Below are 115,343 nucleotides of genomic sequence, written 5' to 3' on the forward strand. Positions count from 1 at the left end.
CAGCTGGGCATATATCAACTTTTAGAGCCGCAAGAGCTATATCGTATGTGTCACATGCAGAACACATTGCAAATAAAAATCCTCCGCTGTTTACATACTCTCTAATTTTAAGAGCTACAGCAAGTTTGAGCTGTGAAACTTTCTTAAATCCCAATTTATGAGCCATATTTTCGAATTCAATTTGTTGATTTATATACCATTCTTGGTTTCTATAATTTGCCCAAAATTTCCCATATTGACCGGTAAAATCCTCATGATGAAGGTGCAACCAGTCATAATCTGATAGCTTACCCTTTAATACCTCTTCATCCCACAGAACATCATAATCAATTTCAGCATAAGTTAATGCCAGCGTGACTGCATCATCCCAGGGCTGAGCATTCGGTGGAGAATACACAGCAATCTTTGCAGCCTTCTCAAGAAGCACAACATCCATATTATTCTCTTCTATTGTGCCATAAATTGACATAATTTGATTTATAGATGGCAATTCGTAATATACTCCCCTTACTTTCATCTCCCTTTCTGCTTCTGGGAAATATCTGAACATAAATGATCCACCGCGATAATTAAGAAGCCATTCAACGTTGACTCCTTTCTTTAAAACCCAATACGCTATACCATAGGCTTTCAAATGATTTGTTTGAGAGAAGTCCATTGGAATTAAAATCTTCTGCTCCTGGGCATGAATTTCCATAGCTATAATTATAACAAAAGCCAGTATAAATACAATTTTATATATTCCACGCATAATCCAACCTAGGATACTTTTTGTATACTCCTGTATCTATCCCTCACCTTTCCAATAAAAACAGACTCAGGATAGTTGTTTATAAAAAATAGATACCACTTTTTAGAATTCTCATAATCTTTATGAAAATAAAAATAATCTCCTATCATAAGAACTGATAGCTGTGGTAATAAACCTGCACTTGTTATAATTTCAGAAATATTATCAATAGCTTTTCCCTCATCTCCAAAGATCAAATAAATTTGAGCAAGTCTAAATCTTGAAACTATTGTGATTTTTTCATCAGGGAAATCTGAAACTATTAGCTCGAATACTGCCAAAGCCTCGCTCAATCTATCCATCCTCATCAATCTCTCAGCCTCGATGAATTTGGTGAGCGCAGTATTTCCCTTTTTATTCCAATTATTAAAATACCTGTCAAAAAACTGATAAAATTCAACTATATCATTCAAATTTTCATCATCACCGCTGGCAAGAGCAAGAAGCTCTGATTTATATTTGTAGCATGAATCTATCTTTCCAGCGAGAAACCATACCTGCACAAGTTTCATCTTCATCAGCAGTTCAATATCTGTTCCTTCAAATAATTTACACCATTTATAACACTCCCTCTCAGCAATATCTATATTACCTTTTGATACATTCACATCAATTATATCATCCAGTACCTGAGCCTTTTTTTCCAAGCCTACATAATAATCAAAAGCCTGCTTAAAAAACCGTAGGGCACTATCAAAATCTTTTCTTATTCCATATTCCATACACCCTATCCTATAAATAGCTTCAGCTCTTTCTTCGCCTATTTTAACTTTGTCAATTATGGAGCTATACAAGGAACGAGCAATATGCATACCCTCCACGTCAACAGTATCATAATAAACAAAGTCAATAGCAAAAAATCTGTTCCCATTATAAAAATAATCTAGAATACTGAAATTATCCGCACTGACTAAGGATTGATAGTAGCTATTTGCAAGTCCAATAAGCGCAGATATGTTTAACGAACTGTATTGTTCGTCATTGAGCAAAAATTTATAAATTCTTTTGCTCCAATTATAATGCTCATTTTTGTATAATTTTTCAGCCAATTCCAGAAGTTTCTGCCCTTTTGTCCCCATATTCCTATCCAATTCCTTTACTATTGAAAAACAGCTATCATAAATTCCAGCATTGAAATAAAGCTGTGAGCGAATACCATCAATTATATTCTCACTGATCGATTGCTTGTAGTCAATTAGTATTTTATCAAATGATTGAACGCTACCCCTATCTACTGGAAATGTAGATATATATCTTTCCACAACATTCTTACTTTCTGGATTTCTTTTCAATAGCTCAAGGTATTCAGTCAAAGCCCTTTTATAAAATTTTCTCATTTTAAAATAGTTACCCAGTTCAATTGCGAAATATACAGGGTTGCCTAATCGTTCCCTTGCTTTGAAAACAACTTCTTCAGCTAAATCAAACATACCAATAGAGATAAGTAAATTAAAAACTCTCGAGACAGAATACTTAGAATATCTCTGGGATTCAATAAAATCATTAAATATCTCAATAGCTTTGAGAGTGTCTCCTTTCAGTGCATACAATTTCCCGAGTTCAATTTGTAAGTTTCTATTTTCAGGATAACGATTTATTTGCTTCAATATGACATTTTGTGCTTCATCATATGCTTTACTCTGAATTAATAGATCAATATACTTTTTAAAGAAAGCAAAATTCCCTGGGGCTTGATTATATAAATATCTATAAATCTCAATTGCTCTATCAATCTGTCCCATCTGCTCAAAATAAAGGGCGGTTCTATACCTGCGCATTAAATCCACCCGCCTATTATCCGGAGGTGATTGAGCTATTGCACATATGCAACAAATAAATATTATGAAAGATAGAAGTGTACTACTTTTTCCCATTTGATCCTTCTTCTCGTAATAGAAAATCAAAATATCGCTGTACAATTTTCTCATACTCAATATTATAACCCCTGGATAACGCCTCCTCAAGATTCCTTTTGAGAAAGTTATCCCTTTCACCGAGATTTTGTGGTAATTCCGAGGGTGATTCCCTGACTATATCTCTCCCGGTTCGTGATTTTCTCTCCTTTTTATACCCCTGTGTCCTCAGGGATTTTTGTGCATCAAGCATCCTTGTGAGAATTTTCTGTTGCCTCTGTATTATTTTCTTCAACCTCTCATCCTGCTCTAACTCCTTTATCACCTCTTCCATATCCTTTGCAATTCCTGATAGATCACCCACCTGATTTGGATTCCCTCTCATTTGCTGCTGTAGTTTTTCTAAGGATTTCTTTATCTGAGCCTGCCTAGCTGCAATCTGCCGCAAAGTTAATTGATTACCCTGTGGATCAAGACCCAGATTCATTGTCTGTTGGTTTAGAGTCTGCTGCTGCTGTGCAAGTTCCTTAAGCCGTCTTAGGTATTCTTCAAAGCCCGATGCCTGACCACTTCTTGAAAGATATTCCATAGAGGAAAATAATTCCAGTATTAGATTATTCAAACTTCTAAAAACCTCCTTAGCATCACGCTCGGCAAACCTGGTATTTCTCTCTTCAAGGTTTTGTAAAACATCGTTCATTTTATTGTATGACATACCCAGGTATCTCCCGATTTTAGGGCTAACTGCAAATGTTTTATTGGAAAGTTTTACTAATTCGGATGCCGTTCGCGAGAGACTCTCAAGATTCCAGTTTTGTTCAATCATTAGTCTATTCAAAGTTTCATTACTATTTAACGAACCGTTAATTTCTCGATTTATACTCTCCTGGAATTTAGATATCTGCAAAACATTAGCTAATATTTTCTGGAAATCTGACATGACTTCTTCAAGATTCCTCTTTTTAAATAGTTCATTGAAACCGCTCAGCATCTCTGAAAGCCGCTTCATTTTTTCCTGAGCAGCCTGAGTATTACCCATTGCCGAGTCGGGTTTGAGTAACTTTAATTTATCAATAGCTGACTTCAAATCACTACTTATATCCATCTTCTCAAATTCATCTAAAATATTGCTTAGTTCTTTAGAAGGCATCATAGGAAAGTTTGACATATCCTCAATCGTCTCTCTCATCAGGTCGTGTAAATTCTCCATATCATAGTTTATCTTCTCTTCTTCATTGAATAACCTTTTAATATCCGATAAGTCTAAGGAATCTACATTTTTTAGCTCCTCATTTACCTTTGATTGCCTTTCAATTAGCTCATTTATTCGCTTTACCATTTCATCTACTGCCTGCTCTATCTTTACCCGCTTCATTATATTCAACATTCTATCGAGTTCTCTCTCAAACTGTTCTTGATTTATTTTGAAATTATCCAGCGCTTTCATTATTTCATCTTTGTTAAGATTTTCTATTGATTTCTGGAGTTTTTCAATCGCTTCTCTCAACTCTGGCGTCATAATCTCTGAAAAGGTTCTCTGAAGCTCTACTAATTTTGAAATTACCTCTTCACTGAATAATAAATTATCCTCGCCCTTTTTTATTATCTCATCAATTTTTTCTGAGACTTTTTTTACCTTCTCAGCAAGTTCTTTCGTACGTTCTATTTCTCTTTCTATCTGCGATTTTCTCTCCCATTTGACCTCGTCCTCTTTAATTAGCTTTAGTGAAATTTCATCAAGGACCTTTTTCGATTCCCTTAACTGTCTAAGGACCTCATCTGTCTGACTTATAATCTCATCCTCGGTTTCACTAACCTGTGAGAATAATTCAACAATAGTAGGATATCTGATCTTTATCTTTCCGGATACAGATTTTTTAGGGCCAGAAATAATATCATTATCAAAAACTTCTGCCCACAGCTCTAATTCCTGACCGGGTACAATATTCAATTCCGAAACATCCCATCTGTATGTAATCTGTTGAAGAGTAAGATTTTTGTCAGCAATGGGATATTCAACCCTGAAAGTGTCGAACTGCTCAAGCTTATTCAAAAAATGATAAACCAGATTTAACTTTGAAAAACCAAAATCATCACTTATTCTCATTATTATAGGGACTATAAGATTTTCACCCAGTTCAAATTCTTCAGTTGGTGAAACAATACTAACCATAGGATACTCATCGTTTAATACAACCAGTCTATACTTAATAGGAGAAATATTCGGATTACCCTGGTTATCAAAAACTCTAACGATAAAGTTATCCGGTTTGTATACATGAAATGTTCCATTCCCTTCTCTACCATTAACATTCAATTTCCTATTTATTCCCGATTCGAAAATGATAAAGCCATTTGAAATATCCTTATTTGTAACAATATGCAATCTAATCCTTGAACCAGGATAGGCTTTTATTTCAGGGATACTTGGTTCAACCGTCAAATCACCCAATCTGGTATAGTCAGGTGGTTCAATCGTGAAAGCATATTTTAGTACCTCAGGTCTTGTTATAACGTTTATTGTATCTAGGCCAGAAGTTATCATATCCCAACTTTTGAAAATATTAGTATTCTTTGCAAATGCTTCATACAAAAATGACTTTCTCAGGTTTCTCAATTCATAGGATATTACTGAGTCTCCAACTTTAATGTTTTCAACAGATTCCCCGTCCCGATTCTTTAATTTAAGCCATATTCTGTCTGGTAAAATTCCTCTAATTTTAAACCTGAGCCGAATTGTATCTCCGGTCAATACTGTTATACTTCCCGTCTCAGAGCAAATTTGAAATGGCAGTGTTGGTTCGAACTCTCTATTAATAGAGAGAAGTCTGTATCCAGCGTTTATATAGAAATGAGTATTTATCATAAAAATTAAACTTATAATTATAATAGAGATTGATCCGAAAACGATAGCCCTTGTTAAAAATTTTCTTGAAACGAAATCGTTTATATTAACCTGTTTAATGAGCTCAGCTGCATTCTTAATATAAAGATTTATCAAGGCTAAAGAAAAACTGCTTTTTTTCTCTTCATTACCGGATCTCAGCTGTATCGCATTTATCAATCTTTGACCTATCTTTTTGTTTCTCAGATTAATTAGCTCTGCGATAGCTAAATCAGAATATCCCATCCACCTGCCACTTATTGAAAATAAATAAACAATAACACAATACAGGAGAGCAGCCGAAAACAAAATAACTAAAGATAATATTAGAATTGTCTTAACCTTAGGAGAAAAATATAATACTCCTTCCAGACTAAGTAGTAGGAAAAATGCTATTATAGATGATATAAGTAGTATAACTATTGAATAAGCCAATCTATTCAATGCAAGTTTTTTTCTATATGTATCCAAAAATGATGATATGATATTAAAACGATCCATGTTTTTCAATACAATAAAGAATAAAGTAAAATATTTGCACCCATTTTTAATGCCTGTAAACGCTTCTCTTCTGGATCATTATGTACCTCAGGGTCTTCCCATCCGTCTCCAAGATCAGTTTCATAGGAATAAAAAACTACAAGCCTTCCCTTATAGAAAATACCGAATCCTTGTGGAGGTTTACCATCATGTTCATGAATCTTTGGCAGTCCATGAGGGAAATTATAGAATACATGATAAATTGGATGAGTGAAAGGAAGCTCTACAAGTTTATTTTCAGGAAAAATCCTTTTTATCTCCCTTCTAAAATATTTATCCATTCCGTAATCATCATCGGCATGTAGAAAACCACCTGAGGTAAGATATTTACGTAGTCTTAAAACTTCTTCATCTGTAAAACGAACATTTCCATGTCCTGCCATAAAAATATATGGATAAGAAAAAAGCTCTTCATCCATTGGCGATACTATTTTTATTTCGGGATTAACCTTTATAGGCAAATTCTCATTTACAAATTTTGCAAGATTAGGCAGAGCATTTCTATCTCCATACCAGTCCCCACCTCCACCATATTTTAGAAGGGCAAGAGTCACTTTTACATATTCTACTCCATTCTGCGTGTATACAGCTGGTATAGTAAGAAGCAAAATTATAATAAGAATTAAACTTTTTCTCATATTTTACAAAAGTCCTCAATCTTTCAAACAAAATTTAAAATAATCAATCTGAATAAACTAACAGTGATTTAAACAAATTCATCAACTTGTGGTTTCACAAAGGTAGTATCTATTATTATATTATCTATCTAAAGGATGTCTTTTAATGAATCCTTAAATAAAAAACTATCCCTTATATCTTAAATATTCTACCTCTCTTCTTCCCTTTTCTTCATTAACAAAGAATAAAAGTATACCACCAACTATAAAAAGAATCAAAATTGAACCAATACCAGCTCTGGGGCTTTTTGAAATTAATCCTGTCACACCAATTAAAACCGGCCCAAGAATTACGGCAAATTTTCCCAATAAATTATAAAAGCCATAAAACTCCGCCAGCTGGTCATGGGGTATAATTCTCGAATAGTAAGAACGGCTCAATGCCTGGATACCACCCTGGAATAGCCCTACAAGAATAGCCAGCACATAGAACTCGTATTTCTTTGTCATCATTATACCCCATACAGTAATAAAAATATAGCCTGCAATACAAATAAGAATTGTTTTTTTACTGCCTATTCTTTGACCAATCTTTCCCATTATTATAGCTGACGGAAATCCTATGAATTGCGTTATCAACAGTGCAAGAATTAAGTCCTTAGACTCAAATCCAATTGAAAGACCATAATCAATCGCCATCCTTATTATTGTATCAACTCCATCTATATATAGCCAGTATGCTACAAGGAAAAGAAAAACAACTTTAAGATGTCTTATCTTTTTAAAAGTGGTAGTCAGCTGTTTAAACCCTCCAACAATGTATTTCTCTTCCTTTTTTTCAGCCCTGTCAGGAACCCATAATATTAAAGGTATGGAAAAAACTAACCACCATATAGCAACTGTTAAAAACGAAAACTTAACAGCAGCCGCAGCCGAAGGCAATCCGAATATATCAGGTTTTTGAACCATTATAACATTTATGGCGAAAAGTAATCCACCTCCAAGATACCCAAAAGCAAAACCCAATGATGATACATAGTCAATCTTTTTCTCATCTGCTACTGAGGGTAATAAAGCATCATAAAAGGTATTCGCACCTGAAAAACCCACTACTCCAAGTACATATATCAAACTTGCAAAAACCCATTCCCCTTCACCAACAAAAAATAGCGCTGTACACATTAAAATTCCAAGATAAGCAAAAAACAACAAAAACTTCTTTCTCATGGTTCCACGGTCAGCTATTGCCCCGAGGATAGGTGAGAGTAGGGCAACAGTAAGCCCGGCTATGCTATTTGCAAAACCAAGTTTGGCTGTCGATACGGTAACATCAACACCCCTACTCCAGTACTCTTTGAAAAATACGGGAAAGAATCCTGCCATTACGGTCGTAACGTAAGCCGAGTTTGCCCAATCATAAAACACCCATCCAAATATTTTTTTATCCCTAAGCAACGACATAGCCCCTCTCCCAGATATTAAAATAAATATCCAAGATCAAGATAGAGTTGTCCACCTGCTTCCTTAGAAAATCCCATCTCTGCATAAACAATAAAATTCTCATTTAGCCCTATTCTAAGTCCTGCTCCATAACCAGAATGTAAATTACTGAAATCAAATTCAAACTCTTCTGCCCAAACTTTCCCGATATCATAGAAAACATTTAACGCAGTATATACATCTTGCCCGAAAATTTGCTTCTCCCAGAATCTATACCTTACCTCAAAATTCCCTATAAATTTCTTTTTACCCACATATCTATTTTTATAAACACCCCTTATTGTGCGATATCCACCAAGTCCCTCATCACTTCTGAATGAGCCTCCCAATGGATACATCATGTAAAATGGAACATCACCGGATAATGATTCAAAAAGTATCCTTTGAGCATATACAAGTTTCTTGAATACAAGGATATATCTTCTATCTGTAAAGGTTAGTCTATTAAAATTTCTGTAACTTCCCAGACTTTTTGAATACACCTCAACCAGTGCTTCGGTCCATACTCCTCCAAAGGGAGATGGTTCATTATCCCTTGAATCCCAGACAATACCCAGTTTCAAGAAACTGTTAAATCCCCCCTCAATATCGTATAATTTAATAATTCCACTTTCTACATCTCCCTGAAGCTTAGTTCTGATACCATCATTCTTACAATAATTATTTCTAACATTAAAAAAACCATAACCAAGCAGTAAAAAGATCTTCCTGTCCATCTTTTGGTAAACTAATTTTTGCAAATTCGTAATACTCCTTACCTGCTCCGTCCGAAATCTATAATAATGCTTCCCATGAAGTGTATCGAGCGGATTCCCATCATCATCCGTCCTTATAAACTCTTTATTATATTCAGTATCATTTCCAATTCCGTAATAGGGATAATAGTTTTCCTTTAAATATTTCACCAAAAAATTTATTCGGAAACCTTTTCCGAGTATAAATGGGCTATCAAAAAATATTGAGTGATCCTGTTTCCCACCAGTTGTGAAAAATATAATTGGCTTAATTTGATAGTAATAAGGCTTATAACCACCTTCTTTGTAATTGAAAAAATTCATTACCACTCCATAGCCAAATCCATCATCAGCATTATAATTTATTGCAGGTACTCCACCAAATCCCCAGCCAGTTTTGACTTTTCCTGCATTACAAATGTTAATAATAAATAATACCACAATAAAATATCTTACTAATTTCACCATCCTCTCTCCAGCGATTAACTTAGAACTTTAGAGTAAACATAAAGCTCACAGTGAATACATGCCTTTACAATTTTTTAAAAAAATGCCATTAAAATGAAAAACCGAGACCAACTGCAAATACAGAAGCAGTTTTATCATATTTTTCAACAACAGGGATACTTTGTGTGTCAAGAAGATGTGTAAAATTCTTTTCTGATTGACTATAAAACGTTGTAGAAAATCCAGCAGAAAGGAAAACGCCTTGCGCCAGTATAAACTTCCCACCAACCCCAATTGTTTGTGAATCAAGTCCATAGGTCATATCGCTCTGGTAATTTTCCATCGCCCCTGTTCTTGATAACAGATATCCAGCACTTATAGATAATTTGTCAAGAAAATCATATTCAGCACCCACTCCAACTTCATATTCATTATTTACATATTCCTCTTTTCCATCCCAATCAATATCACTATTAATGAAATAATTTATATCACTCATTACTTTTAACTTTGGTGAAAACTTTGCAAATGCACCAAAAGCAACCATTGATGGAATATCTGAACCAATTTCGGCACCATCAGGGAACTTAGTAATGGGATCTCCGTCTTGAGTATATCCCACCAATACATCCTTTTTTGTTTCGTTCTTTACTTTCATCGATCCTTTCATCTCATATCTGAAGCTAACCATTAGATTATCATTTAATTTAACATTTAAACCAATAACAGGTATAACACTTGATCCTTTCTGCGTTACATCAGCTTCCTGATCAGCCATAAGAATTGCTTTTGCCGCCATCTGAGCTGCTACCGTTGCAAAATAAGCAGCACTATCTAGCATTCCTATATTACTATAATACTGGGCTGCCTGGGCAGCACTTCCACTTAAATTATTGAAAAAATCCTGAGCTGGTGCTGGATTAACATTTTCACCCTGAGTCACTGTGACATTCTTCAAATACCCCTCATATTTATTAACAGCACTTACATATCTACCACCGATACTTATAGCCAGCATATCATTGATCTTATATGCTATATTTGAAGTAATCCCATAATATACAGAGGAACCTTTAAAATATAAGTCTATACCGTAATCTGTCACACCATACTGTCCTAACCCAGGTTTCAAATCTGAGTATGGTAATTCAAAAGACGGTAAACCTTTTTCAAACTCTGCACTCCCACCACCTCCTATAGGTCCAAATCCAAGTGAAAAAGCTAATTTCCCTCTATTTATAACAGAATAAATGTTTGGGAATACCAATGCTTTAACCTGCCCCTCGTATTTACCATTATGCAGATAAGGATAATTGTTATTAATTATTTTAGTTTGAAGAATCGATTGATTACTTACATATAAGTGCATTCCCTCCTCCATAAATGCTGTCCCCGCAGGATTGAAATAAACAGCATCAGCATCGATGGATGCATTCCTGTTCATCATACGAATAAATTCCGCACTCTGATTGGTATTTGTTACAAGTCCACCACCAAAAAGATATGATACAGTACAAAATAATAATAAAAATGGCTTTACTTTCATTCCGATCCCCTTTCTAATTTTATTTTTAATCTATTATCTATCCCCTCTTTTCACGTAAAAATATAATTACACAAACCTTTAATAACAATATCTTAATATATAGTGAATTTATTCTTCATTGACAGAAACCTATTAAGCTCATTTTCTTTGTGTTTAAGATAAATATCGATATCAATACCCGTTTCGATAGCTACCCTTAACTCATTATCAAAAGGGATATTTAAATCTTTCCAATCATAAAAAATTACATGATGAGGATATAAATTCCCAATAAGAGATAAAATAGTAGCATAGATCTTCACTGGATTAAACCGCCTTCTATCTTTAATCCTCAAACTCAAGCCCACACCTTCGATATCATTTTCAAACATAATACAACCATTCTGTCCGAGTCTATCAAACCTCTGTATCAACTCAGCTCTATTAATCCAAGGTGCACCGAATAGATTGAAATGGTAAATTCCCAAAGTATCGGTCTCAACATTTGATGACCTTAATATTTTGCTACCAATATAAAACATGCAAACCTCTATCGATGGTAAACCCATATAATCCAGATACCATCTCAATCCGGTATGATCATACCACATTTCTCTCTCGTAGTTATTCATCTTCACCACTGTTAAATCAACAGGCGACTTTAGATACTCTTCATTAATCATTATAGCCAGTTCACCTGTTGTCATTCCATATATATAAGGTATCGTAAGGTCAAGAGAGCTAAATTTTATAAAAGGCATATCAACTTTACTGCAGGAAAAAATGTTAGGAAAATCAACTATATATACCTTTTTCTTCAATACGGAAGAGAAATTCAAAATCTTTGAAAGCAATTGTACATCCTCTGAGTATGCAACATCTACAGTCGGTAAAAACAAAAAAACCTTCTGATCATTTATTATAATCCTTGAAAAAACACTATCATAAAAAACATAATCAAGTTTATCTATCACAGTTTTCAACACCTTAAAAAACTTTATACCGTCATGCCGATACTTTCTCCCGCTGATAATAATAACTTTTCCATTCACTTTATTTAATATAGAGGCAATATTTATTATTTTATCAAAATTATAATAGAGGGCTTTCAAATTTGTTATAAAACAAATACCTTTTTCACTTAGCAAAGAATCCTTCATTTCAATAACAATATCCAAACCAGTTTGAAGAGTTGATAAATCTTCGTTCTGACTTTCAACTATTTTTGTATATTTTAAATCCGCCGCAAGAATTATTCGACACGATAGTACAACGATCAAGAAAACTTCATACAGTGTCTTAACTTTCATTTCCTGCACACTCACTAAAAGCAATCTTCTGGTAATATAGATTAAATTTTCAGAATTTACACCTTCCTTTTACCAAAATCTGCAGGTATTTTAATAAGTCCGACTGTTACAAAGCTTACAATAGTGCTTATTGATATATAAATAAAAAAGTCCCGTTAGCCCAATAATTCCTGAATCCTACCACTTACCATACTCGGTATCATCATTCCGAGTGCCATAAAGCCTGTAGCTATTGCATAATGGGCGGTTTTATACTCACCATCTGACAAATAAATCATGCAAAGCAGATATCCAGTAAAACCAAAACCATAACCCAATTGCTTAATAATAATGCAAATACCAATTGCCTCAAGGTTTTCCGGTTGAAAATATGACAGATAGATATAAACAAAATCAGGGAGGTTGATCGCTATAGCCATCCCCCAGATAAGTTTCTTTAAACCATAGATAGAAGATAATATACCACCAATAATACCTCCTAACATTAAAGCAATAACACCAACCGTTCCATAAATAAACCCAACCTCGGATACGGTCAAACCCAATCTGCCCAACATAATTGAATCAATAAGAAATGGTGGAACAATCTTCACCAGTTGTGATTCAGCAAACCTATAAAGTAGCAAAAAAAGTATGCCAGCAGCTATACCCTTTTTCTTGAAGAAGGATAGGAAAACATCTATATATAATTTGAAAGCTTCATTTGCTTTTACATTTCTTTTATCATAGGGTTTGGGCAACATAACCCAGTGATAAAATGCAAACAGAATAAATAGCAATCCTAAAACAACAAAAGAAACCGACCAGCTATACGGTACATTCACAGCAATTGCCCTGAAAGTAGCAATAGCGGGATCTTTTAAATTGGGAGCAGTGGTAATCCTTACAACCTGTGCTTCGTTCCAGTTTGTTGAATCAAAAGTGAGAAACCCTTCCGTAACAAGATGGATATCCTTTTCACCCACTTCTAAACCAAAATTTATTACCTTTTTATCGCTGGGTTTTTCTGATAGCAGAATCTCAATATCAAGTGTATCTCTTTTATTCAATGAATCGGATATTACAATAAAACCCCGATCAGCCTCTATTATAACAGATGGTATTCCTTTTCTTCTACGGTTACCTACTACCACTACTTCCTTTAAATTTTTATAAGATGCTTCATTTATAGCCTTAATATCTATAGATACAGGCTCCAATCCAGTTCGGCCTTGAATAAAACCTGTCAGCATTACGACAAGTCCCTGACCTGCAATTATAGCTATTCTGTAAATGTACTTCTAATACCAACAAAAAACGCCTGATCACGGTTATCAAGTCCAAGCATATAAAAACCATCACTTGCAATATCATTTGTAGCTGAAGAAAAAGCAAGAATCCACATGGAGAAAATTGTTAAGGGAAACCAGTATGGAAGATGTAAAAATATAGCAATAAAAAAGGCAAACCCAATAGCAATTTGCATCAAAATTACCCAGCTCCGCTTTGTAAGAAATATATCAATAAAAGGGCTCCAAAATGGCTTAACTACCCATGGTAAATATAATGCACTTGTCCAGAAAGCTATCAGTGTATTTGATATACCCAAGTTTTTAAACATTATTACACTTACCACCATTGCTATAACATACAGTAAACCCTCTGCAAAATACAGGCTGGGGACCCACATCCAGCCTGATAATTCCGCTTTTCTAATTATTTTATCCAAATATAGATCTCGCCTTTAGTAAACCTTTACTATTTCTGTATTAGTGTAATAATGATATAATATATCCTCAACAGTAAAGCCTTTCAAAGACATCCCAAGGGCTCCGATCTGGCACATGCCAACCCCGTGCCCCCATCCTGCTCCTTTAATTGTAAATTCACGTGGAATATCTGAACCATTCGGCTTTTTCTCAACATAAAAGGCTGAACTATATAGAAATTTTTTACTTAAACTATTTCTTATTTTTGATTCTCCATCTAATACTACAGAATCTTTCTCACCCTTAAAATTCATATAATCTATCTGCAATTTAGTAATTCTACCCGATGCTCCTCTATTCAAAGCAATCATATCAAGTATAAACTTACTATTGATTCCGAGCTTGGATTTAACCACCTCGTTCAACTGCTGTTGAGAATAATTTACTAACCAGCGAAAATATCTACTCTCTACATCTACACCACCAAGATATTTCGCCAATTCTTTCTCAGGTATATAATACGAGCTACAATAGGTCTGCGGTTTATCATTCAACCATAACAAAAATTTATCTTCACTATCTATGGGATATCCTGGATGAGAATAACCTGGAGGCCCATCTATTTTAGATTTCGAATACGGAATTGGATCTCCATCCCATATATTATGGTACGTCTCGATGATACCACCACAACTCTTAGAATATCTCGCATCTACAATTTTATCGTCATAAAATAATATTTTTCCATATGTACATGAAGCAGAATCAATCGATTCTTTTGTTAAAAATGTTGTGCCCTGATACCTCTGACAGCAGTCATCATTACATACGTCAACTCCGAGTTCTTTATGTTTCACTCCAGTATTTGCCAGAAACCATGATCGTGCAGCGATCGTAAGTGCCTCAAGAAACGACTTTGGGCATTTTGCTCCCATCTCAGAAGTTGCCACACACATTATATATTTTTCCAGACTAAGTTCATTTATAACAAGCAGGTGTCCGTTATGTACACAAAATGCAACATCACCAGGTACATACATGTCCATTAACTTCCGCCAATGGAATCTCCTCCCTATTATCACATTTTTCACTTTTATCCCATAACGGGGACCAAAAAGAGCTGGATTATTATCATCTTTTATTACCCATTTTGAAGATCTCAGTGTTTCTTTATTAGGTAAAACGACCACAATTTCATTATCATCAAGGTGAAATTCATACCTTTCATTTAATAACAGATCTACTGAAACACCGCAACCATCAACCAATACATATCTACCGTTCTCGGGAGTATTGATAACTATTTTTTTAAAATTATCATCTGGTAAAACAATAGCTACTTTTATGATTGGTTCCTTTTGAGGAATAGTCCCTGGTTCCATCATTCCTTCCCCCCTCTATAACTAAAATAAGCATAAACACCCGCACCAATTGAAGGCGCTTCTATGAGTCTAGAAAAAACAAAAAACTCATCTCTGTCAATCTTCGTAAAATAATAATCTTTAGTATCATTCTCTATAAATAAACTCTTACTTATAAAATTTTTCAAATTACTTATAAAATTAGCCCAGATAAGCTCATCATCATAAGACTCTTTCAAAAATTCACCAATTTGCTGACCAAAAATAACAGAACCCAGTTTTGTACCGATGAACTTATGCTCTTTTATAGGCCATTTTCTATAAATATTTCGGATCTTGAATATTCCCTTGTATCCGACATCCAGAGTTACTATTATTTCATATACCAGCTTTGCCAGGTAATAACAAAAGCCATCAATAACCTCCTGCGTAGATATATTTCCTCCTATTGCTATATCTCTTATTTTTTGAACATATATATCCTCTTTTTCAACGTCTTTTATACTTTCCCCTACTTTTTCTAAGAATCGTTTCATCACCCCTTTTGCTGATATATAATCTTCTATCGCTACGTTATCCTCTGATGCAAGCTCCCATGTCTTAACAAACCAATCACTCACTTCATCTATTTCAATAATCCGTCCATTTATTTTTAGCAAATCGGCAATACCTGTACTTACACCACAGTAGTAAACATTCTGAAACTTTCTGAAGCTGCCACCTTTCCCGTACTGCTCACCCAACCCACAGAAATAGGCATCATTACCAATTTTCATCGGCTTCCAGATTAGATTTATTCCTTCCTTTTCAATCATTCCCTTGAATATATCACAAAAGGAAGATATCCTCGGTCCATTTGCCATTACAGCTATACCTCTATCATCAGCAGTTTTAATTCCAGGCATGCAGAAACCAATCAAGATATCTCTTTTCTTCAAACAATCCACTAATGATAATACTGCCTTTACACATGCAGAAATGTATACTCTACTTTGCATTTCTTCACTTTCACTAATTGAGTAGTTAGAATTTATAAACTGCCCCATCTGGGTATTTATATCAACTGGTTTAAAATTTTCATTATATCCACCAATTTCTTTATACCGATATTTAACATTATACTCACCAGTATTAAAAAGACCATCTTCAAGAATTGTAATATTCCATGCGCTTACTTTACTGGCTCCTCCATCTATCCCGATCAACACAGGGTCCAAACTCATTTTTTTGTAATCACAGAAAATATGACACTATTATAAGAGTATGATTTCTTAATATTTATAAATTCTTGCCACCCTCTTCGAAACAGAACAAGTAAGTTCATAGGGTACCATTCCTATCAGTTCAGCAAGATTTGTCACATTAATCTCTCTAAAGCTATCATTCCCCCACAAGACTGCTTTATCTCCAGGTTGAATATTGTCATTGCCAATATCAACCATCAATTGATCCATCGTTACAGCACCAACAACTGGATACAACTTCCCTTTTATAAGCACTCTACCCTTATTTGTAAAAGCTCTGCTGTATCCATCGGCATATCCAACAGGTAAAACTGCAATATTTGTATCCTTATTGGCCTTATATTTTCTACCATAACTTATATAAGAGCCTTTTGATACAAACCTCACAATACTTACATGGGTGATAAATTTCATAACAGGTTTCAACTTTATTGATTCTGTAGTCTCAAGACTCGGGTAATTGCCATATAATGTAATACCTGGCCGCACCATATTAAAATACGAACTCGGCAGATCCAGTATAGCACCACTATTCGCCATGTGTATATATTTAAAATTGTATCCTTTTGCTATCAATCTACTTAATACTTCTTTAAATCTTTTTAACTGAAGATTTGCAAAAGTTTTATCCTTTTCATCGGAAGTAGAGAAATGAGAATAAATGCCCTCGAGTATCAGATTATCTATCGTTTTCAACTTTTCTACCACTTCATCAATACATTCAGGCTTGATACCAACTCTGTTCATTCCAGTATCAACTTTTACATGGGCAACACATTTAGTTTTTTCCCTTTCAACAGCCTTTGCTACCTTATCTACATCACTATGATCTACAATGCTTATCCGTATTCCTTTATTTATCGCATATTCCATCTCATCATACTGTAAAGCTCCAAAAAGTATAATATTTGCTTTTATTCCAGCTTTTACAAGTTCTTCGACCTCAGTAATTCTTGCAACCGCTAAAAATTTCACACCATTTTCAGTAAGTGTCCTCGAAACCTCTATCAATCCATGCCCGTATGCATCAGCTTTTACAATAGCCATTATTTCTGCAGGGTAAACCTTTTCTCTCACCTTTTCCAAGTTATAAACCAGGTTACGGAGATTTATTTCTACATAAGTATAAGGCTTAATCATTATATTTTTTAAATGAGTAATTAAAAAAATTTTCTAAAGAGAGATGCACTTCTGTAATACATCCCAAAATCCAACTATTGATACTGTCCAAATCCAAATTCGTAACCATATAAAACGGTTCACCATAGTAATACGCCATTGTTAGCCCACCATAAGTTCCAACACCCATCTTTATATGATCATCCTACAGACAGATAATATAATCCACATCCTTGATATTAACATATATATCATGATTAATAATCTTTCCAATAAAAAATTAAATTTTTCTGGATCATCTTTTTTAAACGACAAAAACTAGTATAAATTTCCTCCTGAAGGAATTTGTTTTCTTCATTCATAGGATTACAGACAAAGTGTCCAAATCTATTTAAAATAAAAGATTCAAAAATGTTAGGCCATTCCTTTCCTACTATATATAGCATATTCAATTACTTCTATTAATTCCTTTTTCATCTTAACAATTTCTTTTTGAACCAAAAATATCCAATAAATATCAGTATTATATCAATCGCGACTGTATACCACAAAAGACAAAAATTGATCTCATTAAACAAAAATAAAGACCTGAATAGATTATGTAAATTTAAAAAGGGTATGTATAAAACTGGACATACACCTAAAAACCCCATTCCACCTCTTATTTCTGCGTCAGTACCCAACAAACCAGGTAAAACAAAAATAACCAGATATGCTATAATAACCGGGATCAAACTTCCTGCTCTTTTCTGAAAAATAAGAGAGAAAAATAATCCAACAATATACTGTGTAGTACAAATTAGAAAAATAAGTAAGGCAATTAGAACAAAGTCGTTAAAGGTTAGATATATTTTAAATAATATAAGCAACAAGAAGGAAAAAATTGCAACATTGACAAAGCTATGGGTAATATGAACAAAGCACTTTATAAGATACAGTTCAAATAATCTATACTCATTTGTTAGTTCAGAAAAAATTATCCCGTATTTATTTAAATATCTCATCCAGTAGTATATACCAATTAACATCGGGAATAAGACAACGGTGGTAGAAACAACTACAAAAATAGTATTTATTTGGGAATACCCTGTTCTTAGACCTGAGTACTTCATAATATTACTATATAGAAAGTATATCAATACGGGACCCACAATTGAGAAAAATAAAGACATGATAGCCTGCCGTTTTAATTCCCTTAACTCAACAACAAGCAAACGCCTTAAATTGCCCAATGAATCCCTCCACATGTTAGATAATATCATCCTTCCCGATATTTCTCAAAAGTATTTCGAAATCAATTATATCCGAATCGAGGAGTACCATGTTTTCAATTCCAACCCTTTCAACAAATTTCTTAAAAAATGCTGGTGATTGAAATTTTACAATCCAGTAACCATTTCTCTCTTCCTTTTCCATTATACCTGATTCAACCTCATCAAAGGAAAGACTTTCGTCAGCTACCTTCTTTAATCTAAACTCACATCGATAAGGCAACTCATCTATAGACTCAAACTTTTCCCAATTCCCATCAAAGACAACCCTACCATTACTCAATATAATCCATCTATCAAAAATAGATAAAAAATCAGAAAGGTTATTAGTAGATATAACAATCGTTGCACCCTTATTCTTTAATCTAACAAATTCTCTCAAAACGCTATTCAAAGACACAATATCAAGGTTATTTGTTGGCTCATCGAGAAGAAGAATTTCAGGGTCTCCTAACAAGACCTGGATAAGATCAATTTTCCTCCTGATCCCAACCGAACAGTTCATAATACACTCATTAAGATAATCGCCAATCTCCAATTCATTAATAAAGTATATTATTCTTTCCTCTGATTCATCTTTATTAATTCCCAGTAAAGAAGCTCTCTTAAAAAGTACTTCCCTTACCATCATCCATGGATCATGCATGTCATACTGAGGTAAATATCCAATTCTGACTTTCTGTTTTTTATTACTTATCTCTTTACCAAATATAAATATTTTACCGTTATCAATCACATTCATCCCCGACATCAATCTTAAAAGTGTTGATTTACCAGAACCATTTCGTCCCAGTATTCCAAAAATTGATCCCTTCTCAACTCCAAAGCTCACATTGCTGATTATGTATCTTTTTTTCAGCTTTTTACTAACATTTTTTAAAGTGATAGATGCTTCCATTAGTGTGCCTCATACCATGAATTTCCAACACCTATATCAACCTTTATTGGTACTTTTAGTTCAATAGCGTTTTCCATCTCAAATTTAACAATTTCTTTTACTTTTTCTAATTCATTATCGGGGACCTCAAAAAGTAATTCATCGTGAATCTGTAATATCATTTTTGCCCTTAGCCCTTCTTTCTTAAATCTATTGGAAATATTTATCATCGCTATTTTAATAATATCAGCAGCGGTGCCCTGGATCGGAGTATTGATGGCAACTCTTTTCGCAGCTTCTCTTATATGATAATTATCGCTTTTAATATCATGTACATATCTTATTCTTCCTGATAAAGTTTTTACATACAGATTTTTTTCAGCCTCTTCTAAAGTTTTAACAATGTACTTATTAATTCCAGGATAGGTTTTAAAATACTGATCTATAAGCTTCTTTGCCTCGTCCTGTGGTATATTTAATTCCTCGGACATACGAAATGGCCCAGCACCATACATTATCCCGAAATTGACAATCTTTGCTACCCTCCTCATTTCAGGCAATACATTCTTTTCACCAATACCAAAAACAAGAGCTGCAGTTCTGGTATGAATATCCACTCCTTTTTCAAAAGAACTCATCAACTCTTTATCTTCCGAGAGATGTGCCATTATTCTCAATTCAATTTGAGAATAATCGGCTGATAACATCTTCCAACCATCATATTGAGGTCTAAAGGCTTTCCTAATCTCTTTGCCTAAATCTGTTTTGATAGGTATGTTCTGGAAATTGGGATCACTACTGGACAATCTTCCAGTAGATGTCCCTGTTTGATTAAATGAAGAATGTATTCTTCCTGTCTCGTTATTAACATACTGTTTCAAAGCATCAAGATAGGTGGTTTTCAGCTTCACAAGCCCTCTATAATCGAGAATCAATTCCGGCAAAGGATGCTGTGATTTTAACTTCTCTAGTACCTTTACATCAGTAGAGTTCCCTCTTACCTTTGGTAGCCCAAGCCTATTAAATAAAATCTCCGATAGCTGCTTCGGGGAATTTATGTTGAATTCAATTCCTGCAATATCATATATCCGAAAAGCGAGGGAATCGATTTTCTTTGATATTTCATTTGACATTTCATTCAGAAAATCAATATCAACATACACACCATTTTTTTCCATTTCCACAAGCACATAAATCATCGGCAACTCTATTCTTTCATATACATCCCATGTGTTATTTTCTTTCATTTGCTTTTTAAAAATTGGGGCAAGCTGTAATGAGATATCGGCATCTTCAACAGAATAGAAAACCAACTTGTCAAGCTCAACTTTATCCATTGTAATCTGATTCTTCTTACCTCTACCAATCAACTCCTCAATAGGTTGCATTGTATAATGAAGATACTGTTGACTTAAATTATCAATTTTATAACTGTGTGCATCAGGCTGTAAAATCCAGGCAGCAATCATAGTATCTATATCTATTCTCTTGAGTTCAATACCGGCTCTTTTCAATACTAACATGTCGTATTTGAGATTGTGACCACATTTTTTTATTCTTTCATCTTCTAAAACTGACTTCAATTCTTTGATTACAACTAAAAGATCGTTGCCATTAAATAGGTTTTCTTTCTTACCTTTATATCTAATCGGTATATAATAACCCTTATTTGGTTCAATAGATATTGCAATCCCGACTATTTCTGCTTCTAGTGGTTTTAATGAAGTAGTCTCCAAATCAACTGAAATCAGCTCAGCAGTTTTCATTCTCTCTGTAAGCTCTTTTAAATCTTCCAAATTCATAACAGCTTTATAGTCTTTTTTCTCACGAATTTCCTCGCTTGGCTTTTTAAAACTCTTCAGGATAGAATAAAACTCCAGTTCCTCAAGTAACTTTATAAATTTTCCCTCATTTATCTGCTTATGCTTCAGATCCTTCACGTCTATTTCCAGAGGGATATCGATTTTTATTTTTGTCAACTGTTTGGATTTAAATGCATCATCCCTACCTGAGATTAATAAATTTTTTAGTTTTTCATTATCAATTTTTTCAATATTTTTATAAAGTTCTTCAATATTCCCAAACTCATTTATTAATGAAGATGCCTTGACAGGTCCAATTCCCTTTACCCCTGGTATATTATCAATTGTATCTCCTGCCAGAGCAAGCAGATCAGGGATTTTCTCCGGAAGTACATTCCATTTCTTTTTAACACCTTCAACATCTATTATTTCTGTCTCCTTTTGACCAACTCCAGGTTTATACATCAATATATTTTCATCAATAAACTGCATCAGATCTTTGTCACCTGTAACCATATATACGGTAATCCCCTGGGATGCTGCTTTTTTTGCAATTGTACCGATGACATCATCTGCTTCATACCCCGGCTTTATTATTACGGGAATCTCAAGTGCTTCTACAAGTTCAAACATTTTTGGTAGTTGGGCTACCAATTCATCCGGCATAGCCTCTCTTGTAGCTTTATATTCTTCAAAAAGCTCGTGCCTGAATGTTTTCTCTGGAGCATCAAACACAATCCCTATATAATCGGGCTTTTCTTCATAAATAATTTTCAATAGGGAATTCAAAAATGCATATGTAGCCCCAGTTGGCATTCCTTTAGATGTAGTCAATCTATTCTTCATCATCGCAAAATGACATCTATAAGCGAGTGCCGAACCGTCTACAATAAATAATCTCTCTTTATTCACACCTCAACCCACATACTATATTCTACTACCAATTGCAGAAGAGCCTGGGAGTTGAACCCAACTTCCCATTATATATCTGGTGATATCGGTATTGAAAATAATGATAACCATCGGGGATACATTCATTCCAGTCAATAGTCAACAATAATGTAATCAACGCCTGTAGCCCTCTTTAATTGCCTTCCAAATTCCTTAGCCTCTCCCTTCGTATTAAAACTCCCAAATTTCACCACGTAATATCTTCTCCCTTTTACTTCCTTCTTCTGAATTAAGGGATGATAACCTTTCGCAGCCAATCTATCTCTCAGCGAAAAGGCATTATTAATGTTCGCAAAAGCACCAACCTGGATATAATAAAAACCCTTTCCTGTATCATTCTCCAGCTTTACATTGTTATTTGTGGTTTCACTTTCATTCACAGCCCTCCATTCCTCCAGGCTATAGATTGAAACGATTTTATAATCATCAAATCCAATGTCAAATTCAGGATATTTTCTGGAAAAATAGACAAGATAATAATCCACGGAATCCTTTAAATCCAGAGAGTTATAACATCCAAGCAAAAAAAATATACATATTTCCAGAAGCGGTGAGTTAGGACATTCATTAACCATTTGCCATGTATAATTAAGGGCTTTTTTATAAATACCCTTTGAGTAGTAATATTCGATAATCTTCATAAGAGCTTCATCATAATACTCGGTATCTTTACATCCTTGGAGAATTTCTTTATAAATTTCAATAGCCCTATCACCATCGATCTCATTCTTGGCTATAATGTATTTCTTTCTGCATTCAAGTCGATTATATTCCTGAGGCAGGATATTTGCCGTAGAAATAAAAATTGTAAATGCAAACAGAAATACAACTTTATGCATTAATGTATGTATCTATTTGGTTACATACAGGACAAATCCAATAAACATCTTCGGACTCATTACCACATTTAGAACATCTTAATCTAAAAACTTTGCTTAGTTTTTCAATTATAATATCCAGAGCCTTTTGTGCATTTCTTACATCATTCTTAGCAAGTAACAGCTTCGCTTTCATCAGATCTACCAAAATATTATTTACCTCGGATTTATTTAGATTATCTATAATATCAATAGCTTCATCCAGTTTACCTTTCTTCTCATAAAAGAGAGCCAAGTTAGTCACAATTCTTATATCGTTCGGTAATTTATCATGCAATTTCTCATATAAATCACCAACCCTATCAAAATTACCTAACTCAAATAGCAATTTTTCCAGTTTATTAAAAACCACAAACGATTTTTCGGGCGCTATATCGAAATACTTTTCCCACCAGATAATAGCATCCTGAACTCTTCCCTCATTATAATAGGATTCTGCTATGTAATAATAAGGAGCCTCGCACCTTTCGTCATATTTTATAGCTTTTTTGAAAACCAAACGTGCTTCATGGTATTCTTTTTTATTAAAATGTTCGATCCCTTCAGCAGTTTTATAAATCGATGCACGCCTTTTTATTTTCTCCCTGTCTTTCCCCGGAAACATTTTCAATAGTTCGATCGCTTTGTTCCATGCCCCAGAAGCGGGATATAGATTCCATAGCTTATCAATTGCCCACTTATTCTTATTGTCTATTTCTAAAATCTTCTCACACCATTCAATCGCTTTTGCATTATTACCCAGTGAGACAAAATCCTCAACGAGATTTCTTATTATTTCAATTTTCTGTTCTTTACTCATTTCTTCTCTATAAAGAAGATTCATATGTACCTTTACAGCACCTTTTGGATCACCTGTAACCCTGTAAGCCAACCCCAACTTTATATATGCATCAATATTATCAGTATCTCTTTCCACCACAAAACGAAGTTTCTTAATCGCTTCCTTATAATTCTCATTTATGATATCATTGAGTCCCTCAGCATAATATTTATCAACCTTATTAACCTTTACCTTCCTTCTTCTACTAACTAACATAGACAACATAAGAGCTAATATAGCTATTAATATTATTAAAACTATTTCAAGAAAGGACATGACCAACCATTTTATTCTTCATTGATACCATCAGTTTCTACAACCTGATTAATTTCCTTATTCCGATATCTATCCAGTTCAACCTTTAATTTTTTATTTTCGGCTGTTAAAGTTTTAATTCGTGCTTTTAAAGCAATAATACTCAAAGTAGAAAAGGCTAATCCAAGCATTATTCCAATTATAAAAGTAATTAAAAGCACTATAATCATTTCGCTTTTTAAAGGATGGGACTTACTAAAAAACACAATGCTAATAGGTTGACCCAGATTCTGAATCACGAAAATCAATATTAAAAAAATAACTATGATATAAATAATTAATTTTAAAATTTTCATATTTATCCCTTTATTAAAGTGCACTCCCAAATAATGATACACCAGCTGTATCGAATATTTTAACTTTTATAAAGTCACCTATTTTACAATCATAAGCGTCTTTAATAACAACGATTTTATTCGAATCTGTTCTGCCCCTTAACTCTCCCTTCCCCTTTTTACCTGTACTCTCAATTAAAACAGTTTCTATTTTACCTATATATTCCTTATTCCTTAATAGAGTATGTTCCTTCTGTAACTCTATAATCTCATTTAATCTTCTCGATTTTATACTGTCAGGTACATCATCCGCCATTTTTGATGCCTTTGTCCCAGGTCTTGGAGAATACTTAAACATAAAGGCGCTATCAAACCTTACTCTTTCCATTACATCAATTGTGTCGAGAAAATCTTCTTCGGTTTCTGTTGGAAAACCTACAATAATATCCGTTGTAATCGCTATCTCGGGAATATAAGATTTTACTTTATCTACCAAATCAAGAAACTCTTCCTTTGAATAATCTCTATTCATTAACTTCAATATTCTTGTCGAACCTGACTGGATCGGCAAATGTATATGTTTACAGATATTCTTTTTAATTCTCATCACTTCTAAAAGTTCATCATCAACATCCCGGGGATGTGGAGAGGTAAATCTGATTCTTTCAACCCCCGCAATATCTGAAATCATATCCAGCAATTCGGGAAATCTTATTCTATCATAACTATAAGAGTTGACATTTTGCCCAAGTAAAATTACCTCTCTATAACCTGACTCAACAGATTTTTTAATCTCATTAATTATATTTTCAGGATTCCTGCTTCTTTCTCTTCCTCTTACAAAAGGAACAATACAGAAGGAGCAAAATTTATCACAGCCCCGCATTATTGAAACATAAGCACTTACTGCAGTCTGTCTGAAAGGAAGGATATCATCATATGTTTCTTCTTTACTTAACGATGTTTTGATTACAGGCTCACCATTTATATTTTTTAATAATTTCCCCAGATTCCTATAAGAATCAGGACCTACAATTATATCAATACCTTTATATTTATTGAGTAAATTTCCTTTATCCCTCTGTGCCACACAGCCAACAATTCCAATTCTCAATCCTTTTCTTCTGTTTTTCAAGTAAATGAGCTGACTAGCCCTTGAAATAGCTCTATTATCAGCACCTTCCCTAACAGAACATGAATTTATAAGAATGACATCAGCATTCTCAGGTGAATCAGTTTTATCAAAACCATCCTTATGTAGAATACTATAAAGCAATTCCGTATCATATTCATTCATCTGACAACCATATGTTTCAATATAAACTTTTCTCTTATCCATAATCACCAAAATCTACTTTAAATTATATGGATAATCAAGAAGATAAAAATTGTATTAATATATAGCTGCAAAAAAGTAATTTAATGGATCTTTAGCAACCCCAAATTGTCTTATCTCATAATGCAGGTGTGGAGCTGTACTTCTCCCAGTACAGCCAACTTCTCCTATGATCTGCCCTCTTTTTATCACATCTCCCTCTTTCACCAGAATTTTTGAAAGATGAGCATAAATTGTGGAATAACCAAAACCGTGATCTATTTTTATAACTTTCCCATAGGTTCTGCTGTATCTAGTAACTGTTACAACGCCATCAGCGGTTGCATGTACTTTCGTACCTGTAGGCGCGGATATATCAACACCATAATGGAATTCTCTCTTTCCAGTAAATGGATCTTTCCTGTATCCAAATCCGTCACTTATATATCCCTTTCTCAAAGGTCTAAGAGTAGGCGTAGAACGAATCTGAATTGATCTCATCTGGATTGCTTTATAGATCTCTTCATAGCTTGCCTTTTCCAGATTCAAAAGCCTACCTATTCTATCAATATCATGGACTATTCCTGATATCCTTAAAGTATCAGGGAATAAAATATCTAGCTCTTTTATTTTATAATGTCTTCTACCACCAATACCCAGTTTTCGAATATCTATATCCACCTGTGGTATATCTGCATAGGTTCTTAGAGCTCTATCTTTCTCAATCAAATCTTGAAGGCCTGCTTCAATCGAATCTATCTTACCCTTTAAAGTATAAAAGGTTTCTAAGAACTTTTGATTGTTCTTTTTTATATTTTCAATACGGGAGTAATAAACAAATTCAGATAAAAAGTAAACACCCATTACAAATAAAGATATTAATACAAAGATGATAATAGTAAAAATCAAATATAATTTTTTCGAAGATAGAGTGAAAGACTTTACACCACTTGATCTATTCCAAACCAGTACTAGCCTATAATTTTTATCCAAATCTACCTCTTATTCCTACCCCCATTTTCATACATTTATAATTAAAAATAAATAATATAATTGTCAATATTTTTCTCTTAACCAAGATAGCCCTTTAATATTAAAGCTCTTGATGAATGTCTCAGTTTTCTGATTGCCCTCTCCTTTATCTGCCTTACTCTTTCTCTTGTAAGATTCAATCTTTCACCAATTTCTTCTAACGTCAAGGGTGTTTCCCGATCAATTCCAAAATATAGCTTTATAATTGCTGCCTCCCTTGGTTCAAGTGATTCCAAAGCCTTCTTTACCTCCTGTTTGAACGAAATCTCCATCAATGAGTGATCTGGTTCTACCCCATCCTGGGAAGGGATAAAATCTCCAATAGTAGTTTCTTTATTAGGGCCAACCGGTGTTTCCATGCTTACTGTACCTTCACTAAATTGTCTAGCAGCATCTATATCAATATTCTCTTCTTTCACTATATTCTCAATCTCCTCATGAGTGGGTTCTCTTTCAAACTCCTGCTCAAACTCCGATGTAATCTGGGAAACTCTATTGATGTTACCTATAACATTTAGGGGTAATCTAACAGTTCTTGATTGTTCTGATATAGCCTGAAGTATGGTTTGCCTGATCCACCATACTGCATAAGATATAAATTTAAACCCACGCGTCTCATCAAATTTCCTTGCCGCTTTTATTAAACCTATATTACCCTCATTGATCAAATCCTCTAAAGTTAGTCCTTGATTCTGATATTTCTTAGCAACAGTTACCACAAACCTCAAATTAGCCTTTAAAAGCCTGTTTAATGCATCATTATCCCCTTCTTTGACTCGTCTTGCAAGTTCTATTTCCTCCTCAGGAGATAGGAGCTCTTCTTTACCTATTTCATCAAAATAGCGCTTTAATACTTGACTTTTTATCTCTTTTGACTTTTTTAGTCTTGCATCACTTACAAACATATATAATCTCTACTTACCCCTTATTCAACAGGCTTATCTATGTCTTTAGTATTATCGTCTTCAATCTTTATTTTATTATATTCTACTTCCTTTTCCTCAAGTTTTCTACGAAGCTCATCGATTTCTTTCACTATTTTTTCAGTATTTTTATCAACCTTAATCGACTTTTTATTTTCACTTCCCTTTATACTATCATATACTATATGTCCAAGCTCTGCCTCTTTTCTCTCAATATCTTTCTTAATTTGAAAAATTTCGAGCTTAACTTTTCCAAGCTTTGTCACCTCTTCAGCTTTATCGGCTGCTTCCTTCGTAATTTCGCCAGCTTTTTTTAGAACTTTATCCATTGTGCTTTTTAAACTTTTCCACATACTAGACATAGCTTTCCTCCTTATTTCCCACCGCAAATTATTTCATTAATAATTGATAAGCAAGTAATATTAAAATAAAAAACCCCCCTTGATAGGGGGGCTTGATTTTAAGTAGTTTTAATACATATCGCCCATACCACCACCAGGAGGCATATGTGATCCTTGTTTTTCCTCTTCTTGCTTTTCGTAAACCACACATTCAGTTGTAAGAAGTAATCCAGCGATGGAAGCGGCATTTTCAATAGCTGTTCTTGTAACCTTAGTTGGATCAATTATACCAGCTTTATACATATTTGTGAATTCTTCTTTATAAGCATCAAATCCGAAATCATCATTTCCTTCTTTTACCTTTTGCACGACTATTGAGGGCTCATGTCCTGCATTTGCTGCAATCTGTCTTAATGGTTCCTCTAGAGCTTTTCTAACGATACTTACTCCAATGGCTTTATCACCATCTATCTTAAGATCATCCAATTTTTTCTGCGCTCTAATTAACGCTACTCCACCACCAGGAACTATACCTTCCTCAACAGCTGCTTTTGTAGCATGTAGTGCGTCCTCCACACGCGCCTTCTTCTCCTTCATTTCAACTTCAGTAGCAGCACCTACCTTAATAACGGCAACACCACCTGACAGCTTGGCAAGCCTTTCCTGTAGTTTCTCTCTATCATAATCAGAAGTTGTGGTTTCAATTTGAGCTTTAATCTGTTTAATCCTAGCTTTTATATCCTCAGTTTTACCACCACCTTCCACGATAGTTGTATTATCTTTATCTATCGTTATTTTCTTAGCAGTACCAAGCATATTAATAGTTGCATTCTCAAGTTTGAAACCAGCTTCTTCTGAGATTACCCTACCACCTGTCAATATTGCTATATCTTCAAGCATTGCTTTCCTTCTATCTCCAAATCCTGGTGCCTTTACAGCAGCAACCTTTAATGTACCACGTAGTTTATTAACTATCAATGTAGCAAGAGCTTCACCTTCCACGTCTTCAGCAATAATCAGTAGGCTTTTACCTGATTGGGCAACTTTTTCAAGAATCGGAAGTAGATCTTTCATGGTACTGATCTTCTTGTCATGTATTAATATGTATGGATCTTCAAGAACGGCTTCCATAGTATCAGCATTTGTCACAAAATAAGGGGAAATATATCCACGATCAAACTGCATTCCCTCTACGACTTCAAGAGTAGTCTCTATAGATTTACCTTCCTCAACTGTTATCACACCATCTTTTCCAACCTTTTCCATAGCGTCAGCAATAATATTACCAATAAACTGATCATTGTTAGCTGAAATAGCACCTACCTGTGCAATCTGCTCCCTATTAGTAACCTCCTTACTGATCTCCTTCAGACCTTCTACAACCTTCTCAACAGCGGCATCAATACCCCTTTTAATGTCCATTGGATCAGCACCAGCTGTGACATTTTTAATACCTTCAGATATTATAGCCTGTGCAAGAACGGTAGCTGTAGTTGTTCCGTCACCTGCTACATCAGAAGTCTTAGAGGCTACCTCTTTTACCATCTGAGTACCAATATTTTGACCCTTTTCTTCAAGTTCAATTTCCTTTGCAACAGTAACACCATCTTTTGTGATAGTTGGTGAACCAAACTTTTTCTCAATTACTACATTACGTCCTCTCGGACCCAAGGTAACCTTTACAGCATCGGCTAATTTATCAACACCAGCCTTTAAAGCTGATCTTGCTTCTGCATCATATATTAATAATTTCCCTGCCATGGTTTCCTCCCTTTTCTTTTTAAGATATTATTGCCAGAATATCAGTTTCTCTCATTATAAGATGTTCTTCACCATCGATTAAAATTTCCGTACCAGAATATTTACCATATAATACAGTATCACCAACCTTAATTTCCATCGGTATTTTAGTTCCGTTTTCTGTTATCTTACCAGGTCCTACTGCAATAACTTTCCCCTCCTGGGGTCTTTCTTTTGCGGTGTCTGGTAGAATAATTCCACCCGAAGTCTTTTCCTCGGGCTCCGATGGTTTTATTACTACCCTGTCTGATAACGGTTTGATTTTCATATCTTACCTCCTCCTCTTTTATCAAATTTAGCACTCCCACTGTCTAAGTGCTAAATTTATACTAAAGAGATATCTTTGTCAAGTTTTTTATCAGAGTGATAATTAAATATTGTATAACGATTGCCAATTGATTATAGATTTGACATAATTCTCCTTTATATAATGAGTATAGCGATTATTAAAAAGTTACAAATGTAAAACGATAAATAAAATATTAGAAAATTTTGGGAAAATCCAATTAGCTATAATAAAAAATGACTATGCGCATTATAACCTAAAATATTAAACCTACGATTTCCAATTTTAATAGCAGACTAACATCAAAACTTATATTCATCCCAAGCTTTTATAAGTAAATTATCATCTCTCTTCCTACTAATTGATTCTATAAATCTTGTAGCTATTTGCCTATTCGTTATTAACATAACATTATAATCTACAGCAGATCTTCTAATCAAGTAATCGTTGGTAAGCTCTTCCTTCTGATAATTCTTCGGTATATTTATTACAAGGTCTATTTTCCCATTTACTATATATTCTATTGCATTAGGTGACCTTTTCTCAAGTGGCCAAAACAGGACTTCAACAGGTATTCCATTCTGTTTCAAAAATCTAGCAGTCCCTTTCGTAGCATAAATCTTAACTCCCATATCAAGCAGCTTCCTTATAACCTCCAGCATTTCAACTTTTGACTCTATAGGACCTGTTGATAGCAGCACACTCTTGATAGAATTTTTATACCCTACGGAATACATCGATTTCAATAACGCCTCTTCGAAATCCTCCCCGAGACATCCCACCTCTCCCGTTGATGACATTTCAACCCCCAATACAGGATCGGCACCGGTTAGCCTATTAAATGAAAACTGAGGAGCTTTTACACCAACATAGTTTATTTCTAATGGAGATTTATGGTAGCCCTCTACAGGCACATGCATTATCACCTTCGTTGCAACTTCAGCAAAATTTTTCTTGGTCACTTTTGATACAAAGGGAAAACTTCTCGATGCCCTTAGATTACATTCTATCACCTTTACTTCATTGTTCTTGGCAATAAACTGTATGTTAAAAGGTCCATTTATATTCAATGCTTCGGCAATCTTCTTAGAAATTAGCCTGACTCTTTTTATCGTCTCTAAATATATTCTTTGCGGAGGAAATACAAGGGTGGCATCCCCTGAATGAACTCCTGCATTCTCTACGTGCTCGGATATCGCATAAATTACAATCCTTCCATGTTGAGCAACGCCATCTATCTCAATCTCCTTTGCATTCTCGTAAAACTTACTTATTACAGTTGGATACTCGGGTGAGATTTTAACAGCCCTTGATAGGTAATGAACCATTTCATCATCATTAGAAGCAACCGCCATAGCTGAACCACTTAATACATATGAAGGTCTTATCAGTACAGGATACCCATACTCGTGTGCGAACTTTTTAGCTTCATCAATAGAGGTTAATTCCTTCCATATCGGTTGATCAACTCCAAGACTATCAAGAAGATCAGAAAATTTCTTCCTATTCTCAGCCTTATCAATATTTTCAGGAGCAGTCCCAAATACTCTAACTCCCATCTTATGTATTTTCATTGCAATATTGTTTGGTACCTGTCCACCAAATGATATAATTACACCCAGAGGATTCATTTTCTTGTAAACATCATACACGACTTCATGGTTTATCTCGTCAAAAATCAGAAAATCAGACTCGTCATAATCGGTACTTACTGTCTCTGGATTATAGTTAAGCATAATTGTTCGATAACCAAGATTTCTTAATGTTCTCACTGCACTTACACAGCACCAATCAAATTCCACTGAACTCCCAATATGGTATGCTCCGGAACCTAGCACTATAACTGCATTATTAACGTGGCTCGAAATGTCATCACATATTGAATTATATGTTAGATATAAATAATTGGTTTTCGCAGGGAATTCACCAGCTAATGTATCAATTTGTCTTATTAACGGGACTATCCCTGATTTATATCTTTTTTCCCTAATCTCTTCCTCAGATAGCCCGGTACAGTATGATATTTGCTTATCGGAAAATCCATGTTTCTTTGCCACTTTTATCTGCTGGTCAGTAACATTACTCCCCGCTTTTTTTAGATCCTGTTCAATATTCACAATATTTTTTATTTTTTCTATAAACCATTTATCAATCTTCGTGAGTCTGCTTATTTTTTCTGTTGAAAATCCTCTCTTTATCGCTTCTGCAACCGCAAAAATACGCTCTTCAGTTGGCTCAGCTAAAACTTTCTCAATATTATCAAATTCCATGTTATCGTTGCATACCAAACCGTTAGCACCTGTCTGCAACATCCTTAAGCCCTTTTGAATAGCCTCCTCAAATTTTCTCCCAATTGCCATTACCTCACCGACAGACTTCATCTGGCTACCTATTTTCCTGGACACCATTCTGAATTTTTTCAAATCCCATCTTGGAATCTTGACCACTATATAATCCAGCGATGGTTCAAAAAAGGCAGAAGTTACCTTTGTTATGTTGTTTGGAAGCTCTCTGAGCCTATATCCCAGCGCCAGCTTTGCGGCTATGAATGCGATTGGATACCCAGTGGCTTTTGATGCGAGTGCCGAGCTTCTGGAAAGCCTTGCATTAACCTCTATTACCCTGTAATCCTCAGAATCAGGACTGTAGGCAAACTGAATGTTACATTCACCAATAATACCAAGATGTCTGATGACCTTTATACTTATTTCCCGCAATAGATGATAATCTCTATTAGTCAATGTCTGACTTGGAGCTACAACTATACTCTCCCCTGTATGTATCCCCATTGGATCTACATTTTCCATATTACATATCGTGATACAATCTCCAGCATAATCACACATTACTTCATATTCGACTTCTTTCCATCCTTCCAAATATTCCTCAATCAAAACCTGTGTGGTGTATTTTAGAGCTTTGGTTACCTGTTCTTGCAACTCCTCTACGCTTCTACAAATACCTGACCCCAGTCCACCGAGAGCATACGCCACTCTCATCATAACGGGAAAACCAATATCCTTTGCAACTCTGATTGAATCTTCAACAGTTTCAACAGCCACACTCTTTGGAAATTTTACACCTATCTCTGAAAGTTTTCTTTTAAATCTATCTCTATCCTCCGTATCAATAATAGTCTCGATTGGAGACCCCAACACTTTTACATTATATTTTTCAAGGACACCACGTTTATAAAGTTCAACCCCTGTATTTAAAGCGGTCTGCCCTCCAAATGAAAGCAAAATTCCATCAGGTCTTGTCTCTTCAATAACTTTTTCAACAAAATCAGCATTAACAGGAAGAAAATAAATCTTATCCGCCAGTCCTTCTGATGTTTGAATAGTAGCTATATTAGGATTTATTAGAATTGTGAAAATCCTCTCTTCTTTGAGTGCTTTAATCGCTTGACTACCACTGTAATCAAATTCTCCTGCTTCACCTATTTTTAATGCTGAGCTTCCTAAAACAATTACTCTTTTAATTTTTTCTTTCATTGCAATACCGCTAAAAATTTATCAAACAAATATGATGTATCGATAGGTCCGGGAGAAGCTTCCGGGTGAAACTGCACACTAAAAAATTTACCTGACTCATGCATCATCCCCTCACTGGTCTTATCGTTTAAGTTACTGAACCATGGTATCCAATCGGAGGGTAATGTAGAATCCTTAACTGCAAAACCATGGTTTTGAGACGTTATATAGCATTTGTCCTCTTTTAAGTCTACAACTGGTTGGTTCTGTCCTCTATGACCATATTTCATTTTGTATGTATCTGCACCTACTGATAAAGCAAGTATCTGATGCCCTAAACAAATACCCATTATAGGTCTACTATCATTCAAAATTCCTTTGACATTTTCTATCACATCCCCACACATTTTCGGGTCTCCCGGTCCATTAGAAATAACTATACCGTCAAAATCGAAATTTTTAATATCCGCATTCCAGGGTAACCTTAAAACCTCAACCCCTCTTTTCAACAATTCCCTCAATATCCCATTCTTACATCCAAGGTCTAGTACAGCTATTCGTTTTTTACCCTTTCCCATTATCTTAACTTCATTGCAGCTAACTTCTTTTACAAGATTGTATTTGTTGGGGTCAAAAAATTCCACATCCTCATCAATCAATAATCTACCAAGCATTGTGCCTCGTTCTCTCAAAATAGTAGTAAGGATTCTCGTATCTACATTGCATATTCCAGGTATTTTATGACTCTTTAACCAGTTACCAAGACTTTCTTTTGCAGTATAATGGGAATAATAATCCGAATAGTCATCAATCACAAGCGCTCTTACCTGAATATTTGAGGATTCAAAATATTTAAATTGAATATCCTGGTCAACAAAATCCGGTACTCCATAATTTCCGATTATTGGATTGGTCAAGACCAGTATCTGTCCATAATAAGATGGATCAGTCAAAGATTCTGGATAACCAACCATACCGGTACAAAAAACTACCTCTCCAGAAGTGGATTTTTCATAACCGAAGCTATTTCCCTCAAATACAGAACCGTCCTCTAAAACCAATTTTGCTTTTAGCCTATACTTATCCTCTCTATTTTTTTTGTGCTTATAGACCATCATTAACCTTCTTTAAAGTCGATATAATTTATTCTTTTAATCGCCCCAATCCAAACTCAAGGCAGGCAACTTAAATAAATTTAAATTAATTGGTCAATAACTTTCGAAATTTCAGATTTCGGTTGAAGACCAATCAATTGATTGGCTGGTTTACCATCTTTAAAAATTATTAAAGTGGGAATACTTCTTATTCCAAATTGCTGAGCTAACTCCGACTCCTCTTCCACATTTACTTTACCCACCTTGATCTTCCCTGCATATTCATTCGCAAGCTCCTCAATTATAGGTGCTAATCTTCGACATGGTGCACACCATTCAGCCCAAAAATCAACAAGAACGGGAACTGCAGAATTCTCAACCTCAGTTTTAAAATTATCCTTGTTAATAACCAACACATCACCAGCCATTTTATACTACCCCGGTGTTTAATTTATTTCCTTTCATATTGAATCACTCGAATAGCCATCTGATAATTTCCGAGAGGGTTGGTCTCTTACCATACATTAAAATAGCAGTTCTAAAAATTTTACCTGCTATTTTAATGGAAATCAGAACAAATATCAATAAAATTATTAAAGTTAGCCAGAATTCCCACCTTTCAAAAGTTCCCACGGAAATCTTTAACATCATAACATAAGGTGTAAAAAATGGAATAAACTGGAAAATCCTCGTTAGCAGAGAATAAGGATTTGTAATTACATAAAAATAAAACATAATAGGCAAAACCATTATAACATAAATTATAGAAATTGATTGTTGAGCTTCATACTCCGAAGTGAATAAAGAGCCGAGTGCGGCAAAAACCGATGAGTATAATAGGTATCCAAGCAAAAAATATACAATTATCGGTAATGCGACCTCACTTATATTCAGGTTAAATCCTTTTGAATAAGAAATATAAAAACCTACTGCAATATATATGAATGTTTGTGTTAATCCCAAGAGTCCAAGTCCAAATATTTTACCTGTCATTAATTCTCCAGGAGAAACGATAGACAGTATAACTTCTATCAATCTACTTGACCTCTCAATTATCACACTCCTCATTAACATTTGAGATGAATTTAATACAACGGAAAAAAATAAAAAGAGTACTATAACAGGAATAAGATAAAATTCCACCGATGACAATTTTTTCTCACCACCTTTACTGACTTTTATAACATCAAGATATATCTTTCTATCAATTCCATGAATATTTTCTATATCAACACCTGCTCTTTTTAATATATATTTTAATGCAATATAATTTAAAGAATTCTCGAGTATTGCTATATCATTAATGTTTGTCTCACCCGTATAATATTTAACCTTATCCATTTCGAAAATATTAGCAGGGATTAATAGATAACCGGAAATAACCATTGAATCCAGTAGCTTTTTACAGGTACTTATTAAATCTCTTCGTTCACCCTCATTAAATATCATCACCTGAAATTTTGGTCTACCATCGCTAAGTTTATACCTATCCATCAAATAACATGATAGTTCCATACCAATACCGCTATCAGATTGATCCGCTATAGCAATAACCTTTGATTCATCAGACTCAACTCCCATTATCAATGAAGGTAAATACATACCAAGTATTATTAGAGCAGGTATGATAAAAGTCGATATAACGAAAAACTTTGTTCTAATCCTTAATAAATATTCCCAGGATGCTATATTATAAATATTTTTAAGATTCACTCCCACTCACAGCCTTTATAAATATATCCTCAAGAGATGGCTCAAGTACCTGAAAATGTACTAATTCTCCAAGAGTCGCCAAATTATAAATTATATCCTTTATATTCATGGACTCATCATAATTCCCAGTAAGCCTGTTACCCTCAAGTTTAACATTTTTAAGAATTTTCAATCCTTTTGCCTTAACTTCATCTATGTCACTTTCAAAATCCACGACTATTTTATTTATCCTGTATTTTTTCTTTATATCAACCAGCTTACCTGTCAGTATCACATTGCCTTTATCTATTAAGCATATTTCATCGCATAGTTTTTCAACTTGATCCATTTGATGAGTTGATAAAACAACTGTTTTGTCATCCCTCTTAAACTCCTGAATAATTTCCTTTAATAAAATTTGATTTACAGGATCGAGACCCATAAAGGGCTCATCAAGAATTAATATTTCAGGCTTGTGCATAACTGCTATTATAAATTGTACTTTTTGCTGATTACCTTTAGATAGCTCTTCCACCTTTTTCGCTGAATAATCAATCAATCCAAATCTATCAAGCCAGTAATTCGTCATCTCGCAAGCTTCACTCGAAGATAAACCACGAAGCTTTCCAAAAAACACCAAAATATCCTTTAATCTAACCTTTTGATATAATCCCCTTTCCTCGGGTAAATAGCCCAGATGTCTGTATATATTCTTATTTTTAGATATACCCAGTCGAATCTCACCAGTATCGGGTTTTATTATTCCAAGCATTATTCTGATTGTTGTAGTTTTTCCTGCACCGTTAGGACCCAGCAGTCCAAAAATCCGACCACTATCTATATTTAGATTTATTCCATCTACCGCCCTGATTCTCCCAAAACACTTAGTAACATTCTTTAATCTAATCATCTAAACTCTAACGGAAATTCATCTTTTGGCAACATCTATTAAAATCTTACCTATATCCGCTATTTCATGTAAGCCACAGAATTTTTCTTCCCAAGGACCTTTGGCAAATATTGCAACAAATGAAGCGGTATGTTGGTTTGTAGTAAAAATAGGCTTTATCCCAATTTCATCGCTATCTTCTTTTAAAACTAAACCGCCAGTCTCATGATCACCAACTACTACTATCAACAAATCATTCCTTTTCCTTTGATAATCCAGAGCCCAGTTGATCGCATCAGTAAAGTCCTTCATCTCAACCTTAAATCCATACTCATCTTTTTCATGTCCTCGCCAATCAATCTGTCCCCCCTCAACCATAAGAAAAAAACCCTTTGGATTATTGTCAAGCACTTCAACAGCTATCCTTGTCATTTCTTTCAATGTTAGTGTCCTGAGTTCTGCTCTCTTAAGCCCTTCATAAGCAAATAATCCAAGAAGCTTACTTATTGTGTCAGTAAAGGTCTTTTCAAGCTGGACATAACTTGAAACGAAGAAATAACCCCTATTTATCATTATGCTTATTAAATTGGTATCAAGTACTATATTCTTCTCAAAAAATCTCAATCCACCACCCATTAAGACATCAACATTTGATGAGCATATCTGAGCTGCTATTTCATATTCCATACCTCTATTTAATACATGAGAAACAAATGCAGCAGGAGTTGCATGAGTGATACTAGTGGTAGTAACTATTCCTGTCGCTTTTGCATGTTCATTTGCAACTTCTAAAACCGTTTTTAATCTTTCACCATTATCATCTACACTAATCATACCTTTTTCAACCTTATGTCCCGTAGCAAGTGCTGTAGCAGAAGCTGCCGATTCACCAACTTTAGACTTACCTGCAGGATCAGTTGCAACAAGACCTGCAACGGGGAATTTTCTGAAGGGACTATTCTCATTTGCATAGTAATCCCAGGTTAGGTGTGGCACACCCATACCATCACCGATAAATAGTATAACCGACACTGAGTCTCGAGCAGAACAACCAGCAAAACTTAACGATAATATTATGAGAACTGGTAGTATCAGGTGATAAATTTTACGAATTTTCTCTTCCCTACTTTTACAATATATTCTTTATTCTTTTCAAGTGTAAAATTTATGTCACTAATTTTTTCTTTATTTACTTCAATAGCCCCTTGTCTTATAAGCCTCCTACATTCACTTTTAGAGGGAAGAATACCATATTCTGCTAAAAGATTTACAAGCAACTTATTATTACTTTCTACTTTTACCTCCGGTATATCGTCGGGAATTTCCCTTCTGCTAAATACCTTTTCAAAATTCTTCTGTGCAGCCAGGGCAGCCTCTTCTCCATAGTACATTGCTACAATAGCCCTAGCTAACTCTTTTTTTACATCCATAGGATTAACAGTTTTGTCATTAAGCCTCCTCTCCACATCCTTCAGTCTCTCAATATCATAATCTGTTACTAGAGTAAAGTATTTTAATATTAAATTATCTGGTATGGACATAACTTTCCCGAACATTTCATCTGATTCTTCATCTATACCAATGTAGTTTCCTAAGGATTTGCTCATCCTTTGCTTACCATCAATACCCTCAAGTACTGGTAAAGTAATAACAACCTGTGGTTCCTGACCATATTCTTTTTGAATTTGTCTTGCTGCAACAAGATTGAAAAGTTGCTCAGTGGCTCCAAGTTCCACATCTGCCTGTATAGCAACGGAATCATACCCCTGCATCAAAGGATAAAAAAATTCATGAAGGCTTATCGGTTTACCCTCTTTATATCTATTTGCAAAGTCGTCTCTCTCGAGCAATCTTGCCACAGTAAACCTTGCAGCAAGGTCCATAACATCACTAAAAGTCATTTTTGAAAACCATTCACCATTATATCTAACCTCCGTTTTATTCTTGTCAAGAATTTTAAAAAATTGCTTTTCATAAGTCTTGGCATTTTCGACTACCTGCTCATATGTCAACCTGGGTCGTGTATCGCTTCTACCTGATGGATCTCCTACCATTCCAGTATAATCACCGATTATCAAAACTACCTTATGACCAAGATCCTGAAATTGCCTTAATTTTCTTAATCCAACTGTATGACCAAGGTGAATATCTGGAGCCGTAGGATCGAAGCCCTGTTTCACTCTCAATGGCTTCCCTGTTTCCTCACACCGCTTAAGCTTCTGAACAAGCTCTTCTTCACTTATAAGATTTTCTACTCCACTTTTTATCACCTTAAGTTGTTTTTCTATTGGTGGAAAATTCAAAACTTACCCCTCCTTATCCTTTCCAATTCCCTTTTAGCATCCCTTTCTGCAATATCGGCACGTTTATCATGCATCTTTTTACCACGTGCCAATCCAAGTTCAACCTTTACTTTTCCCCTTTCATTAAAGTACATCTTTAAAGGAATTATTGTTACACCCTTGCTTTGGACATATCTTTTTAATCTGCGAATTTCCTGTTTCTTTAATAGTAATTTTCTTTGCCTTTCAGGATTGTGGTTGATATATCCACCGTATTTATATGGAGATATATGACTATTTATCAGAAACACTTCCCCATTTTTTATAATTGCAAAACTATCTTTCAAATTGACTCTACCTTCGCGTAGAGATTTTACTTCAGTGCCCTGCAACTGTATCCCCGCCTCTATCCTATCAAGAATAAAATATTCATGTAATGCTTTCCTATTCGATGTTATAATTTTATAATGAGACATAGTTCAATAAACCACTCGAAATTAGCAAATTTTAGAAAATATTATAAAACAATTCCAGCTGAAAAATAGAAATAGAAGGCTCTATGCCCTTTATGATATATATTTTTTTCGCCATTAGATAAAACCAAATCAATAGGTCCAAGCGGTGTGAAAATCAATAATCCTGCTCCAAAACCCAATAAATTATTACCACCATTGACTGCCTGTTTTTTATAATCAAATCTATAATATGGTGCATAACTAATACTGACATAAGGTCTAAAAATTTTAGTTATATTGTATCCATAATCAAACCTGAAAAAAACAACGTCACTAAGAGTTAATTGGTCATAATCTGCTCCAATAAAATCTTTTCTGCCACCGAATCTAAAAAATCTGCAAATAGGTAATTTATCTCCAAATCCTGCAAAAATCATAGCTCGGAAGGTATTACTACCAACGGTATTATAATAGTCTACACTTGATAAAATATACCGGTATTCATAGTTGACAGGGTTATTTTTGAAGGCATCTGACATCTCAAGTTTCATTTTCATACCGATCATCGGGTGAAAACTATCATTAAGATTATCGAATTCTATCCTTAATGTTAAATTGTTCAGGCTTTTTTTTGTATAGGGGAAAAGTAAAGAATCAATAGAACCTATGTCGAGTTTAAAAATCTGATATTCGGATCCAAAATCAAAAGTTATATTTAGCATATTTTTTAAAAGCAGCCCAAAACCAAAATCTATACCTTTGCTTTTATCAATAAAACTTGCCTTTTTAATGCCTTCATTGTCATAAATAAAATAAGGTTTATTCAAAGACCATGTATTAAAATACGGATAAAATGGCATATCCATACTTCTTGATGGACAACTAATATTTAAGCGAAATTGTGTATAGCCCATAGCTATCAATTCTCCATCAAGACGCACTCCTGGAAATAAAAAACTCAAGTTTTCATAGCCTATCAGTCCAATCAGATTATACCGATTGTCTAAATGTATCCCGGTTCTGACCTTGTTAAGGTATTTTTCTTTAATATTAACTCTTAAAACAACTTTATTCTCATGCTGAGGAATTATTTCATAGGTAATGTTTTCAAAATAGCCAAAACTGTAGAGACGTTCTATCTTTTCAGACAATCTATCAACATCCAGCAATTCACCAATATTTATTCCCATAATTCTTTTTATAAAGTTCTCTGAGAAACTCTTACATCCTGTTATCTCAATATGTGAAATTTCAGGAGGGGAAATATCTTCTATAACCAGCTCCAGATGAACTCTCCCATCCGCCAATTGTCTTATCTTATATTTTACACTCTTCACTTCCTTCAATGCCTTTAGTCTGGCAATAATGGATTCAAGATCAGCAATATCAATAGTATCCCCTGGACTTATATTCATAATATCCTTTAATCTTTCAAAGGAAATGCTCATTCTCCCGATGATCGAAATATTTGCAATGACCATTTTATCGTCGGGTATATTTAAACCTGATTCATCATGTATTCTTTTATAATCGCTATTTTTTAGCTTAATCAATTTATCAAGATTTTTATATGCGGCTATTTTACCTATCTTTATTATATCTTTTATCCTTCCAATTTCAAAATCAAAGGGCGTATATCCTTTCAAAGGAACCTCAATCAATATATCTGCATATTTCAAATTCCTCGACATACTATTATTTCTGGCTATTGTATATGATTGAGCTAAAACGTCAATAGTATTTTTTATGTCATCTATCTCTTTCATGGGCATAAATACAAACACACCAATAACAATATCAGCACCCATTTCCTTTGCAACATCTGCCGGGAAATTATTAACCAGACCACCATCAATGAGAAGAGAATCACCCCAGACAACCGGACTGAATATGGTGGGCACTGCCATAGTTGCCCTTATCGCTTTCGCTAAAGAACCGCTTTTATGTACTACCTCTTTCCCGGTTATCAAATCGACAGAAATACATCTAAATGGTATCGGAAGTTTATCAAAATCCCCAACATATTCATAAGGAAATGTAAGGCGTGCTAAAGTCATATATATGTTTTGCCCAGCAATCAAGCCGCCCTTCGTTACGGGTCTGAAATTTTCTATTCCAAACTCCAGATGATATCTCCCTTCGTTCCTTTTTAAAAAATATGGCAGTCTATTACGAGGTATCTTATCTTCAAAGATTTTTAGCCAATCAATGGATAAAGCAAGGTTCTCTATTTCCCTCCCAGTATAGCCAATAGCATATAGCCCGCCAACTATGCCACCCATACTTGTTCCTGTAACATAGTCTGCTTTGATACCAAGAGAATCAAGAACTTCTATAACTCCAATATGAGCAAACCCTAATGCTCCTCCACCAGAAAGAGCTAAACCAAGCTTTTTACAATCTTCTGATAATATTGAGACTGGTCTTATTATTAGGAATAATATTACTATAAATACTCTTACTACTTTTTTTCCCATTTGTCCTTAATTAATCTAAAGAAATTTTTAACACTCTTTATAGTAAAAACCAACATTATTTCATCTAAAAGCATACTTTTTAATTGAAATGAACATGGAACTTACAATATATACCTGTTTAAAAACAAGGCGAAACATTTAAAAAAAGATGAGAATATTTTATTATAAACACAGAATTTTTTAATAAATAAAAATACTACCACTTGCTTTTATCATATGCCTTTTCGTAGTTTTTGCAGATTTTAAATCAAGCTTCTGGAGGATTAAATGGAAATTAAAAAATTAGTTTTTATCAGAATACTAATAGCTGTAATTTCTCTCGAAATTCCTCTTTTATTCTGCAATAATACTGAAAGAGGTGAGAACAAATTCATTGACTCCCTCATTTCCGTTATGACCCTCGATGAAAAAATTGGTCAGCTGGTCCAGATTGATTATGGAACGATCAGTCATGAAAGGGCTGTCGAACTTGTTAGAGAAGGTAAGGTTGGGTCTCTATTTAATCTTGGAATTCTTGATAACTGCCTTAAATTACAAAGGACTGCCGTCGAAGAATCTAGGCTGGGAATACCACTTATAATCGGACAGGATGTTATACATGGATTCAGAACCATTTTCCCAATTCCACTTGCTGAATCTTGTGCATGGGACCCAAAGATATCAGAAAGAAATGCTCGTATTGCTGCTATTGAAGCCTCTGCCTGTGGAGTTCACTGGACATTTGCACCAATGGTCGATATTGCGCGCGATGCTCGTTGGGGTAGAATAGCTGAAGGATCTGGAGAAGATCCTTATCTCGGTTCTATTCTTGCTTCTGCGAAAGTCAGAGGTTTCCAGAGTAACAATTTGAGTAAGAACAATACAATCGTTGCATGTCCAAAACACTACGTAGCTTACGGGGCTGCCGAGGGTGGAAGAGACTATAATACTGTTGAAATATCGCTTATCACTTTACACGAAATATACCTACCACCATTCCTCTCTGCAATTAGAGAAGGTGCATTAACAATAATGTCAGCATTCAACGAGATAAATGGAGTCCCAGCATCCGCCAATCCCTATACCTTAAAGAGTATATTGCGAGATAATTGGAAATTTGACGGATTCGTTGTAAGTGATTATAATGCTGTCAATGAACTTATTGCCCACGGATTTGCTAAAAATATGAAAAAAGCCGCCATGAAGGCATTTTTAGCTGGAGTTGATATGGAAATGATGGGTTATACTTATTTTAACCATATGAAGGAGTTAGTCGAGGAGGGTACAATTCAGGAGGAACAAATTGATAAATCAGTTAGAAGAATTTTAAAAGTAAAATACAGACTTGGTCTCTTTAATGATCCCTATTATGGCAACAAAGAAAGGGAACAGAAGGAAATTCTTAAAAAAGAGTTCGTAAAACAGGCACGACAATCTGCAAGAGAGTCAATTGTATTACTAAAAAATGAGGGTGTATTACCTATAAGTGATAAAGATTTACCATTAGCTGTAATTGGTCCATTAGCCGATAGCAAAGAAGATCTGCTAGGATCATGGTCATGCTACGGTAGACCAGAAGATGTTATATCAATATTAGAAGCTCTTAGAGAAAAATACAGTGATAGAAATATATTATATCATAAAGGTTGTGAAATAATAGGTGGTAATAAAAAAGGTTTTCAAAAAGCAATTAAAATAGCAAAGAAGGCAAAAACCATTCTACTTGTGTTGGGAGAAGCAAGCTGGATGAGCGGTGAGGCTGGTAGTAGAGCTTATATTGGACTCCCAGGTTATCAGCTTGAACTAGCAAAAGAAATAAGAAGAAACACCAATAAGCCTATAATTGCTATCCTTGTGAATGGCAGACCTCTAGCAATAAAATGGCTTGCTGACAATGTAGATGCAATTGTTGAAAGCTGGCAATTAGGTATCCAGCATGGACCTACAGTTGTGGACATTTTATCGGGAGATTATAATCCTTCAGGAAAACTAACCGTAACTTTTCCACAAGCTACAGGACAGGAACCCATCTACTATAACCATAAGAACACAGGAAGACCCCCTGTAGGTGAAAGAAGGAGATATGTTTCCTGGTACGTGGATTTACCCTATGGTGTATTATATCCGTTCGGCTATGGATTGAGCTATTCCAAATTCGACTACCATGATCTTGAAATCTATCCAAGAAGTCTTTCGATAAATGACACATTACATATAAAATTTAAAATTACAAACAAAAGTAATATAGCAGGCAAAGAAATTACCCAACTCTATATTAGAGATATCTCGGCCAGCATTACAAGACCCGTTAAAGAATTAAAAAGGTTTAAAAAGATAATGATTAGTCCAAAAGAAACAGTAAAAATAGAATTTAAACTACCGATTAGAGAATGTGGATTTTATAATGAAAATCTTGAATATGTTATTGAACCGGGATTATTTAAATTGTGGGTAGGACCAAATTCAGCTGAAGGACTAGAAGGAGAGTTCATCGTCAAATGATACATTAATAAGCCGATAACTGAAGCAGTTTCTCACGAACGCTATTTCTGATTGTTTTTCTATCTATAATCCCTTTAAAAATTGAATCCTGTGAGGATACTACGGGCAGTTGCTCTATTTGGAGCTGATCCATAATTTTAATGGCATCAGTAAGTTGTTGGTTTTCTTTTACAAACTCTTTTGCAGGTTCCATAATATCAGTGGCGACAAGCATATCCCAGAGACTGCTATCTGTTAACACGTCTTTAATCTCATTAACTGTAATTATCCCCAGTAATCTGTTGCTTTTATCAAGCACCGGAAGAATTCCGTGTTTACTTTCCCCCAGGAGTGAAATAACATCTGTTACAGTAGTATCCTCAAATACCGGCACAATATCGGTGGATACCACCTCCTTAACAGTTAGTTCATTGATTATATCATCTTCTGTTATCTTTCTATTCACCTCACCAGCAAGTGTAACTGCAAGCTTTACCATTGGTGGACCAATTATCTGAACAATAAAAGTAGTAGCTGTAACACCAAATATAATAACATCTCCCAATGACAATCCAGACCCAACTTTTACATTTGCCAAGTGTGCAGTTGCCATTATTGATAAACCGATAGCCACACCACCCTGAGCAAAAAGAGCCATACCAGCATACTTTTGAACAACCTTTTGAGCTCTCGATAATCTACCACCTATTATCACTCCAGCCATTTTCCCTATTGATCTTAAAAGAACATATAGAACTACAATAGTCCATAGCCATAAGGGCATTTTCGCAATAGTTAACCTTGCACCTACAAGAACAAAAAATAGAATATAAATTGGGATTGAAAATGCATTTATTCGATTTATCAGCTCTTTGCTCCTTTTTGGACTCAAATTCACAAGGGTAATACCCATTGACATAGCAGCCAGAATAACATCCATATCATATCTTACACATACTCCGAGCAACAACAATAATACACCTATCGCAATAGCAGTATTCATTTCATGATTTGATGACCTTTTTACAACACGATCAACAATAATCCCACTCAATAAACCTAACCCCACAGAGCCAAACAATTCCAAGAGCATTTTTATAATATTTTCAGATAACTCCGAACCTCCGCCTGACAGAACCTGTGCAACACCAGTCCCTATTCCATATAGGGTCATTGCAAGAGCATCATCCAAAGCAACTATTGCGATAATAGTTGTAGTTAATATCCCTGCCGCTCTATACTCCCACAATACGTTAACCGTAGATGCCGGATCCGTTGCTGACGCTATGGCGCCAAAAACAATACCCGACGCAAGGGAAATTTGAAAATTATTGGTAACCTTGTACAAAACTACAGTACAGGCAATCCCAACAAGAATAAAGGCTAACATACCTTCAGCTACAAGAATAGATGAAATCTGCTTCCCATATTTTCTAAATGTGGAAAATTTTATCTCTGAGCCAACAAGAAAGCCTATAACTCCAAGGGCAAAAAAGTTGAACTGATTCAACTTCAGAACATCTTCAGTCGTAACAATCCTGAAACCACTTTCACCGATTATCAGACCCATAACAATATATCCCAGAACCTGCGGAATCTTTAACTTTTTAGCAACTGTTGCACTTAAAATACCACCAATTACTCCTATACCGAAAAGCACCAGAATACCAGGAGTCACCATTATAGCTCCATTTCCTTTTTTACCAACAGGTTATAAATTTCCAGTGGGTTATCTTTATTGATAATTTCATTACGCAGATTCTGATCACGTAAAATTTTTGATACCCTTGATAGTGCCTTTAAATACTGCACATGCTGTCCCACTCCAGCTACTAATAATACAACAATGTGGACAGGTTTACCATCAAGGGACTCATAATCGTTGATTCCTTCTTTATTCACACCCATTGCCATTACAACATCATCAACACCTTCAATACGTATATGGGGAACGGCAATTCCAAAACCAATTCCAGTACTCATTATTTGCTCTCTTCTGGTAACAGCTTCTTTTAACTTCTCTTTATCCGGCATGCCCTCAATCTTGGAAACCTTCTCAATAATCGCATCCAGAGCTTTTTCTTTATTTATATTTTTAAGTATAAGTACCCTATCAGGTGATAATATCCTTGCAATAGATATATATTCACTTGATGTAGCAAAACCAGAGCCAAGTTTTCGATTAACCCATTTTTCTATATCCTCCCTTTTAAAACGCCAGGTTGTCCCTATCTTACCTCCAGGTAACTCACCTCTGTTCACCCAATTAATAACCGTCCTTTCTGATACCTTCAAATATTTAGCAACCTCTTCAAGGGTCATTATTTCATCCATCATTTTCCCTCTTTATTCAATATACGTACAAATATAAATAAAATTACATTATATTACAATATTTGCGTAATTTTCTAATATTATACATGGATTTGAAATTTTTAGTAAGATTTGTCGAAGAAAAACTCAAACGGTAGTTGTCGGAAATATTTTAGCTTATTTGTAAAACCTGTGCGTTCTATACTCTTTACCTCAAACAGAGCTATAAAATAATCGGGAACCTTATCATTTATTAACTTTATTTCATTTATAAAATCTTCCCTTAGATTAGCGTAGCTCAACATTCTAGTTCTTTCCAATCGACCGGGATATCCAAAACCTGCAATAAACATAAATACCTCACCGGCCAGTCCTGGCATTTTTACCAGTAACGAATAATCGATGTTAAATTTATTTTTTTGTTCATATGATGCCTGAAGCCTCGTATAAACCTGGAGAGTATCTCCACCATCATTCAATATAATTAACCTCTCTTCAGGATGATATTGAAATCTTATAGGTATTCTAAAAAACAATTTTTTAAGTTTTCTTAGATTCCTTAGTTCTCCAATATATATCATATTGTGTTTTTTTAAATCATCAAGTTTAATCTCGGAGGAGAGCTTTAAATCGACAGCATCGGTGAACTGATATAGAATAGGTAATAAATCCATAAGGTTATATATTGCCCCAAAGGGAACACCTGTTATCTCTGATTCCCACAATTTTTCAGTGGGATACATTCTCAAAAACTCACTTAATTCTTCTTCAGAATTTATAGTCCAGTCCCTTACTTGCCTGTATCTATTCAATCTTTCATTGTATTCATCCATCATAAAATCATCACCAATTACTATAATAATTGGTAGTTTATTCTCAAAAAAGCCTACCCAAATCGGATCATTCTTACTAACCACATGACGTTCCGGATATATTGATTTTTTACCCACTCCATAAAAAACCTTGAGGACCAGCGCAGAGTTTAATATAACCAGTAACAATATCAACACAACTCTGACATCTTTAAGTGGTTTAATAATTGAGGAAAGTTTTGATAAATAAATGTGTGGTTTATAGTAATATATTACTTCATATCTCCCCCTTGGTACTGATACACATATTTTATCTCCCTTCCCTTCAGTCTCATAATACTTAGAAAGCTTCTTTCTTAAATTGTAAATGTGGTATCTTACTGTGGCGTCTTTATCAGAATTAAAGGAGGTGTCTTTACCGAATACATCAATTGCAATTGTCGTTTCCTTGGGGATTATATTTTTTAATGAGCATTCAACTAGATATTTTAAAAGCTCCTTATATTTTTTTGATTCCTTAAATATTTCACTATTTAATATTTTGTTTAAAGCCTCAAGCTTCTCCTTTTTGGTAATCTTATCATTACTATTACCCATCAAAAGCTATTTTATAAAAAGATTAAATTAAATTCAAATTTTATTTAAGCGGTATTATTTAACAACATTAAAATTTTTATCTAAAATAATTTCTCTTTTTATCTTACCGCTCTCAGCTCTAAGTATTAGATTCCCTTCAATTGTTGAAACTTCTAACAGGATCGTAGCAATACCAGCCTCGGCGTTTATTGGGTTCTTACCAATTAATTTTCCGGGGCCGATAACTTCAAACCTCACGGGTTTCGAATAATCAGGTAATACCATTCCATTTTTATCCTTTACTTCTGCATGGATAAAGAGTATATCTTTATTTCTACCATCTGGTTTCCTTCCAGAAAAGTCAACTACAATATCAATAAAATGTGGATAACTGGGAGTTACTACTAAATGCTTTGCAACTTCAAAGCCGTCGATATATCCAATTGCTTCCAACTTCCCATGTACAAATCTTTCCAGTTCAAATATATATGGTGGATATTTAAGGTTTTCAGAAAACCCCTCCTCAAAGTGGAATTTTTTAATTTCCTTATTATTAAGTTTCAACCTTACACTATCACAGTTAGAAAAAACTTTAATAAACCTTTTTGAATTTTTATTCCAGAACGATGCAATAAATACGAAAGGCCTATAAAATTCAAGTTCATTAATATTAGGTTTCCTTTGGCTCCTATAGAAATTATAAACAAACTTTGGCAACCTAAAAATATCCATAACACCTGACGACTCAATATCGTCAGAATATCCCCGATTATAATCGAACATTACCCAATTTGAACAACCAATAACATTCCAACCTCTAATATCATTAAATGCTTCCTGAAAATTCAATGCCTGTTGTAACAATCTTCTTTCTCCATCAGCCCTAAATTGTCGTGATGTCCTCTCCTCAGGTTTTAGATTCTTAAATTCGGGCTGCTTAAAGCCAGCATTCTGGGCATAATACTCCCAGTCACCATATTCAGCAATAAACATTGGTCTGGATGTTTTGTAATACTTCCAGTAAAAGGGTTTCCTTGCATGCTGACGTGCAGGTATAAATACGTCATAAACAGTATCCTGCCATCCAGCTGTATAACACTGACCCCCTGGATACTCCTCATGAGCTATCTGATGAGCCTTTTTCATAAATTCCACACTCATCTGCGACTCATTCAATGATGCCTCCCAGATGATTACACTCGGATGATTTCTGTCTTTTCTTATCATTTTTCTAATATTATTTAAGCTTCTCTTTTGAAATACCTCATTTCCAAAAAATTGCCAACCCGGGATTGCATCCATTACAAGAATTCCCAATTCGTCGCAGGCATCGAGAAATGCATCAGCCTGAGGATAATGAGACAAACGAACAAAATCAAAACCTGCCATTTTTATTTTATAGGCGTCTCTATAATGACAATTATCAGGAAGAGCATTACCAATGTATGGATATTCTTGATGTCTATTGGTACCATTAATAAACATTTTTATTCCATTAATGAAAAATCCTTCTTTTAATATCTTTATATTTCTTATACCAATCCTCGTTATTATCATATCTATTTTCACTCCGTCTTTCCATAATTCCGACTCCAAGTTATAAAGATGTGGATGATAGGGATGCCATAGTTTTGGGTTTTTAACTAACAGTGACTGAATAATATGCTCGCTTTCCCCGGGATTTAGGTCCACAGATTCCTCTTTGGTTAAAATAATTTTATCATCCTCATTATCAATTAATTTCGTTACTAATTTTATTCTTTCTTTCTGTATACTTTCATTTCTTATATGTGTCTTAACCCATACCCTGGCTGAATCTTTACTTACGAAGGGATACCGAACAAATATCCCCCCACCTGCAGGAATATCCTCAAAAATAGGATCCGTGATATGGATCTTATTCAATATATGCATTTTAACATTTCTGTATAAACCTCCGTAATAACAAAAATCCAGATATTTTAAAGGCTTGCCAGGTGGGATTTCAGGATTATCTCTGTTATCGAGCCTCACCGCTATAACATTTTCTTTGTCGAAATAAATATCATCAGTTATATCGATTATGAATGGCAAATAACCACCGTAATTAGTAACTTTGTGCGCACCATTTACCCAGACATCAGCTACCTGCATTGCTCCCTCGAATTCTATAAAAATCTTATTGTTGTAATACTTTTTATCTATATTAAATTTTTTTCTATACCAGCATATCCCTTGCCATTGATTGTTAACAACAAGCGGTTCTATCTTCGGTGAATGTGGTAGCTCAACTGTCTCCCATTTACCATCGTCGAAATCAATACGATAAAAATTACTATCAATGGTATTTGTATCACATCTAAAAAATTTCCACCCTTTATTAAAATTTACATCTCTTTTATAGTAACCATCAATAAAGTTTTTATTACAATTCATCAGTAATATCAGTTTTACCAAAAGTAAAATTGCTTTTGCTGATTTACAGACTTTCATCTAGTCCTCGCTCAGATTTTTTGTTTGATTTTAAAATATTATTTCAAAAACAGGATTTTTTTTGCTTCTATAATATTATTTGAAATAAAAGCAATCAAATACACTCCACTACTAACCAATTTGCCATTTTCATTTTTACCATCCCAGCTGATAACATACTCACCACCGTTGTATTTACCTGTGACCAATTCCTTAACTATACAACCACTTAAATCAAATATATTTATAGTTACACTCGAATTTTCAGAAATATTATACTTTACATATACCCTGTTATTGAAGGGATTTGGATAAATATTCCTTATAGCGCATAGTTCTGCTTTCTCAACTTCAGACTTTACTCTATTATATCCGGGTTCATCAAAATAGACCCAATGAAGGGTTGTATCATCTACTTGAGTTAGTAATGAACTAGTTATATCCAAACGACGTTTGTGAACATTTTGTTCTGCATAACCGTAATCTATGTTTTCTATATAGAAGGAATAATTTAAACTGTCACCCGCTCTTAATCCTGATTTAGGAATATATAGAGTCCCAGACCAGAATGAACCATTATATACGCTATTCTCCTCTCGGTGTAAAAAAAAACTGGTTTTATTCCAGCTTAGCTGTCCGGATGTTATTGTAGAATCTCCCCTCAAACCAACCGGACCGTTCACCTCAGGATCAAAAATTCCACTTTTCATTAATTTTGCCAGATTAACCCGAAAAAAAATTGCCAAATAATTATCTTTTACCTCATAAGGCTTCCAGTACTGGGGTAATGCCTCACCGGTAGAATTATAGAATTGAATTGGTAAAATGGTATCATTTTCTCCTGCTATAAATATTCTTGTATTACCTTTTCCCTGAAAAGGCAGTATCGGTCCTTCCCAACCCAATCTCAAATACGTAGGGTGATTCCTATCATAACCAGTCCAGAATTTATAAAGAAGTGTATCACCTGGCCTCATTTCAAATACCACCTGCCAGTAATCACCCCCAATATTCTCCATAATAAGATCAGACTCAGAATCCCATGATAGTTTTCTTCCGTCAGGTAAAATATCCAGTAAACTGTTTTTTAATTCCCCTCTAACCTGGACAAAGTGATAAGGTCTGAGCGTATCATAATGAGTTGAAGTATTTAAACGCAACTTTACATTTATCTTAATAGTATCCTCAGGAATTTCTGAAAAAATATCAAGTGACTCTAATGCATTTCCTTTAAAATCAAAAAGAGCATTGTTTTCCCAGGCTGAACCAATGTTTGGTGTAGTAATCCATGTTGGTGCCCAATAGATTACCCCAATTCCTTTTTTATTCTTGATATCCTTCACAATTGTAATCAGGTCCTTTAGAAACTTTGCCTGACCTTCAACTGTAGCAGGATAGCCACTATGCAATTGATTACTTGTGGAAACTATATTTCCAACTTTATCAGCATTATCTAAAGTCCATGGATAAGCAGTCTCTACGACAATAATTTCTTTTTTATAGCGAACAGCCAGATCGTTTAGATTATATCTCAGGTCATTGAGGGTTCCATGCCACCATGGATAAAAAGATAATCCAATGAAATCAAAATCAACACCATATTTCATTAGATTATCGAAAAACCAGCGTGCACCTTTGTTATCACCGCCGCGATCAATATGGATCATTATTTTAATACTATCACTGCCCGGGCAGGCTTCTTTCACACCCCTAATTGCCTCCTCCAATAGAGCCGTAAATTTTTGCCATCGCTCAGGAGTATCATATGATCCTCCTACCCTACCATCGGGCCATAAAAACCCCGGAGTGATCTCATTACCCACCTGGACAATGTCAGGCATTACTTTATTATTATAAAGACATGAAATTACATCACTGGTATAACGGTAAACACTATCTTTCAATTCCTCGAAAGACAAATTTTCCCAAGCTTTGGGCTTGTATTGTTTACCTGGATCAGCCCAGGTATCAGAATAATGAAAATCAAGAAGAAAATACATATTACGGCTTTTTATCCTCTTTGCCATGTAAATAACTTTCTCCAATGTATTGTAATTTTCACTGGGAGTATGCCATAATTTTAACCTTATTGTATTCATTCCATGATCTTTTAAAATATCAAGAGGGTCCTTAACCTTGCCACTATCTCTATAAGCCCCACCGTTATCCTCTACTTGTGGAATAAAAGAAACATCACCACCCTGAAAAAAAACTTCTCCACCGATCGCAAATGAAAAAAGCAAAATAGATATTAGAAAAACAGCGATATCACTTTTTAACAAAAATATACTTTTCATATTATTCCCCTGAAAAATATAGGCAGGGAGGTGACATCCAAAACAGTTCCTCCCATGCCAGCCAATCATATTTACCTTATAAGGGTCACCTTTTTAACAATACTCTTACCCGTCGTAGAAATTTTTACAAAATATATACCCGAGGGTAACAGCACACCTGAATCATTTCTACCATTCCATCTGAGAGCGTAGCTACCCGGAGAGAATCTATTATCAATTAATTTACGCACAACTCTACCCGTTATATCATAAACAATTATGTTAACTCTATCTTCTTTTCTCAATTCAAAAGCTATATTTGCAGAGGGATTGAATGGATTTGGGTAAATTGAATTCAAAGTGAAAGCTTCAGCAACAGCATTATCGTCAGAATCGATTGAAAATGGAGTCCAGAGATCAGGAGCTTCTTCTACAGGTAGATCACTATCCTTCCATTGTATAACGGGGAAGGAATAAGTATCTGGCCAGACAACTGTATCTTCAGCAACAGCTACTGGTCTAATATATTGGCAATAAGCTCTACCAAGAGTGAATCCTCCTCCATTTTCTATAACTCCACTCTCGCTTGAATATTGTATATGAAAACTCACTTCAAATGTAGTAGGTGGTTCAAGATGCATAGTTCCCGAATATATTAGATCACCATCTGTATCGTTGAGCTGTATTCTTGAACCGTATATAGATAAACCCTGAGTTAACGGCATGAGACAACCTGTAAATGTTACCCATACGGTATCTGTCCCAGGTCTAAACAGGGGATTGGCAGGATTTGTTTCTTCACTGGTTGCCGGTGTCATGTCTACATTGAAGGTTATATCAATAGGTTCCTTAATTACACCTTCAGGCGGTAAACCGTTAAAGAAATTATATTCAAAGTCATAATCACCTGGGACGCTTTGATCTACGTCAGAGGTATAAGTATAATACCTGTTGCCTGTCCCTGTAACAGCGGGTTCTTCCCAATATTGAAGTAAATCTAATCCAGGAATATAATTTTCACTTTCAGGATCGATTCTTGATGAATCCCATAGAATGACATATTTATATTCAAGTTCTGCACCAGGTGCCTTTTTAAAATCAGACTGACCAACAAAATATCTTAAAATTGGGTTATAAGTCATTCTTATAGCGTTGTCTATATTCCATCCACGTGCACCATCAATAACTATACTATCAATTGATCTATCAAAAAATCCAAGCATCTCCAGAGCTTTTATATTTAACTTCCAGGTAACAGTTGCCTCTACCAGATTTCCACCTGAGGGTGGAGTATCATTAAAATAGACCCAATGTATCGTGGTGTCATTTAAACTGCTAAAAGTAAACCACCTATCGGATATACTTTCCCATATCTCACCACTACCAGATTTCAGGACGACAAATTTATAACTCTGTGTTGTTGACCCAGGAGTAATGTCACTTACAGGTATGTAGGCAACTCCAGAATAGAACGATCCATTTAAAATGCTGCCTTCCTCACGGAATAGTTCAATATCCGTATCCCAATCTCCACCATTTGTGTCTATAGGAGCACCTCCCCGAACTACCACTCTGTCATTTTCAGGATCAAATTCTTCAGTTTCTATAAGTGCTGCTACATTGACTCTGAAATAAACAGCTACAGTATCTTCTTTTTCTATATATGGCCTCCAGAATTGATCCCGTGTTTGCTCGGTACCATTATAAAACTGCACTTTTAAAACGGTATCTTGGTCTCCAGAGATAAAAATCCTGTTTCCACCACCATCAACCGGGTCAACGGGTGTTAGAGGACCTTCCCAACCATTCCAGAAAAACGTACCTGTTGAATTATCAAAACCTGTCCAGAATTTATACTTAAGAGTATCGTCGGGATTCATCTGGAAAGTAGCTATCCAATAATCCCCACCAATATTTTCCATTTGAATACCTTCACCAGGACTCCATGAAATTTGTGGATTCGTAGGTCCAGTACATTCTCCCAAAATCCATGCTACGTGATTTTCCGACAAAGTGTCAAGGTTCGTTGAAGTATTTAAAATCATTGTTACATTAATGGTCTGGGCATCGAGCCCTGAAAAAATAAAGATCATAGTAATGCCCAGAACCATCATCACCTTTAAGTTAAACTTTTCACTCATTCTAACGCCCTCCATTTACTACTTAATTAAAAATTCTATGGATAATCCCTCGACATCTGGTAAATGTTTCATATATTGGAATGAATATCCAATCTTTATCCCATATCGACTCAATCCAGTTAAATCTATATTTATTCCTACTGCCCTGCCCTTTTCACTATTCTCCAAAAATAATTCATTATTACCTGCACTCAAGTTTATGATACCATTGAACAAGTAAAATCCTATACCTACATTTAGATATTGGGAATTAAAATTTGGATTAACCCCTTCAATGGCAACCTGAAATCTGTTTGAACCAAATAAAATCTTTTGCCATGAAATACCTATCTTCATCGTCGTTGGTAAGTCAAAATAATCCGTCTTTAACTCTGCCACGATATTATCATTGTTACCCTCAATTGTCGGTGCTACATCAACAAATGTATTGAGGTCTTCCCCTGTGATTCTCATTGCTGTACCAATATTTGTAATACTTACACCGAGTATTATCCCATCAAATGGTGTCTCAAACAACGTGCCTAAATCAATTGCTATATTTGAGGCAGAACAATTATATATCCTTTCACTAATATATTTGATATTCGCACCAATGGAAAATCTATCAGTCAGTCTCATCGCATAAGCGAATCCAGCTGAAGAAAAGGTAGCAGAATAGGTTTCACCAGTTCCCCATTGGTTATTATAAGTTGTAATCTCGATATCTCCGGATCTCAACACTGTTCCATTCAAACCTATAACTCCATAACGTCCAAGAGGTACAATCGCACTTGCATAACTAAAATCAAGAATAGATAACCATGGGGAATGGTAGAAATAAAGAGACTTACTACTAAAATTGGCTATACTTCCTGGATTCCAGTATATTGCTGAGCCATCGTCAGCAACAGAAACAAATGCTCCTCCCATCGATATAGCCCGTGTACCCACTGGTATATTTAAGAATGCAGCAGATACTGTTCCTATCTTTTTTACCTCTACCGAAAATATACTCTGTACACAAAGCGCTGTGATAATAAATAATGTTAGGATTCTACCTTTTATCATTTCATACCCATCTTATTTTATTATAGCAAACTTCCCAACTTTTTGACCTATTCCTGGAGCATCAATATGATAAATATATAACCCATATGATACATCAAGATTCTCCATACTGGTCAGATCCCAGATTTCCGTTCCATTATCAACTGTGGAATTGTGTTTTATTACATCTACCAATGTACCATCTACGCTATAAATCCTGATTGTACAAACGGGAGGTAACTTAATAAAATGTATTTCACGTGGTCCTCTCCCACTTCTGTAGGTATTCTTTGGTTCCCATGGCACTGTCGCAACATAAGGATTCGGCACTACTCTAATACTATCGAGCGTTCTTTTAGCTAACTCTTTGGATAATGATGGCCCCTTAACACTGAATCTATAAACATCATATGATAAAAACGGTTTTTTCAGATAGATATTCAAAGTATCGCCAGGCCGTGGATTTCTCTTATTAGCTTTCGGCACAAGGAAAAATTGCCAGGTATAAACTAGATCGCCCGATATACTCTTTTCTAAGAATAATATTATATCGGTCTCATCAGGATCGCGTGGGTTTACAGACAATCTACCATCCGATCCATCTAGTTCTGCAAAGGCAAATTCAATATCCTCACCTGTTGTTATGTTTATAATTTTAAAATTAACATCAACGGCTGGTAGAGGTATTCCAACTATGGTTGTATCCTTCGAAGTTGAAATACCAGGCTCACCAATGATTATTCGGTAATCATATGGCATTTTTACTCCCTTAATTCCCGGGAAATTTACAGGGGCAAAATCATAGCCATATATATCATCGCTACTCCATCCTGACTTTTCCAGATCTATTTCAATATTAGATTCATTTATAAAGGATAATTTTAATCCATCAAAAATCGGAATATCAGAATCGTTACCATACAAAACCCAATCATCAATTCTTTTTTCACCCTCAGATATATCTGTTACAGAGAAACTTTTAGTAATTGTCCTTGTCCCTTTCTTCTCAACAATTGTAGTATCGGTAAATGTTAACTCATATATATGCCCTTCTCTTAATGCTGAATTATCTACAATGTCAATATTAATTATTCCCGTTGCACTTCCTCTTACATGTTCAAAATAATCAATTTCTGGCGGTATATATCCAGCTGCCTTTGACGTAGGCGTAACCACTGCCACATTTATACCGGTTCTAATATTGCCCTGTAAATCGATATCTACGCTAACAGGTGTCTCTGTGGGAGTTATATTTAGGGGTGCATACCCAAAGTCATAAGCTGTTACAGCGTAAAAATACCTCTGTCCATTCACAACACCGGAATCAACGTATGAATGCCTAAGTCCGGTATCATCCCCCAGATAAAAATGTATACCATTAAATCCAACCGGATCAAATCCTGTTATACCATCTTTTAAATCAAATTGTGCTATAGGTTTTAAAAGTTTTGGAGTACCAAATCCATCAGTTATCTTTCTTGCATCAAGAAATGAGGGATCAGTTGCTCTATATATTCTATAGCCTTCAAAATCCCTCCCGGGACCACCAATGGACTCAATGTAATTATCTATTGAATACTCGGCTGCATCATCCCAGTAAAGCATTACTTTTCCATCACCTGGAACAGCTTTCAGAGTTACCTGTATTGGTGCTTTTGCAAATTGATAATCAGCATCATAAGCTTTCTTAGCATTCACAAGTTTATCTATAACAGCATTAATATCTTCATCCTTCGTCTGTCCACCACCCGCAATTGCAATAGCAATGGCTATTCTTTGTCTCTGGCCTGGATCCATCGGGAAAAATCCTGAAGATATAAAGGTGTCATATTCACCTGTTGGTCTTGGTAAATCAAAATGACCCGGTACCATAAAATAATCCCATAAATATCTATCCGGTGTTGTATTCAGAGAAATATCGCCCACTGGAATCTGAACAGCAGATGTCAGACCAATAAGGTCCGTTTCAGAAACATCGGTTTTATCTATATTGGGCTCCCCTGGCAATTCTGTACCAGCACCAGAGGACGCTATCCCATCTCCTTCCCCAGGATCTCCAGTTCCCTTTACACCATCCAGTCCAACATCATCGTTAGAGACATCCCAATCCCTGTCATTATCGAAACCATCATCTCTAGATTCATCTATCATTGGAGCTACAGTTTCATAAGTGGCAGGGGTATTTTTCCCGGCAACCACAAAACCTCTTTTAATAGTATCACCCACATTGAAGTAAAGATAGTTTATGTATCTAACAGGACTTTCTGTACCCGATATCTCGTCATACCTCCACCTGTGAAGTGAATATCTTTCATCAATCAATCCATCAAGATCATCGTCAAGACCGTTTGCAACTGTGTCTTCTTCAAGTGTTATCCCTTCTGCTGGTAAGTAATATACTTTTCCAAGGCTTTTTACAGTGCCACCACCTTCAGGGTAAGTTGTTATTATACGAGAAAAATCAGTTGAATCTATCAGAACAATTTTATCACCAGGTTTTAGACTCCGGGGGAGAAAATCGTTATCAGCGAAATGAGGTGAAACAACTTCTGGGTCACCATTAATCATTGAAAGTAATTCCGGATGTTGATCCGAGTCACCATCATTATCTATTCCATCAACCTCATTACCAGGTGTCTCTAAAAACCTTATTCCCGCTACACCGACAGGATCACCACCAAATGCATCCATTCCTACCCGATCGGCATCGGTCAAAAATGCTATATCTGACTGGATGTCTACAAACGGTTGATCATCAGTCCCATCTCCGCCAACATAATCAGCCAGAAATATTAAAAAAGAAGTTTTAGGGATCCTCTTGGTACCATCATTCTTTATATCATGGATAAAAAATACCACATCATTTATTAATACCTGAGTCCATGCTAAAGCACGTACATCAACCAGTATACCGAGACCCCTTCTTGTCAGGTCAGTTGTATCGGGATAATATTGATATCTATCATAACGGTCATCAGAGCAACGGTAAAACAATTCTTGATCAGCATTAAAAACATTTTTCCCAAAGTAGCCATTCCATGATCCAATCCAGCCTGGATCAACTTTATCATCCCATTTATCCCTCCATCCTCCAATGGAAGCAGGTGGCCAGGTCTCAGGGTCATCACTTTTTGCTACTCTTAGCGGATCCAAATTCGGGTTTAAAAAACCTGGTACAGGTTCAAATGTCCAAGTCCTACCATCAGGGCTCGTCCTCCAGGCAAAAACGTCAACAATGTTTATAGTATCGTTGTTTGCATCAACGACTTCACCTCCAACCCATATTCCAACAATCGAGATATAAATTCTTCCGGTATTCTTTGGCCATTCGTAATTTACTGATTCCGGTACTTCACGTGTGCACCACTATATCCTGAATTAAATACTGAAGCTCTAATATTATTTCCATCTATGTTCGAATACGCTCTCAGGTTAGGATCTCCTCTTTGATCCGATGGGATATGTTGTCTAATCTGGGAAAAAATTATCACTGGCAAAAGCAAGAATATTATTATCTTTTTCATCTATTTCCCCATCACAAACTTTATTACTTTAATAATAGAATTTAACTCCAAATTGAACCCTCCTTGGTTCTGAATAAAAATCAGGTCTTATAAACCAAGTAGGATCAGACTCAATAGCTTGATTTTGATAAACCGTATAATTTGGTTTTCCAGAATCAGCCCATACCTGAAGAGGATTTTTAGCATCAAATAGGTTGAATACCTGTAAAAATACTTCAATATTGAAAATTTTTAAGTCGATCATTCTGTATGCATGTAGATCAAAAATTATCCTGAATGGTTTCCGTCTGATATTTGTTGAAAGACCTGGTATAACATTCTGCCCTGTGAGCGTGCCAGAGACTATTTCTGGCGTATACGGCTGTCCAGAGAAAAAGTTAGAAGATATACTTACACCATAATCTCTGGCTCCATAAAAAATATTCCAATTCAAGGAATGTCTTTGATCCCAATCCAGATATGCAAGTTGTTTCTTTGGTTCAGCTCCCTGTGTAATCGCTAGATATTCATCTTCCGGACTGGAATTTGTTCCTTTCGCTATTTGAAAAGTATAGTTAACGTTAAAACCGAAATTACCTATAACTTTATGGTTCAAATTTACGGAGAGCCCTTTCACAAAGGCAAAATCCTTATTAATTCGTTTAGAGTAGGATACGCCAGCTGAATAGGTTGGTATGGGAGGACTGGTCGAAACCCAATCACGAATGTCTCTATAATAACCGGTAATATCCAGTACAAGATTTCTATAAATTTCCTGCCTGAGTCCTATTTCGTACATCGTCGTTTTCTGCGGATTAAGATCAGGGTTTCCAAAAGGTCCCGCTATACCCTGCCCCTCACTTAGTTTCATCTCATCGTTATAATATAGCTGGAAGAAATCAGGGATCTGTTCAAAAATACCATATGAAAAATGTATAACCCCTTTATCCGTAATAGGATAAGCGATACCAAAACGTGGGCTTAAGAGTCTCTTTGGTTTAACCTTCCTATACCAGAATTTTTCTCGTTCCCCTATTGTGTATTTATTATCTTCAACCTGTTCAGAAAGATCTATAACATCATCACCATTCAAATCTTTGTATATATGTTCCAGCCTGAGCGGATTGTATATATTTGGATCCTTTGGATCCACAGGAATTCTTCCATTGGAATTAAAGTACTCATACCTTAATCCAATATTAATAACCATAAATTCATATTCTATCTTGTCCTGTATATAAGCCGCTATCCTATCTGGACTCCTGTCCAGAATTATTCTATTCGGATTTGACTTTTCCGGTATCTCAGGAATAAATGGTTCAATTTGAACTCCATTTTCATCAGTCGCAGGGATAAGTGTATACTCATCAAGATTTATAAAATCTTTCTGAAATTCAAATCCAAATTTCAATTGATGTCTGGTAGTTATCTGGCTTGTAATATCGCATTTGATTATGTACGATTCCGTTTTTCTTGTTGATCTGAATAAATCTGTTCCAGCTTTAAAAAACTCATAAGCTCCTGCTGTTAACGAATCGGGATGAACGTATAGAGAATCATAAGGATCATCATACAGCATGGATTTATTTTCATCGACTTTATATGAAAAAATTAAGTCCATAAAAGACTTTGAAGAAAAAAGGTATGTCAGTTTGGAAATTGTTGTAAATCCAAATCCTTTTGTTCCTCTTAGTCCTTTTGGATTTAATCTGTATTGATGATTATACCATCTGCTTTTATACTTATTTCCAATAAAATCAACCTTATAAACTACTGATTTCCCAATTTTCCATTCTATTGCCCCATGACCACTAAATCTATCCTGTGGATTCATGGCAACAGGGCTGCTATCACCCTTCGCATGTATACCAAGAGAATCATCTATTACCACCCTTCCCTGAGGTAAATAGGCATATACACCATAAAGCCATCCCTCATTATGGAGATTTCTTAAATTGAGATAGAAAGTCATTTTATTCCTAATAATAGGTCCGCTCAGGCTTAGCTGGACATTATTTATAGAAAAGGGATTAATTTTGCTTATATTATAAAATATCTCATCTTTATTACTTACATAATCTCCGGCATAAATTTCAACCTTTCCCTCATATTCATTACTACCACCTTTTGTAACAATATTCACTATTCCACCCATGGCATTTCCGTATTCGGCATTAAATGCTCCACTTATTACCTGTAATTCTTTCACAGATTCATTTTCCACTATAACAGTCTGTCCTCTATTATAATCATCAGTAACATTTACACCATTAACAAAATAAGCTACCTCTGACGATCGTCCACCACGTATATGTATGTTTCCACCAGCATCCCTAACAATCCCCGGCTGTAAATCAAGTATTCTTCCGATATCGTTTGCAGGTATCCTAGATATATCATCAGATTGAATTCGAACTTCAGATGAGGTCAGATCTTTTCTTACCATAGGCTGCATACCAATCACATAAACCTTTTCACCCTCAACAATGCCCGGTTCTAGATTAAAGTTAACTTCAGTCGTCAAATCCGTATATACTCTCACATTTTGCATGACAGCTCTTTTGTATCCGATGAAAGAGACTGAAACATTATATATTCCTGGAGGTACTCTTAAAATGATGTATCTACCCTCGTTATCTGTTGCGGCACCCAGATCTGTGCCATCGACTATTACATTTGCACCTGGCAGAGGTTTACCTGTCTCAGCGTCTCTGACAAAACCAGAAATTTTACCCCAGGTTTGTGCATTTAAACTTCCAATAAATGATGATATCAAAAATATTACTATAAAAATTTTGATAAAACTGGAAGCCTTATCGTTAAAACACATTTTCCACCACTTAGTTAATATTTATCTTTTTTAATCTCTCCCAATTGATTATCAGTTCTATGTCAGATTTTAGCAATGTTAAGTAATTTCTAATTACCCTTTCCTTCCAGAAGGGCATCATGGTTTTATAAACCAAGTCTCTAACATCTTTAAAATTTGCTTCTTTTACAGGAATTTTATCATTACACCTGAAAAAGTAATATTTTCCCTGTATTGAAAAAGGTCCAACCCATTCTCCTTTATTTAAAGAAAATAAAGTATCAGCAAACTTTCCAAGATCATTATATCTAAAAATACCAATATAACCTCCATTGACACCACTAACTCTATCCTCGGAATACTTTTTTGCTAATTCTTCAAAATCTCCCCCAGATTCAAGCATATTTTTAACTATATTTGCAGAAACCCTATCTACTAAAGTTATTTTAGAAAGAGATATAGCAGGTGGTTTTATAAAAAGTTCCTTATTTCTTTTATAAAAAACCTTTAACGTATCTTCGGGTATTGGATTAGATACAAGTAAATGATCCTTCATCCTTTCTAATAGATAGTTTTCAACCCGCTCTTTCACCATATTACGATATATCTTTGTATTATCAATTTTCAATCTAATAGCTTCCTTTATTAAAAACTCACGTATAATTAATCCGTTAATAAACTCCATGAGATTCTCTTTTGTCTTAATCCATCTTTTCTGTTTATCCCCGATACTACCCACCCTTTCAAAAAACCACCTGATATCGCGTTTTCCAAGTTTACTCCAAAGTAGTGTTAGCCGCTTTTCTTCATGAGAGAGTTTATTTTCCCAGGCAATAAGAGGGTATTCTGATGTAAGGGGCTTTCTATTTTCAAAATTACCATTGAGTGCCACACTTCTTATAAGATTATATAAAAAATCCAGTGCTCTGGTGTTGTATTTGATGTTTAGAACCAGAAGTAATGAATCAGAGTAAATCCTTAGCATCATCCTTTTTTTTCTAAATAACAGATAATTATAAATCTTGTTTCGACTCTTATTATACATATTCTCAGTTAAAAGTGGATTTGTAATTCTATCCTCAACTTTTATGATACTGTAACCGATAGCGGTTTTAACAGGTCCTGTTACCTTTCCAATTTCAGAGTTAAATGCAGCATCTTCGAACCACGGATCCATCTCACCTATGGAAAAATAACCTAAATCGCCACCATTAGATTTTAAAACAGGATCATTAAAAGTCTGTCGGGCAATTTCTTCAAAGCTTGATTTGCCGCTTATTATTAACTCATACAATGAATCTGCTTCTTTCAAGGAAGGGGTAAATATATGACGTGCTCTAATTCTCGTATTTATTCTCACAAAAAAATCTTTCAATTCTTCTTCAGAAATCTTTATTCCCGGAAAGATATATTTTTTCATATACAGGTCCACCAGTGTTTGTTCTTCAATCTTCTTAATCTCAATCTTACTTAATGAGTCTGAATTCAACCCGATCCTTTTAGATTCTTCTATAAGTATTAATTCATCTATCATTCTGTTCAACAAAGACCTACGTAATTCAAAATTATCAGATACTGAAAGATTAAATAAAATGTCTTTGTATCTTTTCACAAACTGGTCTATAGTGATAAAATTCTTATCTATTTTTTCTATCTTTGCTAAATACTCTTTTTTACTACCACAAGTTGAGACTAAAATGGTTATTAGAACAAATATGATAATTGATAAAATTCTCATTTTTCCCACGATTATTTCTTATAAATAAAATTAATAAAAATCTAACCATTTACCGTTATGCTACCGTTTGCACACATTTTATAATACACACTATTCGATTAATAAATTCGATGTCCACTTTTATTCAACACCATCAAACAAAAATACTAAATAATCGTTTTAGAATAACTTATTAAAATAATAAATACATAAAAAATTGAAATGACTGAAAACTTATCAAAATATTATATCTTAGTCTTTTGATATACATCTGCAACTATTCACAAATAATACTATCAACTCTATCTTATAAAAATATCAATACTTCGGAAGAACCACTTACAGTTATTGCTACTTTTACTGTCTTACTATTTTTATCGTAGCTGAATTCGACTTCATTATTGTTCACGAGAACTTTATCTGGTTTTTTCCATACTCTCACAATTAATGACAGACTAACAGATAAATTTGGTAGCGAAATTTGAATTTTATCTATATAACTTTCCATCGATAACTTTTTTTGGTTATCGTTATCAAAATAATCAACATATACAAAAGAACTTTTACCTTTTTTAGAAGGAACAGCAACTATTTCCAGATATTTACCCTCTTTTGACCATCTAATTGAATTCCCGAGGTAAATATTCCCTCTTGGAAAAATTGAATTCTCTCTAATGAAAACAGGAATCTCGTTAAGTGGAACGATAAAGCTGTATCTGGTATTCCCATCATATTCTTTACTTAAATCATAGCTATACCATTTACCTTCCGGTAAATAAACTTTTCTGTATCCATCCTTATTTAAAACAGGGGCGACCAGAAATACGTTTCCGAACATATATTCATCCCAGATATTTGTGCAAGTAGAGTCATCAGAGAAAACATAATTTAACGGTTTCATCATTACACCATTATCATAAGAAGTATTCACCTGTGAATAAATATATGGAATTAACTCCAATCTCATATTACACAGAGATCTGAATATATCCTGCAATCTCTTTGAATATTTCCATGGCGGTCTATCCTCGCCTCTACCTCCAGCACCATCGATCTTTATTTCAAAAAGTCCACTCCAAGCTCCAAACTGTAACCACCTTACATATAATTCTTCAGGAATTCTACCCTCACCAAGATAACCCCCAACATCGCTACCCCAAACAGGAAACCCCATATAACTGCATCTTACAGCGTTTGCAAGATTGGAAGCCAGTCCATCCCAGTTACTTCTGACATCACCTCCCCAGACAGCGCTCAAATATGGCTGTACACGATGAAAAGCAGCTCTGGCAAAAATAAAATGATCTTTACCCAGATATTCCTGTGCAATCTCATGCTGGACTTTTGAATATAAATACAAATATTTATTTCTTCTTTCCTGCTCATGTGTTCTATCAAACCATGGTTCACTCACAGGGAAATACTGCTCGCCTCTATCCATTTTATGTCCAGATACACCATATTTGTACTGATTATCATATAACCTCCTCTTATATTCAGTCACAGCAGCTGGATTTGATAAGTCGAAATAACCAAAGAAATTCGGGAATAGTCCAGGGAATGAGGTATCACCAAATGTTGTAGTCGCCACCCATGTCATTAATCTTATGTTATATTTATTCCTTAGCTTAGCTATCCAATTCCCCGGATCGGCAAATTTATCATTAAAATCCATCTTCGACCACCCATTAGCACCATTACTGTATGGTCTATCCACCCACCATGCAGTTATAGGAATTTTCATATCAGTAAACTTATCAACATCTCTAAGTATTTCATTTGCCCCACCTTTATTTTCATCCCTCCATACAACTGGTCCACAAGCCCAAATCGGCACATACTTTGGTTTGCCAATGATATTATAATAAGAATTATGTATTTTATATCCTTCTGGACCATAGAAGACATACCAATCAAGTTTACCAGTCTCATGGAATATCTTTGTCTCTCCCTCGATTCCCATGAAATATTTACCTTTTGCAAAGCTATCAAAAAATGAACCATAACCCTTACTGCTCATAAAAAATGCTGACCAGACTGAAGCATAATTTTCATAATATTTATTTCTGTTGCCACCTGCTTCGATATCAACAACTGTTCCTCGCAAATCAGCAAATTTCCTATTATCAGGATACAGAATCTCTATCAAACCATAGTAATGTTCACCAAAATCCACTAATTTGATTGTTATTGTAGTTGCCCAATCTGGATTTGAATAAAAATGTAAACCTCCTTTAATCCTATTTGTCAGTATTGTAGCGACAGGTGGTTCATCATTGCTTTCCATTAACCTGAAGTCGGAGTAAATGGGATAAGTACATTGGATCTGAAATGTACTATCTGATAAACTGTCTAGTGTAACTTCAACTGGATCAGCGAAATTAAAACTAAAAGATTTGATCACTATAAGCAATCCACTTTTAGTATAGATTTTCAAATTTTTTTCTATCAGACTTACATGGAATTCATCATCACTCCAGGTATTATTTGCCATTAATGGTGTTAATACAATAAGAAAAATTAATAAGAGAAAATTACTTAAATGGAATTTTTTCATTACGCATCGCCCCAACTTTGTCCTTTATTTATAGGCTTATCGATTGAGAATGGCTACCCCGTCTTTTCTTATCTCAATGGGTATTACACTATAATTCCCAAAACATTTACCTATGAAATTTTTATACTCTTTAACAGCTTCAATAGGTATATACACCTGAATTGTACCGGCAAATCCACCGCCATGTATTCTGCAAGCCCCTACCCCAATTCTATTTAAAAAAGCCTCTGTCAAGCACAGAGCAATTGAAATTGGTTGCTCCTCCGGTTTATAGTCAAGATAACAGTTCTGTAAATATTTGAATGAAGAATTACCAGACTGATTAATCAATTCTAAATATTCGTCAAATCTATCGTTTTCAAGAGCTTCTACCATCCTGTCAACTCTATCATTTTCCTGTAGATAATGTAAACTCCTTAAGATCGCCCTGTCACCTGTTACTTTTCTGATCCCATTTATATTTTCAATTATATCGTCAATCCTTACATCTCTCATACTTGTTTTATTAAAATAATTTGCAACATTCGTCATTTCTGATGGAATTAATGCGTATTCCTTACTCAAATCAGCATGTGTCCCACCGGTATCGATAAGTAATAGTTCATATCCCTTATTTTTAAAATTATAATTTATACTTTTTACAATCGGTTTTTCTATTTCTTTAAAGTCAATATTTATTATACCACCTATAGCAATTGTTAGCTGATCCATTAGTCCACACGGTTTCCCAAAATAATTATTCTCAGCATATTTTCCTATTATAGCAATTGTTGATTTATCAACTTTTCCATAATTGTATAGAATGTTTAAAATTTCTCCAATTAAAACCTCAAATGCGGCAGAAGTGCTTAGTCCAGTCCCTGATGGAATATTTGATGAGATATACGCTTTAAAACCTCTTGTATTATATCCATAATCCAAAAATCTTTTTACTATTCCCCTTATCAACGCAGTTGAAGTCTCTTTTTCACTTTCATTAAATTGTGTTTGATCAATCCTAACAATAAAAGGTTCATCATACATCTCTGAATAGACTATAATCTCATTATCATCCGTCTTTTTTACAAAAGCAATAATATCAAGATTTATGGTTCCAGCAATCACTTTCCCATTATTATGATCAGTATGATTACCTCCAAGCTCTGTTCTCCCTGGAGAGGAAAATACATAGTCAGGATTTAAATCAAAGGTATCTTTAAACTTACGATATAAAAGTTCATATCTCTTTATTGAATCATTTTGATTTTCATATAGATTCTCAAACTTAATTTTATCTACAAGATCAAATATATTACCCTTCATATCAATACCATCTTCTAATTTTTATACCACAGGTAAGCTCCAATTTATCCCTTGGACTTAAAATTTGAAGTCCCATATCATTATTAAATGCATCTATATTACAGGTCATTGGTTCAACGGCAATCGATTGACGATCTAAAGAAGTAAATATCTGTATATAATTATATCTTCCCTTACCAGCATCCTGCCATATCTCAAGAGATATATTATTTTTCTTATCAATTAATCTGGTCTCCGCCTTTTCCAGACCACTATTCATAATTTCAAATGTAGAATCCATCCTTAGATTCCCAATTGGATTTGGGTCAGCAAACAAATCAAAATTCTTTCTTCTTCCAGTAGGAATTTTCATCTCGTCAAGTTCATGTATAATAACAGGGGGTAAACTTAGATATAAATCATCAATTTTTGAAGGAAGTCTCAGGTAGGGATGCCACCCAACTCCAATAGGTATTTTTTCACACGATAAATTCTCAACACTTATTACACACTCAAAATTTCCATGACATAGTAATTTATATATTATATTTGCCTTGAAAGGAAAGGGATATCCCTCAAGATCACCATTATAATAACATTCAAAGCAGGCTTCTATTTCATCATCCCTATTTTCAATATAAGAAAGATCAAAGGGTTTATTATAAACAAAACCATGTATCGCATTATCTCTTGCCTTTTCATCAACTTGAAGTCGATACTCCCTCCCATTGTAATTATAAATGCCATTTCGTATTCGATTAGGAAAAGGAATTAATACAGCACTCCTAAAATTTCCCCCCTTTTTAATATCCTTTGTGGATTTAAAACTTTCAATAACTGATACTAACCTATCATCAATTTTTAAATTAAGATCCATCAGGTTAGCACCATATTCAGGATAAACCAAAAAGTATTCGCCTGTAGAGCTATTCTCGACTTTTATACAATTTATGTCACTAACTTCCTTTCTGGTAATTTTAACGTTACCCATTTTCAATATTTTTCCTTATTTATTATTTTACCAGAATATGATGTATAAAAGAATAACAATAGCAATTACACTAAAACCAAGTATTTTAACAGTCGGTGTGGTTCTGGTATCAAAATCTTTACGTTCAGGCAGCTTAATAGGTTCTGGCAATGGTTTCATAAGAGTCATTACAGTCATAACTAAAATAATTAAAATAAATGTAATCGCCATTCTGTTCAAAAATGCGATAGGGTAAATCGTAATCCCAGCCTCTTCAAGGGAAGGTATTGTACCAAAGAAAATCAAAAGAAAACCGTAAATTATAGGATTTAAAATCAACGCTACCGTACCACACTGTCTGGGAGCTTTTTTTACAAGTAGTGCAAAAATAAAAGCTGCTAAAATTCCAGGCGAAATAAAACCCTGAAATTCCTGTATGTAAGTAAAGATTCCATGCAAACCAGGACTATCAAGAAGTGGTGCTATTAGACAACCAATTAATAAAAATGCTGCAGTTGTAAATCTTCCAACCCATACAAGCATCATATGAGAGGAGTCCTTCTTTATATATCTTTTGAAAATATCCATTGTAAATATTGTAGATGCAGAATTCAGCATAGAAGCAAGGGAACTAATAACTGCACCACTTATGGCAGCAAAAATATAACCTCTTATGCCACCGGGTATCAGGTTCCTTATTATCAATGGATATGCCGCATCAGTTGTAGAGCCGGGAGCTGTCAGTTGATCTTTAAATAACTGCCAAGCCATAATACCAGGAAATACTATTATAAATGGTGTTAATAGTTTGAGCGATGAGGCGAAAATGACGCCAAGCTGCCCCTCTCTCACACTTTTGGCAGCAAGTGTCCTTTGAGTAATAAATTGGTTGACACTCCAGTAATAAAAATTTGGAATCCACAAACCTATCACAAGAGCTGTCCACGGTAATACAGGATGATCAGATGGTAAAATCATATGCAATTTATCCGAGTTTGCCTCAAAAAAATTACCGAATCCACCCACAGTTTTTAGACCAAAAATTAACGTTATCAATCCACCAATTATAAGGCTTGATCCCAGAAACAAATCTGCCCACGCAACTGCTTTTAAACCACCCCAAAAAGTATATATTGCTGCCACAATACCAACGAGCCACACTGCTCTGGTTAGAGTTATTTCTATTCCCAGAAACTTACTTCCTGCAAACAATGTCTTTATTGTTAACGCTCCAGAATACAAGACTGAAGACACTAATACAAATACATAGATAATAACAGTGTAAGTTGCCATCAAATCTCTTGAGGTTTTTGAATAACGGTATTCAAGAAATTCAGGATAGGTATATATTCCTGTTCGTAAAAAAGTTGGCAAGAAAAAAATAGCAATTATAACCATTGTAATTGCCGCCATCCACTCATAGCTAGCAATTGCCAGTCCAGCCTCACCTGCACCCTGACCGGACATACCCACAAACTGCTCTGTAGATATATTAGCCGCAATCATAGATAACCCGATCAGTGGCCATATTAATCCTCTACCTGCTAAAAAGTATTCTTCCTCTGTCTTTTCTTTCCTACTTTTATACATACTATAAGCAACAACAACCAGGAAGAATAAAATGAAAATTAATGCATCAATAGCCGTAAACATATATATCCTCGTTTAAGTTGTATCTCTGATTATTAGATGAGTCTTTAGTGTAATCACTTTGGATTCAGCCCTATATGTCCCTTCATTAATCATTCTAATTAAAACTTCGGCAGCTGTTTTTCCCAGATTATAAGCGGGTTGATCTACAGTTGTCAAAGCAGGTTCGATCATTGCTGAAATAGGGTTATTGGAAAATCCAACAAAAGCTATATCACCAGGTATTCTATAACCCAATTTCTTCGCCTCCATGATGGCACCAATCGCTACAGGATCATTAACAGCAAATATCGCATCCAAATCAGGTACATTATTTATTAGAGTTATAAATCCACTTGCACCGTCGGTTTCATGCATACCACCATAAACAACCATCTTATCATCTACACTAATATTATAAGCTCTCATTGCTTCTCTATAGCCTTCAGCTCTTTTCTTTGATATAGATAAGAATTTTGGTCCTGCCAAATGACATATTCTTTTATAACCTGATTTTATCAAATATTCTACCGCTTTATATGCGGCTTCAAAATCATCGACAGCTACTTTTGGAACACTAACATCATCTATAACCCTATCAAAAAAGACAAAAGGAATTCCACTTTTAATAAGCATTTCGAAAGGCTTCCTATCCCTTGTTGTTTCAGAAATTGAAATCAACAACCCTGCTACCCTGGTTTCAACAAGAACATTTATATTTATCTCTTCTCTTCTATAATCCTCATTAGATTTAGTCACAATAATTGCAAAACCCTCACGATATGCAACTTCTTCAATACCACTAATCGCAGCAGAAAAAAAACGATGCTCTATCTCAGGCACTATAACCCCGATCAAATGGGTTCTTTTCATCTGTAGGCTTCTGGCAATTATATTCGGTTTATACTGTAGTTTATTTGCAAGTTCTTTTACCTTTCTTTTTGTCTCATCACTTATATAGGGATGATCTCTCAATGCTCGTGATACAGTCGATGGAGAAACCCCTAATTCTTTCGCTATATCCTTAATCGTTACTATCTTCTTCATTTCTTATTAACAAATTTCACATAAATATTAAATATATTAAATAAAACTATTAAATCAAAAATTATTATTTTTCCTTATAATGTTTAGTTGATAAACTTTTTAATCTTTTTGTGCTCTCTTCAGCCGTCAGATCTCTCTGTGGCTCACTTAGCATTTCATATCCCACCATAAATTTTTTAATTGTTGCAGATCGAAGTAGTGGAGGATAAAAATGCATATGAAAATGCCATTCTGGATATTCCATTGAATCAGTTGGACAATTATGCATACCTGCAGAATAGGGAAAAGGTATATTAAATAGATTGTCGTATTTTATAGTTATCAATTTTAATATCTCGGCAAAATGTAAGATCTCTTTATTATTAAATTCACCTATGCTGGGAATATGTCTTTTTGAAACAATCATAACCTCATATGGCCAGATAGCCCAAAAGGGTACAAGAACCACAAAACTATCATTTTCAACAACTATCCTTTGATCCAATTTCAACTCAGTCTCCAAATAATCACATAGTAAGCATCTCTTTTTGCCGTGGAAATATCCCCTTTGTCTCACAAGCTCTTTATAGGGTTCTACCGGTATTGAAGACTGTGCCCAAATCTGACCATGTGGGTGAGGATTACTACATCCCATAATCTCACCCTTATTCTCAAATATAGTTATATATTTTATTTCGGGGATTTCAGCTATTTCTTCATACTGTTTTTTCCATTCTTCCACCAAATTTATCAAATACTTTGAGTCAAGTTCAGGTAATGTTTTATTATGGAAATGAGAGAAACATACTACTCGGCACAAACCAATTTCACCTTTCGCAAACAATACTTCACTATGGCTAAATGAATCGATTCTTTTTTTATTCATTAATAGAGCGGGGAAGTCATTATCAAAAACAAACACACCTTTATAATCCGGATTGATTCTCCCGCCAGCTCTTTTATTTCCTGGACAGAGGTAACAATCCGGATCATATTCAGGAAGTTCTTCAGGAGGTGGTTGTTCTACCCTACCTACCCATGGTCTTTGTAGTCTGTGAGGAGATACGAGCACCCAATCTCCCGTTAATAGATTTAATCTTCTATGTGCCGATTGAAAAAACTCCATACTCATCTTAAATGACTCAGTGAACAAACGTTTGCAATTTATCCCTTCCGTAATATAAATGCAATTATTTTATATGTGATTAAACGGTTTTGATCCCGTTTTATCCTATGTATCGATAACCATTTCCGTCCCGATAAATCTCCCCCCGATTATCCAGTGTGTTATGCTATCTCTTTATTTCTAAAACAATTACCGACTTAGAAGGAACGTCAACAACCACAGTATTATTTTTTACTTTAAAATCTCTGAATACCGTTGGTTTAACATTATCAGGGTTATCAAAAGTATTATGAGAATTCATTTCCTTTGCAGTCAAAACTTTCCCGCTTACCTCTTTAACAGATTTAACTCCTCTCAGCTCTATCAAAAGCTCTTTTTTGTTTTTTGGATCTAAATTACATAATGTTATATGTATTAAACCATTATCATCTTTCGATGCCGAAGAATTCAGCGATGGTATTGATTTCCCATCATAGGTGTATTCTTCGCAACTTAATTCATTTAATAGCAATGTAGCATCCTGATGTACCTTATACATATCAAAAACATGGTAAGTGGGGGTGAGAATCATCTTATCCCCTTTTGTTAAAAATAGAGCCTGTAGTACATTTACAAGTTGTGCAATATTAGCCATTTTCACTCGTTCACAGTGATTATTAAAAATGTCTAAGTTTATCCCTGCTACAATTGCATCTCTGATTGTATTTTGTTGATATAGAAAGCTTGGATTTGTACCAGGTTCGACATTGTACCATGTTCCCCATTCATCTACCATCAAACCGATTCTTCTATCAGGATCATATCTATCCATTATTGCTGAATGACGTTTGATTATATCATCCATTCTCAGCGTTCTCTCCAGAATTCCAAACCAGTGATATTCAGTAAAATCAGTTGCTGACCCTTTATTTGACCAGCTTTCAAAAACTGTATAATAATGTAGTGAAACTGCTTGGATAGACTTTCGTGCTCTACCATCTCTCATTATGGTTTCCATCCAGTGGTAATTAGAAGAGTTTGGACCACATGCTATTCTAGTTATACCAACGCCATAGTCTCTGACGTATGTGGCGAATCTTTTCAGTAGGTCCACATAGTATTCGGCTGTCATATTTCCGCCGCATCCCCAATTTTCATTTCCAATACCCCAAAATTTAACATTCCATGGTTTTTCTCTCCCATTTTTTCTTCTAAGATTTGCCATGGGGCTATTGCCATCAAAATTTACATACTCAACCCAATCGGCAAGCTCCTTTACAGTACCACTACCCACATTGCCACTTATATATGCATCGCAACCGACTTCTTCACAAAAATTCAAAAACTCATGGGTTCCAAAATGATTGTCTTCAATAACCTCTCCCCAGAAAATATTTATCATTGGTGGCCTTAACTCTCTAGGGCCGATACCATCCATCCAATGATAGGTATCAGCAAAACACCCTCCAGGCCATCGTATCACAGGTGCTTTTATTTTTTTCAAAGCCTCTATAATATCCTTCCTTACTCCACCAATATTTGGAACATTACTACTCTCTCCTACCCATAGACCATCATAAATACATCTCCCCAGATGCTCAGCGAAATGTCCATAAATGTACCTGCTAATTTTGCCCTTTTCGATATCAACATTTACAATCAGCTTATTGGGATAATCCTTAGAATAAATAAGGATTGTATTAAATACTAAAATTAAACTTACGATAATAATTTTTTGCAAAATGATTTTCACTTCATTTTTTAAAGCCATAGTATCCTCCTATTCTTTTTATTCTCATGGTTTAATTTCTTCTGCTGGAAATATCCTCACAGGACCTAAAAGTCCTGATTCGACAGGTTTCCAATGTTTTGCCGTAAATAGCCTATCTTGCCCCATATTCTCTCTTCTTCGTGGTGGGAAATTAATATTATAAAACTTTTTCCAAATTATCCCGTTCCTATCAAGATATGCTATACCATTTGCCATCAAATTGGTTACTTCAATTTCAAGAAGATTATTCTCCTTTAACATTTTAGAATCTATTAAAATTTCAAATGGTGGCATTATTAACGTAGCTACCTCATTACCATTTATAAACACCCTTGCAGTTTCTTTCACTTTTCCCAGGCTAAGAACAAGATATTTTTGTTTAATAGCTGGCTTTTTAAATCTGATTTGATATTTTGCAACACCTGAAAAGGAAGCCCATAGTGTATCCGGAAGGAGATGCCAAGATTTTAGTTCTTCTAACTCCAGCCTTTCAGGAAATACAGGGTTACCTTCTATCGGAGTTAATAACCATTTACCTCTTATTTCAATAGTATCGTCTTTACTTTTAGTAAAAAATTTATAATCTCTAACATTCACTTTTCTATTATAAGTTCTTATTATAACTGATTCTCCAGGATTCAAGGATAAAAATACTTCATCCATACCATTATGTTTCTTTTTCAAGCTGCCAAATCTTCCACTCATCGGATTAAATAAAACTACGGATCTACCACCATAGGCTATAGGTATAAAATCCTCTTCCTTTTTTTCTTCATTATTAACAATGAAGTATATAAAGCCACCCCGTATTTTTTTTCTAATAAAAGATAAACCAAATTTATGTAAAGCTTCTGATTTATAATCAAGCAATCTTAGAACTGAATCCGCAGGAACTGAACTAATTACTACACGCCCTTTCCCTGAATTATACATCTTATAACCAGCAAAATCAGTAAGTTCCGCTTCTATTTCATTTTTAATTTTCTCAAATTCTATGGTTTTGCTTTTATAGTTATCAAATCCTGATACTTTTTCTGGCAAACTTTTATTAAAGATTACCGTACAGCCTTCATTCGCCAGGCTTAAAATTTTTTTAAAAGTATTAAAATTAATATACTTACAATAAGGAACTATAATCGCCTTATAATTGCAACCCTTTGTTTTAATTTCTCCTCTACTCTCCTTGGCTTTTTGTAATAGTCTATCAGAAATATAATCGAAAGTATAACCATTTTTATATAATGATTCAGAGACATTATAAAAATCCGAACCTTCATAATCTTTTATCTCACCAGAAAAATGTACCAATAAACCTCTTGACATTTTTGACCAAAAATCATGAATAGGATAATATACAAGCACATCTGATGAGGGTTTTCCGATCTGTAAAAAAGACTGCACCCTAGTAACATATTCATTCAACTTATTAAAATGAGTCCAGAAAGGATTGGATGGAGAGAAATTTACAGATGCATAAAATAGCCATCCCGGCCATTCTTCTTCGAGAGGTGAATAAGTAGTCCCATGGTAAAATATGTGATTTATTCCTCCAAGAAAAAATAAATCGACACATTTTTTAACATCACCAAGAGTAGTTAAAAAATGTTCATTAAGCCATGTTGCAGCCTCAGCTGAAGTTAATTTTTTACCAGTAATGTTAGATGCCGAGGAGGCAAATTTAAATCTAAATATCTCATTACCCTCCGTTTCAGGTATATCACTATTTGCATAAAGATCTATTATATTCGCTGGAGAGCCATGTGCCTGGTTTCTTACAATGGATTTTTTTGAATGAGCCCACATTTTCCAGTTCAATGTAAACTCATCCAACAATAAATCAGAGATAGTTTCTCGATAGTCACAAAGTATTCTTTCTTTTTCTTCTGTAGTATCTTTGCCGAAAAATATATTTAAACACTTTTCGAGTTTATAACCTCTTCTATTTTTGAACTCTTTTAAAAAATTCCTTGTCCAGTTTGATTCACCAACCGCATCATCAACTTCATAAGAATCATTAAAAAATGCTCTTACATAAGGTTTTTTAACACTTTTTAAAGCTTCATTGAATTTAGAAAGATAATTGTACAGTGCATTTTTATTAAAATGATCAATAACAAATCCTTCACCCCCTGGTGCAGCTCTTTCAACCATTTTACCATGCCATCCGAGAAATAGAGCATAAATTGACCAATCACCTTCCGGTACTTTCCATTTTAACACACCATCTATATCAACACTATCAGTTAAATCTATATAGTTAGTATCAAATAATGCCACAATAGAAACAATTGGCAGACTTACTGGGAAACGTACCTGCTCAAGAGATAGTTCCTGTAAATTTTCATTCATTGAAATTGGTCTTTTGATATCCTTTATATCCTTTATATCCAATCGCTTATATATCGCTCTAATAAGGGGGCTTTGTATATATTTTATAGTATCCAAAAAAGTTGTACCCCCACGGGCTTTATACATTTTCAAAGCAATATACCTTGCTGCATCATCTTCTCCAACCCACGGTCCGCCAAATGGCCAGCCCGTACCAGTCGCCATATCCAATCCAAGATTGTACTTTTTCGCTAGCTTTAGCGTAAATTTAAAAATTTCGATCCATTCATTTGATAAATAAGGTATAAATTTCTCTTCATATCCATGGACGCCATAGATAGGAGTAAGCTCAAGACCTCCTAAACCGACTTCGGCATACATTTTCATCAATTTTTCCAGATTTTCTCTGTCAACAGCACTACCCATCCACCACCACCGTGACCATGGTTTTGTTTCTTTTTTAACCTCAGGCCATCTTACGATGTAATATTTCTCACAAAAATAAAGCCAAATTGTCAATAACGACAACAGTGTAAAAATTATAACTAAGACTTTCTTTTTCATTTTTTCTCCAAAAATTGAACCTATTATGGAAACCTTTTAAATCCTTCACATTTTACATCCCAGTCACCGTCATCGGGGAAACCTGGTGCCGAAGTATCTGGAGCACCATCCCATCCACCAGCCATCATAGCAATAGCAGTCAATAGACCTCCATTCCCAGGCAAATAAATAGGTAACCTATTTTCTTGATAATTGTGTCCATTTACTAAGTATCTATTTTTTGGAGTATTCATTAAAAGAGCTTTAATAGCAAGCTCTTTCTCTCCTAACCTTGCAGCTGTCATAGCAATCAATGGATAATCCCAGCCCCATGTCGTCACCCAGTTCCAATTTTCAAAAACCTTTTTCAAAGTTTTTCCCATGAGTTTTTCATCAATTCCTTCTCCAGGCAACATGCCTAAAGCACCAAGAACTGTTGGATGATCCCTTGTATGCCATGGATCGTCTAAAGTAGGCTCTTCCGTCTCCACATTTTGGTAATATTTGTCTTTATAAACTGGATATGGAGACAATTTTTCTAAAACATTAACCCATTTATCAGGTACCTTCATTCCTAATCTTTTCTTCCATTCTATTGCTACCTTTAGCCCATATCTCCAATAAGCAAGTTCAAATGTCGGATTAATTGTTTCCTCCGGTTTATATACTTCCTGAGCTGGAATCAAAGGCGGGCCTAAAATATACTCATCTCTATTCGAATCATACCTGGCATAAGAGGCTAAAAAATCAGCCGTCTGGAAAACTAAGTCTTTATATTTTTCCAAAATCCTCTTCTCTTTATAATACCTATACAATAATTCTGAATAATAAATTATATGCGGTTGTTGCCAAATGAGGAAAACACCCACACTTGAAGGGCTTTCTCTACCACATGATCCAACCATCTTGGGCCATCTGACACCTTCATACCCCTGCCTGATTGCTTTTTTTCTGGCTTCCGGTAATATTTTGAAGTACCAATCTAAGCTCCTCTCCAAGAGTTCTGGTCTCCCCCAAAGGACAAAATGAACAGCATGCCACCAATGCATTTCAAGGTGAAATTTGCCAAACCAGCTGGTACAGGTTAACCCTGTCTCCTGGGGAGGAAGGTTACCCGAACACTGGATTGCCGTCAAATATTGAGATAATATCACCCTTCTTTCAAGTTCTTTTGCTTCAGGAGACTTACAGTTTGCAAAATCTATGAAGGCTCCTTTATTCCAGTAATTTCTCCACCACGATGAGATTTCATTGAAAAATCTATCTGCCGATTTAATATTAAGTTCTTCTGGATACTCAGCAGAAAAATTAACCAGTAACTCAAATTTTTCCCCCTTTTCGGGAATCAATAAAAACTCATGCTTATCAATTCGTTCAAATATGCCTTTGTCAAACTTAATAAGAACAAAATAGGTTATAGAATCCAATTCCCTTTTAAGCAGGATTCTATCTTTCAATTCTTTTAAAATTACAGTAGAATGCTTTTCAGGACTGTCCCAATCGCAACCGGTTTTGCCCCATTTTAAAGAGGCGTAGGGAAATGAAAACAAAATACAAGGGGGATTTTTTTCAATCAAATCGCCTTTCATTTCAGTAACAATAATATCCTTGCTTGGAGATACACCAGTTTTTACAAAAACTCTTTCACCATTTAATTTATAATTACTTTCTATTATACCACTCCATAAATTCAACTTCTGATGGATATTGGTTACCTCCCCTCTCTTTATCTCTACTACACCATTACGAAAGTGGCATAGTCCAATCCTACCAAGATGGAATCTATGGGGATTCGCTCTGAGCCATGCACCCGCTTCTGTTTTCTGTTTGGAAGCATAGCTTACTTTCCTCCCGTCAACATCAAAGTATTCAAAAGTATCCTCCAGCTCATAACCTCCTTTTAATTTATTCCAGCCCCAGTTGGAAAATGTACCTAGTGGTATACCCTTTGAATAATAATCAAAAAATGTCTGAAATCCTGTTACATCAACAGTAAAAGCAAAATTACCATTGCCCACTGTCAAAGGACTAAGGCTATCTATTCTTGTAATTATAGGGTTATTCCTACTTACAACCTCATAACGATTTATTTTCTCCTCTCCGCAATAATTGAGTAGCAAAAAGACTAAAATAGAATAAATACATCTGTTACGCATTTTCCTGGACTCCGTTTGTCTTCTCCTTATTAATCCAGAAAGGTGATGTAGCAAACCATAGAATAGTGCCTATTATCATTAGATTCTTATTAACTTCAAGAGAAATGATACCTGCAAAAACGAAAAAAGAGGGAATGACCGTTAAAATAAGCCCTGCAAATGATAAAATTTTTAATACTAACATAATTTATACCCCTTTCATCAAATACTTTTTTTGGGATAGCTTGCTCCCTAATATATAAATCAACGAAGCAATAAACCATCCTGGTAACCCTAAAAAGTAAACCTCTAATCCATAATATTTATTTAAAAGCATACAAATGCCCAATGTAATGAGCCACGCTAATAAAGCTGCCCAGTTCAAATCCCTGTTAAAAAACTCAGCATAGCTTTGTTTTAACTTCAATCTTGGAATAACATATACATCCATAAATATTACCGCACCCATCGGCATCAATAACAGTCCATATATCGCTACAAAATCCAGCAACTTCATCATCAATGCAGGAAAACATGCAGCAAGTGTCGTAAATAAACCAACAACAAGAGTAACTCGCCAGGTTTTCCACTTAGGTCTTATCGATTGAATGGCAAGCCCGGCACGATAAAGAGTAGGATTAGAGGTAGTTAATCCCGCAATAACTACACATATAGCTCCAGTTACACCAGCTGCACGAAATGCAATCTGCCCTGGAGCAAATTCCATACTGAAATTTGACTCAACAAGATATAAGGCATATAAAATTCCCGACGCAATCCACGCAATAAAATGACCTATAAACATCCCAACAGCTGATGAAAATCCTTGATACCATCTTTTAGCATACCTTAGGATTGATAAATCTGCCATTCCTATATGCATTGCCATATTACAGAACCAGGCAAAAAACATAACATGCCACATAGTAAATTTGCTCTGTCCTGGCATCAATCTACCAGTCCAGATAGTGGATTTAGCAACACCCCAAAAACTATCAACTGACTTGACTCCCAATTCAGGTAGAACACCAATAGCAGCAGCTATAAATACCAGAATCATCCATGGAGCCGCTATATTAGCAAATTTTGAAACATAATTATATCCGTACATTGCTATAAAAGTTGTAGCCATTCCGACAATTATTACAGTTACCACCCAACCAGCTGTCGTTGGCAACCAGTCATTCAGAGATGGCATTTTCAAATGAAATGGTATACCAATCGCTGTTGCAGACACAGAAATCATAGCACCAGCAAGAAAACAGAACATCAAAGCATTGACAAAATTGTAAATTCGCACGACCTTTGTGCCAGCGATTTTCTCAAGCATATAATAAAGAGTCAATCTAAACCGTGTGGCAATCGGTGCTGTTAAGAAAGCCCAACTTAAAACCGCTAGTAAATTACCAAGAAACAAACCAAGAAATAAATCCCCGGCTGTAACACCATGAGCGACAAATAACGGTCCAATTACAAATTCTGTTCCCGCAGTATGCTCCCCTGCATACATTCCCAGAAAACTTTTCCACCCTTTTAATGATTTTTCTGGAACAGGCTCTCTTTCAAATTCATCAATAGAGTCTAATGTTTGCACAATTCCCTTCTTTGCCATATTAATTATCTCCCATTCTTTTCTATCACACTTATAGCCATCCAAAATAAAAATACAATTTATGCTTAAAAGTACCATTTAACTTGTTAAGATATCCCATGGGTCCCGTTGTCATTGCCCTTGCATTTATCTTCATTGACATTTTTGTCCCAATTGGAGGTATTGCATCCATTATTGATATATCTCCAGATGGCAATTCTGGTGACGGCTCTATCCCTGGCAAACCATAAAAATCGAACAACCTGTAATATAATCCACTATCACCACTTACTATGTAAAACTTCCCCTCCACACTATTAAACTCCATCCACACAACATCTTTGAAATATCCCTTAAACTCTGGATATATCCATGGACTCTCTCCCGTCGTTGTATTATTGTAACCATTCTCCCATACATCAAACCGAACACCATCTACCCTGTTCTTCCACACTCTATACGGTCCACATCCTAACCACTTTACACTCAACATATGACTCTCAGGGAATTCGAAACTTATACCACTGAAATTATACTCCCCATCCAACCTGTAACTGTAATCCAATTCCAACCATCCACTATCATATATTTTCCACCTCACGTAATTTATTTCACCGCTAAACCTGAAATCTACAACCCCATCCCCTTTATCTATTTTTACCTCTTCCAACTTCCCAGTTGTAGGAAATATCTCTCCACCACTGAAGCTCAGTCGCCTTCTATATCTTTTATTATATACATACACTATCTTACCTGTATTCTTACATAAACCAACCTCTATATCTCCTCCCTTCATTACTACAATACTATCTCTATCATCTATCTCTATACCCTTACTATCATCTCTCTTAACTATCTTATCCACATAATAACCTCCATTTTTTAACATCATATCCCAGTCCATAACTACCATACCAAACCTATCTATCGCATACACCTTTATTCCCTCACCTTTCTTCAATTTATCCTTAGGTATTTCAATAACCAGCTCTCCCTTTCCCTTTGGCTTTATGTCAGGACCTTTTACATCTTTCCTCCATATCACATCATGACCCGATATCCTCTCCCATGGATATCTATAACATACTACCTTCACTTTAAACATTAAATCATTCAAATTCGTGAAATCATATCTATTTTCTAGACTTAATATTAATCTATTACTCTTTATTCTCTTATCCAGCACTACAACGGGACTGAATATATCTCTTATTGCATAGAAACTTCCTTCCTTTTCCCTATGTGGTCCTAATACTCCATCAGGCGCATTTACTCCATTAACATCTATCATACCTCTTAAATCTGTCCTGACAACACCTTCATCCAATAACGCCCATAAAAATCCTCCAGCAGATAACTCCTCCCTGTACATCAACTCCCAATAATCTCTTAAACCCGCTCCACCTCCTCCATCATTCTGACTATGTAAAAATTCTGTTGTCATATATATCAAACTGTCACTCTTTAGTATCCTTTTTACACTCTCATAACTCTCATAGTGATTCGTCTCTATACCACTGAAAGCATGCCCAGGCCTATGATGAGGATGTATAATAGGACGTCTCGAAGGATCCCATTTATGGAAATCATCATCAAGCTCAGGATTTGTTCCACCCTCATTACCATTACTCCAGAATATCACGCTCGGATGATTTACATCTCTTATGACCATCTCTTTGACTAATTCCTCACCTACCTCAGTATCATATGCATTATGCCACCCAGCAAGCTCATCTATTACGTATAAACCCAAAGAATCACAAAGATCAAGGAACGAAACATCAGGGGGATAATGGGAACATCTAACAGCATTCATATTCATCTCTTTTATCAACTTCACGTCCATCAAATCAATCTCAGGATTCAGACTCCTTCCCGTTTCTGGCCAGATACAGTGCCTATTTATTCCCTTAAACTTTATCTTTCTACCATTAATATAAATTCCATCCCCTTGTCTAACCTCTATACTCCTGAAACCAAACCTCTCTACTAATCTATGTAACACTTTCCCTTTTTTATCTCTTAAACTCAACCTGAATCTATACAAATTGGGATATTCACTACTCCACAATTTAGGATTCTCCACACTCCCTTTTAGTATTACCAGGCTATCTCCCTTCCCTACCTCACCTTCCATAATGCATACTACATTACCAGCTCCATCTATTATCTCCCCAATTAGCTCCCTTTCTCCTTCTACATTTCCTATATATACATAACCATCAAATCTCCCATCCATCTCCGCAACTATTGCTACCCTGTCTATATTTTCCCTTGGTTTACTTTCTATGTATACCGGTCTATATATTCCACCAAATATCCAGCAATCAGCATACCTCTCCGCAAGATTAACACTTCTGTTATCTGACATCTTCCATACATGTACCTCTAACTCATTTTCAGCTCCATATATTAGCTTATCACTTATATCATACCTGAATCGATAAAATGCTCCTCTATGCCTCTTACCAGCTACCTTTCCATTTATCTTTACCTCACAATCAGTCATTACCCCTTCAAAAACTATAAAATTTTGCCTATCTTGCAAACTATCGGATACATAAAACCTGTATCTGTATATTCCCTCTTCATTGCTGTATTTGTAATCCCTTCCATAAGTGTAATAATCCCTACCATAGTTATAATTGCCATAACCCTCCTGCTCCCAGCAGGATGGAACCCTTATCTTACCCCAATAACCGCTATTCCTGCCACCTGTACAGTAAAAATCCCAAATCACATCACTGCGATTATCAACGCCAGATAAATATTGACGAAGAGTTTTTGATCCATCCCCCACTAAATTTGAGTAAATAGATAAAACCATTATAACAAAAGAAAAAACATAAATACAATCCTTATTTTTTTTCTTCATTCAATTCTCCTTTCTACTAAACGGATAAAAACGAAATAGCTTTATTCCATAACCTCACAAATTTATTTTTATCTATCAAATATTCATTTCTTAATAAGAATTGTAGTTCTTGTATTTGATTCTCATTTATAGAACTATAAGGTAGAATATTTGCTTTCATATATCGTAGGGATAAAAACTTTGCAAAAAGAAAAATGATAAAAACAACAATCATTTAGTATACTTTTGATATCTCGAAATTTCCAATATTTATAATATTAAAGAAACTTGAAAACGTTACCATATTCGCAATATATCTCTAAGGCCTCAAAAAATCAATAAATTTTTGCACTTATCCATAGAGATAAAATCAAATGTATATAAAATTTTCATAAAAAATTGTTCCTGATTATAAAATATTTCCATATAAGACTTACATATAATGAAAAACTATCCTCAATATTAAATTGACAACCTCCGAGAATAAATTTAAATTAAAACGTTTGTATTTTTGACCGAATAACTTAAAAAATGAGGTGAGTCTAAATGGTAAAGGAAATATTAGTAAAACCTGATTTCTCTCCTAAACACTTGAACTTTAACCCTATCCCCTGTTTTCAGTATCAAGGACATCTGAAAGATGAACTCGGGAAAAGGCTCGATAAAGAAAAAATAGTTCTAATGTTCAAAACAATGCTGTTAATTCGCTATTTCGAAGAGATGATTGTAGAATTAAAAACCGGTAAATTTACTCCTATGGAAAATTTCAAATTTGTTGGAGCTACACATCTATCAATTGGTCAGGAAGCAGTGGCAACAGGAGTCATGGCAAAAATAAAAAAGGATGATTATATAACAAGTACCCATAGAGGACATGGACATGCAATAGCAAAAGGATTATGGGCACTTTTTCAAATGAATGAGGAAGAATTGTGTCAATTTTTGAACATAAAATATTCAAATCAATCAAAGAAAGAACTGTTGGAACAAGCAATAGATTTGCACCTATTAAAAACTGTTGGAGAGCTGTTTGGAAAAGAAATTGGGTATTGCCATGGGAGAGGTGGAGGTATGCACATTGCCGATTTTAATGTCGGACATTTGGGTGCTAATGCTATCGTAGGTGGGAGTTTTGCAATCGCTACGGGAGCTGCACTTGCTGAGTATAAATTAAAACGAGGTAGAGTAGTCGTATGCTTTATTGGTGATGGAGCACTGCACAATGGTATATCCCTTGAAGCAATGAATTTCGCTGCTCAAAAACAATTTGGTCAGGGGCTACCTATTATTTACGCAATTGAAAATAATCAGTACGCCATGACAGGACAAACAGTTGGTGAAGTCACAGGAGTGGATTATCTTGCCAGGAGAGGAGCTGGTATATCCACAAATAATATGAGTGCTGAAGTGGTAAACGGAATGAATATATTTGCTGTCTACGATGCCATTGATAGAGCCGTTGAAAAAGTAAATAATAATAATGGTCCTATTCTGTTGGAATTTATCACATATAGATACAAGGGACATTCATTGAGTGATAGCTGTACAAAATACCGATCCCCAGAAGAAGAAAAACAATGGTTAGAATTAGATCCAATTAATACATTAAAAAAAGAGTTAATAGAAAATGACATCCTGAATGAAAAAGAGATAGAAACAATCCAGTCTGAAACAAAAAATAAAATATATGATGCTGCAACTAAAGCGGCTAAAAGTGACTACCCGGATCCAAAGACTATTTACGAGGGGCTAATGACCGAAACCGTAGAAACAAAAGTTCATGACGAATATAAAAAAGTATCAGTAATTAAAGAATGGTCACATTACAGAAGAGATAGCCATGGTAGGATAATGTACAGGCATGCGGTGCGCGAAGCACTTGCAGAGGAAATGTTAAGGGATAATAGGGTCATTCTATATGGAGAAGACGTAGCTGATTACGGAGGAGCTTTCCAAGCAACCGCCGGTCTTTTTGAAACATTTGGTAGAGAGAGAGTATTTAATGCACCCATATCCGAGGCAGCAATTGTTGGTACTGCCTGTGGAGCTGCAATGGCAGGACTAAGACCTGTTGCCGAAATAATGTATATAGATTTTATCTTGCTCGCTATGGATCAATTAGGTAATCAGGTAGCAAAAACAAGATATATGTTTGGTGGTAAGGCTGAAATTCCAATGGTATTAAGGACAACAATAGGAGGTGGCAAAGGATATGCAGGACAGCATTCCCAGAGCCTCGAAGCTGTTGTAACTCACTTCCCTGGATTAAAGGTTGTCGCCCCTTCAACAGCTTATGATGTAAAAGGACTATTGAAAATGGCTATAAGAGATAATAATCCAGTTGTTTTTATTGAACACCAGCTCCTATATTCGGAAAAAGATGTCGTACCTGAAGACGAATATCTCCTACCTATAGGAGAAGCCACAATAAGAAAGGATGGGAAAGATTTAACAATTATAAGTTATTCTTATATGATGCTAAATTCTATTAAAGCAGCAAACCAGCTTGAAGAAGAAGGTATATCAGCTGAGGTAATTGATTTAAGAACTCTTATACCACTGGATGTGAATGCCATAGTAAATTCAGTAAAAAAAACAGGTAGAGCAATGGTTGTTTGCCAGGCACCAGAAGTTGGGTGCTTTGGTGAACACGTACTATATGAAATTCAGAGTAATGCATTTGATTATTTAAAAGCACCTTTAAAAGTAGTAGGAGCACGTAATGTACCACCACCGATGGCACCAACACTTGAATACGATAATATACCGAGCGTTGAAAGAATAGTTGAAGAAGCCAGAAAATTGGTAAATAGATAAATATAATGAGTATAGATAAACTGATTGAACTATCAAGATATTTTGGTAAAACTACCGACTTCGTCATCGCAGGTGGTGGTAACACCTCTTATAAAAATGGCAAAACAATTTATATCAAGGCAAGTGGAAAGAGTCTACAGGAAGCCAAAAAAGAAGACTTTATCGCGATCGATCGGAAAGCTGTTAGAAAAATTTTAACAAAAAAATACCCCACTGATCCTTTGGAAAGAGAAAATGAGATCAAGATAGATCTCCTAAATGCAAGACTAGATTATAAACCAATATCTATTGGTCCTAGACCATCAGTAGAAACAATCCTACACGAAATAATTCCATATAAATATATTATTCACACCCATCCACATATAGTCAATGCACTTACGTGCAGTATAAATGGTAAAAAAATAGCTGATAATATTCTGGAAATGGATTATATCTGGTTAGATTATACAAATCCAGGATATGAAACAGCTACAAGACTACTAAATGAAATCAAAAAATATTCTCCAGGAGAACTTCCTAAAATTGTATTAATACAAAACCATGGTCTCATAGTTTCAAGTAATACAGATGATGAAATTATCAACATGACATCCAGCTTAATAAATACCATTAGAAATTTTATAGAAAAAACTGGCAAAAAATTCTTCAAAGAAGTATTCAAAAAAGACAAACTATCGCTCGAAGAAAAACACAATATTTTAATGGTTGTATCCCCCACTTTAAGAGGTCTTTTATACGATGGAGAAAAAAAGATAATTACTTTTGATGACTCCGATATTATTCGATTGCTTACAAATTCTCCAGAGGGTAATAAAATTTCTCAAAAAGGGTCTTTTACACCGGATCATATTGTCTATTGCAATGAAAAACCTCTATGGATAGAAATCCCGGAAAAATATGATGATACAAAGATTATCGAAAATACAAAAAAGTCCTTAAACAATTATATTAAGACCAATAACAAAATCCCAAAGATTGTACTTATACAAAATGTTGGTCTGCTATCTGTAGGAACAAGCATAAAAGAGTCGATTATAGCCAGAACAGTCTATGAGGATTTTTTAAAAATTTTAAACAATTCAGAAGCCTTTGGTGGACCAAGATTCTTACCAAAAGAAAATGTTGAATTTATAGAAAAGTGGGAAGCTGAATCATACAGAAGAAAAATATCAATTACAAGCGAAGACAAAAGGCTAAAAAATAGAGTCGCCGTTGTAACAGGTGCAGGACAGGGCATTGGAAAAGGAATTGCCCTCGGTCTCGCTAAGGAAGGGGCATATGTTGTTATTGCTGATATAAAAGAAGATAAAGCAAAAGAAGTTTCTGATCAGATAAACAATTCTTATGGTGATAACCATTCAGACTATTTAAAAGTAGATGTGACAAATACCAAGCAAATAAAGGAATTATTCAAAAAAACAGTAAAAATATATGGAGGAATTGATATCCTTGTAAGCAACGCAGGAATATTAATATCAGGCCCGACTGAAAAGTTATCGGACGAGCAACTTGATATAATGACCGAAGTTAATTATAAAGCTTTCTTTAAGCTCGTAAGAGAATGTGCTCCGATAATGAGAAGGCAGACATCATACAACAATAAATATTTTTCCGATATAATACTTATCAATTCTAAATCAGGACTCGTTGGCAGTGCTGCCAACGCACTATACGCGGGTAGTAAATTCGGAGGAATTGGATTCGTCCAATCCTTTGCTCTTGAATTTGTTAAATACAATATAAAAGTCAATGCTATATGTCCAGGAAATTATTTTGAAGGACCATTATGGTCTGATCCAGAAAATGGCCTTTTCGTACAATACCTGAGAGCAGGAAAAGTACCCGGTGCAAAAACCGTTGAAGATGTAAGAAAATACTACGAGGCAAAATGTCCAATGAATAGAGGCGTTCAGCTGGAAGATATAAATAAAGCAATTATTTATGCAATAGAACAAGAATTCGAAACCGGGCAGGCAATTCCTGTCACTGGTGGGCAGGTAATGTTAAAATAAGTAGCAATTTATGGAATACACAGAAACATATGCTGTAAGAATATATGGTGAAAGAGATTTAAGATTAGAAAAGTTTAACCTACCCCCGATAAAACCAAATGAAATATTATTTGAAATATACACAAATAGTATTTGTTTTTCTTCCTATAAAGCAGCTCAGCAGGGGGCAAAACATAAAAGAATTCCAAAAAACATTGATAAAGAACCAACAATAATTGGCCATGAATTTTGTGGAATAATTCTTAAAGTTGGTGAAGAGTATAAGGGTAAATGGTTCCCGGGTCAAAAATGTACGATACAACCAGCAATTAATTATAAAAAAGGGCCGGTAGGTATTTTAAGTGCACCTGGATACAGCTATAAATACATCGGTGGGAATGCCACAAAAGTTATAATTCCTGAAGATGTACTAATTATGGACTGTCTTTTGGAATACAATGGCGATTCCTTTTACAAAGCCTCATTGGCAGAACCGCTATCATGTATCATAGGTGCTGTAAATTCACATTATCATATAGAAGTTGGTAAATATAAACACATACCAGGAATACGGATAGGTGGTACCACAGTAATTCTTGGTGGTGCTGGTCCTATGGGATTACTGGCAACCAGCTACTTTATAAACACCAATTCAAAACCTGGCTTGCTTATAATTGCTGACATTAATGATGAAAGACTGAAAAGAGCTAAGGAATTATTTTCACCAAAGGTTGCGCTTAAAAAGGGAGTCAGATTAGAGTTCATAAATTCATTAAAAATAAACATTGTAGAATATCTATCTGCCAAAACCAATGGGAAAATGGCTGACGATGTTTTTGTCATGGTACCAAATAGAAAAGTTGTAGAAACAGGACAGGAATTGATGGGATTCGAAGGTACGCTCAATTTCTTTGCCGGGCCTGCCGATAAAAACTTCACAGCTCAGTTTAACTTTTACGATGTTCATTATAATTATCATAAAATCGTAGGATCAAGTGGCGGTAATGTTGATGATCTCAGGGAAGCATTAAAGTTAATTTCAAATAATATTATTGACCCATCATTTATGGTAAGCCATATCGGTGGACTGGATTCAGTGATTGATACTGTACTGAATCTACCTTCTATTCCCGGAGCTAAAAAACTTATCTACACTCAAAAAAGTTTCCCTTTAACAGCTATTAATAAGATTGAACAATTAAAAGATAATGGCTACATCAATGGTGAATCAATTAATTTGTTAGTTCAAATATTACAAAACAACAATTATCTCTGGTCAGCTGAAGCCGAGGAATTTATTTTAAAATATGCGGAACCAATAAGATTATAAAGTATTAAAAGTGAAACATGAAAATTGACAAAGTCACAATCGACAATCTCGAAAAATTGTACTTAACAATAGGGGTAAATAATATCCCTGGTATAATTGTCTATGCCCCAAACACTTATCACTACACTCTTCTCAATCTAAACAACCTAGAAAAATATTTCTTTAAACTCCACGAAGAGAATAATCTTCAGGTAGCTGAAATTTCCGAGGATGTATTTGGAATTAGCCCAGTAATTAATTATCATAAAAATCCAGGTCCTGCGAGGAAAATTGCCGATAGAATTATGAAACTGGCAGATAAATTAAAAATTCATATAATTTCAATCGGAACTGGAGCCGATATTTATTCTCTCATGCAACTATCAGGCGGATATTATGATGTGCCAAAAGAGAAAAAAGATAAAGTGATGCAGATTTTTAAAAACCTTATAGATATTGCTGAATACATGGGTATTCTAAATATAAATGGTCACCGAGTAGCTACAATATTCCCCGAACGATTTAAAAGTATAAAAATTTCTCAACTCTCAGATGAATTGGGATTCGATGTGAAACTTGGCGGAATTGACCCAGATACAGAAATAACTGGAGCCGAAGCAAAAAACCTCGAACTTGCCATAACGCTGCAAAATTATTCCCCGCATGTATCAAGCACAGTTGAACTAATGTATCAGGCAGGTATGGAACCCTGTACCATCGGACAGATGAATCGATTTCTCAGGATAATGCAGGCAAACTCATCCAAAAATGTCGTCGCTCATATGGACACAGGACATGTAATCCCTTATGGTAAAGATAAAAAACAGGAAGATTACAACCTTCTATCCTATGCCAATATAACCTTCCCGAGATGGACAGTACATTTTAACGCCCTTTACAAAAATGAGCACAGAATGCCTACCTATGAAAACGTAAAAAAGGACTTAGATTCTATCAAGGAAAAACCAGACCCAGTATTAAGTCCTCACCCAGAAATGTATTGTGATGTATATGAGTGGCTTGGAAGAGTTGTCAGAAATTGCAGAGTTATACAGGTCTCACCAGAGCCAAAACCAAACAATCTTAAAAAACTCTCTAAAGAAGTTGGTGAATGCTGGGATATTTTAAAGGAAAAATTTTCTGATACACACATACCATATCCAGACATTGAAGGGATTTTAATACCTAAATCATTTTATGAAGATAATAGGAGAAGCAATGAAAGAAAACAACCGCAATGACAATCAAAAATACGAAGAAACTCCACTCCAAGGAGTAAGGAAAGCAATTGCAACGGCTATGGTTAATAGTAAATCTCCCATTCCACACTTTTATCTAACTATCGAAACTGATATGGATAATATTATTTTTATACGAAAAAAACTCAACAATTCACAAAATGATATAAAAATCTCATATAATGATATTATTATTAAAATAGTTGCAAATTGCCTGAAAAAATTCCCATATATGCGAACACATTTAATTGATGGTACATTAAGAACGTATAATTTCATCAATATAGGATTTGCGGTATCAACAGACTTTGGATTATTAGTACCGGTTATAAAGGATTGTGATAAAAAAAATATATTCCAGATAGCAAAAGAAACAAAAGAATTCGTAGAAAAGTCAAGAAATAAAAAGTTAAGAATACACGAGAGAGAAGGAGCAGTTTTTACCATATCGAATCTTGGAATGTATGAAATTGAAAACTTTTCCGCTATAATTAACCCACCACAATCCTCAATATTATCTGTTGGAACAATCACGAAAAAACCAGTTGTCATCAATGATAAAATTGAAATAAAACACAGAATGAAATTAACTTTGTCCTGCGACCATCGAGTAATAGATGGTGCACAAGGTGCAACATTTTTAATGGATCTAAAAAGAAATATAGAAAACCCAGCGGAAGTAATAAAAATAAATTAGTGAGGAATGCTTATATGAAATATCTTTTAGCAATTGACCTCGGAGCCGAAAGTGGAAGGGCATTTCTGGGAAAACTCGAGAATGAAAAAGTTGAGTTCAAAGAAATCCACCGATTCCAGAATAGGACTTACAGAATAAGAGATGGTCTCCACTGGAATATTTACAATCTTTATGACGAAATTTTAAATGCAATTCAAATATGTTATGAAAAAGAAAAAATAATTCCTGATTCTGTTGGAATTGATACCTGGGGCGTAGATTATGGCTTGATCAACAAAGCCGGGTACCTAATTGGATTACCATACTCGTATAGAGACCCACGGACTAATAATATAGTGGAAGACTTATCAAAAATAATTCCAAAACAAAAACTGTACGAACATACTGGCATACAGATAATGCAACTTAATACAATTTTCCAGCTGTATGCAGAAAAGAAAAACCACCCTGAGCTATTTAATGAAGTTGAAAAATTACTTTTTATACCGGACTTACTGTATTACTTTTTAACAGGAGAAAAAATTACAGAATTTTCCTTTGCTACTACATCTCAGTTATTCAACCCTCGCAAATTTAACTGGGAGGAAGAAATATTCAAAACCGTTGACATTCCAGTTGAAATAATGAATAAGGTAATAGATTCAGGCTCAATAATTGGCGAAATACCATCGTCTCTTTTAATAGACAAAACCATTGACAAAAAAATATTAGCTGTGGCAGTAGCAACTCATGATACAGGCTCAGCCATTGCTGCCATACCTGGGAAAGGTAATGACTGGGCATACATAAGTTCCGGCACCTGGTCTCTTGTTGGAATAGAAAGTAAAACTCCGATAATTAATGAACTCTCATATAAATACAATTTCACAAATGAGGGAGGAGTAGAGAGAACATACCGATTCCTTAAAAACGTAGTTGGTCTATGGCTACTTCAGGAGTGTAAGAGAAAATGGAAACAATACTCATATCCTGAACTTGTGGAAATGGCAAAAAACGCATCCTTCCTTGTCTCGTTTATAGATCCTGATGCTTCCGATTTCTTCAATCCAGAAGACATGCCAGAGGCTATAGTATCATTCTGTAGGAAAACAGGACAAACCATCCCCTCTTCATACGGTGATATAGTACAGATAATTTTACAATCACTGGCTCTTAAATATAGATTTGTAATCGATAGTATAGAGAAAATCACAGGGGTAAAAATTGAAAAAATATATATAACTGGTGGAGGAATTAATAATACCCTATTAAATCAATATGTGGCGAACGCCACAGGCAGAGAGATAATTATAACAACTTCCGAAGGAAGTTCTCTTGGAAATATAATGGTCCAGGCAATGGCGCTTGGAGAAGTAAAGTTCTTATCTGAGATAAGGAAAATCATCAAAAATTCAATTGAAATGAAAATATATGAACCAAAAAATGCTTCTCAATGGCAAGAAGCGTACATAAAATTTGAAAAATTGCTCAGGGAGTACCACAATGAATAACATTGAAAAGAGTTATGAATTAGCAAAAGAACAATACAGCGCAATAGGAATAGACGCTGAAAAAGCAATAAAAACATTAAATGAAGTATCCATTTCAATTCACTGCTGGCAAGCTGATGATGTCACAGGATTCGAAAAGGAACATTTTTCATCCGGGGGTGGCATAATGGCAACAGGAAACTACCCGGGAAAAGCAAGAAATATTGACGAGTTAAGAAAAGATATAGAAAAAGTTTTAGAAATGGTTCCAGGAAAACATAAACTTAACTTACATGCCATGTATGGCGATTATAGTAATGGCTTTCCTGGGAGAGACAAAATTGAAACAAAACATTTTGAATCTTGGATAGAATGGGCAAAAAATCTTGATATTGGACTTGACTTCAACTCTACTTTTTTCTCACACCCTTATGCCGATGATGGATACACATTAAGTCATACTGACAGAAATATCCGTGAATACTGGATAGAACATGCAAAAAGATGTAGATCGATAAGTAATTATATAGGAGAAAAATTAAAGAAAAAATGTATTCATAATCTCTGGATTCCCGATGGTTCAAAGGATATCACATTCGAAAGATTTCGGCATAGAGAACTGCTTAAAGAATCTCTCGATGAGATATTTAAAGAAAAATTCTCTTCTAACAATATGGCGGATTCCGTAGAAAGCAAACTTTTCGGGATAGGGTCCGAAGCATATGTAGTAGGTTCACATGAATTTTATCTATCTTACGCATTAAAGAATAATTTAATTCTATGTATAGATAACGGACATTTTCATCCAACAGAATCGTGTGCCGATAAAGTATCAGCACTATTTGTCTTTTTTGATGAATTATTATTCCACCTTACACGAGGAATTCGGTGGGACAGTGACCATATTGTAATTCTGAATGATGAGGTGAAAGATATACTAAATGAAATTGTACTCGCTGGTAAATTGAATAAATCTCATCTGGCCCTTGATTTTTTTGATGCTTCTATAAACAGGATTGGAGCTTACGTAATTGGTATAAGAGCCTTACAAAAAGCTATACTTTCTGCTTTATTATTACCAGTTGAAAGATTACGTGAATACGAAAGAGATAAAAAATACTTCCAGCGGTTAGCCCTTTTTGAGGAAACAAAAACAAAACCATTTGGATCAGTCTGGAATTACTACTGCTATATTCATGATGTACCTGTTGGCGAAGATTATATAAAAGAAATTGAGAAATATGAGAATGAAGTACTGAGTAAAAGAGATTAGTTCTTTAAAAACAACAAGGAGGCAAAAATGTCAAAGCAAAATCAATCAAAAAGGATCATAGTTTTATGTACAATAATATTTCTAATAGTATCGATATTATTCGGTAATGCAGAGACAGTAAAATATCGACTAAAAATTGATAAAAACGGTTATCCTATAATTACCATTGCAAATCCTTATGGTAAAAATGTCATTATCAAGGCAATATCCAAAGAAGAAGGAAGTATTGGGTTTTCTCAAAACGGTATAATAACATGGATAAAAGGTAAACCAGAAATAGAAAAATTGGATGACAAAACCAGCTACAGGTGGGTACTTGAAAACAATAAAGTATTTAACATGAAGGTAATCCCAAAAATAAATGAGATCATTTTTCAATTTAAATTGTTAGAAAACAAAAACCCAGAAAGAACCAAATGGTATTTAAATTTTGCTGCTTACAATAAAGAATATTTTACAGGTGTGATGGAAAGAGTAGTAGATGGTCATCAGAAACTTTCTTGGGCTGATGGAATAAAAACGGCACTAAATTTACATGGGGAAAAAGTCGAGGTTAAATTGAAACCCACTGTTTCTGCCTATGCTCCCTTTTTTATTTCATCAAGATACTATGGATTCTTTGCCATGACCACTTGGCCAGGAAATATTGATTTCTGTAATGAAAATATGAAAATGGTAAAAATGGATTTTGAAGGACCTGAATTGAACTTTAAAATTTACATAGGAGATCCCCTTAGCGTAGTTAAAAGGCATGCTCTGGAAACGGGACCCTCTTTTGTCCCACCGAAATGGGCATTCGGACCATGGAGATGGAGAGATGAACACAAAAACTTACCAAAATATTATGATAGTACTGAAGCTAAGACACCATATAACACACAATTGGTGGAAGACATTTTGATGATGGAAGCTCTTGATATTCCGTTAACTGCCTACTGGGTTGATAGACCGTGGGCAAAAGGTCCCAGAGGTTTTGACGACTATGAATGGGACACTGAGAGATTTCCGAAACCACAAGAAATGATCAAATGGCTGGAAAATAAAAATATAAAATTTATGCTCTGGATAGGCCCATTTGTCATGGGGGAAATGGCTGAATACGCTGAAAAAATGGGTTACCATCTGGAAAGTAAACCCAGAACAAAAGCCAAACAGGTACTAATAGATTTTACTAATCCAGACGCACGCAAGTGGTGGGGTGAAAATGGTCCTGCAAAAATGGCTAAAATGGGAGTAAAAGGCTTTAAACTCGATAGGGCTGATGGTGAGAAACTAATGGATAATCTTGACTTAAAAACATATGATGGAAGAACATATAGAGAAAACTACAACGACTATCCAGTTCAATATGTAAGAGCAACCCACGAAGCCGTCCAGGACGTATTAGGTAACGATTTTATCCTTTTCCCTCGTGCTCAATTTACCGGTAGTGCAAGACATGGTGGTTTGTGGGCGGGTGATACAAATGGAAAGCCTGAAGGACTTCGTTCCGTAATAATAGGAGTCCAAAGATGTGCGGTAATGGGTTATCCTATATGGGGATCAGATACTGGAGGATACTGGGGTGAATTCTCAAGGGAAACATGCATGAGATGGCTCGGGTTTAGTTGCTTTAGTCCAATTATGGAAGTTGGCCCTACATACAATAAGGGATTATGGGATAGCCCTGATGAACCACATTATGACACAGAATTACTTGCTACATGGAGATTATACTCAAAAATAAGAATGAAATTAATCGATTACATTCACAATCTTGCAAAAGAAGCATCAGAAACAGGAACACCAATTGTCAGACCACTTTTTTTGATTTATCCCGAACAGAAAGAAGCATGGAAAGACTGGCAGACTTATTTATTTGGCCCAGATATTCTCGTTTCAATCATATGGGAGACAGGGAAAGAAAAACATAGACTGTACTTGCCAAAAGGTGAAGAATGGATTGATGCGTGGGATACATCAAAAGTATATAATGGAGGCAAGTATATTGAGGTTGAATCACCAGTATATAAAATTCCAATTTTTATAAGAAAGGGCTCAAAAATTGACCTAGGAGACCTAAATGCTCTCTATAAAGAATCTCTTAAAATTGTTTCAAATAAACCTGAACTAACAGAACTTGAAAAAAAAGAGGGATGGAGATAAATGAAAAAAGTAAAAGTAATAATCAATTTAATTTTAATTTCTGGACTACTCCTGTATAAACCTATCTTAGCACAGAGAATTGTTAATGAAAGAATAATAAGAAAGGTAGCAGATAGGATTTTAGATGAAACTTCTTATGAATTCATTAATACGAAAACTGGAGAAAAATATAAATCACTAAAAAATGTCAAAATAACACCAGAAGTAAAAGTCGAAAGTAAATATAACGATTGGCACTACACCAATGGAGTATTGCATATAGCGATGATAGAATTATCGAAAACATTAAATGAAAAAAAGTACAAGGAATTCGTGGAAAAAAACTTTGAATTTGTTTTTAAAAATGTCAAATACTTCGATCCTTTGTACAAAAAAACTCTAAGAGAAGATGGCGATAAATGGTTAAAAGTAAGGTCAATAAACTGGCATATGTTTTTTAGAATGATCAGACTCGATGATTACGGTACTATGGCTGCAAGTCTACTGGAAGTACCAGATTGCATGAATAACAAAAACTACAGGGTATATATTCAAAAAGCCATTGATCATCTAATGAATGTAGAAACAAGACTCGATGATAGGACCATTTCAAGACTATGGCCACATGAGAAGACAATCTGGGCTGATGACCTGTATATGAGTGTTTCACTTTTAGCAAGAGCCGGCTATTATTTAGATAATAATAAATACTTCGATGAAGCGATAAATCAGGTTATAAGCTTCGACAATTATCTCTGGGATGATGTAAAAAAATTGTATTATCACTGCTATTACACGGATACAAAGACTAACGGCGTAGCTCATTGGGCACGTGCCAATGGATGGATAATGATGGCAATTACCGATTTATTAACCTACCTGCCAGAAAATAATCCTCAGAGGGACAAAGTGATTCGAATTTTCAATAAACAGGCTGAGGGAATAGCAAGATATCAAAGCGAAACTGGATTGTGGCATCAGCTATTGGATAAAGAAGACTCATATCTTGAAACATCAGCATCGTGTATGTTCATATTCTGCTTAGCACGTGGAGTAAATAAAGGCTGGTTAATAGAGGATTTTGCTTATGTAGCTGAAATGGGATGGAGAGGTGTATTATCAAAAGTCGACGAAGATGGCAATATACATGACATTTGTGTAGGAACGGGAATCATGCCTTCACTTGTATTTTACTATAAAAGGCCAACACAGGTAAATATACCAATGGGCGAGGGTCCATTCTTAAGAGCCGGCGCAGAAATATTAAAAATGAAAAGATATAGACCCGAGCCCGCAAGAACTAAATATGACAAAATAATAAAAGAAGCAGGAGTTGCAAAATGAAACGATACGCATTCAAAATGAAATTAAAACCAGGCTGCAAAGATGAATACAAAAAAAGACATGATAATATCTGGCCTGAAATTCTTGAATTGCTAAAGCAACAGGGTATCAATGATTTTGCAATTTTCTACGATAAAGAGACAGATTGTCTATTCGCTTATCAAAAAATATCAGGGGATAAAGATTCTCAGAGTCTTGGTAATTTCGAAGCTATGAGAAAATGGTGGGACTATATGTCAGACATTATGGAAACAAACGAGGACAGCTCCCCTGTTTCCATACCTCTTGAAGAAGTATTCTACATGGAATAATTATTAAATTAGAGGAAAGCAATTATGAATAAGTTAAAATTTTACCTATTAATCTTTTTGTTTTTTCATTTTCTATTTAGTCAAATACCTACTCTTGAAACCGGTTCCCAGAAGCCAATGCCCAAGGAATGGATAGATAAAGACACAGGTCACAGAGTAATACGTATTACAGAACTTGATGGAAATTATCGAAGTTTTTATTTCCATAATAATCCATTTATCCCACCCAAAGACAACCAGGGATACAAAATGGTCATCACTGGTTCTCGAGATATTGACAAAGAGACCGATAATATGTACAGAAGAAGGTTAATCCAGTATTTTATAGTAGATTTAAATACCTTTGAAATAGAACCTCTTAATGAAAAACCACAGCCAATTTTTGGTGAGATTGTTGGTAAAAAAGGAAGGAACGTTTTCTATCAGAAAAGAGATAGTATATTTGCAATTAATATTGATACAAAAGAAAAAGAGTTGATTTTTGTATTCCCTGATTCTATTCGTGGGTCAATTTCAACTATCAACGCTGATGAAACATTGCTTGCAGGTACATATAGCGATCCCCGGAAATATGAAATATTAAGGCAAAACCCCCGCAAGGGCGATTATTTTACCAGAATATTCGAAGCAAAAATTCCACACACACTATTTGTAATAGATATAAAAACTGGAAAATTAAGAAAGATCCTCACTGAAAAAGCCTGGATTAATCATGTTCAATTTTCACCAACAGATCCAAATTTAATAATGTTTTGTCACGAAGGTCCTTGGCATCTTCTTGACAGAATATGGCTTATTGATATTCGAGAAGGAAAACCCAAACTAATGCATAAAAGGACAGTAGAAATGGAAATAGCCGGCCATGAATTCTTTGGACCCGACGGAGGATGGATCTGGTACGACCTTCAAATACCAAGAGGAAAAACTTTCTATGTAGCTGGCGTCAATATAAAAACCGGGGAAAGAATCAAATATCGGTTAAAAAGAGATGAATGGTCCGTGCATTATACAATTTCTCCTGATAAAAAACTTTTTGCTGGGGATGGTGGCGCTCCTAATATGGTAGCACGAGCAAAAAATGGAAAATGGATATACTTATTCTATCCCAGAGGTAACAAATTTAAATCAGAAAAATTAGTCAACATGAAACGCCACAATTATGATCTTGAACCGAACGTTCATTTCACACCGGATATGAAATATATTATTTTCCGCGCTAATTTTGAGGGCAAATCACAGGTGTATGCGGTAGAAATAAAAAAATACAAACAATAAATTACTCTCTAACCAACATATTATACTTAGTAAACAATACTTTTGATATTCATAATTATTGCATAAACCTTATACCACAAACTATCATTATTCACATTTCTTACACCACTTTTTAGAAGTTGCAATTATTTATAGTAAACCCACAGAAGCAACGAACAAACTCAACAAGTCGATAAAAATCCAGCAACTGTATGTAAATGAGAAAATAACAATCGGAAAGATATAAATATCCAGGTATTAGAAGTTAGTTACATGCAATATCCATACGAATAACAACCGTTATCTTTCAGTTATTATATAAACCTATGATTTTTTGATCTTTCACAAGGAGTTCTATAAAAGTGTTTAAAAAAACAGTTCAAACTCCAATCAATACACAAGAGTCAATGACAAAAGTCCTATTACCACCTCATTTGCAACAGCTTTTATATATATGCCTTTAACTTTTTCATCAGTCACAATTGGTGCATCTATAACCATAGATGCACCACCATCAATCAGCCTTGTCCTATTTTTCATTAGGACATCGTAATAGGAAGCTGTTACTTTTCCTGTTTTTAAATAAATTCTTAGTGGATGGGGATACCTAACATCAAAAGCAAAACCATCATTGTAGTAATCCTGTTCTATGGGCCACCAGGTTTCAGGATTTTTTAATTCAATTTTTTCTTCTTTATCATTTTCATACACTATTCCAACTTCTCCATTCACAATTCTTGATTGCATATGATTGGTACTACCAGCCATGAGAAGGTAGATATGTTTTGCCTTTACACCTACAGGAATGTACACTGAATCAGGATAATTATCCCATTTACTTACAAAAACGACATTATCTTTTGATGAATCTCCAACTGAAAGGAATCTTATACCATTATCCAATTCAATAACACCATCCTTCCCCGCCATTTTTCTCAATCCCGAATCATTGATTTCAGGATAAAAGGAATAAGAACACCAGTCACCAATACCTTGCACCGGTATCTGTAAGGTTGGGCAATCAGGACGTGGAAAATAATACTGCTTTTTAAAAATATTGTTCAGCTTATCATTATAATATTTATTGAGATTGATTAAATGAACCCTCCCTCTTTTCTTTAATGAAATACTCCAATCTATAACAATATCCTCTACTTTAAAATCCTCCATCTTGAATATCAATTTATTTCTACCAGTTATTAGATATCTATCAGGAACAAAAATCGTATCACTCACTTCACAAGGTGCAAGTTTCAAATGCTTGTAACTACGTTTTTTTGTACCGATGAACATAAATTCACCACCTATTTCCTGATTTGAATTATTCTTTATTAAAACCTTTAGATTACCTCCGGAAATTTTTTTATAAATAAATTCTGTCGGACTTACGACCTCTATGTCTATTGGTTCCCACCATTCCATATTTCCCTGCTTCAACAAAACAAACACTGTTTTCCATCCTGTGTTATTAAACTTTACTTTAATCTTCCTTTTTCTCAAATCAACATAGGAAGTTGAATTCATTGGATCATAAAAATCTATAACCTCCGCCTCATTTGCTTTTATAAACAGTGTATCTATCACAGATATTGTTTTTTCATAAATCGGTTTACTAATAGCTTTCCCTAACCATTTAATTTTAATATCATACTCCTTCTGATAACCATCATTAATTTCAATAAATGGATTACACACTTTATTTAAAATTTTATATTCCTTACTTGCTCCGTTTATAAAAACAGACTCTATATTTTCCCTGTCAGCTTTCACCAGAAGTCTTAATGCAAAATTAGTATTAAAATTCTGTTTTATTTTTATCCGGGTAAAATCTTCGCCCTTTTCATAGGCATAAGATACGCTCGGATGAAAAATAGAAGCAGATTGCCACTCTGCTGGGAATCCAGGTATTATCGTCAAAGTATCAATTAAAGCATCAGGCACTACCCCAAATAAACCTTCAACAAGTGTTCTTGCAGTTATACCGACCGGATCTGCAAAGTCACGATATAGTTCACCCCGGAATGCATCATAAAATGATAATAGCTGAAAATTCCCAGGGCTACTACCAAGATATCCGCTCTCCAAAATAGCACTTTTAAAAAGCCTGAAAGCTTCATCGAACCGGTAAGCCTTCCAGTAAGCAAGAGCAGTATGTACATTCTCAGCCATCGCTACATTATTAACCGACCAGGTATAGGGCATCCAATTGGTTGTCGAAAGAAGGTAATATTCACAGCTATCTTCCAATCCGATAGCACTTAATAGAATATGGGGGATTTCATGATCCACGTACCTCGTATTAAGATAATTTTGAAACATATCACCGATTCCTGTTTCTATCGAATGATATACAGTCCACAAACCTGCCGAAGGATGGATTAATTTTTCCCCGAGATAGTCTTTATATTCTGCATAATGACCCATATTTTTTATCCATAAAATTTTGTTCACAGCTTTCTTTATTTTCTCAGCCTCTTTCTCATATTCCCCATAATCTTTTCCAATTCTTTTTGCTATTATCGAGGCAATTCTATTTGCTTTATAATTCATTGCAGATGAATGAGTAACACCGCCGCCACTGTAATATATCGCGTCGCTTGCCCAGAAACTAGCATAGGAGTCATAAAGCCCGTCTTTGTCCCAGTCAAAACACCTTTTCTCCCATTCAAGATGCCTTTCAATTATAGGCCACATCTCCTTAATAAACTCCCAATCACCGGTCCATTGAAAATGATAAAATAGTTGATCCATAAATATCTGATTCATATCGTAATGGCTTGGTTTCGAAATCCTCCCTGGATATCGGCTTATATAACCTTTTGTAAACACTGCTGAACCTGGTATTTCTTTTTGTCTTGCAAAATTCTTTTCGGGATCAGGCATTGATGGACCTGAATCTGGTTCTATATATTGTGATTTAGCATAATTTTTAAAATGAATTCTCCCTCTATCATGCCATCCAAGGAAATCACCTGCATAGGCACCTCTCCAGCCATTATACCTCATCCTCCAGGCTACAGCACCATGTAGATATGATGGATATTCCCATATTGCATCGCCTGCAAAAAGAAGTGTCCAATCAAGATTATTGATATAGGGGTCAAGAGTAACTATAGAAAATCTTGAGGATATCTCTTTTATTTTCGCAGTAGCTTTTTTATACTTATTTTCGACATTTACCACAGAAATTTCCGGTTTAGATATTAAGTAGAAAAGCGTGTTGCATTCATTAACACTAGTAATACTTACGACTACAGGATATAACTTTTTCTCTGTATTAGCCAGGATCAATGGCGATTCCAGCCCCGTACAATCTGATATCTTTATCACTGAACCATTTGGTACGATAGAGGTTGATACTAATTTTCTTTGCCTATCATTTCTTAAGTATGTTCTGAAGAGGTTTCCCTCAATTTCAAACTCATTATTTTTACAATATTCCGGCAACATATAGAATACAGATTCTGGCTCTGCTCCAATGTCACCACTTCTTGGGAATCTCTTCAACGAAGCACCTCCGTATGCTAAAACCAGCTTAATATTACTTATCTCAACAGGCAATACTTTTATGAGACATCCTTCAGATTCAGCAAGAGCAAGTACTTCTATTTTAATCAGTGCATTACCTATTATTGAATCTTTTATTTCATATTCCATCAAACCAGGTTTATAGAAAGCCTTTATCGTATCAAATTCCGTAAACCATTTTGAAACATCCCCCACTATTAAACCAAGTTTTATATTTCCTCCCATTCCGGGCATATATAAGGCAAACTCAGGGAGGTCACCCGCTTCTACTCTAAAGGCTGTATTTGTCCCGTATAAAGCTCTATTAAATTTTTTACTCCCATTCGTAATAAAAATACATTTTTTGCCCGGTGAATATCTCAATTCTCTTTTTACTCCATGCCAGTATTCATCTTTTCCATACAATATTAGTCCAAATAATAAGTACATAAATATGAGGTTAAATAGTAATGCTTTTCTCATATATGGCACTACCTTCTTTTATTAAGATTTCCGAAACTATGATCGTATTGAACATTCCGAATCCATTCATCCGGTATGTAATCATGACCGACTATTTCCTCTACCAATTGAAGACTCCTTATGTATAATTCAGAAATCAGATAAATTGGATTTCCCAGAGAAGGAGGTCTATTCAACTCACCGAGTAGAGTATCATAACAGCTAAACTTAAAATTATCATCATATAAAAATAATTTGTCTTTATGTATTTTTATTGAATCATATGCCTGCGCAATAAATTTAATTTGCTCTGGATCGGTGGTTCTCATTGAATTTAAACAACGAAGATACCTGAATCTCCAGTAACTTTCGTCAATGTACTTTCGGCAAATAGCAAACTCTCTAAACCAATCAAATCTTGTTTTTATTTCTTTATAATAATCATCTCTGATAAATGGTTTTGCAATTCTAAGATAATCATACATTTTCTTTATTAATTTTAATGCCTTATTTTTTTCCTGCACAACCAGATTAATATTCTCAATAGTAGGTAATAGATACTTGGAAAATTCCGGTAAATAATATCTATTCGTATACATTATTACTACTTCTTTTCTATTAATACTGTTCGAAAAATCTGAATTTGTCTCCGTTCCAAATCCTAATGGTGAAAATGTTAAGTTTATTGCCTCTTCGGATAATTTCAATGCTTCAATTATGAATTTACCTCCTCTCTCTCCGTAAATATCTGTAGCCCATTTACGCCACAAATCATTTAAGTCTGAATCTATATCCCATGTCAATTCCTTCCACACATACACATTTATACTATTTAAAATATCATCAAACAGAGAATAATTTCTTTGACGCGTAGCTCCTGGGTGAATATAAACGCCTCCTTCCGCTGAAACTCTCTTAAGGCTCTCTTTCATAGTCCACTTTATATAATTCACCATTGAAGTAGGAAAATAAAATCTACCCTGTGTTTGTCCAGTCATTTGATATTCCGCTATCTGAATATGATTCTTAGCTTTTCCTAAAAGTTCAGAGAATCTTGCATTTGGCTGACAATCAGAATGATAAATTTTAGTCTGGATGATAATTTCCCTCGGGAGCTCCTCAAAAACTCTTCCCCACAGCTCATAACCCTCTCCACCAAAATGTCCATACCCAGGAGCATGAACCCACTCTCCTCTCAACCAGTGAGGTACGCCTGAAGACCATGTTCGGACTATCAACTTTTTCCCCAGAGAAGATAAAACATCATAATAATTTTTTACAGCAACATATAATTCATTTCTAAATTCATTTAACCCATTCTCTTTACACCTCTCACACTGGCAGTATAGACCATATGAATCCCAGAAGCTTACGATTAAGCCATCAGCATCAGTTTTCTCTATATATTCTTTGATATAATTTTTAACAACAACCCACGTCATAGAATCTGATGGACAGATAGTTCCTTTTTCAAATGACCTTTCTTTTGATTTACCTTCAACAGAAGGATATAATTTTATTGTCGCCTCATAAAGTGGTAGTGACCACCTTTTAAAATCACACCCATATGAGAAAGGCGCAATATATTCTACATCACACTCATGCAGAATATTTGCAAACTCTTTACTCTTTTTTTCTTTTTCTATCGAAGAGTTAACTAAACTATTTTTTACGTCCTCTTCAAGCGAGTTAAAAATCTCTGGCATTGTATTTTTAAAAGTAACAGTTGCTCCAGGACCACCTACAACCATGTTCACCTTCATATATGCAATAAATTCGGGAACCGACATCCTTCCATGAAAAACTGCTATCCTGGTTTTAAATTCTGGATTTCTTACAAACTTATCTCTATTAATCCACTTTTCCATATCACCTGCTGCATATAATAAACTCCTCGGTCTTTTTCCACATACAAGAATTCCTCTATTTTTTCTTAAGGTAACATAACCATCATATTTCAATTTTTTCTTTATATGTTTTATATATCTCCCATATTGAAAACCATCGTTACTAGTAGTTATTAATAAAATATCGCCACGGTGTATATTCCTGTATTCTGGAATACAAAAAATAGAATCAGAATGTATTCCCAATTTTTTAGCAAGTATTTTCGCAGCAAATTTTGAAGCATCGCTAGTATCGATTAATATAATTCTTTTATAGTTATATCTTTCCACATTATTATAACAGCATATTAATAAACCAAGAAAAACAAAAAGTCCTGCGGAAAAATTTTTAAAAAATTTTTTCCTCATGGTTTTATTCCCATATTTTTACAAACTTAATCTATCTAATTAAAACAATTTTTTCAGAAACTTTATATACTCCATCTCTTAGAACCACGAAATATACTCCCGATGGAACATTTGCGCCAACTTTATCCTTTCCATCCCATCGCAAGGTATATTGACCAGGAGCAAATCTGCTGTTAGAAAGAGTTATAACCTCTCTTCCATTAATATCATATATTTGCAATTTAATCTTAGATTCTTTCGAAATTACAAAATTTATAAATGTCGAAGAATTAAACGGGTTTGGGTAACTTGGCAGAAGTTTATGACCAAGGGGTAAAAACAGATTATTATCTGCCTTTTCATCTATACTGTTCGAAGAGGGATAGACAATATTTGGGAGTGGTGGTTCATTCATTCCTTCGCCCAGGTAAAATCCAGGGTGAGGTGGCTGATTATAACCTACATTTTGAGATGCTACAGCAATCCTGTAAACCGGATCATGCATCAGAGTATAGATACTATGCTCTGTAGGTATGGTTGTCGTATATACCCTGAGGGTACTATTATCTCCCTTTCTAAAAATGACCTCTTCCCTCCAGTCTCCTATTATATCTGCGCTTAAGCAGGGAGTCGCTTTTGTACCATTATTAGATGCACAACCATAAGCGTGGAGTAAGGGTTTGTAGGATGGATATTCCTGAGAAACAACTAAATTATCTAGCAATTCCGTCTTTAAATCACCATCCCAATATATAACAAAATTTATAGCACCTGGAGATTTCCCTATATTTTCACCTTTACATGTAAACAATGGACATCCATTTGACGCCCAGAGCTCAAAACCTCTGTAATCTGGACGTATATCTCCGGCGCATCCCCTCCCTACGTCAGCATCAATCCTATATTGAAAAATCAAATCCCCGGTTGCTGCATCTCGTAGTGTTACTCCATTGCCACCAGACTCGTGAGGCATGAATATCTCCAATCCAGGTCTGTCGGGGTCCATATCACTTACATGCAATGCGTCGCCATGACCTAAACCTGTGGAATATAAACCTTCACCATTATCATCAATTACACATGCACCATATACTATCTCATCTTTTCCATCATTATCAACATCTGCTGCTGTCGTCCAGTGTGCTCCCTGACCGATATATTCCACATTCTTAAACTCTGAAATATTTCCATTTGCATCCAATTTAATATACGCTTCAAAAATCCACGCCAATTCCAGTTCCCCATTCGAAAAATTCCATGCCGCCACCATATTCTTTACTCCGAAACCTGTTCTCGGTCCGTAATATCCTCTACAGGTAATCAAACTTGGATGCACTCCATCAAGATAGGCAACTGTCATAAGAAATCTATCACACCTATTGCCATAATCATCACCCCAATCCTTAACATTTCCACGGGCTGGTTCATAATCAACGGAGGTGATTGCCTCTCCTGTTTCTCCATCGAAAATTGTCAAATACTCAGGCCCGTTCAGCACATATCCAGAACTATTCCTGTAATCTGCATCCGGATCCCCAATCACATTCCCCTGTCCATCAACAGCACCATCAGAAGTCCTAACTGCAAGCTCTGCTTTCCCATCACTATCCAAATCATAAACTATAAACGGTGTGTAATGAGCACCTGAACGTATATTCTTCCCCAGATCAATCCTCCAGAGATGTGTCCCATCCATATCATACGCATCAATTATAGTATTTCCAGTGTAACCTCTTTTCGAATTATCTTTGGAATTACTTGGATCCCATTTTAAAACTATTTCATATTCCCCATCACCATCGAGATCACCTACACTAGCATCATTAGCATTATAGGTATAGCTTACTCCGTCAGGCGTTTTACCACCTTCCGGTATATTCAACGGAATCTCATAGTATATTTTATTCCATATTTGAGCAATAACTTCTTCATTCTGCTCAATACCATCTATAACAGTTCTTATTTTATAGACGTTTTGAGTGGTTCCAGTAGAATCAAAATAATTTGTCTTTTCTAAATTCTTAGCGAGTAACGAACCATCACGATAGAGATTGAATTTTATATTTTGCGGATCAGTACCAAACTTCCTCCAGCTCAAAAACATATACTCATTTAAATTTTCATCAGTAACTTTAACTGCAATGAATCCCCTATCAAGACACTCCATAATACGAGCTTTTGAGAAAACAACGGCACTAAGAACTATTAACACGAATAAAATCATACACACCATCCTTCTCAACATCTATCACCTCCTCTGTATATATTAATATATCACTTTATCAAAACGAATTTCCTCATAATCTTTTCTTCCCCATTACTGAGAACATAAATATAAATACCTGAGGATAGACCTGAGGCATTAAGACTTACATTATATGTTCCCGCTGGTTTTTCTTCATCCACTAACCCTAAAACCTCATGACCCAATAGATCATACACTGTTAGACGTACATAACTTTTATATGGCACCTCATACTTAATTAAGGTATAACTATTAAAAGGATTGGGATAATTTTGATACAACCTTAGACCTTTTAAAATAGTTGCATCTTTTTCAGATATTTCATTTAGTTCCAACACTTCTATAGCATTTATACGCCAAACATGTCCTTCACCTTTATGATGTATAAAAAACAGTTCCAATTGGCCATCATTTACATCAATACTAAATGACGTATCCTGAAAGCTACCACCAGGGCTATAAAGACTATCAAGTACTTTTATTCCTTCTGCATAAATATCCATCGGACCATTAGGTGCATTAGATAAATAATCACCTGCTATGACCCTAATTTTATACGATCCATTACCTACATCGAGAAAAAATCTCATGGATGAGTAAGAAAACACAAAATCCCTTCTAAGATTATCAGGAGATCCTCTATCTCTTTGGTCTAAACCAATTATATTTTCAAATCCATAACCAAGCCCCGGAGTATATTGAACTGTCTTATCGACCCTTACAAATCCTTCCTCCACTGGACCTGGTCCAAAATCAATCTTTTTCGGTACATCTTTAGGGGGAATTTTAAATTTAGCAGATATATTTATGGTCCTAGTTATTTTTATGGATAGTGGATTATCTATACTTTCGATATCACCACTCCATCTATCGAATACAAAACCTGAATCAGGGATGGCATAGATGCTTACTACCTGCCCTGAATCATAAATTGAAACCAAAGAATCTAACATAATCCCGGAGGGATCAAATTCAACTCTTCCCGATCCATCAATATTACATCTCAAAAAATATTGCCCTTCACCTATCGTGGAATCCTCGGAAGTATTTGAAAAATCACTTTTACCACAGGTATTATATGAGGCTATACGAAAACTGTACTTTGTATTACACGTCAAATTCGTTATTGAGAAGGATTCCAGATTACAAAGAGGGATTACTAATTCAGAATAACTCTGCCAACCATCATCAGAATACTGCAAAATAAATCCTCTCTCGTTATAAGAATTATCATCCCAAGTCAAATCTATTCTATCACTTGAGTATGCCTTTGCTGATAAATTACCAGGGATACCCGGTTCTATTGTATCTGGAGGTATCTCTTCAAATGGCTGATTTACAAGACTATTCAGGTATTCTTCCAGGTTTGTGTAACCGTCAAAATCATTATCACCATTTCTATCTTCAGGGTTATCCGGATCCAAGCCATTAGCTTTTTCCCATTCATCAGGCATACCATCATGATCAGAATCATCAAGTGGCTCGCCACCTTCCAAATCCGGAAAACCACCCACTTCGCTTTGCCTTTTTATAATGTGACCGGTATTATTTTTCACATCATTGACCACTCTTTCATCAACAGCATCCCTTAACTTCGAAGAACCAGCATATTGAAGAACCAATTCGTATGCTTCTTCTGCTGTATGAGTCGTAACTGGTGGAACCGGGAACTCATCATCCACCAATATCGGCGTACCTTTCACACCAAGCGAATTATCCTGAGTAACATCTGGGTAGCCATAGACAAAATTACCATTGACATAGAGTTCCTTAGTATTATATTCCGAATATACAATTGTATTTCTTTGATCAGGTTTTTCAGATTGCGTAGATGGTCCATATTTAAAATAGTTGTTTATTATATTCACCTTACCTGTAGGACTGCAATATGTACTCATTTCTCCCCAGTTATAAATCACATTATTTCTATAATCGGTTATATCGTTTTCATAGGTATAGGCAAATTTTGGATTTCGAGTTTTATTGTGATATATCAGATTATGATGATAACTACTATTTCCACCCCACAGACCACCACATGAATGGCCCATATAATCAAGTCCTTCGCCTATCATACACCATTGAACTGTAACATTTTCATTTCCATACATTGACGCACATTCATCAGCACCCCAACTTATCGAACAGTGATCAATAATTATATTTTTACAATCATTTATATCAAGGGCATCCGATTTTATACTATTTATATCACCCAGTCGAAATCTTAAATATCTAATTATTATGTTGTTTCCTTTGATAATCGTTGGGTATCCTCTTATACAAATACCATTACCAGGTGCTGTTTGACCTGCAATAGTAATGTTATTACCAGTAATTTTCAGTGTAGACTTTAAATCAATATACCCTGAAACCTTAAAGACAATGGTCACATTACTCCTTTTCACCCCCTCTCTCAGAGAACCAGATCCTGAATCATTTAGATTAGTTACTTCGTAAACATCACCAAATCTTCCACCGGTAGTATAAGCACCAAATCCTTCTGCGCCCGGAAATGCAGGTATTTGAGAAAATAGAATAACAGAACCTATAAGATAAACTGTTATATATACTAATACGCTCCTCATCATCTTCTATCTTTTTTTATATTTATAAAATCGCAGTACACTAAATGGCAAAAAAGAGGGGGAGGATATTCTCTCTCCCCCCATCACTATTAAAGAACAAAAAAGAAAAAATAGTACATTATTTCAATAGAACCATCTTTTTCATCTCGCTAAAATTACCAGATTTCAACTCATAGAAGTAAAGCCCGGTAGGCAATTTTCTTCCATCGAATTTAATCATGTGTTCGCCTGCACTTAATTCTCCCTCAATCAGTGTTGAAACAAGTTGCCCCATCATATTGTAAACCTTTAATGTTGTATATCCCTTTTCCTTGAGTTCAAATTCTATTGTCGTTACCGGGTTGAATGGATTTGGATAATTCTGCTCAAGTCTGTATGTAGCTGCTTTTAATTCTCTACCTCTATCTATACTGGTTTTAGGTTTTGTTTCAAAAACTAATATTGGCAACCTTCCTTCGGGATCCTCTCTTGAAAATATTGAGATATCACCATCCTGATCCTTATGCTCGAGAATCATAAATGTCAACAGACCATTTCCATCAACATTATTAATAAAATTATCAAGCGCTGCACTTGTATCAGTATAGAAGTAATCGATTCCATTAACGTATCCGCTATGTTCTGGATCCGGCTGGTGAATTTCAGTACAATCCCTTGGAACCAGCGCAAAAGTTATCCTCCGGGATTTTGCAGGATCAAAATTCACCCTTGCTAATGGTGGCGGATCCAAATGAATTATACCAGGAGCATTGACAAAGCATGTTGTTTCTTCATCCCAATTATCCAATGCATCATCAGTTAAAATATAGACAAGGAGCGAACAGTTATTAACACCTTTATACATTGAGGTATACAAACCAATCTGCACATTCTCAAGATTATAGCTTTCCTTATAATCGGAAACATCAAATCTAATATAAGGGACTTTACATCTTGTATCCGGGAGATATCTTCCTAATAATGCAGTTTCTGTACCGTGTGTACTATCGGGTGAAAATCTCGCTGCCTGATCGTCATTTGAAATATAAGTATCCGCTACTGGCCCTATCATTTCCTGTGCCTGTAAGAAACAAAAAAGAGTTAATACACTAATAATCAATGTCAATGATAACAACCTTTTCATCACTTACCTCCTATGTTTTTTCATTTTTAACATATAAAATCCTTACAACGAAATTTTTATTGAAAACCTATTTATAGTATTAAAAATCTTTAATGGTGTATAGGAATAGGATATTTCCATGGTTCTACCACCAACCTGTGGGGAAATACTGAATCCTGCAGAAAATCCCTCTTCATCTTTATTTGTGACATACCCACACATAGCAGAAAACACATTCATATAACTAAATTTTAAGCCTATATGTAATCTTTCGGTATAATTGTTTGGATGGGTAAATTCAATAGATGCAAATAGGCTTCCTTTTTTAGGATCAATATTAAAAAAATCAAAAAGGTTCATTCCACATCCTACTGCAAATGTCATTGGCAATTGGGTCGTTATTTCTTCATATTTTATGCTTGAGGCAAAATTCCTGATATACATACCGAATCTGAAGCTTTTAAAACCTGGATAGAATTTTACTCCCATATCATAGGCAAACACAGACTCACTATTTTTGTGGTCAACATCACTAAGCGTAGTATCACCGTCTACAACCTCTATATAGGAAAAACGAGACTGTCCAAGATTTTGTCCTACATATTTAATGGTAGCTCCCATCAAAAATTTAGCTGAAATTTTCCTTGAATAAGAGACTCCATATGAGTAAGATGATACATTATTTAATTTCCCAAATTCTCTATATCCTTTAACATCAGCAGGTGAGACTGCCAAGCCAGTCCATACTATTTCCCCATAATTAACATTTACAAGATGTAAACCAAGAGCGCCAAAATTACCAAGATTAAACGCAATTGCTGCCGTGGTATATTTTATATCAGCAACATACTGTACACCAGAAAGCAACAAGGACATTCTTGAAGTCATCTCCCCTAAACCAGAAGGATTGTAAAATATACTTTCGCACCCGGTCCCAATAGATGTATAAGCTTCTCCCATTGCAACGGCATTCGGTATTACACCAACCTGTAAGAAGGTCATAGAAGCCTGACCCACTTTTTTCATTCCTACACCCTCAAATTCATACCAATAAGGGAATACACTATCCAAGAAAAAAATATTAGTTAAAATAATAAATAAAAATACGCTTATTAATTTTTTCATAATTAACCCCCTCCTATCGAACTACAATCAATTTTTGGTATGCTACTTTACCATCAGGTGTTTGAAATACGACTATATATATACCACTTGCTATTGCTTGCTGATTTTCTGTTAACATATCCCATATCTCAAATCCCGATGAAACTGGATCAGGTTTATGCTCAATTACTTTTACTAAATCCAGATTTTCAGTATATATTCTTATTGTACATTCCTCAGGTAAGTTAAAAAACATTATTCTCCTAGGATCATCAAGATTTGGTAGCCCATAGTTATTCCAGAGAGGATCTCTAATATTGTATGGATTTGGTACAATGCGGATATCACTTAATTTCTTACCAACTGGACGCTTTGATTCTACAGGATTATAGGTTGTGCTGAATAGTCTTCCTCCCCATATTACCTTACCTCTATTCGCCGGATAAGCGTAGGGATCATTTTCATCTATTCTTACCCCAGCCTGTACATAATAGTAATAGGTGGCTCCAAAAACTACCGTTGTATCTACCCAGTGATGTTCTTCTGCTTTGTCCTCAGGACCCGATCTATAAACTTCTTCAAAAAACACTGTATCTCGATATCCTACACTCCGCATTATTCTATACCCTGCGAAATTTGGCAAATTTTCAGCTTGCTGATTACTCCAGCTTATTTCAACTCCACGACCAGTACCCAGGATGTACTGATTTGTGGGAGGAGGTGCCATAGGTACTTGCCAGTTATGCTCAAAATTCCATTTTGCCCTGGATACAGTCTTATGTATCGAGTCTATCACAGTGCTATACCATCTATCTTTTATTTTATCCATCTCTGTTGCATCGATCGGAAACGCAAAATTAGTTGGGAAATAACCAGTCCTTGGATCAGGCAAATTTGGCGGGTCCTGTAAAGTTCCGTTCAACCATTTCTCGCCGATTTCCTTTGCCTTTTTTAAACTGAGAGACGCGAAGCCAACGGCATAAACAATATGAATGGTATCACCTGGGTGCCATTTTTCATATGGTCCGATAGACACCCATCTTCTATTCCAAATATGGTTTTTATCAAATCCATTCCCAAGGCATGAATAATCAGGATTACCCATTTCATCATTATTCTTTCTGTGATATGTACCAGAGATTCTATCATCAACCAATTGATCTTTCCATACATAGCCAGCTATAATACCATAAGATCCTCCTGGTTGTCCCTGTTGATAACCTGGCAAATCTCCCACGGCTTCGTAATGAACCCTCTCATGATTATAATAGGCTGTTACTGTTGGCTGTTTAGGATCATCCACGTCAAGTTGAGGATCGCTATACGGTTTCTCTGAAACATGTAAAAATGCTATAAATTCCATATCAGGTTGCGATAATCTACCATCCTGGCTATATACGGGATGTGCCATTTGATCTCCTGGTCTCTCGGGATCATCAGCGCTATATTCATAAAAAATTCTAAGAGTATCGCCCGGGCGTGAGCCATAATAATGAGCCCAATGATGTGCAGCAGGCCCCTGTCCACTGGGCAATTC

The 115,343-nt window shown here is 35.0% G+C and carries 74 protein-coding genes and 1 pseudogene (2 of these 75 running past the window's edge); 12 read left to right on the top strand and 63 right to left on the bottom strand.

The window, feature by feature from the left end; all coding sequences use genetic code 11:
- The 33 genes and pseudogenes from H0Z29_00515 to H0Z29_00675 all read right to left on the bottom strand — a co-directional run.
- A protein-coding gene (locus H0Z29_00515) for an asparagine synthetase B (GenBank protein ID MBO8129980.1) crosses the window boundary here: on the bottom strand, nt 1–697 show its 5' portion. It extends 527 nt beyond the left edge of the window; 697 of the gene's 1,224 nt are visible here — the first part of the coding sequence; the start codon lies at nt 695–697; its stop codon lies off the left edge, out of view.
- Nucleotides 698–759: 62 nt separating this feature from the next.
- Nucleotides 760–2,568, bottom strand: coding sequence for a hypothetical protein (locus H0Z29_00520; GenBank protein MBO8129981.1), 1,809 nt, complete (start codon nt 2,566–2,568; stop codon nt 760–762).
- An 82-nt stretch (nt 2,569–2,650) separates the two neighbouring features.
- Nucleotides 2,651–6,028: a hypothetical protein gene (locus H0Z29_00525; GenBank protein MBO8129982.1), complete on the bottom strand. Its 3,378-nt coding sequence runs from the start codon at nt 6,026–6,028 to the stop codon at nt 2,651–2,653.
- 5 nt (nt 6,029–6,033) lie between these two features.
- Nucleotides 6,034–6,705: a DUF4159 domain-containing protein gene (locus H0Z29_00530; GenBank protein ID MBO8129983.1), complete on the bottom strand. Its 672-nt coding sequence runs from the start codon at nt 6,703–6,705 to the stop codon at nt 6,034–6,036.
- 165 nt (nt 6,706–6,870) lie between these two features.
- Nucleotides 6,871–8,145, bottom strand: coding sequence for an MFS transporter (locus tag H0Z29_00535; protein ID MBO8129984.1), 1,275 nt, complete (start codon nt 8,143–8,145; stop codon nt 6,871–6,873).
- Nucleotides 8,146–8,162: 17 nt separating this feature from the next.
- On the bottom strand, nt 8,163–9,386 hold the full coding sequence (locus tag H0Z29_00540; protein MBO8129985.1) for a BamA/TamA family outer membrane protein: 1,224 nt from the start codon (nt 9,384–9,386) through the stop codon (nt 8,163–8,165).
- Nucleotides 9,387–9,474: 88 nt separating this feature from the next.
- Nucleotides 9,475–10,911, bottom strand: a complete 1,437-nt coding sequence (locus H0Z29_00545) for an outer membrane protein transport protein (GenBank protein MBO8129986.1) — start codon at nt 10,909–10,911, stop codon at nt 9,475–9,477.
- A gap of 92 nt (nt 10,912–11,003) precedes the next feature.
- On the bottom strand, nt 11,004–12,200 hold the full coding sequence (locus tag H0Z29_00550; protein MBO8129987.1) for a DUF1343 domain-containing protein: 1,197 nt from the start codon (nt 12,198–12,200) through the stop codon (nt 11,004–11,006).
- 155 nt (nt 12,201–12,355) lie between these two features.
- Nucleotides 12,356–13,869, bottom strand: a pseudogene (locus H0Z29_00555) (MFS transporter).
- Nucleotides 13,870–13,923: 54 nt separating this feature from the next.
- A complete protein-coding gene (locus tag H0Z29_00560) occupies nt 13,924–15,273 on the bottom strand; it encodes a SpoIID/LytB domain-containing protein (protein MBO8129988.1) in 1,350 nt (449 codons plus the stop codon).
- Nucleotides 15,270–16,472, bottom strand: a complete 1,203-nt coding sequence (locus tag H0Z29_00565; protein MBO8129989.1) for an ROK family protein — start codon at nt 16,470–16,472, stop codon at nt 15,270–15,272. Before H0Z29_00565 ends, H0Z29_00560 begins: the two co-directional genes overlap by 4 nt.
- Before the next feature lie 48 nt (nt 16,473–16,520).
- A complete protein-coding gene (alr, locus tag H0Z29_00570) occupies nt 16,521–17,579 on the bottom strand; it encodes an alanine racemase (GenBank protein MBO8129990.1) in 1,059 nt (352 codons plus the stop codon).
- A gap of 506 nt (nt 17,580–18,085) precedes the next feature.
- The gene (locus tag H0Z29_00575; protein MBO8129991.1) at nt 18,086–18,844 is read right to left on the bottom strand and encodes a hypothetical protein; all 759 of its coding nucleotides are present in this window, start codon (nt 18,842–18,844) and stop codon (nt 18,086–18,088) included.
- Between the two features lie 16 nt (nt 18,845–18,860).
- Entirely contained in the window at nt 18,861–19,781 is a 921-nt protein-coding gene (locus tag H0Z29_00580; protein ID MBO8129992.1) for an ABC transporter ATP-binding protein, read from the bottom strand.
- Nucleotides 19,781–22,474: a DNA polymerase I gene (polA, locus tag H0Z29_00585; protein ID MBO8129993.1), complete on the bottom strand. Its 2,694-nt coding sequence runs from the start codon at nt 22,472–22,474 to the stop codon at nt 19,781–19,783. Before polA ends, H0Z29_00580 begins: the two co-directional genes overlap by 1 nt.
- Nucleotides 22,475–22,605: 131 nt before the next feature.
- Complete coding sequence (locus tag H0Z29_00590) at nt 22,606–23,352, bottom strand: SPOR domain-containing protein (protein ID MBO8129994.1); 747 nt, start codon at nt 23,350–23,352, stop codon at nt 22,606–22,608.
- Nucleotides 23,345–24,487: a tetratricopeptide repeat protein gene (locus H0Z29_00595; GenBank protein ID MBO8129995.1), complete on the bottom strand. Its 1,143-nt coding sequence runs from the start codon at nt 24,485–24,487 to the stop codon at nt 23,345–23,347. Before H0Z29_00595 ends, H0Z29_00590 begins: the two co-directional genes overlap by 8 nt.
- An 11-nt stretch (nt 24,488–24,498) precedes the next feature.
- Complete coding sequence (locus H0Z29_00600; protein MBO8129996.1) at nt 24,499–24,822, bottom strand: LapA family protein; 324 nt, start codon at nt 24,820–24,822, stop codon at nt 24,499–24,501.
- Nucleotides 24,823–24,835: 13 nt separating this feature from the next.
- Nucleotides 24,836–26,140 carry a tRNA (N6-isopentenyl adenosine(37)-C2)-methylthiotransferase MiaB gene (gene miaB / locus H0Z29_00605; GenBank protein ID MBO8129997.1) on the bottom strand — a complete coding sequence of 435 codons (1,305 nt, stop codon included), beginning with the start codon at nt 26,138–26,140 and terminating at the stop codon, nt 24,836–24,838.
- 54 nt (nt 26,141–26,194) lie between these two features.
- Nucleotides 26,195–26,980 (bottom strand): M23 family metallopeptidase, encoded by a 786-nt coding sequence (locus H0Z29_00610; GenBank protein ID MBO8129998.1) that lies wholly within the window; start codon nt 26,978–26,980, stop codon nt 26,195–26,197.
- 206 nt (nt 26,981–27,186) lie between these two features.
- Nucleotides 27,187–28,053, bottom strand: coding sequence for a sigma-70 family RNA polymerase sigma factor (locus H0Z29_00615; protein ID MBO8129999.1), 867 nt, complete (start codon nt 28,051–28,053; stop codon nt 27,187–27,189).
- Between the two features lie 20 nt (nt 28,054–28,073).
- Nucleotides 28,074–28,433 (bottom strand): hypothetical protein, encoded by a 360-nt coding sequence (locus H0Z29_00620; protein ID MBO8130000.1) that lies wholly within the window; start codon nt 28,431–28,433, stop codon nt 28,074–28,076.
- 108 nt (nt 28,434–28,541) lie between these two features.
- Complete coding sequence (groL, locus tag H0Z29_00625) at nt 28,542–30,173, bottom strand: chaperonin GroEL (protein ID MBO8130001.1); 1,632 nt, start codon at nt 30,171–30,173, stop codon at nt 28,542–28,544.
- 19 nt (nt 30,174–30,192) lie between these two features.
- Nucleotides 30,193–30,480 carry a co-chaperone GroES gene (groES, locus tag H0Z29_00630; GenBank protein MBO8130002.1) on the bottom strand — a complete coding sequence of 96 codons (288 nt, stop codon included), beginning with the start codon at nt 30,478–30,480 and terminating at the stop codon, nt 30,193–30,195.
- A gap of 320 nt (nt 30,481–30,800) precedes the next feature.
- Nucleotides 30,801–33,992 (bottom strand): carbamoyl-phosphate synthase (glutamine-hydrolyzing) large subunit, encoded by a 3,192-nt coding sequence (gene carB / locus H0Z29_00635; protein MBO8130003.1) that lies wholly within the window; start codon nt 33,990–33,992, stop codon nt 30,801–30,803.
- On the bottom strand, nt 33,989–35,086 hold the full coding sequence (carA, locus tag H0Z29_00640; protein ID MBO8130004.1) for a glutamine-hydrolyzing carbamoyl-phosphate synthase small subunit: 1,098 nt from the start codon (nt 35,084–35,086) through the stop codon (nt 33,989–33,991). The genes carB and carA overlap by 4 nt, the downstream gene beginning before the upstream one ends.
- An 80-nt stretch (nt 35,087–35,166) precedes the next feature.
- Complete coding sequence (trxA, locus tag H0Z29_00645; GenBank protein MBO8130005.1) at nt 35,167–35,493, bottom strand: thioredoxin; 327 nt, start codon at nt 35,491–35,493, stop codon at nt 35,167–35,169.
- Between the two features lie 43 nt (nt 35,494–35,536).
- On the bottom strand, nt 35,537–36,778 hold the full coding sequence (locus tag H0Z29_00650) for an ABC transporter permease (protein ID MBO8130006.1): 1,242 nt from the start codon (nt 36,776–36,778) through the stop codon (nt 35,537–35,539).
- On the bottom strand, nt 36,768–37,667 hold the full coding sequence (locus H0Z29_00655) for an ATP-binding cassette domain-containing protein (GenBank protein MBO8130007.1): 900 nt from the start codon (nt 37,665–37,667) through the stop codon (nt 36,768–36,770). Before H0Z29_00655 ends, H0Z29_00650 begins: the two co-directional genes overlap by 11 nt.
- 18 nt (nt 37,668–37,685) lie before the next feature.
- Entirely contained in the window at nt 37,686–38,678 is a 993-nt protein-coding gene (locus tag H0Z29_00660) for an alkaline phosphatase (protein MBO8130008.1), read from the bottom strand.
- 59 nt (nt 38,679–38,737) lie between these two features.
- Nucleotides 38,738–39,949 (bottom strand): tyrosine--tRNA ligase, encoded by a 1,212-nt coding sequence (locus tag H0Z29_00665; protein ID MBO8130009.1) that lies wholly within the window; start codon nt 39,947–39,949, stop codon nt 38,738–38,740.
- Nucleotides 39,946–40,404, bottom strand: coding sequence for an SsrA-binding protein SmpB (gene smpB, locus H0Z29_00670; protein MBO8130010.1), 459 nt, complete (start codon nt 40,402–40,404; stop codon nt 39,946–39,948). The genes H0Z29_00665 and smpB overlap by 4 nt, the downstream gene beginning before the upstream one ends.
- A 41-nt stretch (nt 40,405–40,445) precedes the next feature.
- On the bottom strand, nt 40,446–42,860 hold the full coding sequence (locus H0Z29_00675) for a patatin-like phospholipase family protein (GenBank protein MBO8130011.1): 2,415 nt from the start codon (nt 42,858–42,860) through the stop codon (nt 40,446–40,448).
- A gap of 267 nt (nt 42,861–43,127) precedes the next feature.
- Here H0Z29_00675 and H0Z29_00680 point away from each other — a divergent pair, with 267 nt between their 5' ends.
- The gene (locus H0Z29_00680) at nt 43,128–45,341 is read left to right on the top strand and encodes a glycoside hydrolase family 3 C-terminal domain-containing protein (protein MBO8130012.1); all 2,214 of its coding nucleotides are present in this window, start codon (nt 43,128–43,130) and stop codon (nt 45,339–45,341) included.
- 4 nt (nt 45,342–45,345) lie between these two features.
- On the opposite strand, the gene H0Z29_00685 is transcribed toward H0Z29_00680, so the two are convergent.
- The 23 genes from H0Z29_00685 to H0Z29_00795 all read right to left on the bottom strand — a co-directional run bounded on the left by H0Z29_00685 (nt 45,346) and on the right by H0Z29_00795 (nt 84,755).
- Nucleotides 45,346–47,001 (bottom strand): cation:proton antiporter, encoded by a 1,656-nt coding sequence (locus H0Z29_00685; GenBank protein ID MBO8130013.1) that lies wholly within the window; start codon nt 46,999–47,001, stop codon nt 45,346–45,348.
- Complete coding sequence (locus H0Z29_00690; GenBank protein MBO8130014.1) at nt 47,001–47,657, bottom strand: PTS sugar transporter subunit IIA; 657 nt, start codon at nt 47,655–47,657, stop codon at nt 47,001–47,003. Before H0Z29_00690 ends, H0Z29_00685 begins: the two co-directional genes overlap by 1 nt.
- Before the next feature lie 98 nt (nt 47,658–47,755).
- Nucleotides 47,756–49,042, bottom strand: a complete 1,287-nt coding sequence (locus tag H0Z29_00695; protein MBO8130015.1) for a hypothetical protein — start codon at nt 49,040–49,042, stop codon at nt 47,756–47,758.
- A gap of 54 nt (nt 49,043–49,096) precedes the next feature.
- On the bottom strand, nt 49,097–51,493 hold the full coding sequence (locus H0Z29_00700; GenBank protein MBO8130016.1) for a DUF4982 domain-containing protein: 2,397 nt from the start codon (nt 51,491–51,493) through the stop codon (nt 49,097–49,099).
- 38 nt (nt 51,494–51,531) lie between these two features.
- Complete coding sequence (locus tag H0Z29_00705) at nt 51,532–53,769, bottom strand: glycosyl hydrolase 53 family protein (protein ID MBO8130017.1); 2,238 nt, start codon at nt 53,767–53,769, stop codon at nt 51,532–51,534.
- A 71-nt stretch (nt 53,770–53,840) separates the two neighbouring features.
- Nucleotides 53,841–55,889, bottom strand: a complete 2,049-nt coding sequence (locus tag H0Z29_00710) for a T9SS type A sorting domain-containing protein (GenBank protein ID MBO8130018.1) — start codon at nt 55,887–55,889, stop codon at nt 53,841–53,843.
- An 18-nt stretch (nt 55,890–55,907) separates the two neighbouring features.
- Entirely contained in the window at nt 55,908–56,936 is a 1,029-nt protein-coding gene (locus H0Z29_00715; GenBank protein MBO8130019.1) for a PorV/PorQ family protein, read from the bottom strand.
- Nucleotides 56,937–56,948: 12 nt separating this feature from the next.
- On the bottom strand, nt 56,949–60,068 hold the full coding sequence (locus H0Z29_00720) for a hypothetical protein (GenBank protein ID MBO8130020.1): 3,120 nt from the start codon (nt 60,066–60,068) through the stop codon (nt 56,949–56,951).
- A 182-nt stretch (nt 60,069–60,250) separates the two neighbouring features.
- The gene (locus tag H0Z29_00725) at nt 60,251–60,439 is read right to left on the bottom strand and encodes a hypothetical protein (protein ID MBO8130021.1); all 189 of its coding nucleotides are present in this window, start codon (nt 60,437–60,439) and stop codon (nt 60,251–60,253) included.
- Between the two features lie 28 nt (nt 60,440–60,467).
- Nucleotides 60,468–63,248 carry a TonB-dependent receptor gene (locus H0Z29_00730; GenBank protein ID MBO8130022.1) on the bottom strand — a complete coding sequence of 927 codons (2,781 nt, stop codon included), beginning with the start codon at nt 63,246–63,248 and terminating at the stop codon, nt 60,468–60,470.
- A gap of 10 nt (nt 63,249–63,258) precedes the next feature.
- Nucleotides 63,259–64,965 carry a peptidylprolyl isomerase gene (locus H0Z29_00735; protein MBO8130023.1) on the bottom strand — a complete coding sequence of 569 codons (1,707 nt, stop codon included), beginning with the start codon at nt 64,963–64,965 and terminating at the stop codon, nt 63,259–63,261.
- Nucleotides 64,966–65,251: 286 nt separating this feature from the next.
- Nucleotides 65,252–67,501 (bottom strand): glycoside hydrolase family 31 protein, encoded by a 2,250-nt coding sequence (locus H0Z29_00740; GenBank protein ID MBO8130024.1) that lies wholly within the window; start codon nt 67,499–67,501, stop codon nt 65,252–65,254.
- 36 nt (nt 67,502–67,537) lie between these two features.
- Nucleotides 67,538–68,803 carry a galactokinase gene (locus H0Z29_00745; GenBank protein ID MBO8130025.1) on the bottom strand — a complete coding sequence of 422 codons (1,266 nt, stop codon included), beginning with the start codon at nt 68,801–68,803 and terminating at the stop codon, nt 67,538–67,540.
- A 1-nt stretch (nt 68,804) separates the two neighbouring features.
- On the bottom strand, nt 68,805–69,773 hold the full coding sequence (locus H0Z29_00750) for an aldose 1-epimerase (protein ID MBO8130026.1): 969 nt from the start codon (nt 69,771–69,773) through the stop codon (nt 68,805–68,807).
- A 27-nt stretch (nt 69,774–69,800) separates the two neighbouring features.
- A complete protein-coding gene (locus H0Z29_00755; protein MBO8130027.1) occupies nt 69,801–71,405 on the bottom strand; it encodes a solute:sodium symporter family transporter in 1,605 nt (534 codons plus the stop codon).
- Between the two features lie 12 nt (nt 71,406–71,417).
- The gene (locus tag H0Z29_00760) at nt 71,418–72,428 is read right to left on the bottom strand and encodes a LacI family DNA-binding transcriptional regulator (protein MBO8130028.1); all 1,011 of its coding nucleotides are present in this window, start codon (nt 72,426–72,428) and stop codon (nt 71,418–71,420) included.
- Between the two features lie 64 nt (nt 72,429–72,492).
- Nucleotides 72,493–73,539: a UDP-glucose--hexose-1-phosphate uridylyltransferase gene (locus tag H0Z29_00765; protein ID MBO8130029.1), complete on the bottom strand. Its 1,047-nt coding sequence runs from the start codon at nt 73,537–73,539 to the stop codon at nt 72,493–72,495.
- 160 nt (nt 73,540–73,699) lie between these two features.
- Nucleotides 73,700–75,283 (bottom strand): alpha-N-arabinofuranosidase, encoded by a 1,584-nt coding sequence (locus H0Z29_00770; GenBank protein ID MBO8130030.1) that lies wholly within the window; start codon nt 75,281–75,283, stop codon nt 73,700–73,702.
- 24 nt (nt 75,284–75,307) lie between these two features.
- Entirely contained in the window at nt 75,308–78,175 is a 2,868-nt protein-coding gene (locus H0Z29_00775) for a glycoside hydrolase family 2 protein (protein MBO8130031.1), read from the bottom strand.
- Between the two features lie 23 nt (nt 78,176–78,198).
- Nucleotides 78,199–80,244: a glycoside hydrolase family 65 gene (locus H0Z29_00780; GenBank protein MBO8130032.1), complete on the bottom strand. Its 2,046-nt coding sequence runs from the start codon at nt 80,242–80,244 to the stop codon at nt 78,199–78,201.
- Nucleotides 80,245–80,302: 58 nt separating this feature from the next.
- On the bottom strand, nt 80,303–80,494 hold the full coding sequence (locus H0Z29_00785; protein MBO8130033.1) for a hypothetical protein: 192 nt from the start codon (nt 80,492–80,494) through the stop codon (nt 80,303–80,305).
- Between the two features lie 3 nt (nt 80,495–80,497).
- Nucleotides 80,498–81,901 carry a hypothetical protein gene (locus H0Z29_00790; protein MBO8130034.1) on the bottom strand — a complete coding sequence of 468 codons (1,404 nt, stop codon included), beginning with the start codon at nt 81,899–81,901 and terminating at the stop codon, nt 80,498–80,500.
- A 31-nt stretch (nt 81,902–81,932) separates the two neighbouring features.
- Complete coding sequence (locus H0Z29_00795) at nt 81,933–84,755, bottom strand: glycoside hydrolase family 2 (protein ID MBO8130035.1); 2,823 nt, start codon at nt 84,753–84,755, stop codon at nt 81,933–81,935.
- A 525-nt stretch (nt 84,756–85,280) separates the two neighbouring features.
- Here H0Z29_00795 and H0Z29_00800 point away from each other — a divergent pair.
- Genes H0Z29_00800 through H0Z29_00850 form a run of 11 tightly spaced genes read left to right on the top strand, consistent with a single transcriptional unit; the run spans nt 85,281 to nt 100,585 of the window.
- Nucleotides 85,281–87,551: a pyruvate dehydrogenase gene (locus H0Z29_00800; GenBank protein ID MBO8130036.1), complete on the top strand. Its 2,271-nt coding sequence runs from the start codon at nt 85,281–85,283 to the stop codon at nt 87,549–87,551.
- A 5-nt stretch (nt 87,552–87,556) separates the two neighbouring features.
- The gene (locus H0Z29_00805) at nt 87,557–89,566 is read left to right on the top strand and encodes an SDR family NAD(P)-dependent oxidoreductase (GenBank protein MBO8130037.1); all 2,010 of its coding nucleotides are present in this window, start codon (nt 87,557–87,559) and stop codon (nt 89,564–89,566) included.
- 10 nt (nt 89,567–89,576) lie between these two features.
- Nucleotides 89,577–90,875 (top strand): zinc-binding dehydrogenase, encoded by a 1,299-nt coding sequence (locus H0Z29_00810; protein MBO8130038.1) that lies wholly within the window; start codon nt 89,577–89,579, stop codon nt 90,873–90,875.
- Nucleotides 90,876–90,892: 17 nt separating this feature from the next.
- Nucleotides 90,893–92,095: a hypothetical protein gene (locus tag H0Z29_00815; GenBank protein MBO8130039.1), complete on the top strand. Its 1,203-nt coding sequence runs from the start codon at nt 90,893–90,895 to the stop codon at nt 92,093–92,095.
- On the top strand, nt 92,073–92,789 hold the full coding sequence (locus tag H0Z29_00820) for a 2-oxo acid dehydrogenase subunit E2 (protein ID MBO8130040.1): 717 nt from the start codon (nt 92,073–92,075) through the stop codon (nt 92,787–92,789). Before H0Z29_00815 ends, H0Z29_00820 begins: the two co-directional genes overlap by 23 nt.
- A gap of 14 nt (nt 92,790–92,803) precedes the next feature.
- Nucleotides 92,804–94,279 (top strand): rhamnulokinase, encoded by a 1,476-nt coding sequence (locus tag H0Z29_00825; protein ID MBO8130041.1) that lies wholly within the window; start codon nt 92,804–92,806, stop codon nt 94,277–94,279.
- A complete protein-coding gene (locus H0Z29_00830) occupies nt 94,272–95,531 on the top strand; it encodes an L-rhamnose isomerase (protein MBO8130042.1) in 1,260 nt (419 codons plus the stop codon). Before H0Z29_00825 ends, H0Z29_00830 begins: the two co-directional genes overlap by 8 nt.
- A gap of 27 nt (nt 95,532–95,558) precedes the next feature.
- On the top strand, nt 95,559–97,676 hold the full coding sequence (locus H0Z29_00835; GenBank protein MBO8130043.1) for an alpha-glucosidase: 2,118 nt from the start codon (nt 95,559–95,561) through the stop codon (nt 97,674–97,676).
- Nucleotides 97,677–98,999, top strand: coding sequence for a glycoside hydrolase family 88 protein (locus H0Z29_00840; GenBank protein ID MBO8130044.1), 1,323 nt, complete (start codon nt 97,677–97,679; stop codon nt 98,997–98,999). It abuts the gene before it with no gap.
- The gene (rhaM, locus tag H0Z29_00845) at nt 98,996–99,310 is read left to right on the top strand and encodes an L-rhamnose mutarotase (protein MBO8130045.1); all 315 of its coding nucleotides are present in this window, start codon (nt 98,996–98,998) and stop codon (nt 99,308–99,310) included. Before H0Z29_00840 ends, rhaM begins: the two co-directional genes overlap by 4 nt.
- A gap of 24 nt (nt 99,311–99,334) precedes the next feature.
- Complete coding sequence (locus tag H0Z29_00850; GenBank protein ID MBO8130046.1) at nt 99,335–100,585, top strand: hypothetical protein; 1,251 nt, start codon at nt 99,335–99,337, stop codon at nt 100,583–100,585.
- 369 nt (nt 100,586–100,954) lie between these two features.
- On the opposite strand, the gene H0Z29_00855 is transcribed toward H0Z29_00850, so the two are convergent.
- The 7 genes from H0Z29_00855 to H0Z29_00885 all read right to left on the bottom strand — a co-directional run.
- On the bottom strand, nt 100,955–104,554 hold the full coding sequence (locus H0Z29_00855; GenBank protein MBO8130047.1) for a DUF4450 domain-containing protein: 3,600 nt from the start codon (nt 104,552–104,554) through the stop codon (nt 100,955–100,957).
- A gap of 8 nt (nt 104,555–104,562) precedes the next feature.
- Nucleotides 104,563–106,788 carry a hypothetical protein gene (locus tag H0Z29_00860; GenBank protein ID MBO8130048.1) on the bottom strand — a complete coding sequence of 742 codons (2,226 nt, stop codon included), beginning with the start codon at nt 106,786–106,788 and terminating at the stop codon, nt 104,563–104,565.
- A 31-nt stretch (nt 106,789–106,819) separates the two neighbouring features.
- Nucleotides 106,820–109,012 carry a T9SS type A sorting domain-containing protein gene (locus tag H0Z29_00865; GenBank protein ID MBO8130049.1) on the bottom strand — a complete coding sequence of 731 codons (2,193 nt, stop codon included), beginning with the start codon at nt 109,010–109,012 and terminating at the stop codon, nt 106,820–106,822.
- Between the two features lie 29 nt (nt 109,013–109,041).
- Nucleotides 109,042–111,600: a T9SS type A sorting domain-containing protein gene (locus tag H0Z29_00870; GenBank protein ID MBO8130050.1), complete on the bottom strand. Its 2,559-nt coding sequence runs from the start codon at nt 111,598–111,600 to the stop codon at nt 109,042–109,044.
- Nucleotides 111,601–111,718: 118 nt separating this feature from the next.
- A complete protein-coding gene (locus H0Z29_00875) occupies nt 111,719–112,723 on the bottom strand; it encodes a T9SS type A sorting domain-containing protein (protein ID MBO8130051.1) in 1,005 nt (334 codons plus the stop codon).
- A 42-nt stretch (nt 112,724–112,765) separates the two neighbouring features.
- Nucleotides 112,766–113,827, bottom strand: coding sequence for a PorV/PorQ family protein (locus H0Z29_00880; GenBank protein ID MBO8130052.1), 1,062 nt, complete (start codon nt 113,825–113,827; stop codon nt 112,766–112,768).
- 13 nt (nt 113,828–113,840) lie between these two features.
- On the bottom strand, nt 113,841–115,343 hold the 3' portion of the coding sequence (locus H0Z29_00885) for a hypothetical protein (protein MBO8130053.1). Its footprint extends 708 nt past the window's final position; the window shows 1,503 of its 2,211 coding nt (coding positions 709–2,211); the start codon falls outside the window, past its right edge; its stop codon occupies nt 113,841–113,843.

Source organism: Candidatus Neomarinimicrobiota bacterium, from assembly GCA_017656425.1.
GTDB lineage: Bacteria > Fidelibacterota > UBA2242 > UBA2242 > B5-G15 > JACDNV01.

Coding starts and splice junctions, on each gene's coding strand:
- H0Z29_00815 (MBO8130039.1), top strand. CDS start 90,893: ATGAAAATTGACAAAGTCACAATCGACAATCTCGAAAAATTGTACTTA.
- H0Z29_00590 (MBO8129994.1), bottom strand. CDS start 23,352: ATGCATAAAGTTGTATTTCTGTTTGCATTTACAATTTTTATTTCTACG.
- H0Z29_00745 (MBO8130025.1), bottom strand. CDS start 68,803: ATGAAGGGTAATATATTTGATCTTGTAGATAAAATTAAGTTTGAGAAT.
- trxA (MBO8130005.1), bottom strand. CDS start 35,493: ATGGCTGGTGATGTGTTGGTTATTAACAAGGATAATTTTAAAACTGAG.
- H0Z29_00775 (MBO8130031.1), bottom strand. CDS start 78,175: ATGAAAAAGAAAGTCTTAGTTATAATTTTTACACTGTTGTCGTTATTG.
- H0Z29_00530 (MBO8129983.1), bottom strand. CDS start 6,705: ATGAGAAAAAGTTTAATTCTTATTATAATTTTGCTTCTTACTATACCA.
- H0Z29_00830 (MBO8130042.1), top strand. CDS start 94,272: ATGAATAACATTGAAAAGAGTTATGAATTAGCAAAAGAACAATACAGC.
- H0Z29_00550 (MBO8129987.1), bottom strand. CDS start 12,200: ATGAAAGTTAAGACACTGTATGAAGTTTTCTTGATCGTTGTACTATCG.
- carB (MBO8130003.1), bottom strand. CDS start 33,992: ATGAAAGAAAAAATTAAAAGAGTAATTGTTTTAGGAAGCTCAGCATTA.
- H0Z29_00715 (MBO8130019.1), bottom strand. CDS start 56,936: ATGATAAAAGGTAGAATCCTAACATTATTTATTATCACAGCGCTTTGT.
- H0Z29_00685 (MBO8130013.1), bottom strand. CDS start 47,001: ATGGTGACTCCTGGTATTCTGGTGCTTTTCGGTATAGGAGTAATTGGT.
- H0Z29_00820 (MBO8130040.1), top strand. CDS start 92,073: ATGAAAGAAAACAACCGCAATGACAATCAAAAATACGAAGAAACTCCA.
- H0Z29_00875 (MBO8130051.1), bottom strand. CDS start 112,723: ATGAAAAGGTTGTTATCATTGACATTGATTATTAGTGTATTAACTCTT.
- H0Z29_00755 (MBO8130027.1), bottom strand. CDS start 71,405: ATGTTTACGGCTATTGATGCATTAATTTTCATTTTATTCTTCCTGGTT.
- H0Z29_00795 (MBO8130035.1), bottom strand. CDS start 84,755: ATGAAGAAAAAAAATAAGGATTGTATTTATGTTTTTTCTTTTGTTATA.
- H0Z29_00785 (MBO8130033.1), bottom strand. CDS start 80,494: ATGTTAGTATTAAAAATTTTATCATTTGCAGGGCTTATTTTAACGGTC.
- H0Z29_00600 (MBO8129996.1), bottom strand. CDS start 24,822: ATGAAAATTTTAAAATTAATTATTTATATCATAGTTATTTTTTTAATA.
- miaB (MBO8129997.1), bottom strand. CDS start 26,140: ATGGATAAGAGAAAAGTTTATATTGAAACATATGGTTGTCAGATGAAT.
- H0Z29_00790 (MBO8130034.1), bottom strand. CDS start 81,901: ATGGCAAAGAAGGGAATTGTGCAAACATTAGACTCTATTGATGAATTT.
- groES (MBO8130002.1), bottom strand. CDS start 30,480: ATGAAAATCAAACCGTTATCAGACAGGGTAGTAATAAAACCATCGGAG.
- H0Z29_00805 (MBO8130037.1), top strand. CDS start 87,557: ATGAGTATAGATAAACTGATTGAACTATCAAGATATTTTGGTAAAACT.
- H0Z29_00725 (MBO8130021.1), bottom strand. CDS start 60,439: ATGAAAAAGATAATAATATTCTTGCTTTTGCCAGTGATAATTTTTTCC.
- H0Z29_00880 (MBO8130052.1), bottom strand. CDS start 113,827: ATGAAAAAATTAATAAGCGTATTTTTATTTATTATTTTAACTAATATT.
- H0Z29_00810 (MBO8130038.1), top strand. CDS start 89,577: ATGGAATACACAGAAACATATGCTGTAAGAATATATGGTGAAAGAGAT.
- H0Z29_00710 (MBO8130018.1), bottom strand. CDS start 55,889: ATGAGTGAAAAGTTTAACTTAAAGGTGATGATGGTTCTGGGCATTACT.
- H0Z29_00560 (MBO8129988.1), bottom strand. CDS start 15,273: ATGATGGAACCAGGGACTATTCCTCAAAAGGAACCAATCATAAAAGTA.
- H0Z29_00580 (MBO8129992.1), bottom strand. CDS start 19,781: ATGGAAGCATCTATCACTTTAAAAAATGTTAGTAAAAAGCTGAAAAAA.
- rhaM (MBO8130045.1), top strand. CDS start 98,996: ATGAAACGATACGCATTCAAAATGAAATTAAAACCAGGCTGCAAAGAT.
- H0Z29_00765 (MBO8130029.1), bottom strand. CDS start 73,539: ATGAGTATGGAGTTTTTTCAATCGGCACATAGAAGATTAAATCTATTA.
- H0Z29_00730 (MBO8130022.1), bottom strand. CDS start 63,248: ATGTGTTTTAACGATAAGGCTTCCAGTTTTATCAAAATTTTTATAGTA.
- H0Z29_00690 (MBO8130014.1), bottom strand. CDS start 47,657: ATGATGGATGAAATAATGACCCTTGAAGAGGTTGCTAAATATTTGAAG.
- H0Z29_00870 (MBO8130050.1), bottom strand. CDS start 111,600: ATGAGGAGCGTATTAGTATATATAACAGTTTATCTTATAGGTTCTGTT.
- H0Z29_00850 (MBO8130046.1), top strand. CDS start 99,335: ATGAATAAGTTAAAATTTTACCTATTAATCTTTTTGTTTTTTCATTTT.
- H0Z29_00750 (MBO8130026.1), bottom strand. CDS start 69,773: ATGGGTAACGTTAAAATTACCAGAAAGGAAGTTAGTGACATAAATTGT.
- H0Z29_00800 (MBO8130036.1), top strand. CDS start 85,281: ATGGTAAAGGAAATATTAGTAAAACCTGATTTCTCTCCTAAACACTTG.
- H0Z29_00865 (MBO8130049.1), bottom strand. CDS start 109,012: ATGTTGAGAAGGATGGTGTGTATGATTTTATTCGTGTTAATAGTTCTT.
- groL (MBO8130001.1), bottom strand. CDS start 30,173: ATGGCAGGGAAATTATTAATATATGATGCAGAAGCAAGATCAGCTTTA.
- H0Z29_00705 (MBO8130017.1), bottom strand. CDS start 53,769: ATGAAAAGTATATTTTTGTTAAAAAGTGATATCGCTGTTTTTCTAATA.
- H0Z29_00520 (MBO8129981.1), bottom strand. CDS start 2,568: ATGCGCAGGTATAGAACCGCCCTTTATTTTGAGCAGATGGGACAGATT.
- H0Z29_00545 (MBO8129986.1), bottom strand. CDS start 10,911: ATGAAAGTAAAGCCATTTTTATTATTATTTTGTACTGTATCATATCTT.
- H0Z29_00610 (MBO8129998.1), bottom strand. CDS start 26,980: ATGGGTGTTTACTTTTTATCTGAATTTGTTTATTACTCCCGTATTGAA.
- H0Z29_00855 (MBO8130047.1), bottom strand. CDS start 104,554: ATGAGAAAAGCATTACTATTTAACCTCATATTTATGTACTTATTATTT.
- H0Z29_00760 (MBO8130028.1), bottom strand. CDS start 72,428: ATGAAGAAGATAGTAACGATTAAGGATATAGCGAAAGAATTAGGGGTT.
- H0Z29_00540 (MBO8129985.1), bottom strand. CDS start 9,386: ATGGTGAAATTAGTAAGATATTTTATTGTGGTATTATTTATTATTAAC.
- H0Z29_00620 (MBO8130000.1), bottom strand. CDS start 28,433: ATGTCTAGTATGTGGAAAAGTTTAAAAAGCACAATGGATAAAGTTCTA.
- H0Z29_00675 (MBO8130011.1), bottom strand. CDS start 42,860: ATGGGAAAAAAAGTAGTAAGAGTATTTATAGTAATATTATTCCTAATA.
- H0Z29_00535 (MBO8129984.1), bottom strand. CDS start 8,145: ATGTCGTTGCTTAGGGATAAAAAAATATTTGGATGGGTGTTTTATGAT.
- H0Z29_00565 (MBO8129989.1), bottom strand. CDS start 16,472: ATGAGTTTGGACCCTGTGTTGATCGGGATAGATGGAGGAGCCAGTAAA.
- H0Z29_00860 (MBO8130048.1), bottom strand. CDS start 106,788: ATGAGGAAAAAATTTTTTAAAAATTTTTCCGCAGGACTTTTTGTTTTT.
- H0Z29_00835 (MBO8130043.1), top strand. CDS start 95,559: ATGTCAAAGCAAAATCAATCAAAAAGGATCATAGTTTTATGTACAATA.
- smpB (MBO8130010.1), bottom strand. CDS start 40,404: ATGTCTCATTATAAAATTATAACATCGAATAGGAAAGCATTACATGAA.
- H0Z29_00680 (MBO8130012.1), top strand. CDS start 43,128: ATGGAAATTAAAAAATTAGTTTTTATCAGAATACTAATAGCTGTAATT.
- H0Z29_00740 (MBO8130024.1), bottom strand. CDS start 67,501: ATGAAAAAATTCCATTTAAGTAATTTTCTCTTATTAATTTTTCTTATT.
- H0Z29_00825 (MBO8130041.1), top strand. CDS start 92,804: ATGAAATATCTTTTAGCAATTGACCTCGGAGCCGAAAGTGGAAGGGCA.
- H0Z29_00770 (MBO8130030.1), bottom strand. CDS start 75,283: ATGGCTTTAAAAAATGAAGTGAAAATCATTTTGCAAAAAATTATTATC.
- H0Z29_00655 (MBO8130007.1), bottom strand. CDS start 37,667: ATGATTAGATTAAAGAATGTTACTAAGTGTTTTGGGAGAATCAGGGCG.
- H0Z29_00840 (MBO8130044.1), top strand. CDS start 97,677: ATGAAAAAAGTAAAAGTAATAATCAATTTAATTTTAATTTCTGGACTA.
- carA (MBO8130004.1), bottom strand. CDS start 35,086: ATGGTCTATAAGCACAAAAAAAATAGAGAGGATAAGTATAGGCTAAAA.
- H0Z29_00735 (MBO8130023.1), bottom strand. CDS start 64,965: ATGAGAATTTTATCAATTATCATATTTGTTCTAATAACCATTTTAGTC.
- H0Z29_00525 (MBO8129982.1), bottom strand. CDS start 6,028: ATGGATCGTTTTAATATCATATCATCATTTTTGGATACATATAGAAAA.
- H0Z29_00700 (MBO8130016.1), bottom strand. CDS start 51,493: ATGAAAGTCTGTAAATCAGCAAAAGCAATTTTACTTTTGGTAAAACTG.
- H0Z29_00595 (MBO8129995.1), bottom strand. CDS start 24,487: ATGTCCTTTCTTGAAATAGTTTTAATAATATTAATAGCTATATTAGCT.
- H0Z29_00695 (MBO8130015.1), bottom strand. CDS start 49,042: ATGGGTAATAGTAATGATAAGATTACCAAAAAGGAGAAGCTTGAGGCT.
- H0Z29_00615 (MBO8129999.1), bottom strand. CDS start 28,053: ATGTTTGTAAGTGATGCAAGACTAAAAAAGTCAAAAGAGATAAAAAGT.